This is a genomic window from Halotia branconii CENA392, from assembly GCF_029953635.1.
Taxonomy (GTDB): Bacteria; Cyanobacteriota; Cyanobacteriia; order Cyanobacteriales; family Nostocaceae; genus Halotia; species Halotia branconii.
The window spans coordinates 2941248-3056590 of record NZ_CP124543.1; the positions used below are offsets into that span (position 1 = coordinate 2941248).

At 41.0% G+C, this 115343-nt stretch carries 98 protein-coding genes, 1 tRNA gene and 3 pseudogenes (2 of these 102 cut by a window edge); 43 read left to right on the plus strand and 59 right to left on the minus strand.

Annotated features, from left to right (window positions below; genetic code table 11):
* On the minus strand, window positions 1-407 hold the beginning of the coding sequence (locus tag QI031_RS12870) for a glycosyltransferase family 4 protein (protein WP_281485528.1). It extends 1273 nt beyond the left edge of the window; the window shows 407 of its 1680 coding nt (coding positions 1-407); its start codon is at window positions 405-407; its stop codon lies beyond the left edge, outside the window.
* A 250-nt stretch (window positions 408-657) separates the two neighbouring features.
* On the opposite strand from QI031_RS12870, the gene QI031_RS12875 reads away from it, so the two are divergent.
* Complete coding sequence (locus tag QI031_RS12875) at window positions 658-2028, plus strand: peptidoglycan-binding domain-containing protein (protein WP_281485529.1); 1371 nt, start codon at window positions 658-660, stop codon at window positions 2026-2028.
* A 182-nt stretch (window positions 2029-2210) separates the two neighbouring features.
* On the opposite strand, the gene QI031_RS12880 is transcribed toward QI031_RS12875, so the two are convergent.
* Both QI031_RS12880 and sbcC read right to left on the minus strand, forming a co-directional pair.
* Window positions 2211-4226 carry a sensor domain-containing protein gene (locus QI031_RS12880; protein WP_281485530.1) on the minus strand — a complete coding sequence of 672 codons (2016 nt, stop codon included), beginning with the start codon at window positions 4224-4226 and terminating at the stop codon, window positions 2211-2213.
* Window positions 4227-4826: 600 nt separating this feature from the next.
* A complete protein-coding gene (sbcC, locus tag QI031_RS12885) occupies window positions 4827-7853 on the minus strand; it encodes an exonuclease subunit SbcC (protein ID WP_281485531.1) in 3027 nt (1008 codons plus the stop codon).
* Between the two features lie 481 nt (window positions 7854-8334).
* On the opposite strand from sbcC, the gene QI031_RS12890 reads away from it, so the two are divergent.
* On the plus strand, window positions 8335-8619 hold the full coding sequence (locus tag QI031_RS12890) for a DUF427 domain-containing protein (protein ID WP_281485532.1): 285 nt from the start codon (window positions 8335-8337) through the stop codon (window positions 8617-8619).
* Window positions 8620-8715: 96 nt separating this feature from the next.
* On the opposite strand, the gene QI031_RS12895 is transcribed toward QI031_RS12890, so the two are convergent.
* The 7 genes and pseudogenes from QI031_RS12895 to psbD all read right to left on the minus strand — a co-directional run bounded on the left by QI031_RS12895 (window position 8716) and on the right by psbD (window position 16249).
* Window positions 8716-9588, minus strand: a complete 873-nt coding sequence (locus QI031_RS12895; protein ID WP_281485533.1) for a 6-carboxytetrahydropterin synthase — start codon at window positions 9586-9588, stop codon at window positions 8716-8718.
* A gap of 198 nt (window positions 9589-9786) precedes the next feature.
* Complete coding sequence (locus QI031_RS12900) at window positions 9787-10488, minus strand: J domain-containing protein (RefSeq protein WP_281485534.1); 702 nt, start codon at window positions 10486-10488, stop codon at window positions 9787-9789.
* A 14-nt stretch (window positions 10489-10502) separates the two neighbouring features.
* Window positions 10503-11465 (minus strand): cysteine synthase A, encoded by a 963-nt coding sequence (gene cysK / locus QI031_RS12905; protein WP_281485535.1) that lies wholly within the window; start codon window positions 11463-11465, stop codon window positions 10503-10505.
* 59 nt (window positions 11466-11524) lie between these two features.
* On the minus strand, window positions 11525-11962 hold the full coding sequence (locus tag QI031_RS12910; protein WP_281485536.1) for an RrF2 family transcriptional regulator: 438 nt from the start codon (window positions 11960-11962) through the stop codon (window positions 11525-11527).
* Window positions 11963-12187: 225 nt separating this feature from the next.
* Window positions 12188-13936, minus strand: a complete 1749-nt coding sequence (locus tag QI031_RS12915; RefSeq protein WP_281485537.1) for an iron uptake porin — start codon at window positions 13934-13936, stop codon at window positions 12188-12190.
* Between the two features lie 359 nt (window positions 13937-14295).
* Window positions 14296-14578: pseudogene (locus QI031_RS12920) on the minus strand (4a-hydroxytetrahydrobiopterin dehydratase).
* Between the two features lie 612 nt (window positions 14579-15190).
* Entirely contained in the window at window positions 15191-16249 is a 1059-nt protein-coding gene (psbD, locus tag QI031_RS12925; protein ID WP_281483008.1) for a photosystem II D2 protein (photosystem q(a) protein), read from the minus strand.
* A 323-nt stretch (window positions 16250-16572) separates the two neighbouring features.
* Between psbD and QI031_RS12930 the strand changes: the two genes are divergently transcribed.
* On the plus strand, window positions 16573-16845 hold the full coding sequence (locus QI031_RS12930; RefSeq protein WP_281485538.1) for a UPF0367 protein family: 273 nt from the start codon (window positions 16573-16575) through the stop codon (window positions 16843-16845).
* Window positions 16846-16858: 13 nt separating this feature from the next.
* Window positions 16859-17536 (plus strand): ABC transporter ATP-binding protein, encoded by a 678-nt coding sequence (locus QI031_RS12935; protein WP_281485539.1) that lies wholly within the window; start codon window positions 16859-16861, stop codon window positions 17534-17536.
* A 318-nt stretch (window positions 17537-17854) separates the two neighbouring features.
* Here the strand turns inward: QI031_RS12935 and QI031_RS12940 are convergent.
* Window positions 17855-18644, minus strand: a pseudogene (locus QI031_RS12940) (IS5 family transposase).
* Window positions 18645-18956: 312 nt separating this feature from the next.
* Between QI031_RS12940 and QI031_RS12945 the strand changes: the two are divergent.
* The 3 genes from QI031_RS12945 to QI031_RS12955 all read left to right on the plus strand — a co-directional run bounded on the left by QI031_RS12945 (window position 18957) and on the right by QI031_RS12955 (window position 20467).
* Window positions 18957-19508 carry an NYN domain-containing protein gene (locus QI031_RS12945; protein WP_281485540.1) on the plus strand — a complete coding sequence of 184 codons (552 nt, stop codon included), beginning with the start codon at window positions 18957-18959 and terminating at the stop codon, window positions 19506-19508.
* 142 nt (window positions 19509-19650) lie between these two features.
* Window positions 19651-19722 (plus strand) — tRNA-Asn (locus tag QI031_RS12950).
* 436 nt (window positions 19723-20158) lie between these two features.
* Window positions 20159-20467 carry a hypothetical protein gene (locus QI031_RS12955; RefSeq protein ID WP_281485541.1) on the plus strand — a complete coding sequence of 103 codons (309 nt, stop codon included), beginning with the start codon at window positions 20159-20161 and terminating at the stop codon, window positions 20465-20467.
* Window positions 20468-20577: 110 nt separating this feature from the next.
* On the opposite strand, the gene QI031_RS12960 is transcribed toward QI031_RS12955, so the two are convergent.
* From QI031_RS12960 to QI031_RS12975, 4 genes are all read right to left on the minus strand, one after another.
* A complete protein-coding gene (locus QI031_RS12960) occupies window positions 20578-21177 on the minus strand; it encodes an MBL fold metallo-hydrolase (protein WP_281485542.1) in 600 nt (199 codons plus the stop codon).
* A gap of 337 nt (window positions 21178-21514) precedes the next feature.
* A complete protein-coding gene (clpP, locus tag QI031_RS12965) occupies window positions 21515-22126 on the minus strand; it encodes an ATP-dependent Clp endopeptidase proteolytic subunit ClpP (RefSeq protein ID WP_281485543.1) in 612 nt (203 codons plus the stop codon).
* A gap of 873 nt (window positions 22127-22999) precedes the next feature.
* Window positions 23000-25408: a two-partner secretion domain-containing protein gene (locus QI031_RS12970; RefSeq protein WP_281485544.1), complete on the minus strand. Its 2409-nt coding sequence runs from the start codon at window positions 25406-25408 to the stop codon at window positions 23000-23002.
* A gap of 70 nt (window positions 25409-25478) precedes the next feature.
* Complete coding sequence (locus tag QI031_RS12975; protein ID WP_281485545.1) at window positions 25479-25844, minus strand: hypothetical protein; 366 nt, start codon at window positions 25842-25844, stop codon at window positions 25479-25481.
* Between the two features lie 842 nt (window positions 25845-26686).
* Between QI031_RS12975 and QI031_RS12980 the strand changes: the two genes are divergently transcribed.
* On the plus strand, window positions 26687-29272 hold the full coding sequence (locus QI031_RS12980; RefSeq protein WP_281485546.1) for an adenylate/guanylate cyclase domain-containing protein: 2586 nt from the start codon (window positions 26687-26689) through the stop codon (window positions 29270-29272).
* Window positions 29273-29454: 182 nt separating this feature from the next.
* Window positions 29455-29643, plus strand: coding sequence for a hypothetical protein (locus tag QI031_RS12985; RefSeq protein ID WP_281485547.1), 189 nt, complete (start codon window positions 29455-29457; stop codon window positions 29641-29643).
* Between the two features lie 26 nt (window positions 29644-29669).
* On the opposite strand, the gene ilvD is transcribed toward QI031_RS12985, so the two are convergent.
* Entirely contained in the window at window positions 29670-31352 is a 1683-nt protein-coding gene (gene ilvD / locus QI031_RS12990; protein ID WP_281486012.1) for a dihydroxy-acid dehydratase, read from the minus strand.
* Between the two features lie 105 nt (window positions 31353-31457).
* Between ilvD and QI031_RS12995 the strand changes: the two genes are divergently transcribed.
* Window positions 31458-32348, plus strand: coding sequence for a LysR substrate-binding domain-containing protein (locus QI031_RS12995; protein WP_281485548.1), 891 nt, complete (start codon window positions 31458-31460; stop codon window positions 32346-32348).
* A gap of 2 nt (window positions 32349-32350) precedes the next feature.
* Here QI031_RS12995 and QI031_RS13000 read toward each other — a convergent pair whose 3' ends face one another.
* A complete protein-coding gene (locus QI031_RS13000; protein WP_281485549.1) occupies window positions 32351-32935 on the minus strand; it encodes a DUF2808 domain-containing protein in 585 nt (194 codons plus the stop codon).
* Between the two features lie 288 nt (window positions 32936-33223).
* Between QI031_RS13000 and QI031_RS13005 the strand changes: the two genes are divergently transcribed.
* On the plus strand, window positions 33224-33718 hold the full coding sequence (locus QI031_RS13005) for a hypothetical protein (RefSeq protein WP_281485550.1): 495 nt from the start codon (window positions 33224-33226) through the stop codon (window positions 33716-33718).
* 83 nt (window positions 33719-33801) lie between these two features.
* Here QI031_RS13005 and QI031_RS13010 read toward each other — a convergent pair whose 3' ends face one another.
* From QI031_RS13010 to QI031_RS13020, 3 genes are all read right to left on the minus strand, one after another.
* Window positions 33802-34116 carry a TMEM165/GDT1 family protein gene (locus QI031_RS13010; protein WP_281485551.1) on the minus strand — a complete coding sequence of 105 codons (315 nt, stop codon included), beginning with the start codon at window positions 34114-34116 and terminating at the stop codon, window positions 33802-33804.
* A gap of 110 nt (window positions 34117-34226) precedes the next feature.
* Window positions 34227-34643 (minus strand): TMEM165/GDT1 family protein, encoded by a 417-nt coding sequence (locus tag QI031_RS13015; protein WP_281485552.1) that lies wholly within the window; start codon window positions 34641-34643, stop codon window positions 34227-34229.
* 95 nt (window positions 34644-34738) lie between these two features.
* Window positions 34739-35089 carry a YkgJ family cysteine cluster protein gene (locus QI031_RS13020; protein ID WP_281485553.1) on the minus strand — a complete coding sequence of 117 codons (351 nt, stop codon included), beginning with the start codon at window positions 35087-35089 and terminating at the stop codon, window positions 34739-34741.
* A gap of 128 nt (window positions 35090-35217) precedes the next feature.
* Between QI031_RS13020 and psb30 the strand changes: the two genes are divergently transcribed.
* A complete protein-coding gene (gene psb30, locus QI031_RS13025; RefSeq protein WP_281485554.1) occupies window positions 35218-35340 on the plus strand; it encodes a photosystem II reaction center protein Ycf12/Psb30 in 123 nt (40 codons plus the stop codon).
* A 35-nt stretch (window positions 35341-35375) separates the two neighbouring features.
* Here psb30 and QI031_RS13030 read toward each other — a convergent pair whose 3' ends face one another.
* Window positions 35376-37553, minus strand: coding sequence for a single-stranded-DNA-specific exonuclease RecJ (locus QI031_RS13030; protein ID WP_281485555.1), 2178 nt, complete (start codon window positions 37551-37553; stop codon window positions 35376-35378).
* A gap of 873 nt (window positions 37554-38426) precedes the next feature.
* Window positions 38427-38885: a 50S ribosomal protein L9 gene (gene rplI, locus QI031_RS13035; RefSeq protein WP_281485556.1), complete on the minus strand. Its 459-nt coding sequence runs from the start codon at window positions 38883-38885 to the stop codon at window positions 38427-38429.
* A gap of 1373 nt (window positions 38886-40258) precedes the next feature.
* On the opposite strand from rplI, the gene QI031_RS13040 reads away from it, so the two are divergent.
* Complete coding sequence (locus QI031_RS13040) at window positions 40259-42235, plus strand: AMP-dependent synthetase/ligase (protein WP_281486013.1); 1977 nt, start codon at window positions 40259-40261, stop codon at window positions 42233-42235.
* Window positions 42236-42275: 40 nt separating this feature from the next.
* Complete coding sequence (locus QI031_RS13045; protein ID WP_281485557.1) at window positions 42276-42725, plus strand: YlqD family protein; 450 nt, start codon at window positions 42276-42278, stop codon at window positions 42723-42725.
* Window positions 42726-42906: 181 nt separating this feature from the next.
* Here the strand turns inward: QI031_RS13045 and QI031_RS13050 are convergent, their stop codons facing one another.
* Complete coding sequence (locus tag QI031_RS13050) at window positions 42907-43434, minus strand: hypothetical protein (RefSeq protein WP_343217858.1); 528 nt, start codon at window positions 43432-43434, stop codon at window positions 42907-42909.
* Between the two features lie 471 nt (window positions 43435-43905).
* Between QI031_RS13050 and QI031_RS13055 the strand changes: the two genes are divergently transcribed.
* The 5 genes from QI031_RS13055 (at window position 43906) to QI031_RS13075 (ending at window position 49055) form a co-directional block, all read left to right on the plus strand.
* Window positions 43906-45186, plus strand: coding sequence for a dihydrolipoamide acetyltransferase family protein (locus QI031_RS13055; RefSeq protein WP_281485558.1), 1281 nt, complete (start codon window positions 43906-43908; stop codon window positions 45184-45186).
* 190 nt (window positions 45187-45376) lie between these two features.
* Window positions 45377-46006 (plus strand): Uma2 family endonuclease, encoded by a 630-nt coding sequence (locus QI031_RS13060; protein WP_281485559.1) that lies wholly within the window; start codon window positions 45377-45379, stop codon window positions 46004-46006.
* Window positions 46007-46158: 152 nt separating this feature from the next.
* The gene (locus QI031_RS13065) at window positions 46159-47205 is read left to right on the plus strand and encodes a TIGR00341 family protein (protein WP_281485560.1); all 1047 of its coding nucleotides are present in this window, start codon (window positions 46159-46161) and stop codon (window positions 47203-47205) included.
* A 6-nt stretch (window positions 47206-47211) separates the two neighbouring features.
* Window positions 47212-47919: a 16S rRNA (uracil(1498)-N(3))-methyltransferase gene (locus tag QI031_RS13070; RefSeq protein ID WP_281485561.1), complete on the plus strand. Its 708-nt coding sequence runs from the start codon at window positions 47212-47214 to the stop codon at window positions 47917-47919.
* 38 nt (window positions 47920-47957) lie between these two features.
* Window positions 47958-49055: a tetratricopeptide repeat protein gene (locus QI031_RS13075; RefSeq protein WP_281485562.1), complete on the plus strand. Its 1098-nt coding sequence runs from the start codon at window positions 47958-47960 to the stop codon at window positions 49053-49055.
* A gap of 124 nt (window positions 49056-49179) precedes the next feature.
* On the opposite strand, the gene QI031_RS13080 is transcribed toward QI031_RS13075, so the two are convergent.
* Window positions 49180-49731: a hypothetical protein gene (locus QI031_RS13080; protein WP_343217859.1), complete on the minus strand. Its 552-nt coding sequence runs from the start codon at window positions 49729-49731 to the stop codon at window positions 49180-49182.
* Window positions 49732-50297: 566 nt separating this feature from the next.
* Between QI031_RS13080 and QI031_RS13085 the strand changes: the two genes are divergently transcribed.
* Entirely contained in the window at window positions 50298-50966 is a 669-nt protein-coding gene (locus QI031_RS13085; protein WP_281485564.1) for an esterase/lipase family protein, read from the plus strand.
* Here QI031_RS13085 and QI031_RS13090 read toward each other — a convergent pair.
* Window positions 50896-51327, minus strand: a complete 432-nt coding sequence (locus QI031_RS13090) for a VOC family protein (RefSeq protein ID WP_281485565.1) — start codon at window positions 51325-51327, stop codon at window positions 50896-50898. The genes QI031_RS13085 and QI031_RS13090 overlap by 71 nt on opposite strands.
* 417 nt (window positions 51328-51744) lie before the next feature.
* Here QI031_RS13090 and QI031_RS13095 point away from each other — a divergent pair, with 417 nt between their 5' ends.
* From QI031_RS13095 to QI031_RS13115, 5 genes are all read left to right on the plus strand, one after another.
* Window positions 51745-52542: a TIGR00297 family protein gene (locus QI031_RS13095; protein ID WP_281485566.1), complete on the plus strand. Its 798-nt coding sequence runs from the start codon at window positions 51745-51747 to the stop codon at window positions 52540-52542.
* Window positions 52543-52915: 373 nt separating this feature from the next.
* Entirely contained in the window at window positions 52916-53674 is a 759-nt protein-coding gene (locus QI031_RS13100) for a peptidylprolyl isomerase (RefSeq protein ID WP_281485567.1), read from the plus strand.
* Window positions 53623-56310, plus strand: coding sequence for a peptidase domain-containing ABC transporter (locus tag QI031_RS13105; RefSeq protein ID WP_281485568.1), 2688 nt, complete (start codon window positions 53623-53625; stop codon window positions 56308-56310). Before QI031_RS13100 ends, QI031_RS13105 begins: the two co-directional genes overlap by 52 nt.
* A 151-nt stretch (window positions 56311-56461) precedes the next feature.
* A complete protein-coding gene (locus tag QI031_RS13110) occupies window positions 56462-57178 on the plus strand; it encodes a rhomboid family intramembrane serine protease (protein ID WP_281485569.1) in 717 nt (238 codons plus the stop codon).
* A 96-nt stretch (window positions 57179-57274) separates the two neighbouring features.
* Complete coding sequence (locus tag QI031_RS13115) at window positions 57275-57952, plus strand: rhomboid family intramembrane serine protease (protein ID WP_281485570.1); 678 nt, start codon at window positions 57275-57277, stop codon at window positions 57950-57952.
* 3 nt (window positions 57953-57955) lie between these two features.
* Here QI031_RS13115 and QI031_RS13120 read toward each other — a convergent pair whose 3' ends face one another.
* The 5 genes from QI031_RS13120 to QI031_RS13140 all read right to left on the minus strand — a co-directional run bounded on the left by QI031_RS13120 (window position 57956) and on the right by QI031_RS13140 (window position 65194).
* Window positions 57956-60127: a GumC family protein gene (locus QI031_RS13120; RefSeq protein ID WP_281485571.1), complete on the minus strand. Its 2172-nt coding sequence runs from the start codon at window positions 60125-60127 to the stop codon at window positions 57956-57958.
* A gap of 247 nt (window positions 60128-60374) precedes the next feature.
* Window positions 60375-61769: a polysaccharide biosynthesis/export family protein gene (locus tag QI031_RS13125; RefSeq protein ID WP_281485572.1), complete on the minus strand. Its 1395-nt coding sequence runs from the start codon at window positions 61767-61769 to the stop codon at window positions 60375-60377.
* A gap of 140 nt (window positions 61770-61909) precedes the next feature.
* Window positions 61910-62632, minus strand: a complete 723-nt coding sequence (locus QI031_RS13130) for a cyanoexosortase B system-associated protein (RefSeq protein ID WP_281485573.1) — start codon at window positions 62630-62632, stop codon at window positions 61910-61912.
* A 353-nt stretch (window positions 62633-62985) separates the two neighbouring features.
* A complete protein-coding gene (gene crtB / locus QI031_RS13135; RefSeq protein ID WP_281485574.1) occupies window positions 62986-63879 on the minus strand; it encodes a cyanoexosortase B in 894 nt (297 codons plus the stop codon).
* A gap of 121 nt (window positions 63880-64000) precedes the next feature.
* Window positions 64001-65194, minus strand: coding sequence for a DegT/DnrJ/EryC1/StrS family aminotransferase (locus QI031_RS13140; RefSeq protein WP_281485575.1), 1194 nt, complete (start codon window positions 65192-65194; stop codon window positions 64001-64003).
* An 800-nt stretch (window positions 65195-65994) separates the two neighbouring features.
* Between QI031_RS13140 and QI031_RS13145 the strand changes: the two genes are divergently transcribed.
* Together QI031_RS13145 and QI031_RS13150 are read left to right on the plus strand one after the other, a co-directional pair.
* Window positions 65995-67545, plus strand: a complete 1551-nt coding sequence (locus tag QI031_RS13145; RefSeq protein WP_281485576.1) for a GAF domain-containing sensor histidine kinase — start codon at window positions 65995-65997, stop codon at window positions 67543-67545.
* 350 nt (window positions 67546-67895) lie between these two features.
* Window positions 67896-69323 (plus strand): IctB family putative bicarbonate transporter, encoded by a 1428-nt coding sequence (locus tag QI031_RS13150; RefSeq protein ID WP_281485577.1) that lies wholly within the window; start codon window positions 67896-67898, stop codon window positions 69321-69323.
* A gap of 83 nt (window positions 69324-69406) precedes the next feature.
* On the opposite strand, the gene QI031_RS13155 is transcribed toward QI031_RS13150, so the two are convergent.
* Together QI031_RS13155 and smpB are read right to left on the minus strand one after the other, a co-directional pair.
* The gene (locus QI031_RS13155) at window positions 69407-69682 is read right to left on the minus strand and encodes a WGxxGxxG family protein (RefSeq protein ID WP_281485578.1); all 276 of its coding nucleotides are present in this window, start codon (window positions 69680-69682) and stop codon (window positions 69407-69409) included.
* Between the two features lie 173 nt (window positions 69683-69855).
* Window positions 69856-70323 (minus strand): SsrA-binding protein SmpB, encoded by a 468-nt coding sequence (gene smpB, locus QI031_RS13160; protein WP_281485579.1) that lies wholly within the window; start codon window positions 70321-70323, stop codon window positions 69856-69858.
* 838 nt (window positions 70324-71161) lie between these two features.
* Between smpB and QI031_RS13165 the strand changes: the two genes are divergently transcribed.
* On the plus strand, window positions 71162-71845 hold the full coding sequence (locus tag QI031_RS13165) for a response regulator transcription factor (RefSeq protein WP_281485580.1): 684 nt from the start codon (window positions 71162-71164) through the stop codon (window positions 71843-71845).
* A gap of 205 nt (window positions 71846-72050) precedes the next feature.
* Here QI031_RS13165 and QI031_RS13170 read toward each other — a convergent pair whose 3' ends face one another.
* From QI031_RS13170 to murC, 4 genes are all read right to left on the minus strand, one after another.
* A complete protein-coding gene (locus tag QI031_RS13170) occupies window positions 72051-72536 on the minus strand; it encodes a low molecular weight protein-tyrosine-phosphatase (protein WP_281485581.1) in 486 nt (161 codons plus the stop codon).
* Between the two features lie 85 nt (window positions 72537-72621).
* Window positions 72622-72969, minus strand: a complete 348-nt coding sequence (locus tag QI031_RS13175) for a YbaB/EbfC family nucleoid-associated protein (RefSeq protein ID WP_281485582.1) — start codon at window positions 72967-72969, stop codon at window positions 72622-72624.
* Between the two features lie 153 nt (window positions 72970-73122).
* Entirely contained in the window at window positions 73123-74115 is a 993-nt protein-coding gene (gene murB / locus QI031_RS13180; protein ID WP_281485583.1) for a UDP-N-acetylmuramate dehydrogenase, read from the minus strand.
* A gap of 107 nt (window positions 74116-74222) precedes the next feature.
* The gene (gene murC, locus QI031_RS13185; protein WP_281485584.1) at window positions 74223-75710 is read right to left on the minus strand and encodes a UDP-N-acetylmuramate--L-alanine ligase; all 1488 of its coding nucleotides are present in this window, start codon (window positions 75708-75710) and stop codon (window positions 74223-74225) included.
* Between the two features lie 429 nt (window positions 75711-76139).
* Between murC and nadD the strand changes: the two genes are divergently transcribed.
* Window positions 76140-76790 (plus strand): nicotinate (nicotinamide) nucleotide adenylyltransferase, encoded by a 651-nt coding sequence (gene nadD, locus QI031_RS13190; RefSeq protein WP_281485585.1) that lies wholly within the window; start codon window positions 76140-76142, stop codon window positions 76788-76790.
* Window positions 76791-76907: 117 nt separating this feature from the next.
* Entirely contained in the window at window positions 76908-77921 is a 1014-nt protein-coding gene (locus QI031_RS13195; RefSeq protein WP_281485586.1) for a type I glyceraldehyde-3-phosphate dehydrogenase, read from the plus strand.
* Between the two features lie 55 nt (window positions 77922-77976).
* On the opposite strand, the gene thiL is transcribed toward QI031_RS13195, so the two are convergent.
* On the minus strand, window positions 77977-78999 hold the full coding sequence (gene thiL, locus QI031_RS13200; protein ID WP_281485587.1) for a thiamine-phosphate kinase: 1023 nt from the start codon (window positions 78997-78999) through the stop codon (window positions 77977-77979).
* An 89-nt stretch (window positions 79000-79088) separates the two neighbouring features.
* Between thiL and QI031_RS13205 the strand changes: the two genes are divergently transcribed.
* Window positions 79089-79661 carry a Uma2 family endonuclease gene (locus QI031_RS13205; RefSeq protein WP_281485588.1) on the plus strand — a complete coding sequence of 191 codons (573 nt, stop codon included), beginning with the start codon at window positions 79089-79091 and terminating at the stop codon, window positions 79659-79661.
* Window positions 79662-79753: 92 nt separating this feature from the next.
* Here the strand turns inward: QI031_RS13205 and QI031_RS13210 are convergent, their stop codons facing one another.
* On the minus strand, window positions 79754-80860 hold the full coding sequence (locus tag QI031_RS13210) for a peptidylprolyl isomerase (RefSeq protein ID WP_281486015.1): 1107 nt from the start codon (window positions 80858-80860) through the stop codon (window positions 79754-79756).
* A gap of 167 nt (window positions 80861-81027) precedes the next feature.
* Between QI031_RS13210 and efp the strand changes: the two genes are divergently transcribed.
* From efp to QI031_RS13225, 3 genes are all read left to right on the plus strand, one after another.
* Window positions 81028-81585 carry an elongation factor P gene (efp, locus tag QI031_RS13215; protein WP_281485589.1) on the plus strand — a complete coding sequence of 186 codons (558 nt, stop codon included), beginning with the start codon at window positions 81028-81030 and terminating at the stop codon, window positions 81583-81585.
* Between the two features lie 109 nt (window positions 81586-81694).
* Window positions 81695-82252: an acetyl-CoA carboxylase biotin carboxyl carrier protein gene (gene accB, locus QI031_RS13220; RefSeq protein WP_281485590.1), complete on the plus strand. Its 558-nt coding sequence runs from the start codon at window positions 81695-81697 to the stop codon at window positions 82250-82252.
* 78 nt (window positions 82253-82330) lie between these two features.
* Complete coding sequence (locus QI031_RS13225; RefSeq protein WP_281485591.1) at window positions 82331-82678, plus strand: ArsR/SmtB family transcription factor; 348 nt, start codon at window positions 82331-82333, stop codon at window positions 82676-82678.
* A gap of 128 nt (window positions 82679-82806) precedes the next feature.
* Here QI031_RS13225 and QI031_RS13230 read toward each other — a convergent pair whose 3' ends face one another.
* The gene (locus QI031_RS13230; RefSeq protein ID WP_281485592.1) at window positions 82807-83424 is read right to left on the minus strand and encodes a GerMN domain-containing protein; all 618 of its coding nucleotides are present in this window, start codon (window positions 83422-83424) and stop codon (window positions 82807-82809) included.
* Window positions 83425-83772: 348 nt separating this feature from the next.
* A complete protein-coding gene (locus QI031_RS13235; RefSeq protein WP_281485593.1) occupies window positions 83773-85587 on the minus strand; it encodes a proline--tRNA ligase in 1815 nt (604 codons plus the stop codon).
* Window positions 85588-85675: 88 nt separating this feature from the next.
* Between QI031_RS13235 and QI031_RS13240 the strand changes: the two genes are divergently transcribed.
* The gene (locus QI031_RS13240; protein ID WP_281485594.1) at window positions 85676-87058 is read left to right on the plus strand and encodes a 1-acyl-sn-glycerol-3-phosphate acyltransferase; all 1383 of its coding nucleotides are present in this window, start codon (window positions 85676-85678) and stop codon (window positions 87056-87058) included.
* A 49-nt stretch (window positions 87059-87107) separates the two neighbouring features.
* Here QI031_RS13240 and QI031_RS13245 read toward each other — a convergent pair whose 3' ends face one another.
* The 4 genes from QI031_RS13245 to QI031_RS13260 form a co-directional block, all read right to left on the minus strand.
* Window positions 87108-88199: a hybrid sensor histidine kinase/response regulator gene (locus QI031_RS13245; protein ID WP_281485595.1), complete on the minus strand. Its 1092-nt coding sequence runs from the start codon at window positions 88197-88199 to the stop codon at window positions 87108-87110.
* 24 nt (window positions 88200-88223) lie between these two features.
* Complete coding sequence (locus QI031_RS13250) at window positions 88224-89666, minus strand: ATPase domain-containing protein (protein WP_281485596.1); 1443 nt, start codon at window positions 89664-89666, stop codon at window positions 88224-88226.
* A gap of 203 nt (window positions 89667-89869) precedes the next feature.
* Entirely contained in the window at window positions 89870-90568 is a 699-nt protein-coding gene (locus QI031_RS13255; RefSeq protein ID WP_281485597.1) for a hypothetical protein, read from the minus strand.
* A gap of 128 nt (window positions 90569-90696) precedes the next feature.
* A complete protein-coding gene (locus tag QI031_RS13260) occupies window positions 90697-92787 on the minus strand; it encodes an S-layer homology domain-containing protein (protein ID WP_281485598.1) in 2091 nt (696 codons plus the stop codon).
* 529 nt (window positions 92788-93316) lie between these two features.
* Between QI031_RS13260 and QI031_RS13265 the strand changes: the two genes are divergently transcribed.
* The gene (locus QI031_RS13265) at window positions 93317-94552 is read left to right on the plus strand and encodes an FG-GAP repeat domain-containing protein (protein WP_281485599.1); all 1236 of its coding nucleotides are present in this window, start codon (window positions 93317-93319) and stop codon (window positions 94550-94552) included.
* A gap of 156 nt (window positions 94553-94708) precedes the next feature.
* On the opposite strand, the gene QI031_RS13270 is transcribed toward QI031_RS13265, so the two are convergent.
* The 6 genes from QI031_RS13270 to prfB form a co-directional block, all read right to left on the minus strand.
* Complete coding sequence (locus QI031_RS13270; protein ID WP_281485600.1) at window positions 94709-95476, minus strand: MBL fold metallo-hydrolase; 768 nt, start codon at window positions 95474-95476, stop codon at window positions 94709-94711.
* A gap of 3 nt (window positions 95477-95479) precedes the next feature.
* Complete coding sequence (locus QI031_RS13275; protein WP_281485601.1) at window positions 95480-96079, minus strand: anthranilate synthase component II; 600 nt, start codon at window positions 96077-96079, stop codon at window positions 95480-95482.
* 171 nt (window positions 96080-96250) lie between these two features.
* Window positions 96251-96706 carry a diacylglycerol kinase family protein gene (locus QI031_RS13280; RefSeq protein ID WP_281485602.1) on the minus strand — a complete coding sequence of 152 codons (456 nt, stop codon included), beginning with the start codon at window positions 96704-96706 and terminating at the stop codon, window positions 96251-96253.
* A 121-nt stretch (window positions 96707-96827) separates the two neighbouring features.
* On the minus strand, window positions 96828-97355 hold the full coding sequence (ybeY, locus tag QI031_RS13285) for an rRNA maturation RNase YbeY (protein WP_281486016.1): 528 nt from the start codon (window positions 97353-97355) through the stop codon (window positions 96828-96830).
* A gap of 135 nt (window positions 97356-97490) precedes the next feature.
* The gene (locus QI031_RS13290; protein WP_281485603.1) at window positions 97491-97646 is read right to left on the minus strand and encodes a DUF3285 domain-containing protein; all 156 of its coding nucleotides are present in this window, start codon (window positions 97644-97646) and stop codon (window positions 97491-97493) included.
* A 263-nt stretch (window positions 97647-97909) separates the two neighbouring features.
* Window positions 97910-99032 (minus strand): peptide chain release factor 2 gene (gene prfB / locus QI031_RS13295; protein ID WP_281485604.1). Its coding sequence is split into 2 segments (ribosomal slippage): window positions 97910-98959 and window positions 98961-99032, totalling 1122 coding nucleotides; the frame shifts between segments, so codons are not numbered across the junction.
* A gap of 209 nt (window positions 99033-99241) precedes the next feature.
* On the opposite strand from prfB, the gene QI031_RS13300 reads away from it, so the two are divergent.
* Entirely contained in the window at window positions 99242-99793 is a 552-nt protein-coding gene (locus QI031_RS13300; RefSeq protein WP_281485605.1) for a Uma2 family endonuclease, read from the plus strand.
* Window positions 99794-99810: 17 nt separating this feature from the next.
* On the opposite strand, the gene QI031_RS13305 is transcribed toward QI031_RS13300, so the two are convergent.
* Window positions 99811-100959 (minus strand): N-6 DNA methylase, encoded by a 1149-nt coding sequence (locus QI031_RS13305; RefSeq protein ID WP_281485606.1) that lies wholly within the window; start codon window positions 100957-100959, stop codon window positions 99811-99813.
* 13 nt (window positions 100960-100972) lie between these two features.
* On the opposite strand from QI031_RS13305, the gene QI031_RS13310 reads away from it, so the two are divergent.
* Window positions 100973-101799, plus strand: a protein-coding gene (locus tag QI031_RS13310; protein ID WP_281481914.1) for an IS5 family transposase whose coding sequence is annotated in 2 segments (ribosomal slippage) — window positions 100973-101360 and window positions 101360-101799 — 828 coding nt in all. Because the reading frame shifts where the segments join, the coding sequence is not laid out codon by codon here.
* Between the two features lies 1 nt (window position 101800).
* On the opposite strand, the gene QI031_RS13315 is transcribed toward QI031_RS13310, so the two are convergent.
* Window positions 101801-102547 (minus strand): type I restriction-modification system subunit M N-terminal domain-containing protein, encoded by a 747-nt coding sequence (locus tag QI031_RS13315; RefSeq protein WP_281485607.1) that lies wholly within the window; start codon window positions 102545-102547, stop codon window positions 101801-101803.
* Window positions 102548-102656: 109 nt separating this feature from the next.
* Between QI031_RS13315 and QI031_RS13320 the strand changes: the two genes are divergently transcribed.
* Window positions 102657-103331 carry a Uma2 family endonuclease gene (locus QI031_RS13320; protein WP_281485608.1) on the plus strand — a complete coding sequence of 225 codons (675 nt, stop codon included), beginning with the start codon at window positions 102657-102659 and terminating at the stop codon, window positions 103329-103331.
* Window positions 103332-103618: 287 nt separating this feature from the next.
* Here QI031_RS13320 and QI031_RS13325 read toward each other — a convergent pair whose 3' ends face one another.
* From QI031_RS13325 to QI031_RS13340, 4 genes are read right to left on the minus strand one after another with little or no spacing between them, the layout of a single operon-like run.
* A complete protein-coding gene (locus tag QI031_RS13325; RefSeq protein WP_281485609.1) occupies window positions 103619-104260 on the minus strand; it encodes a restriction endonuclease subunit S in 642 nt (213 codons plus the stop codon).
* A 37-nt stretch (window positions 104261-104297) separates the two neighbouring features.
* Window positions 104298-104744 carry a type II toxin-antitoxin system VapC family toxin gene (locus QI031_RS13330; protein ID WP_281485610.1) on the minus strand — a complete coding sequence of 149 codons (447 nt, stop codon included), beginning with the start codon at window positions 104742-104744 and terminating at the stop codon, window positions 104298-104300.
* Window positions 104732-104962 (minus strand): hypothetical protein, encoded by a 231-nt coding sequence (locus tag QI031_RS13335; RefSeq protein WP_281485611.1) that lies wholly within the window; start codon window positions 104960-104962, stop codon window positions 104732-104734. Before QI031_RS13335 ends, QI031_RS13330 begins: the two co-directional genes overlap by 13 nt.
* Window positions 104963-104982: 20 nt before the next feature.
* On the minus strand, window positions 104983-107352 hold the full coding sequence (locus tag QI031_RS13340) for a DEAD/DEAH box helicase family protein (protein WP_281485612.1): 2370 nt from the start codon (window positions 107350-107352) through the stop codon (window positions 104983-104985).
* Window positions 107353-107566: 214 nt separating this feature from the next.
* Here QI031_RS13340 and QI031_RS13345 point away from each other — a divergent pair, with 214 nt between their 5' ends.
* Together QI031_RS13345 and QI031_RS13350 are read left to right on the plus strand one after the other, a co-directional pair.
* Window positions 107567-108433 (plus strand): carbohydrate ABC transporter permease, encoded by an 867-nt coding sequence (locus tag QI031_RS13345; RefSeq protein WP_425526022.1) that lies wholly within the window; start codon window positions 107567-107569, stop codon window positions 108431-108433.
* Complete coding sequence (locus QI031_RS13350) at window positions 108433-109266, plus strand: carbohydrate ABC transporter permease (RefSeq protein WP_281485614.1); 834 nt, start codon at window positions 108433-108435, stop codon at window positions 109264-109266. Before QI031_RS13345 ends, QI031_RS13350 begins: the two co-directional genes overlap by 1 nt.
* A gap of 42 nt (window positions 109267-109308) precedes the next feature.
* Here QI031_RS13350 and QI031_RS13355 read toward each other — a convergent pair whose 3' ends face one another.
* The 3 genes and pseudogenes from QI031_RS13355 to QI031_RS13360 form a co-directional block, all read right to left on the minus strand.
* Window positions 109309-111891: a polynucleotide kinase-phosphatase gene (locus QI031_RS13355; RefSeq protein WP_281485615.1), complete on the minus strand. Its 2583-nt coding sequence runs from the start codon at window positions 111889-111891 to the stop codon at window positions 109309-109311.
* A gap of 227 nt (window positions 111892-112118) precedes the next feature.
* A pseudogene (locus QI031_RS31725) lies at window positions 112119-112262 on the minus strand (IS701 family transposase); the annotation flags it as partial.
* A gap of 286 nt (window positions 112263-112548) precedes the next feature.
* Window positions 112549-113625: a RuBisCO accumulation factor 1 gene (locus tag QI031_RS13360; protein ID WP_281485616.1), complete on the minus strand. Its 1077-nt coding sequence runs from the start codon at window positions 113623-113625 to the stop codon at window positions 112549-112551.
* A gap of 419 nt (window positions 113626-114044) precedes the next feature.
* Between QI031_RS13360 and QI031_RS13365 the strand changes: the two genes are divergently transcribed.
* Entirely contained in the window at window positions 114045-115001 is a 957-nt protein-coding gene (locus QI031_RS13365; protein WP_281486017.1) for a response regulator, read from the plus strand.
* 42 nt (window positions 115002-115043) lie between these two features.
* A protein-coding gene (gene ubiE / locus QI031_RS13370) for a bifunctional demethylmenaquinone methyltransferase/2-methoxy-6-polyprenyl-1,4-benzoquinol methylase UbiE (RefSeq protein ID WP_281485617.1) crosses the window boundary here: on the plus strand, window positions 115044-115343 show its beginning. Its footprint extends 402 nt past the window's final position; the window shows 300 of its 702 coding nt (coding positions 1-300); its start codon is at window positions 115044-115046; its stop codon lies off the right edge, out of view.

Here is a 115343-nt window from a genome sequence, read left to right on the forward strand (position 1 = left end):
ACAGGAGCAATTAGCAAATCGCCAACACCACCCATAACTCCTGTACTGGCAATCGTATGAGTTACTCCACAAATACTATATCCTTGCTGATCAAAATATCTTCTATTCCAGGCAAGTTTGGAGAGTAACGGATCAGGCTGATAAATTGTCCCTGCTTGTGCAAGAGTGTGAGGATTGCTCGTAGGTAGCCATTTTACTTGACGAGGACGTTTCATCCAAGGTTGAATGCGATCGCAAAATTCCACAAATTCTGGTTGGCTATCTGCATAACAGTATAGATAATCATTTGTCCCATACTGAACTAAGGCTTTAAGAAAACCTTCACCCGCAGCCTGACGACCTAACAGTCTATTCCCAGAAGTATCGTAACCATCTCTTTTGTATAAAATTGCGGCGGTGTTGTTCATAAGCTGCATTTTAAGACGGCGTAAAGAATAGCTCAAAAACTTAACTTACTAGATTTAAAGTGGTATATTTTCTTGTAGTCATAACTTTGTAGCAAGTAATTCCAAGGGATTGGAGACTGGAGATTGGGAAAAGCAATAAATTTTTGGTGGTAGCTTAATTCCTTGCCAAGATTTGCAAGTTCTTTACCAGTTAAAAGTAACCGATACCCATAATTTTTATATCACCCTTTAAAAAAATTGCTAGAAAAAGATGGAAGCTATTGTTTATTCTCATTTGGCCTCAGTATACGAAGTATCCGAAAATATTGAAATTATTCCTATCCGAGTCAATTTAAAATTTTTGCAGTGGCAAAAGCTATCTAGTGTTGCTGCAATGCGTCTTTTATCAGTAGCACTGACTATAGGACTTTTGAGTGTAGCAGGACAAACTTTAGCACTCCAAAAACCAGGAAGTAGTGGTACTCAAGTAGGAAACACCCAGAGGTGTTTAAAAAAGTTAGGCTACTTCAACGGCCCAGTGACAGGTAAATTTGCTACCTTAACTAAGACATCGGTGATGAGATTTCAGCAAGCTAATAGACTAACTGCTGATGGGATTGTAGGCGCTAGTACTCAACAAGCTTTACAGCGAGCGTGTCAAAGTAGAATTTCTAGTGTAAATAACAGTAACGGATTACGAGTAGGTAGTAGAGGTGCAGCGGTATCTAAACTACAACAAGATTTGCGGCGATTACGCTACTTTAACGGCCCTAGCACAGGCTATTTTGGGCCACAAACTCAGCAAGCAGTAATCCGATTACAACGAGCTAATGGCATTGCTGCTGATGGGATTGTCGGTACTAGAACTATACAAGCAATTTTGAGTAACCAAAGACCAAATAATATTGGTGAAGGTGGTGAATATCCTATACTTTCAGAAGGTAGTAGTGGCGCAGCAGTTACAAGACTACAACAGCGTTTGCGAGAGTTAGGCTATTTTAATGCTCAACCCACTGGTAATTTTAGACGCATCACTAAAGATTCTGTAATTGCCTTTCAAAGACAAGCTGGTATATCTGCCACTGGGATTGCAAATCAACAAACTTGGGATGCACTCTTGGGTTACTCTCGATTTCCCACCGGAGGTAATATCGCAGCCTCGCAAGTGAGAGATTTACAACAATATTTACGGGATTTGGGATATTTTAATACTAATCCTACTGGTACTGTTGGCCCTTTAACCAGGGATGCGATCGCTCGATTTCAACGAGATAATAGACTTTATGCCGATGGCAATGCAGATGTAGAAGTCTTAGAGGCAGTACGTAGAGTTTGGGAAAATAAATATGCGACAGGGATAAATAGTTATCAAAATAACGGGTATATCACAGTAGCGCCACCTATCAATACTGGTTCATCTGTCGTCTATAGTTATCAAAATAACCGCTATGTAGTAGTAGTACCGTTTAACGATAACGATATTCTTAATAGAGTACGCCTGTATGTACCTTATGCTGTTTCAGAACAATCGAGTTTAGGGAATTATATCAATGCTGGAGCTTATGGCGATCGCGAATCAGCAGAACGCGTCTCTCAAATGTTACGCTCTAATGGTTTAGATGCACGGGTAGAATACTTTTGATTTTTATTAGGTGAAAAGTTGTCACCAAAAGGCGGCGGGAAGCCCACTTCTTCAAGGAGTGGGAGGAATAGTCGCCCCGCCACCGTAAAGTGTCAGTAGTCAGTGGTCAGTGGTCAGTAGCAAAAACAACTGACTACTGACCACTGACACGAAATCCCGCCCCTTCCAGGGGTGGGATGAGCTTAAATAGTTATCTTTATTGGTGTTTTTTTACTTAAACAAGAACTATTAACTTTTTGAGTAGAAGACTTTCGTAGTAATTTTGTGGCATCTTCTACCGATAACGGACAGCTAAATAAATATCCTTGCATGAGTTCACATTGCAAAATTCGTAGTAAATTGCATTGCTCTTCAGTTTCTACACCTTCAGCCACAACTGTAAGATTAAGACTATGCGCTAAAGTAATGATCGCAGTTATTATAGCTGCTTGATTAGTTTCATGAATCAGCCCACACACAAAAGACTTGTCAATTTTTAAACAGTGGATAGGAAAATTTTTCAGATAGCTGAGAGAACAATACCCTGTACCAAAATCATCTATAGAAATAGAGATACCCAGATTACGTAATTTTATCAAAATTTCCTTAGTTAAAGTAACATTTTGCATGGCACTACTTTCGGTGATTTCTAAATCCAAACTATAAGGATTCATTTGGGTTTCTGACAATATTTCAGTCACCATCTTGACTAAATTTAGTTGTTGAAATTGCTGTGCAGAGATATTAACAGCTACTTTTAATGTTGGTAAATTCAGAATATCCTGCCAAACTTTATTTTGAGCGCAAGCAGTGCGTAAAGCCCATTCACCAATTGCTACAATTAGTCCCGTTTCTTCAGCAATGGGGATAAATGTTTCTGGAGGAATTAAACCTAATTGAGGATGTTGCCAACGTAGCAGTGCTTCCATTTTGGCAATTTTACCTGTGGTGATATTCACCTGTGGTTGGTAAAAAACTTTCAATTCTTGTCGTTCTAAAGCATACTGTAAGCTATTTTTCAAGATTAACAATTTTGAAGTCTGGGAATTTATATCTGAGTGATAAAATTCATTGAAAGCGGCGGGAAACTCCATCCCTTCATGGGTGGTCAAGGTTGCTCCTACCGCCGCTTGGGGTATAGGGTATAGGGCATTGGTAAATTCTTCCTCCTGCGGATACTCTTCGAGAACGCCTGCGACGAACGCAGTTACCTGGGTTGGGGAACCCGCGCGAGGCACTTCTTTTCTCTGTGAGACGCTACACGAACACAGCGCTGCCTCACCATGCCCCATTCCCCATACTTCGGCTACGCTACTTCGACTACGCTCAGCACAAGTCAGTACAAGTTCCCTATGCCCGAAAACTTCACCCACAAGGGGATGAAGTTTTTGATATTGATTTCTGACATGATATAAAGCTTGATGCTGGGTTATACTTTTTGCTAACTTGTGATTAGTAATATCACGAAAGCTCCAAATTCTGCCGACGATTCTACCGTTAATGCGCTGCGGTTGAGAATGATAGTTGAATATGCTGCCATTTTTTAAGGCGATCGCATCATTAATTTCTGTATCTGGTTGAAGATATAATTTTCTAATTGTGGCTAGGTACTTTCGAGGATTGTTTAGCTGTTTCAAAGCTATTCTCTGTACTTTTTTGAGATTACCTGAATTTAATAATGCTTCAGGAATCTGCCACATCTGCACAAAGTTTTGATTAAAGCCTGCAACATGACCTTGATGATCAATTATTAAAATACCATCCGCAGTAGATTCTAATATTGCCTTTTGTAAAGCGAGAGACTTATCTAATTGTGCTTGTAATTGTTTGCGTTCAGCAATCCCTTGACGTAATTCGGTAGTTTGTTCTCGAACGCTATTTTCTAGTTGAGAGACAAAGTTTTGTTTTTCTAATAATAAACGTTCATGTAATAAGGCAAGTAGACTGGCTGCAACTTGTAAAAATGAAAATTCTGTTACTCTCCAAAATCTTAATTCTGTAGAGGTATCAAAGCCGATAAAGTCCACAAAATCAACTTTACTGATTACTGGTAGTACCAGAATTGATAAAACACCCTGTAATCCTATGGTTAGATAGTAGGGAATATGATGCTCAAGCACAGGTATATTTTTGAGTTTCGCTAAAAGAGTATTTGAAATACATAAGACAATTAAATTTACGCCTAAGCAGGTAAATAAACCAACCATCAGAAGTATCATGGTAGTCTCTGCTATCGTCGATAGAGTGTATTTTTTTGTTTAATAATCAAAAATTTGATTTAGTTGCTCAGGTAATTTCAACTTAGTTGAAATATTTCTCTTGAATTAAGCCAAGATTTTTGTTGACATTTTGATATCAACTGGAATCTGAAGTTTTCATAGATTTTATGGAGTATAAAACTTTACAAGAAGTAATTTTTAGTCAAAAACCAAATATTTTATTAAGTTTGTCCTAAGAGGTATTTATTATGACATTTTAAATTTTCTTAACATTTCATATTAAAACTCTTAGTTGGTTTGACTTTTTCAATCTTTATATTTAATTAACACTCAGTATGGTTACAAAATGTTAAGGGAGTATATTCCTTACAAAAGGTTTTTCCTTAATTTTATACTTAAGTATAAGTGTTATTTGAGATAATTTAGCTTTGCTCATCACAATAAAGCCCATAATGTATAAGACTATGAGCCTATTATTATAATTTATATGGCAATATTTTTTAGTGTTTAAAAACACATAAGTTATGAAGTGTTTTATGTAAAAACTACAATCATCAGTAGTAACAAATGTCATAAAACTATGACAAACCGAGATATCGGTTAAATTAGCAAATGTAATTGTGAACCTTGCTGAGTTTTATTTACTTCAATCCGGGCTTGAAAAGCTTCTTTGAGGTGGGGCATGTGGGTAACAGTGAGTATACAGGCGAAATCACAGGCGATCGCATTGATTGCGGCAATCAGGCGATCGCATCCTTCAGCATCCTGCGTACCAAACCCTTCATCTATAATCAATAATTGCAATGCTGCTCCCGCCCTTTGTGCTAATAATTTCGCTAAAGCTAAACGGATGGCAAAGTTAATTCTAAATGCTTCTCCACCAGAGTAAGTTTCATAAGCTCGCGTTCCTCTGGCATCGGCAATTAAAATATCTAAAGTGTCTATTAACTTGGCATTTTTCCTCTTAGAAGTACCACTCCGTCCCGCTTTTTGGGTAACGAATTGTACATGTAATTGGTTAGCACTGAGGCGTGAAAGTAATTGATTCGTCTCTGCTTCCAGTTGTGGTAACACATTCTCAATCATCAAAGCCTGAATACCATTTTTACCAAAAGCTTGAGTTAATTCCTGATAAATTCGGTATTGTCGTTTACAAGATTGTAATTGCTGTTGTTGTTGCTCATACTGAATTTGTAGGGTTTCCAGTTGATGAGCTAGTTGTTCTAAACGTCCTAAATTGGCTATTTGTTCATCAAGTTGCCGTCTGCGGGTTGCCAACTGCTGTTCTAAAGCTTGAATTTGCTCAGTTGGATTGGCTGTTTCGGCTAGCTGTTGGGTAATATGATCAATTTGAGTTGCAAGTTGTTGTCGCTCATTTAATCTTGCATTTCTGGAGGTTTCTAAATCTTGCAATCTCCCTTGGAGTTGGGGATATTGCTGCTGGGCTGACAACATTTGTTGATAACGCAGCTGCCAAGATTGAGCTTGGCGTACAGCTTGGCGCAGGTTATTATGCTGCTCTAAACTATAGTTGATTTCGCCAATATAACGCGTCAATTCAGTAATTTCTCTAGCACAATCAGAATCAATTTGTTCTTGCTGGATTCTGTTTTTTAATTGGGCAATAGTTGCTTGTAATTCTGGCTTACGGCTAGCTATTTGAGTTTGTCGCTTAGTAGCATCTTTAATTTGCCCTTGTTTAATTTCTGCCCATCGCCAGCGTTCGACTTCACTACGAGCTAGAGCATGGTCTTGTTCATTGTAATTGAGTTGTTGCAGATATTGATCTAGTTGCTGCAATTGAGCTTGTTTATCAGGTGCATAATCACCGACTTGTAGCGATCGCTCTAAATGTTGCTTTTCCGCCGCTAGTTGTTGCAGTTGTTGTTCAGCATCACTTGTAGATTGCAGTTGTGCTGCTAATTGTCCTCTTTGTTCTCTAAGAGAATCATAAACTGCCAATTTTTGGGAAATTTCTCGGTATTCTTGCCTCAATAACTGAATTTCTCGATCTGAAACTGCCATTTGTTCTCGGAATACCCACAACTGCCCTTCAGTATCTTGGTACTCAGTTTTAGTTTTTTCTGCTACCCGATTCCAGTGATGCTCATCCAAAGGACGCTCACACAAGGGACAAATCGCATCGGGGTTACGAAGCATTTGCAGTTTTTGATCTAGTTCTCCCAATAGTTTTTCATACTCTCGTTGTTGAGCTTGTAGACGTTCGATAAAGTGCCGTCTTTCCTGGCCTTTTTCTTGGACTCGTTGCAGATAAACTCGGTCTTTTTCCATTTGATCAATCTGCATTCCCACTTCCATCACTGCTTGTTGCAGTTGTGGTTGGCGGCGTGAAGAACTTTGCAGTTGGTTCTCTGTCGTTTGTAGCTGTTCTAGCCGTGCAATCAAACCAGCATGAACCCTATCGATTTGGCTTTGTAAATTTTGCCGCTGTTGTAATAGAGGACTAACTTGCATTTGCAGTTCATCTAAATGAGCCACACGGCGACGCGCGACAGCAACTTGGGCTAAAGCAGCTTCCACCTCAGTTGATTTACTGAGAGTATGCTGAATTTCTTGCTCTTGCTGCTGCAATGCTTCTAGTTGTCCTTGGACTTGTTGCAGTTGGCGTTCAATTTCGTGAATTTGTTTGGTTAGTTGTTGTTGCTTTTGTTGACGCAACGCTGTAGCGCGGGTGTGTTCCTCAAATTTAGTGGCAAAAGCTTCTTCTTGAGATTGTAGATTTTGGTATTGAGCGTAGCCGTTTTTAATTTCTGCTTCTTGGTTTAAGATGGCTTCTAGACCGGAAATTTGACTTTTAACTGCTGAGTGTTCTTGTTGCAGGCGATCGCAATCTTGACTTAAATTCTGATATTGTTGCTTAACAAAGCTGAGTTGTTCTACTTTTGTTTGGCGCTGGTGCTGAACAACTTGCAAACTTTGTAATTTGATATTATCAAAAGCTTGTACTTGTTGGAGTTGGTTAAGCTGGGCTTCTAACTCTGCTCTTTGGGTATGTGTTACTTCACGTTGTTGTAGTTGAATTTTGCTCGATTCCAAACAACGCCCTAATTCCTCAGCCCTCGCTTTGAACTGGCGTGATGATTCTTTAGCCCGTTCTTCCAAATCATCGTACTGATTGAGTTTTAACAACTCTGCTAAAATTTCTTTGCGTTCGCTGGGGCGCTTAAGCATAAATTCATCGGCACGGCCTTGACGCAAATAAGCAGAGTTAATAAAAGTATCATAATCCAGCTTGATGTGTTCTAAAATCGCATCTTGTGTTGCCCTTACCCCTTTGCCAGTCAGGGCGCGAAACCCAGAAGGTGTTTCTATTTGAAATTCTAGAACGCCAGTAGCACCCCGCATTCGAGTGCGAATGATTCGATATTTTTGCTGATTACTTCGGAAAGTAAAATCAACCCGAACTTCTTTTGCACCAGAATGGATAACATCGTCTTCAGCAGCGGCGCGGCTTTCGCCCCAAACTGCCCATGTCATTGCTTCAAGAAGAGAAGATTTACCTGCACCATTAGAACCACAAATACAAGCCGTATGCAAACCGCAAAAATCTAAACTTGCATCACGATAACTGAGAAAGTTTTTAAGAATAAGTTGTACTGGGATCATTGAGGCTATAGCGCCACGTCTACGTTTGATTAACTAAGCAGTACAGATGCACTCTTTGATAGTTTAGCTAGGTAAATATCAGTATTCTAGTCTTGAACACCGCAATTTTACGAAAATTAACAATATTTTGCTCTACTTTTTCACCTTAGGCAAATTATTTTGCCAATCTTCAGAGAAAAATTTAAATCTTATGGATAAGCAAACTTAAATTTCAAATATACTCATACCAATTATCTATAAACTTGCATTTTCTTCCTTGGCGTTCTTGGCGCTCTTGGCGGTTCGTAATTAAAAAATTTAGTCCATCTTCATGAAAAACTGGTATCACAGCTTGTAGTAAATCTTTTCAGCATTAAAGTCCCGACTACAAACTTGTATTTGTTATGGCATCATTAAGAGTTTCAGGTTTCGATAAACCCAAGTCAAGAAATAACAGAAGTGTCAAAATGTTATATATGAACTTTATTTGGAATCTCAACTTATGCCGAAAGCTATTTGGAATGGAACTGTTTTAGCCGAGAGCGACAACACCGTAGTTGTAGAAGGCAATCATTATTTTCCAGCTGATGCCATTAACAAGCAGTATTTCCAAGAAAGTAACACTCACAGTACTTGTCCTTGGAAAGGTGTCGCTAATTACTACAGTATCGAAGTTGACGGCCAAGTCAACAATGACGCTGCGTGGTACTATCCCACCGCCAAGGAAAAAGCTAAGAATATCGAAGGTTACATCGCCTTCTGGAAAGGTGTAAAAGTCGAGGTTTAAAACCTCTGTGTCCTCAGCGCCTCTGCGGTTTATTCTTTAACCACAGAGGCGCTGAGAACGCTGAGAAAAAACAAGAGATATTTAGCACAAAAAGCACTAAATCCGCGCTAAAACTGGTTTTTGTTGCCCTAAACTTGCGGTATCTGATTCTAAGTCTGTACAGTAAATTTCGCAGGAGTTATTCGGACTTTCAATCAATTTTACTTTGTAAAGTGTAGCTCCCAATTCTTGGATAGGCGATCGCAGTAAATTACTAATGTAAAGTGCAATATTTTCAGCAGTGGGTACAACTTCGGCAAAGTAAGGAATGTCTTTGTTTAAAAAGGTGTGATCGAACGGCTCCAATACATAATCTTCTATTGCTTGGTTCAAAGCACCCAAATCAACAATCATGCCAGTGCGCGGATCAATTTCACCTTTGACACTAACTTCTAAATGGTAGTTGTGACCATGACCGTTAGGACGAGCGCACTTACCGTAAATCTCGTAATTCTCTTCGTTATTCAGCTGAGAATGAGCCAGCCGATGGGCGGCGCTAAAGTGAGTACTGACAGTAAGATAAGCTTCCATTCCATTTCCCATATAATCTGCCCAAAGTTCAGGATGTTCAAACAACTGCACGCGGACTAAAGGCAAGTGCGGTGCTAACCTTTGCCAAATAACCCGTGCAATATTTTCAGTAGTAGGCAGAGTTTGTTGAAATTCTACCCAAACATCATTGAGATAAGAAAAGTCTAATTGGCTTGTAACTTCGCGCTTGATTACTTGTTTGACATCGGACAAGTTCAACACCATGCCATATTTATCTAATTCTCCGGCTATGGAGATAAATAAGACATAATTATGTCCGTGTCCAGGAAATTTGAAGCAAGCACCAAATTTTTCAATATTCTCAGCTTCACTCAGTTCTGGCAACCAATAACGATGACTTGCCGAAAACTGAGCGCGGCGATTTACAATGCATTGCATGAGTACTCTGGAAACAAAATTTAAATTTTCTTAATCTTTCACTGTTTCCAGCATAAACTAATTTGTTTGTCAGTGGTCAGCGATGCACTGAGTTTCGACATTTCGACAGGCTCAGTGCGGCGCTGCGCGGCAATCGAGCGAAGTCGAGATTCAACTGCCGCGTAGTCGAAGTGTGGTCAGTTGTCAGTTTACTTCTAACTACTTAACAGATACTTGTGCTTCGCAATGCAATCTTGTGGCTATGCGAAATAGTTCTTGCCCTGTGTGCAAATAACGCTCATCATAATTCAAAGGGAAGTAACCCAACTCATCCAAGCCATCACCTACTTGACTAAGGGTATAGTAAATGTGAGCTGCTGTTCTCGCCAGACTGGGGGGATTTGGTCGAGAACGAAAAGTTAGTTGGGCTTGTTTGAGTTCATCTCGACAAATCTGTAAATATTCCTGAAATTCATCTAATAATTCATCATCAAAGGGATCAGCTGCTAACTGCTCCATTTGTTCTTCTAGGGAATAAATAATGCCACAAAGCAAGCGATTGACTGGTTGATAAACTATACGCAGCCATTCTTCAACTTGTTCATCTGCATCTTTTCCTGTCTGTCGTCTGGCTTTATAACTTTGTTGAGCCGCAGCTGCGCGCTGCTGGCGATCGCTATTCAATTTTTGAGAATCATCTCGCAATTGCTGATCGTAACTAAGGCGGCTTTGATTATCCCCTAAAACCTCGTATGCAGCATTAATCTGGATAGTTTGCTCTTTATCTGATGTTTCTTGATTGCTGTCAGGATGAAACAACTTAACCAAGCGACGATAAGCTTGTTTAATCTCCGCTTGGCTGGCATGAGGACTAACTTTGAGAGTTTTGTAGTGGTTAGAATCTTGCTTATAATCTACCATTCATCTAATTATCGTTAGCTGATGCTAGCGGCTACCTTTGTTTCTAAGTCTTGAAATAACGGTGTACTCAAATACCTTTCTCCAAAACTAGGCTGAATCATCACAATTAAGCGTCCCTCATTTTCTGGACGTTGGGCAACGCGAATGGCAGCACATAAAGCTGCTCCGCTAGAAATGCCAGATAATAGCCCTTCTTCTCGTGCCAAACGCCGACCATAAGCGATCGCTTCTTCGTCAGTGACAACAATTACTTCATCAATTAATTTAACTTGTAACACTTGAGGAATAAACCCAGCACCAATTCCTTGAATTTTGTGTGGCCCTGGTCGTCCCCCAGATAACACTGGGCTATTGGCTGGTTCAACTGCGATCGCCCTAAAACTAGGCTTACGCGCTTTAATAACTTCCGCTACACCAGTGATCGTACCACCTGTACCGATCCCTGCCACAATCATGTCTACCTGTCCATCGGTATCTTCCCAAATTTCCTCTGCTGTAGTTTCCCGATGCACTTTTGTATTCGCCGGATTACGAAACTGCTGCAACATATAAGAGTGTGGTGTACTGTCAACTATTTCCTGGGCCCGGCGAATTGCCCCACTCATGCCTTCAATTCCCGGTGTTAGCTCTAATTCAGCTCCATAAGCCCGCAACATAGCCCGGCGCTCCCCACTCATCGTTTCCGGCATAGTTAAAATCAACCTATAACCCTTCGCTGCTGCTGCCATTGCTAGGGCTATGCCTGTATTTCCAGAAGTTGGTTCTACCAATACCGTTTTCTGAGGAGTGATTAGCTCTTCTGCTTCGGCGGCATTAATCATGCTTACCCCAATCCGATCTTTGACTGATGCGGACGGGTTCATACTTTCTAATTTCACAACAATTTGAGCCACACATCCTTCTTGTTGGGGTATGCGATTTAACTGTACTAAAGGTGTATAACCAATAAGTTCTGTAACGTTACGAGCAATCCGCATAATTATTCCTTTGTTATTAGAGTTATGAAGTCAATGATCAAAAACTTTTATACTATTGACTAAATGTAATACATAATATCCAACTGCTGCCGAGAATCTCGCTTTTCACGCAATTCTTGAAGTGTATATTTTTGCAACACAGAGTTTGCTGCTTGACGTGCTTCTTGCCAGATGTCTTCTATGACAGAACTATCTAAACTTTTAGGATTAATTTTATCCTTACTAGCTTGCATATCTGAGCCTTCTAAACATTCTAAAACTTGTAATAGAGTAATCTTCCAAGGTTCTCGCGCTAATAAATAGCCACCTTTTGACCCACGTTGACTTTTAACTATACCTCCGCGCCTCAAGGTTGCTAAAAGCTGTTCTAAATAGCGGTCGGGTATGTCTTGTTGTGCGGCAATTTGGCGAATTTGCATTGGTTCACCGCTTTCATGATGAGTTGCCATCTCTAGTAAGGCCAGAATTGCGTATTCAGATTTGCACGATAGTTCCACAAGCAGCAGTTAAGGATGAAGAATAGAGGATGAAGGCTAGAGAATTTAAGATGAATTGTCAAAGCTAGGAAATAAAAATTTTCTTTACTTCATCCTTTATTTAGTATACTCCGGTTCTCCACTGGTGTTTGCTGATTACCTATACCAAAAACAAAAAACCCCGTCAAATGACGGGGAAAAATAGAGTTTCAAACTGTAAATAAATTTTCGATGCTCAAGAAATCTCTAGAAGGTAAAGGTTGTTCTAAGAGTACCGATAATAGCATCATCGTTGTCGCTATTTTGATTAGGAGATGTCAAATAAATCACACCAGGAGTGATGGAAACGTTATCAGACACGCGATACTTGTAGAAGCCTTCAATTTGGTAAGGTACATCTCCACTGCCGGCAAAACCTGTTCTGTTTAGAGAATAAGGTACTGCACCAGCGAAAACACCTAACACGTTACCTCTTTTGCCAACATCAGCTAAGGCAACACCAGCACCGTAAGTCCAAGATTCAAAATCATCACCAGCACCGGAACCTATAACGTCAGTATAGGCTACAAAGCCACTTACAGAAAGTTTTTCACTTGGTCTAAACGCCGCTGACAAACCATAGGAATTGCTAGAAGCTGAGTTTGGTAGAACGTTCGCTTGTTGAGTACCTACCACACCAACTGGAGCGCCAGCACTGTTAGTTAGACCTAAGCCCGAATCGTATAAAGCACTACCTTCTCCATTGTATGCGTGAACATAAGTCGCAGCCAAACCTATGCGATCGCCAAGGCTAAAATTCAATTGACCTAAAGCAGCATAGTTACCATTGAATACACCTTCGCCAGCACCAGGACTATCGGCTTCATTAGCCAAGTAACCTATAGTAGCTGAACTTGGTCTGAGGATACCGCCGCCTTGACCAAAAGGTATATTTAGCGCTATACCGGCACCACCACCAATCCGATAGATGGGGCTTTCAGCAGAAAAGGCAGACAAAGCGCCGTTACCGCCATCAGTTTTGTCGAAAAAGTAAGGGTTATTAACCGCAGCATAATGGCTGTGACGACCACCAGCAGCAGCAAGGTAAACTTGAGCTGGGCCAATAGGAGCTTCGTAGGTCAGTCGGTCTATCTCAACGCTATTGTTGCCAGTACTACCGATTTGGAAAGTTTGAGTGCCTTCAGCACTGGGAAGAGTAACATCGTTGGTGTCTCTGATATCAAACGGTGTTGCATTACCAGCAGCCAAACGAGTGGTCAACAAGTCTCTACCAGTGAAGCTGGTTTGCAAGCCTAAACGTACTCTATCTTGGAAGACGGTGTTGTTAACGTCGCCAGTGTTGTCGCCAAAAACATCAGTGACAGCAAAAATTGCTTCACCAACTAGCTTGGTAGTGGTGGAGAACTGATTCGCTTCCAATTCAGCAGTACGAGCTTCTAAAGAATCTACCCGACCGCGTAGGGTTGCCAATTCTGCGGAAAATTCTTCTTGCAAACGCTGCAAGGTAGCCAAATCTTGCTTTGTCACCAAGTCAGCGGTAGCTGTGGCAATCAATTCATTAACCCGATCCAAACAAGCATTTAAACCAGCGGCAAATTCATAACGAGTTAAAGCGCGATTACCGCGATAAGTACCATTTGGATACCCAGCAATACAACCGTAGCGTTCAACCAGGGACTGCAATGCTTGGAATGCCCAATCGGTCGGTTGGACATCGGAAAATTGTGATACCGATGTAACTTGAGACAAAGAAGTATTTTCTTTGCCTTCTTCGCTATAGCGATTAACTTGATCTATTACTTTGGCATCGTTAGCTGCTGGAGTTGCTTGAGCCAGAACTTCTGAACTTAAGCCAAATTCCGTTACAGCTGGTGCTTCTGTTGTTGATACTTCTTTGGTGGTACTTGGAGCCGCAATTGCTGTTGCTGAAACTAACAATGTTGCTCCCAAAACTGCTGGGCTAACTACCAGGGCTTTCCACAATAGATTAGACATCTTTCCTTTTCTCCTCACACCTTGTATAGATAATTGTTTTCGCTGCACCTATTTTCTCAAAAATGCGACATCTGTAGGAAATCTATCGATGAGGTTCTAGTTGCCACTATTACAATTTTAGTTTTTGCGAAGCTAATAAATGATCAATTTAGTATTAAAAATCGATGTAATTAACTTATGCAAAAACATAGCTTTATAGCATATCATTATAAGCTATTTGAAGTAGATGGCAACATCTTAGCGATCGCCTAATTAACTGTCACATAGAATCACTGATCTGTTTTAGTTATGAGTATGGTTAAAGCTTTTTGAACTTCCCATCAATATAGATACTTAGAGCTGGTAAAACGAAATCGGGTTTAGTTGATTTGAGAAATTACCGCTGCCATATCAAAATCACTTTGTGTCAACCCACCTGCATCATGGCTTGTAAGTAAAATCTTCACTTTGTTATAAGAAATCTCTATAATTTGGGTGATGTCCCACCGACTCAGCAGGTTCGACTAGGAGATTAATAAATCCAGTTGCTGCAATAAAATCTTTAAATTTGCCAGTGGTCTGTAACTTAGATTCTTTACCTGTCCAACCTGACAGACCATTTACCTGTGCTTGGATTTCTGCATCCCTTAATAGTTGTGCCATATCAAAAAAACCTTATTTAGCTGCGTATGGCATTTTTATAGATATTGACCAAGGTTATTTCCTACTGGCTCACTTATGAGAACTTATGAGGATAATAACAATGGTTTATCTTTTTGAATATGCAAAGTACAATTTCTTGTGAAAAAGACTTAAAGAGTAATACTCAGTTAATTGTCAACAATTAGCAATTTATTAATCAAAACTTACCCTTAAAAACTATCCGCTTTGATTTTGCTCGGTTGAACACAATCAAAGCGGTCTAGCGGGTCTTCAGATTGCAACCAGACTGCCGGAAGGAACTTCTAGCTTAGCCTAGCTAATTGAGCTAACTTAGTATCTCAAGGACAACTAAGACTAACTTTTAAAGAACAGCCCCGGCGCGCAGCCGGCTAACTGCAACCTGATGACCCACGCATTTACTACTTTCAATCATGGGCATCACCTCCTTGTTGCCTAAGTGGTCTTAGTTTCAAAAGGCAGAGCATGTCGCTCTGGGTTATTCACCTTGAAACAATATAACACAATTTATTTGCTATTAGCTAAAAATAGAAAATCCTCCGCTAATTAGCGGAGGATTATTAAAGACTGATGAATCTTAATTCATCATCATGCTTACAGTGCGTTACCGCGAGGTAGAACTTCCTCAGGGAATACAAATTGTTCGTGAGGCTGATCTTGAGGAGCCATCCAAGCGCGGATACCCTCGTTCAGCAAAATGTTTTTGGTATAGAAGGTTTCAAACTCTGGGTCTTCTGCCGCCCGCAATTCTTGGGACACGAAGTCATACGCCCGCAAGTTGAGTGCTAAACCGACAATCCCGATTGATGCCATCCACAAACCTGTGACTGGTACAAACAACATAAAGAAGTGTAACCAGCGTTTGTTAGAGAAAGCAATCCCGAATATCTGTGACCAGAAACGGTTTGCTGTCACCATTGAATAGGTTTCTTCGGATTGGGTGGGATTGAAGGCGCGGAAGGTGTTTGAACCTTCACCATCTTCAAATAGGGTGTTTTCTACTGTTGCACCGTGAATCGCGCACAATAGCGCTCCACCCAATACTCCGGCTACACCCATCATGTGGAAGGGGTTGAGTGTCCAGTTGTGGAAACCTTGCAGGAATAACAGAAAGCGGAAGATGGCTGCGACACCAAAGCTGGGTGCAAAGAACCAGGAAGACTGTCCCAAGGGGTACATCAAAAAGACGCTGACGAATACCGCTATTGGGGCTGAAAATGCTAAGGCGTTGTAAGGACGAATCCCTACTAACCGAGCAATTTCAAATTGCCGCAACATGAAGCCAATTAAACCAAAGGCTCCGTGTAGAGCTACGAATGGCCACAATCCACCCAATTGACACCAGCGAGTAAAGTCGCCTTGGGCTTCTGGTCCCCACAGTAACAACAGGGAGTGTCCCATGCTGTCTGCGGGTGATGATACTGCTACTGTTAAAAAGTTACAGCCTTCTAAGTATGATGACGCTAGCCCGTGGGTGTACCAAGAGGTGACAAAGGTTGTACCGGTTAGCCAACCGCCTAGTGCCAGGAAGGCGCAGGGAAATAGTAATATTCCTGACCAACCTACGAATACGAAGCGATCGCGCTTTAACCAGTCGTCTAGTACGTCAAACCACCCTCTACTACTGGGGGCGCGTCCTACTGCGATGGTCATTACAACAAATCTCCAAATGTTTATAAGTACAGGTTTACCTAAAGAGTCGCATTTTATAGCTACCCATAGGCAGAAAAATAACTAGGTTGTCAATCTAGTTTACAATTTTTTACTGACTCTAATAATTTTAAGTGAAAATCGCTAATTTTTCCAGTAGATTCTGAGTTGAATTTAATATTTAAATACAGAAAAGGGTTCTGGGTACTGGCTATCGGCTATTGCAAAAGATTTTTAACTCTATCCAATAATCAATTCTCCTTCCCCCAGTAATCAGTCAGCTGACGCTAAAATGAGTCCTATCAGTTAAATTTGATTAATGCTAAATGTTTACCATTGACTTGAGCATCAGAAACACTGCTTTTCCTGTATCAGTACAACGTAAGTCAGCAGAGGATGCTGAGGCAGTCTATCAGTTAATTTTGGCAGCAATGCGCTCTGGTAATCCTGACCTTGTGGAACTTAAGTGCGAGGGCAAGACAGAGAAAAAAATTGCTGTACGCGCTAGTGAGATTTCTGGAGTACAAATTGTTCAGAAAGATGGTATGACTCCTGGTGGTGGAAGACCTCCAGGCTTTTTTGCCGTAGCTGCTGAGTAGCCAAGGTTTACAAATGGCGGAAGTAGGCATCGAGGTCAAGGATTTACACTTCAGTTGGCCTAATGGCGAGAAGGCAATCCAATCTTGCTCTCTAGAAGTACCCAAAGGAGAATTTTGGATGCTTTTAGGTACAAATGGTAGTGGCAAATCAACATTACTCCGATTACTGGCGGGGCTATTAGCTCTTAAGTCTGGTGAAATTCGGGTTTTACATCCTGTTGGCTTTGTCTTCCAAAATCCTGATCATCAACTAGTGATGCCAACTGTTGGTGCTGATGTGGCTTTTGGATTGGTGGAAGAAAAATTGCCACCTGCTGCTGTGAGAGCAAGAGTTAATGAGGCGCTGGGGGCAGTAAATTTGAGTGCCTTACAACTACGCCCTATTTATGCCCTAAGTGGCGGACAAAAACAGCGAGTGGCGATCGCAGGTGCGATCGCCCGTCGTTGCGAAGTCTTATTATTAGATGAACCTACAGCTTTACTCGATCCAGACAGCCAACTGGACTTAGTGGCTAGTGTTCGCCGTTTAGTCAAAAGTCGGGGTATTACAGCTCTGTGGGTAACGCATCGCTTAGATGAGCTAAATTACTGTGACGGCGCTTTTCTACTAGAAAAAGGTTCTTTAATAGATCAAGGTGAACCTCAGCGTCTCAAAGAACGTCTGATGGAGGTACATGGGACTTCCAACTAAAAAATATCCTATTATTTTGACCAAATAATTACTAATTCGTAATGACGCTCCTGCGTCGCTCTAAGCGAAGCCATGCCGTAGGCTTTACGCTGCGCTAACGTAATTCGTAATTAGTTGGTGTCATAGCCCCCCCACCAAATTAAAAATTGGTGGTCTTCCAGACGTTCGCAAGCTCGCTACCGCTACGCTATCAGTGGTAGGTTCAAGCCCCCACTTAGAATCGCTACAAATTATGTTGACTTTCCTTTTCTCGCTACTGAAAACTTACAACTGACAAATAATTTAGAGGATGTTTGAAAAGTTTTAGGGAGTCAAAAATTAAGCCAATCGCTTCAGCATAATACGGATCATTGCAAGGTAGATAAACGTTTCTGAGGTTTCGGGCAATAATTCGTAATCTCTGACCAATCGTCGACATCCCATGAACCAACCAAAAGTGCGTTCCACCACCCAACGTTTTTTGAGCAAAACAAAGCCCTTGGTTTGCTCTGGTCGCAGCACCACCTGTACAATCCAGCGACAAAAATTCATGACCCACTGCATGAACGGTTGCCCATCAAAGCCACCATCAACCCAAATGGTGGTTAAGCGATCTTTGGCTTGAGATTGTTTAACTCGTTTGAGAACTTGTTGACCACCAGCGCGTTCACCCACATTGGCAGCCGTAACCAATACTCTTAGTACTAATCCCAAGGTATCGACTGTGATAAATCGCTTACGCCCTTTAATTTTCTTACCTGAATCAAAACCTACATCTTGACTCACCATCGCCGCACTTTTGACACTTTGACTATCGATGATGGCTTCCGATGGGTTCTTGTGTCGTTCCTGCTCTATCCGCACCCACTCCCTAAGACTGTCATGGATTAACAGCCAAGTCCCGTCTTTGCGCCAATTCCGCAAATATGTGTACACTGTCTGCCAGGGCGGAAAGTCACGCCTGTTGCCCTCGCCATCTCACTCCTTCTACCAAAATATAGAAAATTGCATTTAGGACTGACCACATATCGACTTCACGCTTGCGTCCACCGGGTTTTGCCTCTGGAATCAGGTCACTCATCCATTCATATTGGTCACGGCTCAAATTGCTGGGGTAAGCTTTACTCATGTCACTCTCTCGGTGCTGTTTACTATTCATTCACAGCTTATACTGAGAGAGCTTTTTTACACCCTATCCGACTTTTCAAACACCCTCTTAGCGTTCAGCCCTTTTTCTCTAGTTAATTAATCAGTAATTGTTAACAACTGCGGCGCGCCTCTCAAGGGCGCGTTTGCAGTTGTTACAGTCTTTATTAACGTGAATTTTAGAATAATATCATATTTTTTACTCTTCTGTAACATAGTGTTACAAGCAATGCTTCAATTACTATAAAACTTATGAATGAATCTTGTTAACTCTAGAAAATTGTGATTAAAAACCATGCCCCGTTCCATACTCCAAGCCGTCTTATTAGTGGACGGCTACAACATAATTGGTGCTTGGCCTTGCTTGAAAAAAACCCGTGATCATGCTGGATTAGAAGCGGCGCGTGGAGAATTGGTTGAAGCAATGACAAATTACAGTGCATTTCAAGGTTATGAAACTCAAATAGTTTTTGATGCTCAATACCAAAATGCTGCTAGTAATAAACAAATTATTACCGAGCTTTTATCAGTTCATTTTACTGATTTTGGGCAAACAGCAGACACATACATCGAAAAAGCTTGTGCATCTTTGCGTCCACATATCACCCAATCGCGGGTTTCTCGCGTAATTGTGGCCACATCAGACCGGGCGCAACAGTTAATGGTACAAGGGTATGGAGCTGAATGGTTGTCGGCACAACAACTCTGTGGCGAAGTAGAAACCACCGTTTGTCGAATGCGGCATAAGTATCAATCACGCAAGCAATCTAAGAGTAGATTTTTAGCTAGTACTATAGATGCCAAGGCGCGGCAACGTCTGGCTGAGCTGCGAATGGGATTACAGTAGATGTAGATGAAAGCCTGTAATTAACCTCCAGTAAAGCTTATAGCTACAATATAACTATAATTAAGCATCTTAAGAAAAACATTTTAGCCCAGAGTACTTGCCATATCGTTCTATTGGGTTTAAGATTATAAATCGTGAGCGTTCCTCAGTAGCTCAGCGGTAGAGCGATCGACTGTTAATCGATTGGTCACTGGTTCGAATCCAGTCTGGGGAGTAAAAAAAATGTGAAGGGAGAAAAGTTCAATTTCACCCTTCGCGCTTTTTAATTTCAAAAACTATGCTTCGGGACTTGCGTGGAAAAAAAGTACCAGCAGACTGAGTTTCGACTACTTTGACTGCATTCAGCACAAGTGCGCTCAACTCTCGACAATCGGGGGTTTGGCATTGGTGTCAACTTAAGCTAGAAATCGCTTATCTGTTGGCTTCGTCACCCCCCAAGAAATTTATTTCTTGCGGGACATCGGTTTTGCGTTAAGTTGACACCAGTGGGGGTTTGGACACTTTAACCCGCAGATACCTTACTAGACGACACATCAGAACAGGACGAGATGAATGCTTGGCGGAGGCATTGAAGATTTAAGCTAATTCTAAGTATGCTTAGAATAATAGTAGTTAACCGTCACTAAACACTAATGATACAGATTTTATCAATGCGTCATTTTAGTTGTGCCACGCTACTAACATTATTATTAACGACTCCAGTTACTGCTCAACAGGTTCCACCGCAAGTAATTAATGGTGTATTGCATCAAGAGTCAAGGTTTTTTAGGCAGGGAAGGGAAGAGTTTGAAAAAGAAATTCAACTTTTGCTCAGAAAAAGCCTTAATCCTCCAGCAAGTCTGTTAAAAGTTCATCCCATAAAAACACAAGAACAGCGATCGCCTAACGAAAATCCTCAAATTGCACCAAATGATTTTAATAAATCTTTCTTGCAAAAATCAACTACTGAAGCTGGTTAGTTGAGCAGATATGTCATTTTAGCTGTAAAGATATGTAGAACAGCTACTAAAAGAAGAGTAAGCGATCGCCCCATCCTACAGTTCAATAGACTATTTTTTGGCTTTCATAATCATAAGGTTGCTACAAGTTCCTTCAGGCGATCGCGTCCGTCGCGGAAGACAGGCCAACCATCTCCCACTAACACCGCTTCTACCTGACTTAAATCTGCTAGCCGACGCACAGAAGCAACTGCTTCCTCCCGATTCAGCAACTTTTCATCAGGTAAAATAGTCAAGCTACCTGCTTTGCGCGCCCGTACCAAATCCCCTGTAATCAAGGTTGTTTCCTCTAGCAATAAAGCTAATTCACCTGGAGTTTTAGAGCCTTGGAGTTCAATAGTTTTGAGTCCTGGTACTAACTCATCGCCATCAGAGAGCCAGCGATCGCAAAGTAAGGGAAAAGAGTCTTTTTCTCCCAGGGGTCCAGCGACTTTAGCATAAGTTTGATCAGCAATTTCTTTAGCCGCCCTAATATGCTCAGAGTTCGTCAGTACAATCCAAAGCACACCACCCAGAGATTGCAAATGATTCCAATCATGGTTAGATAGGGCTACTGGGTCAATCAAGATATTACCACTGGGACGAATCCAGGCAATCCCATTAAAATCTATATTTCTCGCAGGATTGAAGATAGACCAGCCATATAAATCAGGACGGTGCAGAGATTTCATAGCAGCGCTGTATTAATAGTCATTCTCAATAATCTATCAATAATTCTGCCTATAAGTTCAAAAAATGGTCGGTAAATACAGGTTTTAATTTTATTGAGCGGACTGGTATGCTTTGTGCTGAAATGTGTCCATGTTGTATAGTAGCTTGCAAAACACGAGCAATAAAGTTGTACTAATTGCTGCTTATTGCAAGTGTCAATAATCTTACGTAGCTCTGAAAATTAAGTAGGACAGCGTAAATAATGAAAGATTTAAGGGCTAGAGCCGCTTACTACGAAATTATTTCAATTAAATTAAGAGTCTCCCACCAAGCTACGCTGTGGTAGGAGAGTGTCAACTAATTGACGGCAGCAACTGCTGGACGGCTACCAGCTGCATGACGATCAATTACTTGGTCAATCAAGCCATAATCTTTAGCTTCTTCTGGTGACATAAAAAAGTCGCGTTCAGTATCTTCAGCAATACGCTCAATTGGTTGACCTGTATGTTCAGCTAAATAGTCGTTTAGCTTGCGTTTGTGATACAGAATTTCCCGCGCTTGAATTTCAATATCAGTCGCTTGTCCTTGAGCGCCACCTAAAGGTTGATGAATCATAATCCGAGAATGGGGTAGACTCATCCGCTTACCTTTAGTACCAGCACTAAGAAGAAAAGCTCCCATACTTGCTGCGAGTCCGGTACAAATAGTACAGACATCAGGACGGATGTGCTTCATCGTGTCAAAAATGCCCATACCAGCAGTTACCGAACCACCAGGAGAATTAATATACATGTAAATATCTTTCTCCGAGTCATCAGCATCTAAAAACAGTAGTTGGGCAACAATCAAGTTAGCTAAATTGCTATCAACTTGTTGTCCTAAGAAGATGATGCGCTCACGCAACAGCCGTGAGTAGATATCGAAGGCGCGTTCGCCTCGACCCGATTGTTCAATAACGATAGGAATCATGCAGCGTTCTTGTAGCTATTTTACATCTATTTTATCTATGACAATGGCTGATTGTTGTCCTCTTCCTCAAGTAAGCTAATTTCTTCTCTACTTGGTAGATGCATAAATACCTCTAGGCACTTTTTATAGGGAAAAGCGTCTTAAAGAAATAAGCTTATGTGGTTAGGAAAAAACAATCAAAAAATTCCTCGCCCTTGTCAACCCTGAAAATGGGATTTGCTACACAATTTTTAGTAGCTTAGCGACCAGACGAATCACCACACAAGTGTTAATAAATTTTCGTCAGCTATTGGTAACTTTTTCAACATTTTTTTAGCTTTTTTGTAAGCAGTTATCCGGTTATTTATGTCAAAATCCGGTAAACCAATAGTACGGCGTGTATTTACAGTAGTTCATCTTATTTGCAATGCTATCAATCAAGGGAGACCTGCCATGCCAGAAAAACTTGTGCAAGCCGCCATTATCACCTTCTTGCTCCATCTGATAGCAGGACTTAGCCCAAACCATTCTAGAATTCAAACCAGAGTAATATCACCTACCCAAGATACGCCAGCAACTCTAGTCAGTTTTCTGTGGCGACCCTTTAAGTAAATAAAAAAACTTTTGATCCAAGAGTTAAGTTGTTTGTTACGTTTCTTGTGCATATACCTAAACAGAATTAATTGCACAACTACTTGAACAAGTTTAAGTTATGTATTGAGTTAGCTTTGTCTTCTACCGAGAGAGTATGCTAGGAGCGATCGCACAACTTTAACAAGTCAGACGCTCCTGCGTCACTTTCTTGTAGATTTCCGTTAAAAGAAGAGTAGGGAAAGATAAAGTTCTTACTTTGAACTTATTATTTCCTCATAACTCATGCAACAGACAATTAATTCAAGAAGGTGATTGAGGCACACTACAGTCAGTTGAATTCTGCCAGGAATTATGAGGTGTGACAGTCGGTGCTTTAGCAATTAGTACAACTTCACCTTTAGTATTAAATACCCATCCTGTAGCTTCTACAATACTTGTCTGTGTGAGGCTAGCAGTATTTTTGCTCAAACTCACACTAGAGGGTTTTGTTTCAACTGTGTCAAGAATAATCCAATCTGCTAGAACAGCATCAGCATTGAGGGTTTCGGTAGGACTAGAAGGTAAGCCGCCACGTCCAGTTATGGTAAAACTGTTTTGATTGCCACTTGCACCTGTTCGACAAGTTTGGGATATCTTAGGCGCAACTGGTTGGTTTGGTAAATTGATTAATTCTGGATTAAGGTCAACATCAGGGGTGTTGATTTCGACTGTGCCATTTAATCCAAATTCAGAACTGGCTGTAATATCACTCAATTCAGTCAATTTTTCTCGAAATTGAGTACCCAATACACTAAAGGCGTTAACTTGGACGTTGCCACCTTTACCAGTGAAAGCATTAGCACTAATATCGCTATTTTCACTAGGGACAGCAACTATAAAACCATTAGGTATATTGATAGTAATATTGCCACCATTTCCACCTTGACCAGTAATACCTGCTGTAGTAGAAATTTGACTATGATTGCGTAACAGTAGTAAATTCTGTAATTGCAGTTTAATATCACCACCATTACCCGATCTGGTTTCAGCAATCAACTTTCCTTCATTCAAACGGATGTCGTGGGCTTTTACCTCAAGATTGCCTGCATTGCCTTTTCCTAAAGCACTTACAGTTACTTGAGCATTGTCTACAATCAACTGCCCTGTAGTAAGGAATAAGGAACCTCCATCTCCGCTGCCTCGACTGCGAACATACAAACCGCTGGGAAAACCATTTGGTGCTTTTTTGCTCAGTTCCACATAATCAGAAGCTTTTATAGTCAAACTTCCGCCATTGCCACTACTTTTGTCAAGACTACCAGCTGATACTACTGATCCATCCTTAATAATCAATGCACGAGTATCGATACTTAAAGAACCTGCCTTCCCGCTACTTTCAGTCTGAACAAAGAAGCCATTAGGGCGATTAAAAGCTGAAGTTCCGCTCAATTTTACAAACTCTGAGGCTGTCACTTCCAACTTTCCTCCCATACCTTGGCTACCCTCTCGTGCGCTGGCTGCAATGTTTGCCCCATTTTCAACGATTAACCGTCCTGTTGTAATGGTCAACTTGCCCGCCGAACCTTCACCAGAAGTCTCAGTAAACAAAGCGCTGGGATTACCAGCCTTTAAATTACCCTTTGGTATTTCTCCACTCACTAGTATGGAATCGTTTGCCCTGACTATTACGCTTCCCCCAGAACCTGTCGCGCTCTTACGAACAAAAGCTTTTATTTGCGATCCATTTTTGAGAGTTAATTGCTCTGCCTGGATAGAAATTCCTCTACCGTTTTGACTCCCCAGAGTGTCTGCGAAAATTTGTGACGCATCATTAAAAGTGATACGTTTTCCTTGTACTTGAATATAACCGCCACCATCACCACTAACATCAATTCGAGCTTGATTTATGAACGATACATCTGCTAAAGCTACGTCATTAGAAAAGCTTAAAAGCTGGTTATTGCTATCTATATTCAGTCCTATTGTTCCTGTTCCAAGAATACCTCCTAATGCGATCTGACCATTTTGTGTTAGTAGATTATTACGCTCTATGTCTAGGCTGACATTGCTACCATCTAAAATGACATTACCGCCTACTAACGCTAAAGTTTTACCTATTGGAACTTCTAATGTTCCTTGTAGATTAATCTCTCCCCCCATCCTCACAAATTGCAAACCAAGCGGTACACTCACCGTTAGTAAAGGTGTTGTTTGGGGAGTAGTTGCACTAAAAACAGTGTCATCAGCAAACTTGATACCGCTAGCTGTACTAGCGACAAATGAACCACCTATCTGAAGTGTGGCTTTTTGCCCAAAGATAACGCCATTAGGATTAATTAAAAATAAATTGGCATTAGAACCAGCCGAAGTTTCAAGCTTGCCTAGAATCTCCGAGCGATTACTACCAGTAACTCTAACTAGAATGTTTTGTATATTACTGGTAGGACTCAAGAAAATAGCTGATCGCCCTTCTTTAATGTTAAACTCTTGAAAACTGTGGAATAAATTATTACCGCGAATTGCCCCACCAGTAAGGGCTTCAGTAGGATTACCAAGGTAATTTGTAATAACTTGAGAGTTTTCAGTTCCTAAGTTTTGATCGGGAGTGATGACACTCTGGGCAAAGGCAGAATTTGCAAAAGCAGAATTAATAAGGGCTAATACTCCAGCAGTTGCTAGAGAATTTGCTAAAACTAGTTGCCAAAAGCAACCTTTGCCACTTTTAGTCATTTCAAATTAATCTAAAATTATCAAGTTGTGTTTTGAAAAAACTGAGTTCATCACTAAAGACGGCAAAACTTTATACCCAAATCTCTTTTTCCCAACAGCTAAACTGAGATTTTACTGCCGTAAAGACTTGATAAATGACCTGGAATGATATGAAGGAGTTGCCCGAACGGACAGATCGTTCTTCAGTCTGATCGGGAATTGGTGGTAAAGAGGTAGATGGCTTTTCTTCAGAATCTTTAGGAATTGATGTTGGAGGGATAGATAGATCGTTATCGTCAGGAATTGGTGATAACGGGGTAGATGGCTTGTTAGGAAATGGCTTTTTTTTTCTATTGGGCAACAAAGGCCAGCCATTACCAATATCAGTAGCAAAGATCTCTGTCCCAATCTTTTCAAAAGCGCTTGATAGTCTGCTGAACACCCAAAATTGAGTCATAATATTGATTAACCTCTTCCACAAAACAAAATTTAGTTCAAGAATTGGAAGTGAATTACTATAAATTCACTCAAACAGCATGTTAAAACTGTGGAGACTTGCTTTAATTAGATTTTGTATCTCCTTTGGTATCTAGGGTTGCGATCTAAGTTTTATGCAGCAGTTCCAGATTTATTACATAAATTCATTGGTTTAACTCCAGTCACTTCAAGCCTTTGCTTTCACCAAACTCTAGTACAGTACGGTGTAAATAAACCAACCATTAAAAATACCGCAAAAATCCGCAATACAATTCTTTTGACTTTTGACTTCCAAGGCAGCGGTACTAGTGGCAATTTTGTGATTTTAAACAAGAAATTGTTAACTTAGCTCGACTTCTGGGAACTATGTATAGAGTACACCCAGGAGCATAGCCAATCAAGTAGGTAATACTTATGTAGGCTGCTAACATCTGCGAATCTTAATAAGCACAGTTGTTCTCTATGTAGTATATGTATACTAGTTTGTTGCTCAATGCTCATACAAATAGCTGAAATTTTGCCTAAAACACCCTGTTTATTAATGTTATTGATGTTTCATTTTTGCTCAATAGGGTCTCATATTTCTGCCAATAAATTTGAGATTTATTCGTTATAAGGCAAGTTATATTTATTGATTTTTGTCAACTTTTTATCGAAACAAAAAATTGAGAAAAATAATGAGGAGGTAGAATGACACTGGCTTAACTACCGATTAAACTGTGGGGAGTTTGTATTGATTGTTGCTATAAGCAACATTTAAATAATTTTAATGTCATTGTTAATTATTTCTATCATCTAATCCTGCTATAGCAACAATTACTTATGTCAGTGCATGAACGTAGTTTTGGTGAGACTGCCGACTTGATTATTGGTGTTCGCAACCAAGAAAATAACTATTTGCAACCAAATTCTGCACCTGTTGGTACTCTGTCCAGAAGAAAGGGGACTATCTCTACATTTCTGGCTCCCTTGACTCAGGATACTTTTAAACAGGTCGTGACAGAAGTCGAACAAAAATTACAGATTGTTCATCAAACTCTGTCAATGTTAGACTCTCACGGGTTTGAAACAATCCTCCAGGAAATGTTGCATTCAATCACCTTAAAAACAGGTGAATTATTAGGAGCAGATAGGACAACTATATTTTTGTTAGATGAAGAAAATAAACAGCTTTGGTCAATTGTGGCTGAAGGAGAAGGCGATCGCTCTTTAGAAATTCGCATTCCAGCGGATAAAGGCATTGCTGGTGAAGTTGCCACATTTAAAAAAGTAGTCAACATTCCTTTTGATTTTTATAAAGATCCGCGTTCAGTATTTGCCCAAGAACAAGAAAAAAGAACTGGCTATCGTACCTACACAATGCTAGCTTTGCCATTATTAAATGAACAAGGGCAATTAGTAGCGGTAGTACAATTACTTAATAAATTAAATTCCCTTAACAATCTTGAAGCCCCACTTTCAGACCGGATTGACACCAGAGGCTTTACTGGGGCTGATGAACAATTATTTCAGGAATTTGCTCCTTCAATTCGCTTGATTTTAGAATCTTCGCGCTCTTTTTACATGGCTACTCAAAAACAAAGAGCAGTAGCGGCGCTGATGAAGGCGATTAAATCTTTAAGTCAAAGTAGCCTTGACTTAGAAGATACCCTGAAGCGGGTGATGGATGAAGCAAAAGAACTGATGAATGCCGATCGCAGTACTCTTTGGCTGATAGATCGCGATCGCGATGAATTATGGACAAAAATTACTCAAGACAATGGTTTAACTAAAGAGTTACGAGTACCTATAGGTAAAGGTTTTGCTGGCATTGTCGCGGCATCTGGCAAGAAGCTAAATATTCCTTTTGACTTATATGATCATCCTGACTCGGAAACTGCCAAACAAATCGACCAACAAAATGGCTATCGTACTTGTAGCTTACTTTGTATGCCAGTGTTTAACGCCGATCAAGAATTGATTGGTGTGACTCAGCTAGTGAATAAAAGAAAAGCAGGAGATTTCCCAGCTTATGATCCGGCTAGTTGGCCTAATGCTCCTGAGTACTTCCAAGCTAGTTTTGACCGTAATGATGAAGAGTTTATGGAAGCTTTTAATATTCAAGCGGGGGTAGCACTGCAAAATGCCCAGCTATTTGCTACTGTCAAGCAACAAGAACAAATGCAGCGGGATATTTTGCGTAGTCTTTCTAATGGTGTGATTTCTACTGATAAAACCGGGTCAATTATCGCCGCCAATGAAAGTGCTAAACGCTTATTAGGATTGGAAGCAGAAGACCGTTTGGAAGGTAAATTAATTAGTGATGTGATCGCTATTAAAGAAGGTAACTTTAGCAACTGGTGTCAGAGTGCTTTACATGGAAATAGTCTGAAATGTCGCCAGCAGTATTATCCTGACCGCACGCTTGTAAGTACAAGCTCAGAACAACACAGTATTAATTTATCAATCAACACCATCGCTGATGCTAGCGATCAGCAACAAGTGCGCGGCGCATTGGTAGTAATGGAAGATATCAGTGATGAAAAGCGCCTCAAAAGTACGATGTACCGCTATATGACCCAAGAATTAGCGGAAGAATTGTTGAAATTAGATGATGCTAAACTCGGAGGCGATCGCAAAGAAGTTTCTATTTTATTTTCTGATATTCGGGGCTATACCACTTTGACAGAAAACCTAGAAGCTGAAGAAGTGGTGAGTATGCTAAATGAATATTTTGAATCAATGGTAGAGGCAGTATTTAAACATAAAGGCACTCTCGATAAGTACATCGGTGATGCCATTATGGCTGTGTTTGGTTCTCCTTTACCATTAGAAGAACATGCCTGGATGGCAGTGCAAACATCTCTAGAAATGCGCCATCGTTTGCACGACTTTAATCAACGTCGCTATGCAAATAATAAGCCCAGAATTAATATTGGTATTGGGATCAATTCTGATACTGTAATTAGTGGTAACATTGGTTCTAGTAAGCGGATGGAATTTACCGCTATTGGTGATGGTGTTAACCTTGGCTCTAGACTAGAAAGTGTTAGTAAGCAATATGGTTGTGACATTATTATTAGTGACAACACTTTTAAACCCTGCCAAGAAAATATTTGGGCTAGAGAACTAGATTATATTCGTGTCAAAGGCAGAAATGAGCCAGTAGCTATCTACGAATTGATTGGCTTACGTGCTGATCCTATTGATAGTGAAAAACTACAAGTAATTGAGCATTATCACAAAGGCCGAGCCTATTATCTCAGACGCGATTTTAACCGTGCTAGAGCTGAATTTGCCCAAGTTTTAGCCGCTGACAACCATGACAAGGCTGCGATGTTGCATCTTTTACGTTGTCAGCATTGGTTACAATCACCCCCAACAGATTTAGATTGGGACGAAGGAGTTTGGACTTTTAATGAGAAATGAAAAATTATGCAGAGGATGGCTTAAGCTCATCCTACCCCTTGAAGGGATGGGATTTTGCGTCAGTGGTCAGTAGTCATACCGTTTCACTTTAAAGTTGATACATTTGGGCAAGCGGGGGAAGCAGGGGAAGCAGAGGAGGCAGGGGGAGTAAGAAAAGTAATTTGTATCAATAATTTCGTGAAATGGTATCAGTGGTCAAGGGTCAGTTGTTAGTAGCCAGTGATGCACTGAGTTTCGACTACTTCGACTACGCCCTTCTCTGCGGACGCTACGCTCAGGCTAAACTCAGTACAAGTGCGCTCAACTGCCGCGAAGTCGAGGTTCAACTGCCGTTATTTAAAGTGTTGTTTTTGCTACTAATTACTGACTAATGACACCGAACGTTTCCCGCCGCTTTCTATAAATCCAAGTCTGTGACAGCACCAAAACTGCTAGAGGAAACTAACTTAGCATATTTTGCTAAAATCCCTTTTGGATAACGGGGTGGACGGGGTTGCCATTTGGCGCGGCGATTAGCTAATTCTGCATCATCAATGTTTATTTGTAATAAGCGAGAATTAGCATCAATAGTGATGCGATCGCCTTCTTCAACCAGAGCGATCGCACCACCAACGGCGGCTTCGGGAGCAATGTGTCCGACTACCATCCCATAAGTACCACCAGAAAAGCGTCCATCAGTAATTAACCCGACTGCATCACCTAAACCCGCACCAATAATTGCTGAGGTGGGTGCTAGCATTTCCCGCATACCGGGGCCGCCTTTAGGCCCTTCGTAACGAACGATAATGACATCGCCGGCTTGAATTTTACCTGCAAGAATGGCATCTAAGCATTCTTCCTCGGAATCAAATACCCGTGCAGGACCAGTAATGCGGGGATTTTTTATCCCTGTAATTTTTGCTACTGCTCCCTCGGTAGCGAGATTTCCTTTGAGAATGGCTAAGTGACCTTGCTTATACATCGGTTTATTCCAAGGACGAATCACATCTTGATTAGTGGGTGGTTCATCAGGGACATCTGCTAAAATTTCGGCGATGGTTTTACCTGTAATAGTGATACAGTCAGCGTGAAGTAATCCATGCATCAATAACATTTTCATTACTTGGGGAATACCGCCAGCTTGATGTAAGTCTGTGGCAACATATCTACCACTGGGTTTTAAGTCACATAAAACAGGAACACGGCCACGGATAGTTTCAAAATCATCAAGATTTAGTTCTACACCAGCCGCACGAGCGATCGCCAGAAAATGTAACACGGCGTTAGTTGAACCACCCACAGCCATAATTACAGAAATTGCATTTTCGATAGATTTACGGGTGATAATTTGCCGGGGTAACAGTTGATTGCGAATTGCTTCTATTAAGACCTTGGCTGATTCTTCTGTGCTATCGGCTTTTTCGTCATCTTCTGCTGCCATTGTAGAAGAATAGGGCAAACTCATCCCCATTGCTTCAAATGCTGAAGACATGGTATTAGCTGTGAACATTCCACCACAGGAACCAGCACCAGGACAAGCACGGCTTTCAATTTCTAATAATTCTTTAGAGTCAATCTTCCCAGCGCTATGTTGACCTACAGCTTCAAAAGAACTAACAACTGTTAAATCTTTACCATTGTAATGTCCGGGTTTAATTGTCCCACCGTAAACAAAGATAGCTGGAATATTCATTCTGGCCATTGCAATCATTGCCCCTGGCATATTTTTATCACAGCCACCGATCGCAATCACACCATCCATACTTTGACCATTACAGACGGTTTCAATAGAGTCAGCAATCACTTCTCGTGACACTAAGGAATATTTCATCCCCTCGGTTCCCATAGAAATCCCATCACTAATAGTAATTGTGCCGAACATTTGCGGCATTGCCCCGGCTAGTTTAATTCCCGCTTCAGCTCTTTGTGCTAGTTGATTAATTCCCATGTTGCAGGGAGTGATAGTGCTGTAAGCATTAGCCACACCCACAATTGCTTTGTTAAAGTCTTGATCTTGAAAACCTACAGCACGCAGCATAGCCCGATTTGGCGATCGCTGTACTCCTTGTGTGACAACTTGACTTCTCAAATTCTCTGACATTGTTTTTTCACCCATGCAAATCTTTATATGAGTATCATAAGTAGACTATTTTGAGATGTCCAATATATATTTGTTTAAAATTAAGACTTATAAAGTATCAAAAATATGGAACTACGACATTTGCGCTACTTTATTGCTGTAGCTGAAGAATTACATTTCAGTAAAGCCGCCGAAAGACTGCATATAGCTCAACCGCCTCTGAGTCAACAAATTCAGCAGCTAGAAGCAGAATTAGGAGTAAAACTTTTTCATCGCAAAACTAAGCGACAAATACAGCTAACAGAAGCTGGTCAGGTTTTTTTACAAGAGGCTTATCAACTATTGGTACAACTAGAAACAGCAGTGACACTGACTCAAAGGATTGGCAGAGGTCAAACAGGGCAACTAAGAATCGGATTTACTAGTTTGGTAATTTATGACCTATTACCTTTGATTTTGCGACAATTCCGCGAACAATTTCTAGAAGTAGAACTAGTTTTATTAGAGTTAACTACAAGTCAACAGGAGCAAGCACTGAAGGATTCCCGGATTCATGTAGGTTTTGCTCATCCACCTTTGGAAGATGACACACTATCTTATAAGTGTATTCACAGGCAAACCTTAGTTGTAGCTTTGTCGTCAACTCATCCATTGGCTCAACAAGAAGATATCTGTGTGCGATCGCTCTTCAGTGAACCTTTGATCATGTTTCCTCGCTATCTAGCACCAGGACTTTATGATCGCATCATGAGTATTTTTCAGCAGGAAAATTTCAAACCTAATATTACTCAGGAGGCGATTCAAATGCAAACAATTATTGGATTAGTCTCGGCTGGAATGGGTGTGGCAATTACACCATCTTCTCTACAGAATCTTCAAAGATCTGGTGTAGTTTATCGTCCTCTATTGGCAGAAGTACCTGTAATAGAAACTGCTGTAATCTGGCAGGAAAACAGTTTAATTCCTGTTGTAGAGAATTTTTTAGAATTTACTCAAAAGTTTATTCTAGTGAAATAACATTACCACTTATAGGGTAAGAGAAAAGAATTGTTGCCGTGGCTATAGAAATGCAATCGTCCGAAACCGAGAAATTGTCCATGAGATTTTTCACCTCTTGGAAAAGCTGTAACTCCAAAGAGATAAACACCTGAAGTTGTAGGATTTTGCCAAGGTTTCAGACCAATTGTAATGGTTTTACCTGGAGATACTGGCGGGTCGAATGTTAACGATACTGTTCGAGTTTTGCGATCGCTGACTACATTTTTCAATTTTATTTTCTGTTGTTTGTGGGAGCGTGTACCTTCAAAGGCAAAACTATTTTTCAAGTCAAAGTGAATGTGATCTACTCCCTCATGCTGGTTAATTGTCACCTTTTGCAAGGGTTCACCCGCATTTTCTGGCATACTGACAGTAAAATAGTAAGTTGCGCCCCATATATAAACTTCATTGTAAGTAGTTGCTGCATTAACAAGGCGCGGCGGTTCGGCAAAATATACTGTGCCATCTTGCAACTGAATTGCTTGACTTTGCTTGAAAGTATCTACTTGTACCATTGTTATGGCTGCGGTGGCGATCGCAGTGCCTAATAAAATTGGAAGGCGCATAGCTTTACTTAGTTAGTTAACTGAAAATGAAAGACTCAGATCCCAGACTTCTCAAACAAGTCCGGGATCTTGATTATTCACGAATAATGAATGTTACTAATTATTAAAATTTATTTTAGTACTTTAAATCTTCTTCAACTAATTTAAGATTAGTTACCAATACATCAAAAAAATAACAATCGTTACTTTTTTAAATTAAAACTGTGTTTGCAAAAGTATAATTGAGATGTGTTGTCAAATCTGCTCTTTGAGTTACAAACTAAAAATACAGCACAAGCAATTATCCCTATGAATACCATTTCTACAGTTGAATTAAAACGACCCAATTGGCAAACTGCTGTGATGTTTGCTTTGGGCTTTTGGCTAAGTGCTAGTCTACTTTTAGATTGGGTAATTATGCCTAGTCTTTATTTGTCTGGCATGATGAGTCAAGCAGGTTTTGCTACAGCAGGATATGTAATTTTTTGGAATTTTAACCGCATAGAATTATTATCTGCGGCTGTAGTACTGACTGGCATATTAGCTTTGAGAAAAACTCAATCTAGCTGGAGTTCTAACGGTGTTATTTTCTCTGTAATGTTGCTAGCAATAGTTCTGTTAGAGACTTATTTCTTAACTCCGCAAATGTGCGCTGTGGGAACTCATCTCAACTTATTTGAAGCAGCATCGACAATTCCAGCACAAATGAATGTCTTGCACGGTAGTTATTTTCTACTAGAAGTAGTCAAACTAATTACAGGCGGCGCATTGTTAAGCTGGTGCTGGCGACAACAGCAGGTTTAATTATTAAATCGCCTTAAATAAATATGCCTACCAGACTGATAGACTCGGCTGGTAGGCATTGTTTTAGAAAGATAAAATATAAATCAGCCTTCAGTACATTCATCCTTAAGACTTTCTGCGGATGCTTCATTATTAAACAACAGCAGACGGGCAGCGAGAATGGCAAAGCCTACAGCCGCGATCGCTTTTAGTAAGCGTGTAGGTAAAACTTCTGCTACAGCTCCTCCTGCTAATGCTCCCAATAGGCTGGTGAGTAATAGTGCGCCCGCTGTGCCAAAAAACACTGCCCGTGGAGATTTACAGCGGCCTGAAAGCGCGATCGCTGCTAACTGACTTTTGTCACCTAACTCTGATAAAAAAACTGTAATAAAGCTCAATCCTAAAAGATGCCAGTCCATATTAATTAAGAGAAGTAAAAGTGCAGAAGAGATAGGGGATAATACACAACTGACAACACTTCGACTACGCGGCAGTTGAGCGCAGTCGAAACTCAGTGCATCGCTGACAACTAACTACTGACTACATCCCAAAACAACATCACGGCAATCAATAGTAACATTACCCCTGCGGATTTTTCTACGATTTTTGGGCTTAGACGATTGGCTATCCAACTACCTAAAAGCACGCCTAAAAAACTAGTAGTTACGAGTGCAACCGCAGATCCTAAAAACACCACCCACGGCGAATGAGATTCCGCACTCATTAATAAGGTAGATAACTGAGTTTTATCACCAATTTCTGCCAGAAAAATGGTGATGAAGGTAGTACCAAAAATTGCCGTTGCTGATTTCTGCTTTTTTTGACTATCGACAACTATAGGCTGAAGTGGCTCAATGATTGCAGTAGTTAAGTCAGATTCAGTGCTGTGTTTTAGTTCAGTCTGAAATCTGCTAGAAAGGCTTATAGGTGCAGAGTCAAGTTTCACAGGCAATAATTTTATTACTAGGGTGCTTTCATATTTCTCTCATTTTCTCAGATTTTTGTCATAAATTGCAACCCCACTGCACAAAACGTAATTATCTACAAGCCAACAGCTTTGTCAAAGCGTAGTATTTCTAAGCTGCGATCGCCGTATACTCCTTCTATTTGCTGCCGACAGCAGTCAATCGCAAATTCGTTGAGTTCTTCTGGCTCAATTCCATACATATCCTGAAACGTTTCTAATTCCACACGGCAGAAACGCGGACGATTGGCGTAGATCCGGCATTCTCTGCTGGTATGGTCGAAATTAACACACCATCCATCTTCACCTACCATGCTGAGGTATTTTTCTAATTCTGCTGGTGAAAGATACTCTTTTAAATCTGGACGTTCTGCTGGATCAAGATGACAGCAAGCCCCACATTGCTTGACACATTGCCAGTTTGCCATTTTATGTCTTTTCCTATAATTTTGTTAAGTAAATTAAATGTAACAGCCAATCACCGGATATGATAATTGCGGGTTTTGCAACTGAAATTAATTAATTTTCTAAAGACGATAGGGAGAGAGAAAGAAAAATGTTTGAAGCTATAGCTAATATTAATTGGGAAGTTATTTTCCAGCTAACCTTTGTTGCACTAATCATTCTTGCTGGCCCGGCGGTAATTTTTGTGCTGGCTTTTCGTAACGGTAACATGTAAGAGTAATCAGTGCTGAGTCAGGAGCTAACTAAAACTCACAGCTCGGCACTTACAATTGATAACGCTTGCAGGGCAGCTTGGATAATGCTGTCATATTTTGGTTGAGACAAGTCAACCTCCGTAGCGTCTTGACGATTAGTACCAAGCAAACCGATTGTACGTCCTGGATGCATGACTAAGACTTTGCCTTCAGGATTTTTAATCCTTAATTCTGGTAAAACACCGTTTTGATAAATGCCACAGTTATATTGACGCTGATTGTACTGAAAGTTGGTTCTTAGCGGTTTAGGTGGTAAAGCATCAAATAAATGAGATTGCGGTAGTAGTTTGGGATGAATTGACTCCTGACTGTAATGATCGTTTGGCAGCCTAGCACCTAGTAACTCCAACTCAATGGTAGTGTCACCATTAAAGTCATTTTCTCGCAGCTTGTAAGCAATATCTACTCGCAGCGGTAGAGGTAAGTAGTCGCGCCAACGCCAGGCGATCGCTTTAATCTTATATTGTTGTTGATTAATAGTTTGAGCAAATGTCAATTTGATATGACCCTTACCAACAATTTTTTGCTCCACAACTTGGACATTAGGTGTCCAAAATATGGGATCGGGATTATCAATACCGCAAGGGTGGAGAGCATTTAACTGTTGATAAAGTTGCTGGTTGATCTGATGAAAATCAACTTGGGCATCAATTTTGAGTAGTGGCTTGAGGTGCTGCGGTTCTAAACACTGATTGGCAAACTCACACAAACGCGATCGCAATGCCTGTAAATTTTCTGCTGGTAGAGAAAAACCTCCAGCTGCTTTGTGTCCACCAAATTTGCCTAGCAAGTCTTGGCAATATTCCAAAGCTGCAAACACATGAAATTCAGGGATTCCTCGTGCTGAACCGCGAATGTGTTCTGCATTTTCATAAGTACCGATAAATACCGGAACACCATAGCGTTCTAATAAACGGGAAGCAACGATCCCAATTACACCATGATGCCAATTAGGTTGAACAATAACTAGTACTCGGTCTTGCTGTAAAGAAGCAATAAATTCTGATTCTACATGAGCGATCGCTGCTTGTTCAATTTCCTCGCACATTTGCTGACGACTGGTGTTAGTTTGTTCGCACTGCATAGCGCGTTCTAGCGCGATTCCCATATCATCCGTAGTCAGCAATTCAATCATTGTTTGCGGGTTGCCAATTCGTCCAATCGCATTAATACGCGGCCCTAAACGAAACCCAATATCCTCCGGCTTCAACGATTTTGCATTTCGGATTTGAGATTGAAGTTTCTTTCCATCTCCCCCTGCTTCCTCTGCCTCCCCTGCCTCCCCTGCTCCCCCTGCTCTCTCAGTCCCCCTCGCCTGTACCCCAGCCACCTGAATTAAAGCTTGCACCCCAGGTAATTGGGATTTAGGTAGATGCTTTAAACCACGTTTTACCCAGCGGCGGTTGACACCAGTTAAAGGAGCTAAATCTGCGATCGTTCCCAGTGTAAAAAGTGCTAGCATTGGCTGGACTAAGCCTTTCATCTTTCCTAATTGTTGGGCAACAGACACCGCTAAAATATAGGCAACACCAACACCAGCAACACCCCGATAAGGTGAAGATTCTGCAATGAGTTTGGGATTGAGGATAGCATTGGCTGGAGGTAATATTTGCGGAATATCGTGGTGATCGGTAACAATTACTTTTACTCCTAGTTCTCTAGCTCTAGCAATTGGTTCATAAGCTGAGATGCCATTATCTACAGTTAAAATTAGTCCTACGCCTTCGCTGTGAAATTCTTCCACAATGCGTTTATTAATACCGTAGCCTTCATGCATCCTACTAGGGATGGCGTAATCTACCTTAGCTCCCAAAGTACGCAGACTACGCAAAAGTAGAGCCGTGCTAGTCATGCCATCTGCATCATAATCGCCACAGATAGCAATTTTCTCTTGAGAAGCGATCGCCTTTTGCAATAACTCTACACTTATTGCTAAAGCGGGAAATTCTTCTAGTGGCGTAGGTAAAATTAAAGACTCTGGATCTAAAAATGCTTGTGCTTGTTTTGGTGTTTCGATGCCACGATTAATCAACAACTGGCTGACAATAGGTGAAATATTTGTCAAATCCGCCAAATGTTGGGCAAATTCTGCTTTTTGTGGATAAATTTGCCAGCGCTGATTAGGTAAGCGCCTACTAGATTGAGAAAATTTAGATATAGATCGATCTAGCACAATAGAAGTTAGGAATCTTGAAGTTATAAGTTATGAGAACAGGACTTACCCACAAGTAACGGAAAATTAAACCGCAGAGGACGCAGAGAACACAGAGAAATATGAGTTTCAGAGAGTTCTTACGTAAGTCCTAGAGAACTGAAAGTTTTTTCTTAACTCATAACTCATAACACTTATCAGGACTTACTTTGTCTGTTTCTATCTGTGATATTGACCAAATAACTACTAATTCGTAATGATGCTCCTGCGGCATAGCTGCGCTTAGAGCGTAGCCCATTATCAATTACGAATTAAGTAATACCGTTTCACTTTAAAGTTGATACATTTGGGCAAGCAGGGGAAGCAGAGGAGGCAGGGGGAGTAAGAAAAGTAATTTGTATCAAAAATTTCGTGAAATGGTATAAGTCGGTGCAATAAAACCAAACTATGTAACGAAAAGTAAATAAGGCTCAAACTCTTTCTTCCCTTGCTCTTAGTCACTGAGCGACTTGTACTGAGTTTAGCCTGAGCGCAGCCGAAGTGCTGCTCCCTGCCTTATTCCAACAATAATTATTTACGCCGACCTACTTATGTTGACGGCTCACAGCAATTTGCTACTCTTGGTAGTCTGACAGTCGCTCTTTGTCCGTTTCAGGTCGTGCCGATGCCCCATGCCGATACTTCGGGTTCGCTACTTCGACGGGACAGAAACTGACACCGTCGAGTAGACTCACCATTTCTATATTTCGGGACGCGTTGTCTTATCTCTTTCGTGTTCAGTGTTGCAATTTAAGCACAACACTGAGCAAACAGACAAATCAATCTTGCCCCATCAACAACCACAACAAAAATAAGTGTGACTAGTGGGTTCCCACCTGGTCAATCAACGAGTAATTAGCTAGCTACAACTTCAATATCGACTTGCGCCACTACATCAGAATGCAGTTTAATATCGGCCTTATAAGTACCTAAGTGGTTAATATCAGGAATAGTAATACCGCGCCGATCAATTTCTTGGCTAGTGGCTGCTTGAATTGCATCTACAACATCTTGAGTAGTGATAGTCCCAAAAATCGCTTCATTTTCACCAACTTGCTTCGCAATTTTTAAACTATTAACTTTTTCCAAAGCTGCTTTTTGCTCTAGAGCTTGTTGTTTAAGTTCTAACTGCCGCTGACGTTCTTGCTCACGGCGGCGTTCTACTTGCTTAAGAATACTGGGAGTGGCATGAGTCGCCAAATTTTGGGGAATCAGGTAATTACGAGCATAGCCGGGAGCTACATCCACTAAATCGCCAGATTTTCCTAGCTTGTTGATATCTTGATTTAAAACTAACTGTATGCGTTTCGCCATTGTTTTCTGTTTTTCCTGTAAAATCTCATGAAGTTGGGTTGGGACAGGATAGCTCACAACATTTGTAGCTATGTTCCCAGTAGCTTGGCTTATACCCTAGAGCTTACAGATCCTAGCGAAAGGTAGGGGGCGATCGCAACTCTTTCGTGCCAGAAAGTCTAACATTGCTATAAAAGCAAGCACGGAAGAGTTTAATCCTTATTCGATTAAATCTACAAAACTAGAGATTTAGTGCAGACTCAGATGATGTAGTGCTTTCGCTTTTAGCAGCCATAACCATAGATAGTAGTTTCGGCAATGCCAAACAAATAACAGCATTTAACAGTGTTAGTAATAAACTATCTGTCAAACTCATATATAAATGTCTCCTTTTTAAAATTTGTGGTTGCTATATTACTATTTTTGATCAAAATTAGCTTGATTGTTGACAGATAAAATTTGATTTTCTTGTCAGCTATATAAGTTAGATAAATATATAGACTTTATCTATAAAATCCATTGATTTGTATCTATCTTTCAAAAGATAGAAAACTATTTTTTAGGATTAATTGTGGAAAATCTGAAATTCATGTAGATAATAGGTAGTAAAAAATCATTATTACCGATCTCAAATAGGCAATAGATTGATCTAAGAACATCTGCTCCAGCGTTGATGATTATAGATATTATTTAAATCAGTTTAATGGTTTCTACGCAATGCAAGTAAATATTAAGTCTGAAGAATTATAGGACTTATATTTGATTTTTGAAAAAATTCAGTACACCTCAAAGAGCCTTGTTCCCTGCCTACATAAGTAATTTCACCAAATCAAACCGGATTCCTGTAGTTCAAAACTGGTATGACTTATGCAGAGATTTATAACTTCCGACAGCCCGTTAATTTGGGGAACACTTGGAACAGAAATGAGGACTAAATCTACAAAACTGACTACCTGTTAACGTGTAAACCGTACAATAAGGGAAACTGGTATTGACAATTTTAGCTGTTCGGAGTTTTGCAACTTCTAGAGATGTTTTGGCTGCTTTAGTTTTAAACGCCAGAATTGTAAAGATTAGCTTAGGCAACGCCAGACAGGCAACAACATTAATTAAGGTTAGCAGCACAGCATCTATTAAACCCATAGGTAATCACCCCCTTGCAAAAATAGGTGGTCTCTGTTTTTAGCTTTCAACATTATACCTAGCAACTAACTACTAGGCATCCATTACTTTTGCTTTATATAAGTTAACTTTAACATAAACTTTTATCAATACAACCGTTTAATTCAGAAAATTACTTACACAGTATGGGATGTAGATATTAAGGATAAACAATGTAGCGCGATCGCACAATAAGCTGGAAAATAGACAATTTATTACAGTGAGGTGATATGATGTCGAAAACTCAACCTACATCTGATTTTTTATCTAACATCACAAGGCGAGAAAGCCAGGAATTACAACGTTTAGTAGATTATACAAACGTAGATTTGTTACCAGATATTTGGCCATTGGCAGCAAAGCAATTTGGTAATATTGTTGCTCTCCGTAATCCTCATGCTAAACCAGAAGTAGTAATTACCTATGCTCAGTTAGCAGAGAAAATTCAACAATTTGCTGCTGGCTTGCAAGCATTGGGAGTCCAAGCAGGCGATCGCGTCTGTTTAATTGCTGATAATAGTCCCAGATGGTTTATTGCCGATCAAGGCATCATGACTACTGGGGCAATTGATGCAGTGCGTAGCGCCCAAGCCGAAAAAGAAGAATTGCTGTTTATCGTTACTAATAGTGGCAGCACAGTACTCATAGTTGAAGATTTAAAAATTCTAGAGAAACTGCGCGATCGCTTGCATGATTTACCGATTAAATTAGTAGTCTCACTTGCTGATGAAGCACCACCAGATGATGAAACCCTCCAGGTGCTCAATTTTTCGCAGCTCATAGAAATTGGTATCAACCATACTTTTGTACCAGTCAAGCCCAGCCCTGATACTCTAGCGACTTTAATTTATACATCTGGTACAACAGGTAAACCCAAGGGTGTGATGCTTTCTCATAACAATTTAATGCATCAGGTAAAAGCTCTGGGGGCAGTCATCCAACCACAACCAGGAGATATTGTTCTCAGCATCTTGCCTACATGGCACAGCTATGAACGCAGTGGTGAATATTTCTTGCTTTCTCAAGGTTGTACGCAAATTTATACTAATTTGCGTTCTGTCAAACGAGATTTACAACAATTTAAACCCAACTACATGATCGCTGTGCCGCGTCTATGGGAATCAATTTATGAGGGAGTCCAAAAGCAATTCCGTGAACAAGCAGCCAGCAAGCAACGCTTAGTGAAATTTTTACTAGAAACTAGCGAGAAATATATTAAAGCAAGGCGAATTGCTGAAGGCTTGAGTTTAGATCATCTTGATTCTTCAGCTTTTCAAAGGTTAACAGCTAAAATGACAGCATCCGCTTTGTACCCTATCCATGCTTTAGGAGAACGCTTGGTTTATGCCAAAGTCCGGCAAGCCACAGGAGGACAAATGAAGTATGTGATTAGCGGTGGCGGTGCGCTACCGAGGCACATTGATAACTTTTTTGAAATTACTGGTGTAGAACTTTTACAGGGTTACGGTTTAACAGAAACTTCTCCTGTAGCTAACGCGCGTCGTCCTTGGCGCAATTTCCGTGGTTCATCCGGGCAACCAATCCCCGGAACAGAAGTTAAGATTATAGATTCTGAAACTCGCCAACCTTTACCAGCTGGTCAACGAGGTTTGGTCTTGCTAAGAGGCTTTCATATCATGCAAGGTTATTATCAAAACCCCGAAGCAACGGCGAAAGTTATTGATGCTGACGGTTGGTTTGATAGCGGCGATTTGGGTTGGGTAACACCACAGAATGACTTAGTATTGACTGGCAGAGCCAAAGATACGATTGTCTTAACCAATGGAGAGAACATTGAACCGCAGCCAATTGAAGATGCTTGTTTGCGATCGCCTTTTGTTGACCAAATTATGCTTGTTGGTCAAGATCAACGTAGTCTAGGTGCTTTGATTGTGCCGAATATCGAAGCCTTAGAAAAATGGGCAGCTAGTCAGAACCTCAATTCCAATGTACAGGATGACAATGTTACCTCCTCATCCAGTCAAAAAATTGACCTGGAGAGTAAAATGATCCAGGATTTATTTCGGCAAGAATTGAATCGGGAAGTGAAAAACCGTCCAGGTTATCGACCAGATGACCGCATTGGGCCATTCAGATTAGTTCTAGAGCCATTTTCCATCGAAAATGGTTTGATGACACAAACCCTGAAAATCCGGCGACACATTGTTACCGAACACTATCACGATATTATTAACGGAATGTTTGCCTAATAATTCCGCCTGCAAACTATAGAGTGAACGTGAAAATTTTATGGATGTCTCCAACCCTCAATTGCTTCTCAAGCGTGTAGTTAATGTCAAAGTCATTGTGACTCCTCTTTGGAAAGAAGAAGTACAGCAGCAATTGCAAGCGCAAATCAATCAAAGTGATCAGCAACTCCAACAGCTTGATGTTGAAGGACAAAAAGCGATCGCCGCCATTCAAAAGCAAAGTCTGCAACCACCAGGCCCCCAGACCCTGCAACAAATTGACAACATCCAACTCCAAGTCAATCAAAAGAAAAGTGAACTGTTAGAGCAAAAAAATCAACTTTTACAAAATCTCCAACAAGTGCAGTTTCTTGAGTTGGATCAAGAAGTCAATCAATTCCAAATGGAAGGCTTTTTTAAGGTCGAACGAGGCGATAACTTAATTAGCAAAATGCAAGTTGAAATCGTTCTCCGGGATGGCGTTGTAGAAGAAATTCGCGGTGATATTTAAATAAAAATTCTACCTACAAGGGGATAGAGTTTTGTCATTGGTCAGTTGTCAGTGGTTAGTAGTTAGTAGCAAATATATTTTCAGGCTACCCACTCTTGGGTAGAGGTATTAAACCAAATCAAAAACAACTGACAACTGACTCCTGTAGCGTAGAAACTTAATTTCTTCAAACTTCATACTTTTACTGACAGCTTTGAGTGAAGTTTTTTTGGGGTTGGCTTCCAGTCTGACATTGTGTCTGGGAGCCAGCCCAAACAATTTGCCACATAGGAGGAGAACTAACTAAAAGCGATCGCCCTAAGGTTGTCATCTCAACTCGATATTTAATTACATTAGTTGCATCAGCATTTGGCTGGATTTGAGTAATAGTTACTAAGGCTTGGTTCTGTTGTGGATAAGCTACCTCTACTTTAGGCTTAACTTTTGCTGTTATTTCATTATCCAAGGCATTCAGGGCTAGAGTCTCAGGATCGCTACCTTGGAGAGCAGAAGTGATACTTTCTAACGGTATATCTTTATAATGGACACGCTCTGGGAATATTGTTACATTCTGAGCCTGTTGTACTGCTGTAACTTGCTGCTGTTGACTATTGGTAGTTTCTGCAACCGACACAGATTGTTGGTGCTGGTTGATATAAATGCCAGCACCAGCGGTGGCAAAGACACTTAATATCAAAATCAAAAACAATTTCCACTTGACCGACATCATAAAACTAAACAAAAATTTCAAACAGATCAACTATCAATTTGGAATTTTAAATTGAAGTTTCACCACTAACCACATATCATAATCTGTAGAAAATCTTCTACAGCAAACCTAAAGAAGTTATAAAAATTATTTTTTCTCGTGGATCTCGAAGGCTGATAATTTGCGATCGCTATAAATATATAGACCTTTGCCTTATCTTCAGGTTCCTGGGTAAATAGTCAGTTGTCAGCTGTTATTTTTCTTGCTTCCCCTGCTTCCCCTACCTCCCCTGCTTCCCCCGCCCCGGTCACTGAGCGTCTTGTACTGAGCGTTCGCGTAGCGTCTCGCAGAGAAGCCGAAGTGCTGCCCCCTACACTACCAATACCCTGAACTAAAATAGAAAATCTCGAATCCAAAACTCTCGTGCCGAGATACAATTCGATCTGATAAAAGCTGTTAAAGTCCATAAACTATTGATTCTGAAACCACTATATGAGCATTCACGAAGTATTTATGCCGGCGCTTAGCTCTACTATGACCGAAGGTAAAATCGTCTCCTGGGTAAAATCGCCTGGCGATAAAGTGGAAAAAGGCGAAACCGTGGTGGTTGTAGAATCAGACAAGGCAGATATGGATGTGGAATCCTTCTATGAAGGATATCTTGCCCACATCATAGTGCAAGCTGGCGATACGGCAACCGTAGGCTCTGCGATCGCCTATGTAGCAGAGACAGAAGCCGAAATCGAAACCGCGAAGTCTTTGGGCAACTCAGGTAGTGCTGCGGCTACTCCTAGTTCTGCCCCTGAACCAGTTGCAGCTACAGCTTCGGTAGGAATACCTGCCTTAGCATCTCAAAATGGTTCTAACCACCGCGAAGGTAGACTTGTGGCCTCACCCCGCGCCCGCAAATTGGCAAAAGAATTAAAAGTTGATTTGAGTAATTTGCAAGGTAGTGGTCCCTACGGTCGCATTGTCGCTGAGGATGTGGAAGGTGCTGTTAATCAAGGCAAGCAACCCGCCGCCATACCTGTTACTTTATCCAGACCGACACAAACTACCCCAGTTGCACCTGCACCAACACCAGCTGTCGCCGCTGTTCCTGGTCAAACAGTGCCTCTAACTACCTTCCAAAACGCTGTAGTCCGGAATATGGTAGCTAGTTTAGCTGTGCCAATATTCCATGTGGGTTACACCATTACCACCGATGGGTTAGACAAGCTTTATAAGCAAATTAAATCTAAAGGGGTAACAATGACTGCACTGCTGGCAAAAGCTGTAGCGGTGACATTACAAAAACACCCATTATTAAATGCCAGTTATTCAGATCAAGGAATTGTTTATCATTCTGGTATTAACGTTGCCGTAGCCGTGGCAATGGATGATGGGGGATTGATTACACCTGTGTTGCAAAATGCAGACATGATAGATATTTATTCGCTCTCCCGGAATTGGAAGTCTTTAGTAGAACGCGCTAGAACCAAACAACTGCAACCTGAAGAATATAATAGTGGCACTTTTACCTTGTCGAATTTAGGGATGTTCGGTGTAGATACATTTGATGCGATATTACCACCTGGACAAGGTTCAATTTTAGCGATCGGGGCATCTCGGCCACAGGTAATAGCTACAGGTGATGGCTTATTTGGTGTACGGCAACAAATGCAGGTGAATATTACTTCTGACCATCGTATTATTTATGGCGCTCATGCTGCGGCCTTTTTACAAGATTTAGCGAAGTTGATTGAAACAAATCCGCAATCTTTGACACTCTAACTAAGAGTAGTTTTGCAATCAAAATTAAATTCAAGACTTGGATGTAGAAAAACTCCAAGTCTTTATTTTTTGTTTAGATATAGCTATTGCCAAGTAGGTTATACCAATTTTCTAAAAAAAGGCTACAGATGAGATAAAGATAAATGATAAAAAGGATAAATGAACAGTAAAAATAAATCCACTAACTTTTATGAGTCAAACACAATCGCAACTAAAGCTACTGACCTTCGATGAATTTATCGAATGGTATCCAGAAAACTCAGAACTACGTTACGAATTACATGACGGAGTGATTGTGGAGATGCCAAAGCCGAAAGGTGAACATTCTGATTTGACTGGTTTTTTGATAGAAGAATTACTCATCACAATTAGAGAGATGGGTAAACGCGGTATTTGGAGTATACCGAAAGAATCCATTATTAAACCATACCGCGACAAATCAGGATACGAACCGGATATTATTGTTTTAAATCAAGAAACTATCGATACTGAGACGCGTTGGAAGCAAGAATCAGTTATCCATAATGCTAGTTCGGTCAAGCTGATAGTTGAAGTAGTGTCAAGCAACTGGCGAGATGATTACTACGACAAGCTTCGTGACTATGAAGCTATGGGTATACCTGAATATTGGATTGTGGATTATGCAGCATTGGGTGGGCGTGTATTTATTGGTAGTCCCAAAGTTCCGACGATTTTTGTCTGTGAACTTATTGATGGTGAATATCAAATGACACCTTTTAGAGAAAAAAACCTTATAGTGTCTCCGACTTTTTCCCAGCTGAATCTAACCGTACAACAAATTTTTGACTCGGTGATTTAAACTAGCATTCGTTTTATTTCTTGAAATTATCTTAGTTAACCTGAGTTTGGCATAAGGAAAGCGACAGGTAGTAAGCTGAAAATAGCGTTAAATCCAGCAACCTGAATATAATGCAGCTTTTCCTGATTCAAAGTTCAATTCTCAGTAATTAAATGTGGCTACTAAAAAAAGTTCGTAGTTGGGGAAAAGAACAAATTATCCAAATACGAGAAGGTAACAGCGGCGAGTGGCATTGGTTAGCAGAAAATCCCATGCCAGTGGCTGGACTTAACCGCAGCTTGTGGCGAGGAGCCGTTCCCTCTTGGACTTTCTACATACTGTTATTTTTATCTGGAATTATCTCTACTGTAGGACTTCTGGCTAGCAGTGCGGCGACAATTATTGGTGCAATGATAGTTGCTCCTTTGATGGGGCCAATTATTGCGATCGCCTATAGCATAGCAGTAGGAAATCAGCGTTTGTTAAAGCGCTCTGGCATTACACTTTTATCGGGGATTGCATTAACTATTGTCACGTCAATGGTAATTGCCAAAATTGTGGGTATCAGAACCTTTGGCCCAGAAATTTGGGGACGAGTCAGCCCCACTTTGCTAGATTTGGCTGTAGCGTTGGCAGCAGGTGCAGCTGGGGCATTTGCTAAATCGCGCCGTCACGTTGCTGATGCTTTGCCAGGAGTAGCGATCGCCGTAGCTTTAGTACCACCTTTGAGTGTTATAGGTATTGGCGTAGCAATGGGTTCAAAATCAGTTGCTATTGGCGCATCCTTATTGTTTTTAGCAAACTTGATCGGCATTATTTTTAGCGGCGCACTAGTATTTCTCTTACAGCGCTACGGTTCTTTACAAAGAGCGCGTCAAGGTCTAATTTTATCAATTGGAGCTATATTTATTCTTGGCTTGCCGTTAGGTTTATCTCTAGATAATTTACTCCTGAAAGAACGAACACGTCGCAGTATTGAGTATTCGCTATACCGGAGAACTTTGACATTTTCTGGTACAGATATTCGCAATATTCAAGTACAGCGCCAAGAGAATTTCTTGATCGTTGACCTAGAAGTAGCGGCTCCTGTCGGTTCAATTTCCGAAAATCAAGTCAAAATGGTACGGGATTTTTTACAACAAAGCTTAAAAAAACCGCTAACTTTAAATGTGCGGGTAATTCCAATTCGGGAATTTACAGCACCGGCTCCAGATAAGTAAGTTAGGATGGCTCAACTACAACGAATTGCGATCGCACCTTCTCAACTCCAACAAGAGCAAATTATACTCACCAACGAGCAACAACATTACTTGGTACGCGTTTTACGCTTGCGTGTAGGTGATCGCTTTATTGCTATGGATGGCAAGGGTAAATGGTGGTTAGCACAGCTAGAAACAGAGCAAGCGCAGGTTTTAGAACCAATTTTGGTAAAAACAGAATTACCTGTATCAATTACGCTCATGGTGGCATTACCAAAAGGTAATGGATTTGATGAAGTGGTGCGGTGTTGTACAGAATTAGGAGTAGCTTGTATTGCGCCTGTATTAAGCGATCGCACTTTACTTCGTCCCAGTCCCCAAAAACTGGAAAGGTGGCGACGCATCGCAGCAGAAGCCGCAGAACAATCAGAACGCGCTTTTGTGCCAACAATTTTAGAACCTGTTACTTTTAATTCTGCTTTGACTAATAATGTAGCAACTCATAGTTATATCTGTGAAGCGCGTGGTGATTATCTCCATTTAAATAACGTGATTAAATCTGACACCAGCGAAATTATTATTGCTACCGGCCCAGAGGGAGGATGGACAAAAACAGAAATTGAGACTGCGATCGCAGCAGGATTTCAACCTGTTTCTCTTGGTCGTCGTATCCTGCGAGCAGTCACAGCACCAGTAGTAGCATTATCCCTAATTTCCGCAGCAACTGAAGTATAAATGATGTATATCTAACTACTTTGCTTTGAAGGTAAGCGATGATTGAGCAAGTTGCCACCGCCTTTGAGCGTAAAGACTATTACACAGCTGCTAATTTACTCAAACAGCTGCTAAAAGAATCACCAGACAATCCTTGGGTGCAATTTTATTTGGCAAGGCTGCATGAAGTTTCCCAAAAGCATCAAGATGCTGAACAAATTTATCGCCAATTGCTGCGGAGTACGAACAATGTTAAGATAGTCACCCAAGCTCGTCAAGGTTTGCAACGGCTGCAAGAAATTGATCAGGAAGAAAGACAAAGAGCCATAGCCAAAGCCACAGCTGAACCTAGCAACACCGAATTTGGTTTACTAGTTTTAGAACCTCTCAGTAGCGAACTCAAAACCACAGCAGCACCAAAATTTGCCCAGATTATGCAATTAGATCCTTATACAGCTAGGTTAGTATTACCTAGTCGTGGCTGGAAACTATACCGCACTGGACAAGTAGGAGAACTGAAATTTTATGGTACACAGCTACAAAAAGTTGAAATTCCTTGTTTTTGGACTACCGTAACTGCTATTAGGCAAATTCAAGTTTTTCAAGTCCTATATTTTTCCGAATCTGGCCTTAAAACTACTGTTGTTTGTCGCAATGAAGCAAATCAACTTGGTTCTCTAACTTTTGAATGGTCAGAAGTGACAGCGCGAGTTACAGGACTGTTACCAATTTTTGAGGAAGTCGTAGATGTTGACGTTCGCCGGAAACTAGAACGTAAAACCCAAACACAAGACTATGCTCAGTTTTGTGATTTACACTTACCTAGTAGACGTTGTATTTTGCGACTTGGTGATCAAGGTTACGAGTTCGACCAAGGTGTAGAAATTAATCCTCAAGCCAGCCAAAATACAATTAGAATCAATTGGAATAGCTTGCTAAATTGGCTAGAAGAGCATCTCAAACAAGTTAAAGTTTGGTCAGACTTCCGGCCTTTTGGAGAGACTGTTTTGGATCAAACAGATTTGCTGGATAAAATCCCATCTCACATTCACTTATTTCGTAAAGAACCGACCAATTGGGACTCAGCTTTTCATTTGTATAGTGGATTAGTATTAGTTAAGAATGGTGGTGAAAAGGGGCTAGGGGCTAGTGGCTAGGGTCTAGAATAGTGTATTTAATTCATATAAAAAAGAAGGGTCAAGCAAAGCTCACCCTTCTAGCAAATTTAATTAACCACTGATACAAACGCGATTAATTATCTTCATATACCCAAGCTTGATATTAGCTAGGTGTTTTAACCTGACGTGCCATATCTAAATAAGCACTCATATTTGCCCCTGGACGACGACGACCATTAGAATTAGTAGCCGAAGGAGCAAGATATTTAGGCGCAAAAGTTGTTTCTTTTGGCTGCTCTTTTACTACTTTAGCCGCTGCGGCTTTCTCTTTTTTGCCAGGTTGAACTTTAAGACCTTCAGCAGTCTGAACCATTTCAACATCGGCTGACTTAGCCTCTTTTTTAGCTGTTTTTGCCTTAGTCTTTGTCTTAGACTTGGCTTTAGTTGCAGCTGTTTTTGTTCCGTTCAATGACGCTGGCGCAGATGACTCTGGTGCATCTGACGTAACAGTTTCAACTGCTTTTTTTGCAGTCGATGTAACTGTATCTGCTGCTTTTTGTGCATTCGCTGCAACTGTATCTGCAAATTTCTGTGCGTTTGATGCAACCTCTTTAGCAGTATCTTTAGCAACTTCTTTGGCTTCATCTAATTCCAGATAGTAACCGTTACTTTTGCCTTTTTTCTTCCCAGGTAACAGCCCTGTAACAAAACCCACAATCTTGGTGATTAAATTGGTGATTAACTTTTTGATAGAATCGAACATTAGAATTGCTCCTGTCTCTTAATATCTGTAAACTTGGCCGTAATGTTAAAAACTACAGCAGAATGTTACATTTTTTTACGCCACGCTATTCTGGTGGCCAGATTTATAGGTTTGTACTTAATCAACATTGTAGTAACACTACAGGGCAAATGTTATCAACTTTGTAAGCATCTGCAACCTATAGACACTGAAAATTAATTATGAAATTTTACTGTAACTAAGGGCAAGATTCTGAAAGTATGCTTAATAAAATTTAATATAGGAATGGGCATGGGGCATGGGGCATTGGGAAGAACAAGCAGGGTGTAGGGTGCAAGGGGGAGTTTGAAACTACTTCGCATTTATCCATTTATGGTTAACATTTTTTCCTCTTCTCCCCTGCTCCCTGCTCCCTGCCCCTTGTCCTCTTCTCCCTGCCTCTGTTAATAAACCAGTAACAGGAGTGTCACAGCCTCTATACAGATGGTTATGGTACTCAGTTAAATTTTCTACAGACTTAACGTAGGCGAATTTAGGAGATGAACACTGAAAATCAGCAACATAATCCTGTTGTATTAGTACATGGCATTGATGATACAGGCGCAGTTTTCGATCAGATGGCAATTTATTTGAGACAACTAGGGTGGTCTGTATATACCCTAGATCTATCGCCCAAAAATGGTGATGCAGGTCTTGATGTGTTGGCAAAGCAAATAGCAGATTATATTGCCACTACTTTTACTCCAGAACAATCCCTCGATTTGATCGGCTTTAGCATGGGAGGAATTGTCAGCCGCTATTATGTTCAGCGACTGGGAGGAATTAACCGTGTGCAGCGGTTTATTACTATCTCTTCACCTCATCATGGTACTGTAGTTGCTTATGCTTCCCAACGTCTTGGTTGCTTGCAAATGCGTCCTAACAGTGCTTTTCTTAAGGATTTGAACTCTGATGTTGTGATGTTAAAGCGTTTGAACTTTACATCTATTTGGACACCTTATGATTTGATGATTGTTCCTACAAATAGTTCACAGTTGCCCGTAGGAGAAGAAGTAATTTTACCAGTAGCTCTACACTCTTGGATGTTAACAGACTCTAGATGTTTGGCAGTAGTAGCAGAAACCTTACTACAGCCAATTAAGCCCTATCGCCAATTTGGGTATATTCATAACTCCCAAAAATCGACTCTGGGTGGCGGTAATATTTGAGTTCTATCAAGTTATAAAAAGGATCTTCTAAAAAGAAAGTGCGATGCTCTAGAGGAGAGCCAACAAAGCGATTTTTGGGTTGTTCACGAAAAAGTAATTGTTTTTGTTGCGCTTTGTTTAATAAATCTTCCCAGTCACTTTCTTGGGTAAAAATTAGCCCAAAGTGTCTAGGATAAATAGTGCGTTGGGGTATCAAGGGTTCTCTAGTGATGTGAGCTACCAATTGATGACCGTAAAGGTTGAGAATTAAAGCTTGGGGGTTTTCACGACCAGGAACGCAGCCCAATCCATCAATATAATATGCTTTTGTCTGAGCTATATCAGTGACAGGAAAAGCCAGATGAAATAAAACTTGGCTCATAGCTAATGTATAACAAACGTGTAGTTGATGCCATAACAGAAGACGAGGCTTAAATGCCTGACTTCTCAAAGAAGTCGGGCATATTGTTGTCCTATATATACAATTTATTCTTTAAACTTTGATTGTGGTCAACTTGAACACAGTTTTAGATAATCTTAGCTTATATCCTGGTGACGATGTTTGCATGAAATCTTAAGACTGACAGGAGAATAGGAAACACAGCAGGGAGAAAGAAGTAATTTTTCTTCATCCCCCTTGCACTCTGCCCCCTGCCCAGGTCACTGAGTTTCGACACTTCGACAGGCTCAGTGCAGCGCTGCGCGGTAGTTGAAGTGCTGCCTCTTCTGCCCTATGCCCAATTTCCAAAATTGGTTATTCTGTTGATATTCTGGCAAAACTATTCGTGATTCATTGCTGATGTTATCTTTAATTGACTCTGCGAATCCTTGGTTAGCGGGAGCAGGATTAAACGCAATTTTATTGGGTTTAGTTTGGATTGCTCCTAAAAAGTTGCTGACTCCAGCAGGATTATTCCATGCTTGGTTACTGGGTGTATTGATTTGGGGAACTTTGGGTTGGCAGGGGTATGTAGTAGTTGTGTTCTATTTTCTGGTTGGTTCTGGGGTGACACGCATTGGTATGGCACAAAAGGAAATAGAAGGAATAGCTGAAAAGCGTTCCGGAGCCAGAGGCCCAGAAAATGTTTGGGGTTCGGCTTTGACTGGGGCGTTGTGTGCTTTAGGAATAGGAGTGATCAATTTTGGATTTCTAGCTTCTAGTCCTCAATTTTTAGTATCTAGTCTTCAATCACTGTTACTACTAGGCTATGTAGCTAGTTTTAGTACCAAACTTTCTGACACTTGTGCCAGTGAAGTGGGTAAAGCTTATGGTAAAAGTACCTTTTTGATTACCACACTACAACCAGTACCTCGTGGTACGGAAGGGGCGGTTAGCTTAGAGGGAACTTTAGCGGGTGTGGTAGCCTCAGTTGCGATCGCCTTAATTGGTTGGGGTGTCGGTTTGATTAACTTATTAGGAATAGGCTGGTGTGTATTAGCAGCGTTTATTGCTACCAATTTAGAAAGTGTTATTGGGGCAACATTGCAGTCTAAATATACTTGGCTGACCAATGAAGTCGTGAATATTTTGAATACATTAATTGGGGCGATCGCAGCTATGCTATTTGCTTGGATATGGACAAGCATTTTTGCTTAATTATTCTGTTGATTTCTCTGGAAATTTAAAAGTACTTCTAGCTACATATTTATGGTGTAAGCTGTTCCAAATTTAACTTGCATATTTTTGATTTTGGGGAAAAACCCATTAATCCTTCTCCCCTGCCCCCTGCACCCGTTCACTGAGCGTAGCCGAAGTGCTGCCCCCCTGCTTGCCTCAATGTGCAAATTAAAGGTTTAACAGCTTAGTTGCCATACTACTATGCAAGAGATAAACTTAGCGATTGACCCTTACCTAAAAAATGTCAATGACAATACTAAATTCTTTTATGTTAACAATTCTTCGTAACTGAAAATTTAATCAGTATATTTTATAGTTTATAAAATTTTAGCTGTTTTTATTGGCTTAATTCATGGAATCTTTATCATTTTTGACCGTTGATGACCAACCACTTTCTATTGACAAAGCAGTAAAATATCTGCAAGCCTCTGGAAAGTTAGCTCAATTTATTGGTGATATTCTTCGTCAGCACGTTATTGAGCAAGAAATCCAAATACGAGACGATATGGAAATCAGTCCCGCTTTAACAGAACAGACAATTATTGATTTCCGCCTCAAAAATCAACTGACAGACCCCCAAACTTTTCAAGAATGGTTAAAGAATAATGGCACAGATTACGCGACTTTTCATTCATCAGTTACTTTTGGTTTTAAATTAGAAAAATTGAAAAATCTGCTGACAGAAACAAAACTTCCAGAATATTTCATTGAACGTAAGATTTTTCTAGATCGCGTAATACTCTCTCGAATTGTTGTTAATAATCAAGAACTCAGTGAAGAACTACAAACTCAAATTGAAGAAGGAGGTAGTTTTGAACAATTAGCCAAAGAGTATTCGCTGTCAGATGACCGGATGGTGAACGGCATGATGGGGCCAATTAGCCGGGGAACAATGCCAGATAAATTGAGGGCTGCTGTTGATATAGCAAATCCAGGACAATTGGTAGGGCCAATTGAACTGGAAGGAAGTTATGGTTTGTTTCGAGTAGAACAATTTCTGCCAGCATCTTTAGAAGATACTCAACTCAAGCAAGCATTACAAAATGAATTATTTGAAAAATGGCTAGCAGAGAAAATCCAAAAATTGACGGTCAAACTACAAGTGAGCTAAAACCTCTGGATAATGAATCTCTACAATTAGATGTGCTAGCTTCTATACCTTGGAACCAACCACCTCTATGCTGGCTGACTCCTGCACAACAAACTCGATTGCAAACTCAGTTGCAAACCCGTCAGTATCGGCTTGGTGAAAAAATTTGGTCAACCGCAGCAGGTGGTTATCAGTTCTTCATTGTGACTGGAAAAGTCCGCTTGCGAAGAGAAGTTCAAAAATTTGCAGAACAAGATGTTGGTAAACCTTTGGCAGCCTTACAAGCGGGTGATTGGTTTGGTGATTTACAAAAGCTGGCTGTAGAGTACAAAGCTGTCGCTGCTAGTAAAGAAGTTGTAGTAGTGTGGTGGGATACAGCCTTATGGGCAGAATTTTCTACACCCGAAATTGAGGAGTTCTGGCTGGGGTCAGAAAAAGATCAAGAAATCAAAAAACCAGCAGATAAGGAGATTAAGGAAGAGATTTTACCTTTGTCCCCCGCTAGTTTTGTTGCTGCTTCTCCTGTAACATCACATTATCCTTTTGTACCGGGCTGGAATACAGGTGCTGCTTGTTTAACAATGGTGGCGCAACAGCTCGAAAATGCTGTGAAATTGGAGTGGGTGCAACGTCAACTGAAAGGACAACGCCCGAAAAATCTTGTAGAAGCAGCCGAAAAGTTAGGGTTAGTATTGCAGCGATTGCAAGTGAATTGGAGTGATTTACGGCAATTATCATTTCCAGCCTTATTACAGTGGAAATCAGACTCACTCTCGACTCCTTCTTGGGTGGTAGCCTATGGAGTTCAAGGCGCTAATTTAATTATTGCTAATCCTCTAAATCCCGATCATACTTGCGAAAGTCTGCCTCAGTCGGTAGTTGAGACTGCTTGGGATGGACAACTTTGGCAAGTAGAACTAATATCTCAGCAAGAAAAGTTTAATCTTAGTTGGTTTACCCCAGCAGTTTGGAAATTCCGGGGATTGCTGAGTGAAGTGTTATTAGCATCTTTTACCTTGCAGCTTTTGGGGTTAACGACACCACTAATTACGCAAGTCGTCATTGACAAAGTAATGGTGCAGGAGAGTTTACCAACTCTCGATGTCATGGCGATCGCTTTATTATTGGTAGCCTTATTTGAGGCTACACTTGGCATTCTGCGATTATTTATTTTCACCCATACAGCGCGTCGCTTAGATTTAAGTTTATCAGCACAATTATTTCGCCACCTCATGCGTCTGCCTTTAGCTTATTTTGAGTCGCGGCGTGTTGGTGACACAGTAGCTAGAGTTCAAGAACTAGAACAAATTCGTCAGTTTCTTACAGGTACTGCATTAACTGTAATTTTAGATAGCATCTTTGCCGTGGTGTATCTGGCATTGATGTTTTACTATAATATCCCGTTGACATTTGTCGCTTTGGCAGTGCTGCCGTTGTTTGCCACTTTGACGATAGTTGCTACACCCATCCTGCGTAACTGGCTGAACGAAACTTTTAACCGCAATGCTGATAGTCAATCGTTTTTAGTAGAGACAGTCACAGGAATCCACTCAGTTAAAGCTCATGCAGCAGAACCAGTAGCACGCGATCGCTGGGAAGGCTTATTTGCTCGTTTTATCCGCACTGGTTTCAAAGCCTCAACTACTTCTAACATTAGCAGCAACATTGGTGACTTTCTCACCAATTTTTCTTCTTTGCTGATTCTGTGGTTTGGGGCTAAGTTGGTGATCGATCAAAAGCTAACTATTGGTCAGTTGGTAGCGTTTCAAATGTTGTCTGGAAGAGTTACAGGCCCTCTTTTACGGTTAGTACAGTTGTGGCAAAATCTCCAACAAGTCCTACTTTCTGTAGACCGCATTGGAGACATTCTTAACGTTGCTCCCGAAGCTGAACCCGGAACAGGTCTAGTTTTACCTCCTCTCAAAGGTCAAGTTAGCTTTGAGCAAGTCTTTTTTCGCTATCAACCAAACGTTGAACCTGTCCTCAAAGGTATTTCTTTCAATGCAGAACCAGGGCAGTTTGTGGGTATTGTCGGACGTAGTGGTTCTGGTAAAAGTACCCTTTCTAAGCTTTTGCAACGTCTCTATCAAATTGAATCAGGACGCATTCTCATTGATGGATTTGATATTAAAAGTGCCGATTTAGCTTCACTGCGACAACAAATCAGTGTAGTTCTCCAAGAAGACTTTTTATTCAACGGTTCCATCTTAGAAAATATCACTCTTGGTAATCCCGACATTAGTGCAGAGCAAGTAGTAGAAGCTGCCAGACTAGCTGTAGCCCATGACTTCATCAGTCAATTACCTTACGGTTATGAAACTAACGTTGGTGAACGAGGAACAGCTTTATCTGGTGGACAAAGACAACGCATTGCTCTAGCACGATTATTTCTTTCCCAAGCGCCAATTTTAGTTTTGGATGAAGCTACCAGTGCTTTAGATAGTGAAACAGAACAACAAGTACTACAAAACCTACACAAAATTTCCGCCGGACGTACTGTGTTCCTAATTGCTCACCGCTTTGCTCCCCTCAAACGTGCTGATTTGATTTTGGTTTTAGAGCAAGGCATCATCGCCGAACGCGGTACTCATTCACAGTTGTTGCAACAAAAGGGTTTGTACTGGTCACTATATCAACGGCAGCAAGCAAATATTTGATGTAGTAGTCTATCAAGCCAACTTTGCTGAGTGAAATGGTGGGATATAACCGCTTACTCCTTCTTGGTAATATCCATCCACGAGGTAGAAGAAACTACTTGCAAAATTCAGTATTGTAAAGGCTAGTGCCTTCAAATTAGGAAAAACGCCTGTGGTTCCCATTAGAGATAATAATCCCACCAAAATCACGCCTTATGTAACTTATGGACTGATTGCTGCTAATGTCCTCGCCTTTCTTTATGAAGCGAGTCTTCCCCCTCAAGCATTAAACGGGTTTTTACATCTTGCCGCTGTAGTTCCCAAAGAACTTACTTTAAGCTTTGGGGGAGTTTCTGTGAATCAACCAGTACCAGAGTGGGCAACTTTAATTACTGCCCAATTCTTGCACGGCGGCTTCTTACACTTAGCTGGCAATATGTTGTTCTTATGGATTTTCGGCAATAATGTTGAAGAAAAGTTAGGTCGTGCTAAATATTTATTGTTCTATTTATCTTGCGGTATTTTGGCATCCTTGACTCAGTGGTTCTTTGCCCAAGATTCTAACATCCCTTCTTTGGGAGCAAGTGGTGCGATCGCAGGTGTTATGGGAGCATACATTCTTCGCTTTCCTAAAGCCGAGATTCTCGGTGTAGTACCTTTGGGGTTTTTCTTTCCCACTTTTCGTGTTCCAGCCTATTTCTTTTTAGGATTTTGGTTTATTCAACAAGCTTTCTACGGACTTGTCAGTTTAGAAGCACCTACAAACATTGGCATGGAAAATGGTGGTATTGCCTACTGGGCTCATTCAGGTGGTTTTTTATTTGGAGCAATTCTTGGCCCGTTGTTAGGTTTGTTTAGCGATAAACCTGAAGAAGAATCTTGGTTATAAATAACCTCCTTAATCCTTTCTTTTTTCCTATCCAAACTGATTGCTACTAGCCGCACAAGGTATATTGCAGTTAGTGAATCATTAGGAAAAACACTTGTGTTTCCCCTTTACGACCAAAATCCGACGCGAATCACCCCGTACTTTACTTATGGGGTGATTGGTATGAATATTTTAGTTTTTCTCCATGAAGTTAGTCTGTCAAATAAACAGTTAGAGTCATTTTTACAGCTTTATGCAGTCATACCACAACAGTTAACTGCTAATTTTGCCGATGAATGGACGACTTTATTCACGTCGCAATTTTTACATGGCGGTTGGTGGCACTTGATCTCGAATATGGTTTTTCTCTGGGTATTTGGCAATAATATTGAAGACCGCTTGGGTCATCTTAAATATTTGATCTTTTATTTGTCGTGTGGTGCTTTAGCCGCTCTGTGTCAATGGTTTATTGCGATGAACTCTACAATTCCTTCTTTAGGAGCAAGTGGGGCAATTGCTGGGGTTTTGGGCGCGTATATTATTCGCTTTCCTCATGCTAGAATTACGACTTTAATTTTCTTAGGCTTTTTCGTGACTACCTTCAGGGTTCCTGCACTGGTAATGATCGGAATTTTCTTTATCCAAAATTTGATATCTGGTTTTGCTAGCCTACAAGCAGCCGCTAATATGAGTGTGGAAACAGGTGGAGTCGCTTACTGGGCGCACATTGGCGGCTTTGTTTTCGGGATGATTCTTGGTCCATTGTTTGGGTTGTTTAGAAGTGATTATGACTAACTGTTAGTTTTTGCCAGCACCAGCCGAAACTTCTTCTGAATCTTCTAAATGAGATGAAGAAACTAATGAGGTTTCGTCTGAAGAAGGCACAAAAACGGCAATATCAGCACCATTAGTAATTCCACCCAACAGCCCCAGTTCAGCTTCAACCAATTGATCAATAGCTTCACCTAACATATTTTCTTGTGTGTAGTTGGGTCGTGCTACAAGAACTATGCCATCACTATAGGGCTGGATTAATAAAGGATCATTGGATACGCTCAGAGGGGTAGTATCCAAAATCACAAAGTCATAACGTTCGCGGGCATCCTCTATCAGTCGCCGCATTTCACTTGATTCAAGGATGGCAGCAGATTGACGCACCGGCCCAGGACTGGGAATTATGTATAAATTTTCTACATCAGGAACTAAGCGGATACATTCACTTAACCTGGCATAGTAGCGTAGAGGTTCAACACTAGCATCAGGGTCAGGAGTAACCTTCAAAGATGTAGCACGAGAGGGCGATCGCAAATCTGTTTCAATAATTAAGGTTCTTTTGCCAGCACGGGCGGTAGCTATACCCAAGTTATAAGCACTTACAGTCTTACCTTCTTGGCTAATGGTACTGGTAATCAGCAGTACTTTCAAATCTTTACCACCAATTCGGCGTAAATTGCTGCGTAACTTTTCGTAAAACTCTAAATAGGGAGAATCGTGAGACAGTAATATTGGCATTGCTGCTGGATCTACATCCTCAACTGGCATTAAAGGCACTTCTCCCAACAAAGCCACTTCCCGTTGCTTGAAACTGTTGCGGATATCTTCGTGGGTTTTGAAGGTATTTTCTAAAGCCCCCAATAAGAAGATGACACCACCGCCAACTAACAAGCCCAAGAAACTACCAACGCCCAAAGTGACAATGGGATTATTCTGTTTTTTCACATCGGCAATGACAACAGGAAGCCTAGCAATACTGAGACTACTAACGGTTTCTGCTTCTGCGGTCTGAGCATCAGTTAGCTTCGTCTGCATTTGGTCATAAACGGCTTTTTTCAGTCCCACCTCCTGCTCTAAACGCGATCGCTCTAATTGCTTATTAGGTATCTGAGAATATTCTTGCCGTAATTTTGCCTCTTCTCGAATTTGTTCAGCGAATTGTTGTTGTAGCGTTTCTCGTTGAGTTTGTAACGCTACCATCTGGTTGGCTAACTGCTGCCTAGCTGGGTCGAGACTGCTTTGGGCGCGGATACCTGTGACATTATTAGCTAAAGGAGCCGCTGTACCCCCGCCTCCTACAACTTCCGCAGCGCGTTGTTGCAGTAATTCTTCAATTGCTTGTTTTTGACGCTGCAACTGAATCATGTTTGGGTGTTCAGGCCGCAAGTCTTTACGCAGCAAAGCGATTTGCGATTCAGTTTGGTAGATTTGCGATCGCAAGCCAGCCAAAATTGGATCAGCACTCAAAGCAGAGGAAACATAAGCTTGGCCGACATTTAAGCCTAGCTTGTCTTGTAAACTGCGAATTTGGGCATCAATCCCAGAAATAGTTAATTGAATTTGCCGTTGTTGATTTTGGCTACTAGTAACTGCTGCTAATAAAGTACCATTTTCAGCTGCTAATATTGCTGGTCGTTGGATGCGATCGTACTGTTCTAACTTCTTCTCCGCTGCTTGTAGTTCTGACTTAGCCTGTGGTACACGTTCATTGATTTTTTGAATAATTGCTGTTAATCGCCTTGTATTAATCTCACCACTCAGATTAACCATTGCTTGCATTAATTCTTGCAAAACTTCTTGGGCGCGCTTGGGATCAGTATCTTTATATTTAAGATTAATGATTGTAGATGTTAATTCTCCAGCCCTATTTTTTTCTGGCAAATTGAGAGCGACACTTGTGCCAATCGTTTTTGGTTGAACATTAACTTTTGCCGCCACCGATTCAATAATTTGGTCTGATAGCAAAACTTCTTGGCTGAGTTCTTGACCTTGTTGCTGAATTTCACTCCCAGTAGCAGAAAACGATACTGGTGGACGATTGTAAGTGAGTGCGCCGTCTGCTACATAAGTAGTTGGTGGTGCGGGCTGTATGGCAACGACCGTTGACCCTGCTACAACTAAAGCAAAACTGGCTAATCCAATCCATTTGTACTTTTCAAAAGCAATAAAATAGCGTTTAACAATTGGTGGGGTCATGGCAGAAGCATGTATAGCAGGGGACAGGAGATAGGGGACAAGATTTTATAATTAGCTTATATCCTCAATTATCTGACAACATTTATAGAAACAGGCTACAAGTGATACCAACTCTCTATAAACTTGCACTTAATGATTATCCTTTTCTTCCTTGGCGTTCTTGGCGTTCTTGGCGGTTCGTAATTAAAAAATTTAGTGCATCTTCATGAAGAATTGGTATAAGTCAATCTCTTCTTCAACAAATCAACTAATTGGAGCCGCCGCCTAAGAAGTCAAAAAAGCGAATAAAGCTGCGGATATCAAAGAAAGGTCGAGTAATAGTTCCAAGGACATTAGTAATTTTGGCGATTAAGTTGCGACCAACAACAATCACATCATTGTCTTGCAGCGCTACGTTTTGAGCCGCATCACCAGCAAGTGCCTTTTTAGCATCAAGTTTTTGGGTAACAGCTCGACCTCGTTCTGGATCAAAACGAACCAAGGCAATGTCTCGGAGATTGGCAGTATCTAAATTGATTCCTCCCAAAGCATCAACAAAAGTACTACCATTAGGCAGCGCTTGAGTTACAATTCCTCCTGCCGCGTAGTTTAAAACTCGGACTCTAATCTGTGGTACAGCCAAAGATGACCGTGCTACTAAATTGCGATCATAACTGTCATCAGTGCCAACCTCACGCCGTGGTACAACTATGGCATCGCCATCTTGCAAACGTAAACTCGGTAGTGAACCATCATTTTGTAATACTGCATACAAATCAATATTTTGTGAAATTACAGAACCATCAATCAACTTCCGCCGCACTTTTATTTGCCGTAGGTCTGCGGACATCGTAGAACCGCCAGCAGTAAGCAAAGCATCGGCGACACGAGGAGTTGCTGAGGCTACACCATAAATTCCTGGTCGAAATACTTCCCCAGTAATGGTAATTTGTACTGGTCTGGGCGATACCAGTGATACCACCAGCATCGGATCGACCTCAACCTTACTTAAACTCAAGCGAATTTTCTCTTGTGCTTCTTCTAAACTCAAGCCTTGTAAGGATAGTAATCCTACCTGTGGCACAACAATGTTGCCTTCTGGACTAATTTGGGCTTGAAAACTCAAATCCGGACGCTGCCCGATTAAAGATAAAACTATTACTGGATCAATAACATAACGATTAAGCAACGCCCGAATTTTTTCTTGTGCTTCCGACAAAGTTAAACCTTGTAGTGAGACTGTGCCGAGAAGTGGCACAATAATGTTGCCTTCGGGATTGATTGGGGCTTGAAAACTCAAATCTGGAAAGCGCTGAACCACAACACTGACTGCATCTCCTGGTCCTAAACGATAAGGGCCGGAAGGACGTTGAAACACGACACCTATGACATCTCCTGGGCCTAAGAGATAGCGACTAAGTTGAGAAGAAGCTTCGTCATTAGTACCTACAGGTGCAGTATCAGTAGTTGGTGGAGGTGAGGGTAATTGCCTTTGAACAGCACCAGGCGGGAACAAGATAGGCTGCTCTGGCTGTGTTTTTAGAGATGGTAAAGTTTGAGCATTAGCAGGTTTGACAGTAGTTGTTAAGAAAACACCTGCCTGAAAACTCACAAAACACAGGGCGATGAATGCACGCATCTGATAATTGGAAACTATAAACATTGGTGCAATAAAGCTGACTTCAGAATATGTACCGCCGAGTGGTTATTTTACTCTGGAAGTATCTTCTATGTCTCCTTTTGTTGTGCCGCTTTTAACTTCGCACTACATTTTTGAGCTAACTTCCAGTCTATATAACAATTTTATAAAGGACCTGTCATTAATGTAGCTTGTATTGTTTCACCAAGAGACTGAGCTAAAGGCCAAGTAGTTTCCACTTGTCCTAAAGGTTCCATAGGAATGAGAATATTTACAGCTACCCAAGGAGCGCGTTGCTTATGCCATTGTGCAAGTTGGTCTAGCAAGAACCAGTGTATTGGTAAGGGGTTGCCACCATTCGGTAGAGCGTACCATTGCAACGCCGCAAAAGTTTCTTGTCTTGTAGAAACACGAAAAAACCTCGCTTCTACTTTGACTTCAGCTTTTAATTTTGCAGTTTTGGTCTGTTTGACAGTGAATTGAGCTGAGCGATATTGAGCTATGTCCCATTTCCCCCAGCGAGATCTTCCCCAGCCATTAATTTCAGTCCACTCGACCTCTGGTTGATCCATCGGCCCGTTTTGCGGCAGTAAAAGTAATATTGCTTGGGCTTGAGAATTTTCTTGCTTAAGAACCTGTAACGACCATCTGTGTTCGCCAACTAATTGTTCGGCTTGGTCAGTAGTTTGCCAACCAGGAAGAGTTAAACCTTTATTACGTATCTGTTTCAATTCCTTGAGGCTAGTGACAGGCGGTGGTTGTTTCCATTGCCAGTGTCCTGTCAAATATCCAGGAACCCCTCCTATGACTAACAACAGTAACAATAATAAAAGCACCGCTACATGAGACAACTGCTTTTTCTGGAGAAACTTAGATAAAGAAAGCATCAGTAAAAATTGCAATGTTTACGCAAGATTTTACTTGAAAAAATAACACTCTGAGTTCCGTAAAATTAACACTTGCTAACTGTCTTTACTAAAATCTGACTTGTAGATTATCAAAGGATGAATTTTCAATCAGAGTACTCCAAGTAAAAAATACCCAATTGTCATTGCGAGCGTACCCTTACAGGGAAGCAAGCTACGCAAAGCGTCTATTACAGAAGTGAAGCAATCGCCAAGACTGGGATTGCTACTTTTCGAGAAATCCTCTAGGTGACGGATTTGAATCATTTATTTTTTAGAACACTCTAATCTTTTTTGTCTTCCTTATAGCCATTAAATCGTTTTAAACCTGAGTTTTAATTGCTATTTTCTTCCTGAATTTCTGAAACTGCTGAAAAATAACTGTTAATCCAATTCAGCAGAGGTACTAATGACAGCAGCATCAAAGCAGAATAAACATCGCCACCCCAACCCTCATGCAGCCATTGAAAAGCCCCTTCTCGACCTGTGCCGTGAAAAAATGTGAGTAAAGTATTACGAATGATATTAGCAATGATACTAATAACGATCGCCACAGATAAAAACCAAGTAGTGGTACGACGCGAAGATAATGCACCAGTCCAATAAAGTAGCATCAAGCTAACGTAGAGAGTAGTAAACAACATTTTTAGTCCTGCACAATAAGGTGCAACCTCTACAATCCGTCCGCCTACGTATATGTTCATTTCATCGACAGTAACTTCCATGCCAAACTGATTGAGAATAAAACCAGCTGTACCTGCAATGAAGTTTTGCAAAGGCAAAGTATAGGGAGCAATCAGGTAAGGTAATGCTGTGGGAGTTGCTAGAAATATTAGTAGTAGAGGAAATCCTTGTAATCGTAAGCCTTGTATGCCCTTGAACCACAAGCACAATCCCGTCAAGATAGTAGGGAAAGATAGATTAACCCACTCTGTAACACCACTCAAATAAAACACTCCCCCTATTAAAAGTAAAATAGCACCCAGAGGATTAGTATTATCTGGTAGACGTTGCCACTTTTTACGGTTCATCCAAATCAGGTAAACAGCAAATGGTAGACCGATAATGCCGTGGCTAAAATATTCGTGTTCTATACTGATACTTTTATACAACCAACCGTTTAACCAATGTAGCAATATAGGAAAATAGAGCAGTACCAAAACACCTAAAATTGCTATATTGACTAATTGTGGCGTGGTTCTATTTTTAATCTGTTGCTGAAGTGCCATAATTTTAAGCAATTTAAAATTAACAATTTAAAAATGGTCAGTTTTTTAATTCCTGACCACTAATTAAAGGCCGTTGTTTGCTGTGAAGCGATCGCTAGCCTTAAGTATTATAAATAACAAATTATCCTACTATGCTGCTAACGGGTGTAGAAGATGAGTTTTCTGTATTTGAGCTTGTCAAAGTTATACTAGCGATCGCTGCTACAACTTCCTTGATTTGACTACTACTTAAACCAGGATACATCGGTAACGATAATATTTGCTTGGCTAACTTTTCTGCTTGGGGAAAGTCTCCTGGTTGATAGCCTAAGTAAGTAAATGCTGGCTGGAGATGACAGGGAATAGGATAGTGAATACCAGTTTGAATGCCATCTGCGTTGAGTTTATCTTGAATTTGCTGGCGTTCTAGTAAACAAGCATCATCAACTTTGATCACATAAAGATGATAAACATGCCCTGTACCACTGTGGTTTTGCATCGGGATAATACCCGCAGATGCTAAGGGTGCTAATTCACTATCGTACTGCTGAGCAATACTCAGGCGATCGCTATTCCATTGGGGCAAATATGGTAATTTCTCTAGTAGCACTGCCGCTTGTAATGTATCTAAACGACTATTCGTACCTGATTCGGTATGAAAATATTTTTGGGATGCACCATAATTTCGCAAACGTACCATCTTTTGGGCTACATCTAGATCTCGTGTCAATAGCATCCCCCCATCGCCAAATGCACCTAAATTCTTGCTGGGATAAAAGCTAAAAGCTGCGGCTATTCCCACCGAACCAGCCCGATATCCCTCTCTTTCGGCTAAATGCGCTTGGGCTGCATCTTCAAAAATTAATAATTTATAGGTTTTAGCAAAGTCTAATAATTGTTGAGGCGATACCATCTGACCATAGAGATGTACAGGAATAATTGCTTTGGTTTGGGATGTAATTGCCCTTGCGGCTGCTTCTAAATCAATTAAAGCTGTTTTAGGATCGCAATCTACTAAAACTGGTTTTGCCCCGGTACGTAATACCCCAATTAATGTGGCGATAAAGGTATTGGCTGGTAAAATTACCTCATCACCTGCACCAATATTACATGCTTGCAAACCGAGAGCGATCGCATCTGTTCCTGATGCCACACCTACTCCATAAGCTGTGCCAGACGCAGCAGCAAATGCAGATTCAAAATCTGCAAGTGCTTGTCCTAGAATAAAGTCTCCTTGTTCCAATACTGTATGAATTGCCTGATATAGCTGAGTTTTAATAGGTTGATGTTGTGAGTTAAAATCTACAAAAGGAACTTTCATAGTTATTTTATTCATTACCAGTTAGCCTCAAAATTAAATATCAAAGCTTGATTTACCAGATCACTAATTATATTTATGACTTAATTATAAATTTTGTGCAAATTATAATAGTGATAAGAATAAATTTGTGTTCTACAAATTATGTTGACCACTAAAAAACAATAGGATTTAAATACATTCCTACTATTGAAAAATTTATATATTCATTGTAGCGATCGCCGCCAATTTAATTGATTACAATTTCATGATATAACGAACTTATTTGATTGAAAATGACTAAATTTTTGATTTATTATAAATTTATTCTAGTTATTTATATAGCTAAACTTTAGACTTAGAGAAATTTAAAATTTGTATTTATCTGATCACTAAACTAACTAAGACTTTTGAGAAATTAGATCCGTTTTTGTACGTAAAAATTAATACGCTATTTTTTAGTATACAGTAAATTTAGGTAAATAAAATTCAAGTATAATAAGCAAAAAGATTTGGTTTGAATATGTCATGAGAATGACATAACATTCGTTTTCTATCCTTAGCGTTATACTACCCTGATCGTATTTAAAACTAACGCTACCTAGTATTAAAATCTAAAGCAATACTGTTTGTACCAGCTTAAAATAGGACAATAGGCATCGGTGAATTGCAACTACTAGATGATTGCACCCCCCATTCACAGAAGAAGTACAAAATTTTTGCTTCAAATTTGTTTATCGATAGCCAAATTGGGGAATGCTTAAAAATAGAAAACCATAACCCGGAAACAGTGGTTATATCAATTACAACATCGAGTAATTATCAAGGTAGCGGCGGCAATGGTAGAGCCTGAAAACAAATTATTTTCCCTAAAAGATGGTTGGGTTTCCCAAGAGACAAGAGAACAGCAACGGCTCAAAGTGTTGTCAGAATTAGGTTTGCGGCAATCAGAAACAATACCCGTCTTTGAAGAAGCAACTCAAACTGCTGCCCATTTTTTGGAAGCGCCAATTTCCATTTTGGGATTTGTAGATCAAGAACGCCACTGGTTTAAGTCAGCGGTAGGCTTATCTAGGTTAGGGTTGATGAATCATCTTGCCCAAAATCGTCACTTATTACGTCAGGAATCATTTTGTACCCAAGTAGTAGAGACTTTGCAAGTAGTTGTAATTAATGACACGCAAAAAATTACAGATTCGATACTTACTGCTAGCAAGTTAGTCCAGGAATATGGCATCCGCGCTTATTTGGGAGCGCCACTGATTGATGCTTGCGGGTATTGCTTGGGTGCATTGGCAGTTATGGATTTAGTACCGCGCAATTTCACAACACGAGATATTGAGTTTTTACAAATCATAGCTCGTTGGAGTATGAGCGAATTTGAACGCAACCGATTGTTGCAAGAAAGAGTAGAAACAACCACTGTCAAAAGTACTCCTATCCTGTCATTTAATGATGGTCATATCAATGACATTAGAGTTACCCCACCAATTTTAGAACAAGAATCTGTTTCTACTAAGCAACTAAAACTGGAACTTTTAGAACAGCTGACTCAGGAATTACGTACACCTTTAACATCAGTGCTAGGCATGGCTGGTGTTTTAGGACGTGAAATTTATGGGCCTTTGACCAACAAGCAGAGAGAATATCTAGATATTATCCAACACAGTGGTCGGTATTTGCTTTCTTTGGTAAATGAAATTACCGAACTGGGAGCGATGGATGAACAGGCAAATGTGCTGAATTTAACTCCTGTCGATATTGAAATGCTATGTCAACAAGCTATAAATACTTTAGAAGAAGTAGCTAGTCGCCGTGAGCAAGACATTCGTCTATCTATAGAACCAGGACATAGCCGCATTTGGCCTTTAGATAAAGACAAGGTACGGCAAATGCTGTATCACTTGGTTTTTAGCGTTATCCAACTTTCTGCCACAGGTAGTATTGTTCGTATTCATGTCTCTTATAAGGAAAATACGCTCAATATTACTGTTTGGGTTTCACATCCTTGGCTGGGAGATGGCATAACTGAAGTTGACCCTTATTTTCATCTAAGTTCTTTATCCCTACTGGAACTTACAGATGAGACAGCAACATACAATACTCATCCAGAAAACCAAGAGAAACCAGTTAGCTGGCCAATAGCCTTAGAGAAGTCACAAAACCTAAGTGTTCCGGACTCGGATGGTTTTAGTATAAGTACCAGCATAGATTTAGCTAAACGGCATGGTAATTTGTCACGCGAAAGTTTGGGTCTATTGCTCAGTTGTCAGTTGGCAGAATTACATGGTGGACAAATTTCAATTCAAAGTTCACCAGAATCTGGACACCGCTATTTACTTTCTTTGCCATTACAACTAGCTATTTCCTCGCCAGAAAGTGAAATTTAGCAATAATATACTCCTATTCAATGCTTTTGAGTACTAAATGGCTGTTTAAATTAACATTGACTGGAAACCTTTGAAATTATAGGTAACTGCTATTAACGATTCACAAGGGCATAAATATAAAGATTCCTCAGTAGTTATTATGCTAAATTGACGTAGCAAAATCTCGAAAAGGTAGATATACAAGGAAAATCATGCTTATTAACGAAGACAATAGCTTTATATTGCCTCTTTCCCCTGTTCCCGATTCCCTCTTAAAATTTGCAATCTGCGTTATTACTTTTTTATAATCACCTGCATTATGATTAAGTCCAAGTTCTGCGCGGGCGTGCTAGTTGATCACAGCGGGTTTTATGAATTTAGTCTGGCAACGATTTACTTTATCTTATTTACCACTCAAAGAATATCTTGCTACTAGCTACTTACATCGTTTTTCCGTTGGGCTGTTACGCCCTTGGCGGCAAAGCAGCATTTTAATACAGTGGGGAGATGCTATAGCAGCTGCTTTACTCAGTCTGGTATATACTCTTGCTCCTTTTGTATCCAGTTCCCTAGTAGGGGTATTGCTGGTAGCTTGTGTGGGATTTTGGCTGTTATTAACATTATCTGATGAAGCAAGATCAGCAAATAATTCTTTAGTTACCCCCATTCACCTATTAGTTTTGCTCTACTGGGGTGTTGCTGTAGTAGCTACAGCATTGTCACCAGTGAAGAAGGCGGCGTTGAATGATTTGGCAACATTGACACTTTATTTGTTGCTGTTTGCCCTTTGTGCTAGGGTACTAAGGCTTCCCCGCCTCCGGTCTTGGATTATCACTATCTACTTACATGTATCGCTAATTGTCAGCATCTATGGGTTGCGGCAATGGTTTTTTGGAGCTACAGCCCTGGCAACTTGGGTAGATCCAGAATCTCCTTTATCTAAAACAACAAGGGTCTACAGTTATTTAGGCAACCCCAACTTATTAGCTGGATACTTGATACCAGCAGTAGTTTTAAGCTTAGTTGCAATTTTTGCTTGGCAAAGTTGGATCAAAAAAGCTTTAGCATTGACAATGCTAACTGTGAATGCAGCTTGCTTGATTTTGACTTTTAGTCGTGGTGGCTGGATTGGTTTATTAGTAGCAATTTTGAGTGTGATGGCATTGTTAGTTTATTGGTGGAGTGTGCAAATGCCTCCTTTTTGGCGTACTTGGTCACTGCCAATTATGTTAGGAGGTTTGATTGGGGTATTGGTGTTAGCAGTGATATTTGTAGAACCTTTACGCATCCGTGTTTTCAGCATTTTTGCAGATCGCCAAGATAGTAGTAATAATTTTCGCCGGAATGTTTGGGATGCCGTTTTTGAGATGATTCGCGATCGCCCCATTATCGGCATTGGACCTGGTCATAACGCTTTTAACAAAATTTATCCACTCTACCAACATCCTCGCTACAGTGCTTTGAGCGCTTATTCGATCTTTCTAGAAGTAGCTGTAGAAACTGGCTTTATCGGTTTAGCTTGTTTTCTCTGGCTAATCATTGTTACCATTAATACAGCATTTATGCAATTACGAAGATTACGAGAATCCAGAAATATAGAGGGATTCTGGTTAATTGGAGCGGTTGCGGCTTTACTGGGTATGTTGGCTCACGGTACAGTAGACACTGTCTGGTTTCGTCCTGAAATTAATAGTCTTTGGTGGCTAATGGTTGCCTTAATTGCCAGCTACTGGATGCCTTTAAATCAAAACCAATCTTCAGAACTATACTCACAAAACCAAGAACCTACAATCAACTAAACATTAATTAAGTCGTCAGTTGTTTTTCTTAATAACTGACGACTATAAAGTTTGTAAATCATGAATTGTCAATTTTGAATAGTTTAGTCTCTGTAGGTAGTGGCTCCAGGAGCGCTAGGATCGCGATAACGAGTTGGTTCGTCACTACGCTTTTTACCAGCTAACCCAGCTAGACCTAAAAGACCAATTAATCCTAACCAACCCCAATCAAAATCCTTGCGTTCATAAACCGTCGTCCTGGGAACAGTTTCAACTCTTGGTTCAGTCACTTGGGCTTTTGCGGGTAGAGTTAATGGCAAAATTGCTATACTCAAAGCCAGAAAACCAGCACCCACTGCTTTGGTGATATTGTGTGTCATAGTAAGTTCCTTGTTCCTTCCAAGTTACCCACAACTTTATCGATTGCCCAAAAAACCTAAATCAATCTGTGGCTATAAACCAAGCATTGTTTTAACTCACGCTGAAGATATACAAAGGTTTTCTACTTTAGTCTGTTTCTCACTCTGATGTGGTAGTTAGATTCGACAAGTGGTTAATAATTTTTCATTGCTCGTTGAATATCACGTTGATCTTGACGACGTTTCAAGTCTTCTCGTTTATCATGAAGCTTTTTACCTTTGCCAAGAGCTATGCTCACTTTTACCCAACCACGTTTGAGATACATCTTTAAAGGTACTAATGTCAAGCCCTGTTGTTCTACTTTGCCAATCAGCTTACGGAGTTCTTGACGATGCAGTAAAAGTTTACGCGTACGACGCGGTTCATGGTTAAAATATTGACCACTAGCATTGTAAGGCGAGATATGCACATTGATTAACCATGCTTCACCTTCACGAATTAAAGCATAACCATCTTGGAGATTAACTCTACCCGCACGAATTGACTTGACTTCAGTTCCCGTCAACTGAATACCTGCTTCATAGGTTTCCAGAATTTCATACAAATAACGGGCTTGACGGTTGTCACTAATAACTTTATAACTTTCGCTCTTGTCGCTCATTGAGAATTTTACGTGCTTGAAATTTTGCTTAAAAAACCGTTGGGACTATCTTGTGAAATTTATAGAGGACACTAAACCACTATAAATGCTTAACTAGATATCAGTGTTATTCTATTAATCTAGCTTTTCTAAGTTCTGAATTAAAAGTTTTCCAGAAAATTTTGCCACTGGAAAATAATTTATTACTTAAATATTAATTTACATTAGGGTAAGTAATAGCTCAACATAAGTAGGTCGGTGTAAATAATTATTGTTGTAATAAGGCAGGGGGCAGGGAGCAGGAGAGAAGTGCGGTCTTGGGGTTTCCCCCTCCGGGTTCGGCAGTCCCTCTTTGTTGGAACAACAAGACCGGGCTGCCTCACCAAGTGGAGCAACTTCAAAGAGCAGGGGGAGAAAGCGTTTGAGCCTTATTTACTTTTCTTTACATAGTTTGGTTTTATTGCATCGACTTACTTATAGCAATCCGATTTGATTAATGAACATATTTGCGTAGGGAGGGAACGGGGAACTCTTAACGGGGAATAGGAAAAAAGGGATTTAGGGGTGTACTAAGTTTTTCACCAAATCAAATATGAGTCCTATATATGTAATTATGGTTAAATTATTAAGAATTACAAAACTCTCTATACCTGCTCGAAGCTAGAGTCTCAAGGTACGATCCATTTCGTAAACCTTTCCTAAAGATTTAAGATTTTCTTTATAAATAAACCTTTAGGCAGTACGAGTTAGTAATCCTGTCATAGTATGAAACATAAGAATACTATTTTTTGCCTGTGTTCACTCGTGAAGCTTGTGAAAGTAAATTTCTGAGTAAAAGAATGTTAGGGATGTATTATCCATGCCCTTGACGATCCTTGTAGTGGATGATGATTTGGGAACTCGTCTGTCTATTAGTGATTATCTTGAACTGTCTGGCTATTCGGTAATCACGGCTAATGACGGTCAAGAGGCTTTGGCAATGGTAGATGAGTGTCATCCTGATTTAATCGTCACGGATATTGTGATGCCACGAATGAATGGCTACGAACTGGTGCGTCAGGTGCGTCAACAACCGCCTTTCCGTTTATTACCTGTAATTTTATTAACAGGGCGTACTAAGACCCAAGAAAGAATTTTAGGCTATCAATCAGGGTGCGATTTGTATTTGCCTAAGCCGTTTGAATTAGAAGAATTAGCAGCAGCAATCCGCAATCTTTTAGAGCGATCGCAAATCATTCAATCTGAATACCGCTTTTCTCATAAAGAGAACATGGGCAGTACTACACCAACAAAAGCGGTAGATGCCCATCATTATTTATTCACTCATATTCATCAGTCCCAATTGATAGCATCTCTAACTTCCAGAGAACAGGAAGTATTAGAACTTTTGACTCACGGTCTATCTAATGCTGAAATGGGTCAGCAGCTCCACCTTAGTCCGAGAACAGTCGAAAAGTACGTTAGTAGTTTATTAAGAAAGACCGAAACCAGTAACCGAGCAGAACTAGTGCGTTTTGCAATTAAGCATGGTCTAGTTGAATAAAAGTGAAAGGTTCAGGATTTACGCAAGTGTCACAAAAAATAAAATTTTTTTGCTTGTAGTAAGGGCTACCCTACGGAAACGCTCCGCGAACAGCGCTTATTTTGAGGACTAAAGTCCTCACTACAAACTTAAAATAATATGCCAGTTGCGTAAGTTCTAAGGTTAAAAGGAAAGAGCAAGAAGAGATAACTAATAACTTTCTACTTCAAGCTTCTGGTTGCTGGCTAGTAATGTATTTGAGCAGACCTTCACAAGCGTCAACAAGCAAATCAATCACTTGATTAAAACCCTCTGTCCCTCCGTAGTATGGATCTGGAACTTCCTTGAGGGTGTGCTGAGAACAAAATTCACATATTAAATATACTTTTTTATGATATTGCCCTGTTGGATCAAGAGTCAGAATATCTTCATAATTTTCTCGATCCATTGCCAAAATCATATCAAATTGCTGAAAATCAGACTTTTGAAACTGGCGAGCATGACCGCGTAGTTTAATTCCCAACTTTGTAGTAGCTGCTGTATTCATACGTCGGTCAGGTGAGCTACCAATGTGATAGCTAGATGTACCAGCAGAATCACAAAAGATATCTTCACTCAAGTCAGCCTGGTCGATTAAATAAGTCATAATATTTTCTGCCGATGGTGAACGGCAGATGTTACCCAAGCAGACAAACAGCAGCTTATAAGGCATAAATATCTTGCTTAGTATCTGTCAAAAGTCAATAGTCCACAGTCCATAGTCTCATGGTTTCTGACTATTGACTATTGACTATCGACTAAAATCCAGGTAGTTCCAGTCCACTAGTCAAATCTTCCATACGTTCCCGCATTGTCGCTGTGGACTTATTATAGGCATCTTTCATTGCCACTGTCACAAGGTCAGAAAGCAGTTCTGCTCCTTGTGCTAAAGCATCTGGAGCAATTTCTACTCGCTTAGGTTCTTGGTTGCCACTGACAATCACCTTGACTAGACCACCACCAGCTTCTCCTTGAATTTCCATTTGCTCCAATTCTTCTTGGAGTTGCTTTGCACCTTCTTGAACTTGCTGAGCTTTTTTAAAAGCTTCGGCTAGTTCTTTCATTTTTCCTAAGCCAAAACCAAATCCTTGTCCTTTTCCGGTCATAATTAATTATCCGCGTGTGCGTTGATTAACAAGTCAAATTCAATTATAGATGCGGTAGGCAATTTGCCTCTTTTGTTACCAATAATTAATGCTAGGTATAGGATATGTTAGAGCATTGGGTAGATTATTCCTGATTCCCTAATCCCTAGTCCGTCAACACACTGCTTGAAATTCTCCAATCATTTTGACTTCTGGTTCTAATAAAATCGACCAATTTTCTTGTACTTTTTCCTGGATATGATTGATCAGGCAAAAAATATCGCTGGCCTTTGCTCCACCACGGTTGACGATAAAATTAGCATGAAGTATTGCCACTTGAGCTCCACCAATCTGGTAGCCTTTTAGACCTGTTTGCTCAATCAACCACCCAGCAGCATAAGGTTTGGGATTGCGAAATACACTGCCACAACTGGGAAAATTGTAGGGTTGGGTAGTTAACCGATGCTGTTTGTGTTCTTTGGTGATTGCTAAAACTTTTGCGGGATCAGCACCTGGTTGGAGTTGAAAAGTTGCTTGGGTAACAATGCGATCGCTGCCTTGCAGTGATGAAGTACGATAGCTATAGCCGATCTCGTCCGGGGTCAGATTTTCTAGCGTACCATCCGGTAAAAGTACTTGAGCGCTAACTAACATATCTGCGATACAGCTATTGTGCGCCCCTGCATTCATTACGACCGCACCTCCGACTGTTCCAGGGATACCCACAGCCCACTCTAATCCTTGCCACCCTAATTGTGCTGCTTCCCAAGCTAGGCTAGGAATTGATTCTCCCGCAGCGACAGTTAATTGGCCTGTCTGAAGGTCAAAATGGCTATAGCGCAGATGACGAGTAGAAATGACTAAGCCTGGTAGACCGCGATCGCTAACCAATAAATTAGAACCTGCTCCCAGTGTTGTTACTGGTAAATCGTGTTCTTTTGCATACTCTAAACTTGCTTGTAATGCTTCTAAATCACGGGGAGCAGTGTACCATTCAGCTGCTCCCCCAACTCTATATGAAGTAAACGCGGATAAAGAAGCTTGGGATTTAATCACACAATCAGTACCCTGTAAGTGAATTATTTTACTTTGTCCTGAATTATCTGTTTCTTGCTTTTGTGTAGTCGAAACTGTGCAGACGTTTCCGGCTGCCTGGGAGATTTTCATCTTACGTCAATTTGTGAAATTTTACATTTATCTGCTGTAGTAAATACAGCAATACTGCGAATCGATAGAACTTTTGCTAAGAGAATAAACCTCTAAGTACCCTCAATCTAGGATGTGGCTTTAGCAGGCTCACAAAGTGTTGTAATTATTTCTGGAATTACTTGATTGAGATTTCCAGCACCCAGAAACAGCGCTAAGTCTCCAGGGCGCAACGTTTGTAGCAAGAACTCGGACATCAAAGGTAAAGTGTGCTGATAAACCACTTGCGGGTGCTGTTTGGCAATTTCTACTGCCAGTTGTTCACCACTAATTTGCCCTAAATCGGCTTCGCCAGCACTGTATATATCGCTCAATACAACTAAATCAGCATGAGCAAAAGACTGGGCAAATTCTTCTAAAAAGGTCAGTGTGCGGCTATAACGATGGGGTTGGAAAATAGCAACAACTCTTTGCCCTGGCCTAGCTTGGAGGCGTGCAGCCGCGAGAGTGGCGCTAATTTCGCTGGGGTGATGGGCATAGTCATCAATGAAAGTAATACCATTAACTTCACCCCGAAACTCAAAGCGTCGTCTTGCTCCTTCAAAAGTAGCAATACCCTTAGCAATTTCTCCAAATTCTAAGCCCAGAACACGACCAACAGCTACTGCTGCTAAGGCATTACTGAGGTTATGCCGACTGAGCAGTCGCAATTTCAAAACTCCTAAAGCTTTGCCTTTTTCCCAAACAAGAGCTGTAGTCCCATCCGAGCGATAGTCAACATTGGTGACAGTATAATCAGCTTCAGTGTCTGAGTGGAGACTGTAGCTGATTGTTGGTTTGAGGCGATCGCCAAAGGCATTGCGTAGCAATTCGCGTACCGTTGCACAGTCAATACTACCGACTAAAATCTTACAACCAGCAGCAAATTTTTGAAAGGTATCAACTACCTCTTCTAATGTATCGTAATGGTCAGGATGATCTAGCTCAATATTAGTAATAATACCAATCTCAGGAGCATGTTTTACCAAAGAACCATCTGATTCGTCTGCCTCAGCTACTAGATATCGGCTTTGCCCTAATCGAGCATTACCTTCCCAAGCGTTGACTTCACCACCTACAAGAATCGTTGGATCTAAACCGGCTTCTAACAGCATGTATCCTATCATGCTACTAGTGGTAGTTTTTCCGTGAGTTCCTGCCACCCCAATGCTATAGTAATCGGCAATCAAAGCAGCTAGTACATCTGAACGATGTAAAATTGGACAACCTAATTCCAATGCTGCTTTGTATTCCAAATTGTTTGGATTAATTGCTGTTGAACAAATAACTTGGGGTAGTGTGGACTTATTAACAGTAGATAATGGTTCTTGTGAATTTAATAATACTCCATTAGGCGATACCTGAGGACGAAAGAATTCGAGATTACTTGCCTCTTGTCTGCCAAAAATATAAGCTCCGATAGATTCCAACTTGCGCGTAATATGATTTGAACGCAGATCGGAACCTGACACTGGTAATTGACGCTTTGCAAGAACGTATGCCAGAGCAGACATACCTATACCGCCAATACCAATAAAATGAAATGGTCTACCGCTAAAATCTACAGAATTACTCATTGATTACTCCTCTTACACCACACCATAATCACAAATGACACGCGTATCATAACAGGAATTTGTTTTTTACTGTAACTGACCCTGTATCATGTTTATACTGAATGTTCGCTTGATTTTATACTGTTGTTTTACTGATTGAGAATGATTTTACCTTGGTTAGAGGTTTTTGCCATTTCTAAACTGTTTTTAAGATTATTCTGAAAATTTCCGCCACATCGGGAAAGAAATTCTTGTAATGTCAAATACATGTTTTTGGATTCCTTACTGGTATTAGTTACAATAGGAAACTCTTAGCAAAACAGCTTTTAAATTGCATCAAGCTTAGCGAAACTGTTGTTGAATTGCATCAAGCTAAGGCACGAATTGAGTAGAATGGTACTTTGGTAGTGAAACTATTTCTCAATTGCATAGAGCCAGGGCATAAACTGGATGCAACAATTAGCAATTTTTGGTGGCACATTTGATCCTATTCATTGGGGACACTTACTCATAGCTCAAACAGCTTTATATCAAGTGTCTCTAGAAAAGATAATTTGGATACCGTCGTTCAATCCTCCTCATAAAAAAGCGATTTTGTTTGAGCATCGAGTCCAAATGCTGAAGCTGGCCGTAAGAGAAAACCCAGCGTTTACTATCTCATTAATTGAGATAAATCGATCTGGTAATTCTTATGCCATCAACACTTTGATTGACTTATCTGTTTTTTACCCAAATACTCACTGGCATTGGATAGTGGGCTTGGATACTTTCCAAACCTTACCCCGTTGGCATCGTAGACATGAACTAGTACAAATGTGTGATTGGTTAATCGCACCCCGACTGCTAAGTGGTGAGAATATAACTCAAAGCGAGTTAATCTGCAAGCAAGTGGAGCAACTACTTAAGGAGCAGTCACTTAATATTCGCTGGCAATTACTGAATATACCCTTAGTGGGAGTTTCGTCAAGTCTAATTCGTCAACTTTGCCACAATGACTCTGTTAAAATCCCAGGCGATCGCTCCTCAATCCGTTATCTAGTCCCAGAATCGGTGAGATCGTATATCACAGCCCACAATCTTTACTCAGATAAATCTGAATAAAACATGTGTTTTTTTTATGGATATAACACTTTACGGTTATGAATACCCCCCCCCTTTGCGATATGATTGGGGTCAAAGATATCAATTTATAGGCATAAATACAGAGGGCAAGACACTGTGATTAGAGTCGCAATCAACGGTTTTGGGCGTATTGGACGTAACTTTGCACGCTGCTGGATAGGAAGAGAAAATAGCCAACTTGACCTAGTAGCTATTAATGACACATCAGATCCCAGAACGAATGCTCACCTCCTAAAGTATGACTCGATGCTAGGAAAGTTAAGGGATGTTGACATTACTGCTGACGATAACTCTATCATCGTTAACGGTAAGACCATTAAATGCGTATCTGATCGCAATCCGGAAAACTTGCCTTGGAAAGAGTGGGATATTGACTTGATTATTGAGTCAACAGGTGTGTTCACCAGCAAGGATGGAGCAATGAAGCACATAAATGGCGGGGCCAAGAAGGTTCTGATCACTGCTCCTGGTAAAAATGAAGATGGTACTTTTGTGATGGGCGTGAATCATCACGACTACGATCACAACAAACACCACATCATTAGTAACGCTAGCTGTACTACAAACTGCTTGGCTCCTATCGCCAAAGTGTTGAACGATAAATTCGGAATCATCAAAGGCACGATGACCACTACCCACAGCTACACTGGTGATCAGCGCATATTAGACGCTTCCCACCGGGATTTGCGACGGGCAAGGGCAGCAGCCATCAACATCGTACCGACCTCTACTGGTGCAGCAAAAGCTGTGGCGCTGGTAATCCCAGACCTGAAAGGCAAGCTGAATGGTGTTGCCTTACGTGTACCTACCCCGAACGTTTCAATGGTAGATTTCGTAGTTCAGGTTGAGAAGCGTACTATTACGGAAGAAGTTAACCAAGCTCTCAAAGATGCTTCTGAAGGGCCACTCAAAGGCATTTTAGACTACAGTGAACTACAACTGGTATCGTCCGATTATCAAGGTACTGATGCTTCTTCGATTGTCGATGCCAGTTTGACTTTAGTTATGGGCAACGACATGGTGAAAGTCATGGCATGGTATGACAATGAATGGGGCTACAGCCAGCGAGTTCTTGATTTAGCTGAACTAGTAGCGCAAAAATGGGTTTAATTTAGTTAGTTGTGAATTGTGAGTGGTCAATTGTTTTAATACTAACGGCTATTGACTATTGACTAAAATGTTGAAAACCCTGGCTGAGGCTGAGAACTTGGTCAGGGGATTTTTGTTGTTGATCGTGTAATAGTACTTTTGATCCTGCTGTAATATTCCCTATAATAGCCGCACCTTGACCGAGCTGTTGCACAAATGTATCTGCTGGTTCTTTTGGTAAACACAGGACTAATTCAAAGTCTTCGCCACCATATAAAGCATATTTTAGTGCTTGCTCTTGTGTTAGCCAGTGGTTAAAAGCTTTAGGTAAAGGTATTTGCCTGTGTTCTAAGACTGCACCAACGCCACTAGCGCGGCAGATTTGTAAAACAGCATCTGCTAAACCATCGCTACTATCCATACCTGCGACAAGAATGGAGGATTGGGAAGATAAAATTTTCCACAATAATGGTAATACATCTAATCGTGGTTGTGGACGCTGGTGGGCTTTGATTAAAGCCGTTTTTTCCGCATCGTTGAGGTTTTGCCTTAATTCGGGATGCAAAAGCAATTGTAAGCCAGCGTGGGCAGCTCCATGTACACCTGTGACTACGATCGCATCTCCTACAACAGCGGCAGAACGGCGAATAATTTTATTGGGAACAACTTGACCAAAAGCAGTGATTGCCAAAGTTGTTACAGGCGATCGCACAACATCACCACCAACAATTGAGGTATGGTATCTTTGCAGGCATTCTGTCATTCCCTGGTACAAGCGCTCAACCCAACTGACGCTAACTTCTCCAGGCAAACCCAACCCAACAGTAATACCTACAGGAGTAGCACCCATTGCCGCTAAATCTGATAAATTAGCCGCAGCAGCTCGCCAGCCGGCATCTTCAGGGGAAGTGGTGATATGACTAAAATGCACCCCATCAACCAGTATATCTGTTGTCACCACTAAAGATTGTCCTGGTTCCGTCACCAAAACAGCTGCGTCATCCCCAATAATTTCAACAGGGCAGAAGCGCTGCAACCTTTGCAAAAGATTTTGTTCACCAAGATCTTGTACTTTTAGGGAAGATAACTCACTGTTCATAATTAATATCTCCCAACTTTAAAATTGCTTTTCTCAGTAGGAACTTACTTTAAAGTTACGATCAAAGTATCGCTTAGGAGTCAGTTGGGATGCTAACAACACCAGTAACCAGCATCACGTTTGAAGAATATTTAACCTATGATGATGGCACAGGTTTTCATTATGAATTGGTGGATGGCAAATTAGAGCTAATGAATCCACCTACAATTGAACATTTTTTGATTACCAAATTTCTTGAGCAAGCGCTAGACGCAGAAATTCAGCGATGTAGCTTTCCTTGGCTGTGTTTTCGAGAAAGTGGGGTGAGAACGGGTAGAAGTAAATCTCGTTTGACTGATTTATGTGTGGTGACGCTGGAACAAGCAAGAGAATTGATCAATGTTTCAGCAGTATTTCAGTCACCTCCTTTATTAATTATAGAGGTAGTCAGTCCAGAATCGGTAAAACGAGACTATCGCCATAAAAGATCCGAATATGCGGCGTTGGAGGTTCCTGAATATTGGATTGTAGATCCGATGGCTGCAAAGATTTCAATTTTATTACTGGAAGAAGGACTATACGAAGAAACCGTGTTTACTGCCAGTCAGCAAATAATATCACAGGTTTTTCCAGAATTGGCGATCGCAGCTGATCAGGTGTTCAGTGCTGGAAATCTTGGTTAAAAGATAAAGGATAAAGAATAAGCAATAAAACTAAGGCTAAAGCCTTGACTACAAAAGAAATAACGCTTCATTCTTTATCCTTCACACTTTATTTATGCTGCTTGGGGTTCAACTAAATTTTCTATTCCTTGAACGACAGTTGCCGATTCAATTTTGTCACCCTCTTTGAGTTTATCCAAAATTTCTTTACCTTCGGTGAGATAGCCAAAAACGGCGTAGCGACCATCTAAAAGATTGCGCCCGGCTGGGGTAAGTTCTGGTTCAAATAGAAAGAAGAAAAATTGTGAAGAACCGCCATTAACTTCAGTTTCAGGACGAGCCATTGCCAATGCACCAAAGGAAGAAAAAGGCAATACAGGCATATCAAGATAACGGCCAGCTTGTTCGAGAGTAATGCCATAAGTGGGTTCTGTGTCACCTTCAACTAGAACCTCTAAGGGAACGGCACGGTATTTATTAGTTTTGGGATCAATAAAGCCTACCTCTTTTCCTGGTGGGTCTCCGGTTTGCAGCACGTAAGATTCTTCGGAACGGGTAAATTGTAAGCCGTTATAAAAACCTCGTTGTACTAAATCCACAAAGTTTCCAGCTGTGACAGGAGCGCTGTAACCATCGACTACTAAAGTTAGATTACCTTTAGTAGTTTTCATTTCGACAGTGGCACGACCTTTGAGCTGCGGTAAGTTACTGTACTCGGTAGGTACTTCAAAGGGAAATCCCTTCACCATTGATTCTTCTAATTGGGTGATGAGATTGAGCAGTTTGTTTCTGCCTTCGATAATTTGTTCCTTGTCTTTGACGTTTACCGATTCTTGTAGTGCATCTACCCCAGATTTCAATTCAGAAATCCAAGCTTTTGCTTGGGACTGGCGTTCTTCGGGAACGCTTGCTAGGATTTTGTCAGGTTGATCGAGAACACGGGATGCTTTTTTGAGGTCTTTAGATATAGCACCCCACCGCCGATTAGCTCGCAGTTGGGTAGAAATGTCTTCTAGACTGGCTTGTAGTTGCCGTACTGGTTCATTTTCTATCGGGAGTGCATACCGCAACAAAGCCTTGCCGTCGGTAATTGCATTTCCTGCTGGCAGGGCAGCGTTACTGGAGAAAGTCCAGCCAGCAGTATTTATGCCTAAAAATATTGTTACCAACAATATTATCGTTAGGCTGTTCTTCAGCCAGGATTTAAATAGGTTGAACATGGGATTGCTTAAATTCGGCATCAAATTGTTGACTAGGCGTAACCCATCAATCATCTTCCCACAGTACTAGTGCTGAGTCTAACGACAAATGACAGATGACAAATGACCAATGACCACCCCAGAAGGGTACAATAAATGCCGATTGTCTTCCAAAATTTGAAAGCTTCATGATCTCTAGTAACGACTTTCGACCCGGTGTTTCAATTGTCTTAGATGGGTCTGTATGGCGAGTGGTGGAATTTCTCCACGTTAAGCCAGGTAAAGGCTCTGCCTTTGTGCGGACTAAACTGAAAAGTGTCCAAACTGGGAGTGTGGTAGAAAAAACATTCCGGGCTGGGGAAACAGTGCCACAAGCCACCCTAGAAAAAAGAACGATGCAGCATACCTATAAAGAAGGCGATGAGTTTGTCTTTATGGATATGGAAACCTACGAAGAAAATAGATTGAGCGCAGCCCAAATTGGCGATCGCGTTAAATATCTTAAAGAAGGTATGGAAGCTAACGTCGTTCGTTGGGGCGAACAAGTGCTAGAAGTGGAACTGCCTAACTCTGTAGCCCTGGAAGTGGTTGAAACAGATCCAGGTGTCAAAGGTGATACTGCCACAGGTGGTACTAAACCAGCGGTGTTGGAAACGGGCGCAACTGTAATGGTTCCCTTATTTATTTCTCAAGGAGAACGCATTAAAATTGATACCCGTGATGATAAATACTTAGGCAGGGAATAAGTTTTATTTCATCCCTAAAAAAATTCTCATTGCAATCCCTAAATAGGGATTAAATTCTGGCGACACTTAATGATAATTAATTTACAGATAGGTCGAGGTAATAAAAACTGTGCCATTGGACTTTAATGAAATCCGCCAACTGCTGACAACTATTGCCCAAACAGATATTGCCGAAGTCACACTCAAAAGTGAAGACTTTGAACTAACGGTGCGTAAAGCTGGTAACGTTAGCAGTCACATTGCGTCAGTAGCTCAAGCAGCATCAAATAGTTTGGTTAGTTCGGGAACAACATCGATTTCACCGATAGGCACACAAATAGCACCACCTCCAATGTTAGAGGTGAAGACAAATCGCGTTTTAGATAATGCCGTAAGTAGTTCTAATGTGCAGTTATCAGCCAATCCTCCCGCAACAATTGATCACAAATGGGTGGAAGTACCTTCGCCGATGGTGGGAACCTTTTACCGCGCTCCTGCGCCCGGTGAGGCATCATTTGTAGAGGTAGGCGATCGCGTCCGCAAAGGTCAAACAGTCTGTATTATTGAAGCTATGAAGCTGATGAATGAAATTGAAGTTGAAGTATCTGGGCAAGTAGTGGAGATTCTTGTTGAAAATGGCGACCCAGTAGAATATGGTCATCCTTTGATGCGAATTAAGCCTGATTAAGTATTAATGTATATATCAAATGATTCATTAATATCAATGAGTCATTGCTAAAACTGTCAGATCTGCGGGTCAATCCTGATGAAACAAGCGTTGCCTGTACCGCCGGAAGTGGTGCAACAAGTGGCCGAATACTTCAGCCTGTTAAGTGAGCCGATGCGCCTACGGTTGTTACACTTATTACGGGATGAAGAGAAATGCGTGCAAGAATTGGTAGAGGCAACACAGACTTCACAAGCAAATGTGTCCAAACACCTTAAAGTAATGTGGCAAGCAGGAATCCTGAGCCGCCGCAGTGAAGGGACTTGTGCTTACTACCGGGTGGAAGATGAAATGATTTTTGAATTGTGCAATCGGGTTTGCGATCGCCTCGCCACTAGGCTAGAACAGCAAGCTCGTAGCTTCAGGGTGCTAAATAGCAAGCTTTAAGTTAGTTGTTAGTTGTCAGTTGTCAGTTGCTACTAAGTATAAATACTTTAAATAATACTAGTTATGGTATTATCAGTTGTCATTTTCTACTGACCACTGACCACTGACCACTGACCACTGACTATTAACTAAAGCGGATAGTTTTGTTTAAATTTTTCACGAGTTAACGGTTGCTGTAATTCCACACCTTCGCCACCTAAAACGTCTAACTGTTTGCCGTTCACATCAATGTAAACCTTGGCGTTAGGATTTAATGTTGTAGCAGTGTAGACTATTTGTCCTACACGACCAACCATTGAAGTGCTACCACCACCCTTGGTAAAATCTTCAGATAAATTGACGTGAACTTCATCATTGTTCACTTTTAGTCCCAGCAATTTAGTTCCTTTGGGGATGGTTGTAGCATCTGTTCCTTCTGTTGGCCCTTCTAACAAGCTTTGAAAAGCTTTTTCTAGAATTTGGTTAGGTTGTGTAGCCGCTATTTGAACTGGTTGGGGAACTAAATCTACACTTTTTTCTTTTGGTTTTAACCAATAAATATTTGCAGTTTTTTCGTTACCTTGCTGTGTGGTTGATGGCTGTGATTGCCCTGGCTGAGTTATTGTTTGAGAGGATTTTGACGGTGTAGTGGGGTTGGTGGAGTTCCAGGTTAACCAAGCTACGCCGCCACTTACGGCTAAAACCGCAGCTGAAACGGCTGCAATTACACCTGAAGAAATACGGTTAGATCCTTGTTGGTCTGTCATATTTAAAACCTTCCTGACTAAGAACTGAGATAATTTTTTTTGTGAAGAGCAGCCTGGTTAAGGACGATACTGACAAGTGGAGAGTTTCCTAAAACTTAAATGATGACTTAATACTTCAAAAATGTTGCGGTTATGCAAAACCGCTCTATTCTAGGGAGCTTGTCTTTTATTTTAGAATTTTCCTTTGTAATCCGTCACCTGCCAAATTATGTAAATCGATAAATCTCAATCTTTTCTTGAGATTCTTGACAATCACAAAGCAAAATAACGCAGAGTATTTGCTCTGTGCGAATCTGTAGAAATTTCAGCACTAAGACATTTTTCTATGTATAAATTTGTCTATGGCATTTAATTTTTAGCTGCTATTGCTGCTGCAATCCACTGTTGGAGTGTAGTTGTAACTTCCGCAATGACAATTTCTTGAGATTTACGAGTTGCTCTTTCTACAACTTCGACTTTGCCATTAGCGATCGCTCGTCCAGTGACTATTCTGTAAGGGATGCCAATTAAATCAGCGTCTTTGAATTTTACTCCTGCTCGTTCATCGCGGTCATCTAATAAAGTTTCAACGCCAGCTTGATTAAGTTCGGTGTAGAGTTGTTGAGCAATCTGAACTTGTTGAGCATCATTAATATTAGGAATTGTGACGATCGCGTGGTAAGGTGCGATCGCAACTGGCCAAATAATGCCATCTTGATCGTAAGATTGCTCTACTGCCGATTGCGCCAAACGTGAGACACCGACTCCATAACAACCCATAAGTAGGGGCTTTTCTTCACCTTGTTCATTGGTATAAGTTGCTCCCATTGCTTGGGAATATTTAGTACCTAATTGGAAGATATGACCGACTTCAATTCCACGAGCGCTGAAGAGAGTTTGTTCTGGATTATGGACGGCGCGATCGCCTAGTCTTGCTTTACGTATATCTACTATTTGAATTGGTAGTTTAAATTGCTCACCCCAATTGGCTCCAACTACGTGATAGCCAGTCTCATTTGCACCTGTTACGAAGTTTTTTAAATCAACAGTTGTTTGATCTACCAAGCGGACAAACTGAGAATGGATCTGTTTATCGCCTTTAATATATTCATCAGCAATATCAGGAGCAATGTATCCTAAAGGCAGAGATTTAGCTGTCCATGTTTGCTGGGTTTCTACATTGGGTACATCTAAAGCAATAATAGTTTTAGCACCATAATCAGCAGCTATTTTGGTCAATTCATTCTGCAATTTGACCTCATTTACTTCCTGATCGCCGCGAATGCTCACCAAAACCAAAACTGTCATTCCATTGTCGTAAACTGTTTGATAAAGAACATTTTTCACAACTTGGGTAGGAGAACATTTGAGGAGTTGACAGAGCTTTTCAATCGAATCTGTTCCAGGTGTATCGTGTTTCTGATATGTTGTAAACTGTGAAGCTTCTGCATCAATTGGTAAAGAAACTGCTTTTTCGACGTTAGCGGCATATTTGCCATCCTCGGTGTAAAGAACTTCGTCTTCACCAGCTTCTGCCAACACCATAAATTCTGTCGAACCAGAGCCACCAATCGCCCCAGAATCAGCTTCCACAGCCCGGAAAGCTAAACCAGAACGCCGCAGCATGTTTGTATATGCTTGATACATATCCTGGTAAGTTTCCTTGAGGCTGGTTTCATCGACGTGGAATGAATAGCCGTCTTTCATAATAAATTCCCGCCCACGCATTAAACCAAAGCGGGGACGAATTTCATCGCGGAATTTGGTTTGAATTTGGTAAAGATGCAGCGGTAATTGCCGATAAGAGCGAATCATCTCACGGGCAATTGTTGTGATCACTTCCTCATGAGTGGGGCCTAATCCTAATTGTTGCTCCCGGCGGTCAATTAAGGAGAACATGATACCCTCGGCTTTGGTGTAGGTATCCCAGCGTCCTGATTCCTTCCATAAATCCGCTGGCTGTAATTGAGGAAGCAGACATTCTTGTGCGCCTGTAGCGTTCATCTCTTCTCGGACAATTTGGGAAACTTTTTGTAGTACTCGCCACATCAATGGCAAATAAGCATAAATACCGCTACCGATGCGACGAATATAACCTGCACGGAGTAATAATTTATGACTAGGAATCTCAGCATCAGCTGGATCATCCCGGAGTGTAACGAATAACATTTGTGACAGTCGCATCGTTTATTGCCTTTCCAAAATTGCTAGTCTCTCAAATTCGGTTAATCTAAAATCTCTAATTGAATTGCAACTTGAGGAGAAAACTACCTTGTCAAATGTAATTTATCAAGCGCAGCCACCTTTAGAATTTATCCCTCCGAAGTTCAATCCGCTATTTTTAGGAGCTGTGCATCTGTTGCTACCAAGTTGGATTAGTTGGCAAACAGCTATTACCCAAATTGAAGCAGATAACATAGAGGTTTTAGTGGATCTTTATCGCCAGTTTCAAGCAGGTAAAATCCGCTTCATGCTAGCATTTCGCCATCCTAAAATAGACGATCCATTTTGTTTAACCTATTTGTTTTCTCAACTCGTGCCAAGGGTAGCACGAGAGCAGGGTACAGTACTACAATCTCCAATTCACGCTCATTTTATCTACGATCGCGGCATTCCTCTATGGGCTGGTTCTTATGTTGGTTGGGTAGCTTCGCGTATAGGTGCAACTCCCATTCAGCGGGGTAAGGCTGACTGGACAGGGTTACGTTCGGCGCGTGACTTGTTTGCCAACGGCAAATTTCCGATGGCTGCTGCACCAGAAGGAGGTACTAATGGTCTTTCAGAGAAGGTTAGCCCTTTAGAACCTGGGATTGCCCAATTAGGCTTTTGGTGTGCTGAAGATTTGCACAAAGACAATCGTGCCGAGCAGGTTTTTATTGTACCAGTTGGAATTAAATATAGTTACGTTGACACACCTTGGAGGGCGATCGCTGGGCTTTTAAGTGAATTAGAAGCAGCCAGTGGTTTGCAGATCAATTCAGCTAATCAAGGCAATATTCCTTGTCTGGAGTCACTTTATCCGCGATTGTTGACTTTGGCAGAACATTTACTTGCTTTGATGGAGAAATTTTACACGCGGTTTTATCATCAAAACTTGCCGGATGTGAAAACAGAAATTAGTGATCGAAATGAAGCTCTAGCAGTACGTTTACAAGCTTTATTGAATACAGCCCTGCAAATACCAGAACAGTATTTTGACTTACAAGCGAATGGAAAATTAAGCGATCGCTGTCGGCGAGTAGAACAGGCTGCCTGGAATTATATGTTTAGAGAAGATTTTAAGGATGTTAAAGCTTTATCGCCTGTAGAAAAAGCTTTAGGCGATCGGGTTGCTGAAGAAGCAAACGCCCGGATGTGGCACATGCGTTTAGTAGAAAGTTTTGTGGTAGTTTCTGGTAATTATATCCGTGAAAAACCGACACTAGAAAGATTTGCAGAGACAACTTTGATTTTATGGCAGATGATTGCTCGCATCAAAGGCGATCAAACGTCCCAGCGCCCGCAGTTAGGTAAACAACAGGTAAAAATGACGATTGGTGAGCCAATCTCTGTATCAGAGCGTTACCCAACATATAAAAAAAATCGTTTGGGTGCGAGACAAGCTGTTGCTGATTTAACGAATGATTTACAGCAGGTAATGGAGGAGTTGATTTGATTTTTGAGAGGCTGCGAGATCTCCGACTTCTTTAAGTCGGGGATCTGACCTAAGCAAGAGGTAGGGTGACAGTAAAAGTTGTGCCAACGTTGATTTCACTTGTGAGTGAGATGGTTCCACCATATTGATCAACTGCCTGTTTGACAATAACTAATCCCAATCCAGTACCCGGAACATTACCCACATTGGTTGCTCGGTAAAATGCGTCAAACAATTTTTGTTGGTCTTGAGGAGAAATCCCAATTCCTTGATCTTGAACTTGAAAGACTACGGCTTCTGGTCGGATTTTGACTTTAAAGTAAACAATGCTATCAGACGATGAGTACTTAAGGGCATTAGATAAAAGATTAGTTAAAATTTGTTGCAATAAAGTTTGATCAAAATAGACCTCATTATCTTCACCTTCATGAACAAAATCAATAGTGCGAGGTTCATCTAGGCTGAGTTTAATTTCTTCGATTAAATTGTGACAAAATAGCTTAAGAGCGATCGCCACAGGATTTAAGGTCAAACTATTCGCTTCAGATTTAATTGTGATTAATACATCATCAAGCAGTACATTCATTCGCCGCGCTGCCTTTTGAATACGCTGCAAAAAGTCAGCTTGCTGAGTTGGAGAAAGGTTACGTTTTGTTTCTAAAAGTCGCGTAAAACCCAAAATAGTGTTTAGAGGATTACGAAACTCATGAGAGGCGATCGCAATAAAACGTGATTTTAAGTCGTTGAGTTTTCGTTCGCGGATTAATGAAGCGTCAAGTTGCAGTGAGAATCGCCGCGATCGCAACAACATTTCTACACGCACCCGTAACTCTGTTTTTTCGATTGGTTTTGTAATCAATTCATCAATACTTTCCCAGAGATTCCGGGTAATAAGTTTCACATCTGGGTGAGAGGTGATTAGCAGAACGGGTAGAAAGACAGGTTGCTCTTGCTGCTTTCTAGCCTGAATTTTTTCCCACAAATAAGTCAGCGCCACACCATCGAGAATGCATAAGTCAAATGGTTCATTCAAAAGCAACGAAGCTGGCTTTGATTGGGCGGTCAAATTTCCTACGCTGATCTCATAATATTGCTTGAGGTATTCCACCAGCAGACGGCGGTTTTCGGATTGCTTTAGTAATATTAAAATCTGCGCCATCATTTATCTGTGCTAAATGAAATAGTCCTAATCAGCGTCTTTGATAAATTCTGGCATACCACTTAAGATTCCGCGCAGTTTGTTCAGCGGTTGCCCTACTTTCACACCATAGCGGCTAATTTCAAACTCACGCACGCTTTTTTCAAAGTTGCTCATGCGCTTTTTCAAAACCCCAATGGCACGCCGCAGTTCACCTTTGATTTCCAAATATCGCAGAAAGATAATATTATCTGCTAAATAACTAATGCCAATTTCTGTAGCGTGAAAGTCACCAGTAATGTTTTCCACTTCGTTCACTAATAGCACGGCAACGCCCATATTTTGCAGATATTTACATAGTGCATGGATGTTGCTGAGCAAGTCTTCACCTCGCACCGAAAGACGATAGCCAGAGAGACTGTCAATCATCACAATTTGTACATTGTGTTGCTCTACTTCTTGACGCACCATATAAGCAAATTCGTCGGGCGAGTACCGCAATGGCTCGATTTGAACTACCGAAAGCGTTCCCTGCCGTAACATCACATCTACAGCAATATTGATGCCCCTAGAACGTTGTAACAGCGTTTCTCTGCTTTCTTCAAAAGAATAAATAACAGACCGTTCGCCCCGTCCGGCAGCCTCTTTCATAAATTGGCAACCAAGGGTACTCTTGCCCACTCCACTTGGCCCTGTAAGCACAGTAATACTGCCGCGTTCAATGCCACCGTTTAGTAGTTCATCAATTTCAGGAATCCCAGAGGAAATCGTTTCGATTGTAAAGGCATGGCTGTAAACATTTGGCACTAGTTTAGGAAAAAGCACCATCCCTTTTTGGGTTAATTGAATTGAATGGTGTCCGCCTCGAAAATCACTCCCGCGAAATTTTGAGACACAAAGGAAACGCTCATGATTCTCAAGACTTAAATTGATCACACCATCACTCATGAACTGTAAATCATCATCCGGTGCTTCTTGACTGTCCTCCGAGGTGAATAATATGGTTGCTTTACTTTCTCTCAAAAACCGCAAAAATGACAGCACTTGCTTGCGAAACTGAAAGGCATTAGTTGAAAAATATCGGAACTGCGTGATTGAGTCAATAAAAATGCGCTGCGGCTTTAAAGATTCAACTTGGTCTACAATGGCGCGGGTCATGGGTTCCCGTTCTACCTCAGCTGGAGAAAAAATATCGTAGGTTTGAACTTGAGCAAAAAATTCAGTTGTCGGACTAAGATCGAGAAATTTAGTTGTTTGCAAATTTAAGCCTAACCCTTGAGCAGCACTTTGAAGTTGAACCACGGGTTCCTCTAGGGTAATGAATAAACTTGATTCGCCATTTTCGGCTCCTGCTGCCAAAAAATGTAAGCCAACCGTCGTTTTGCCCGTTCCAGGCTCTCCGCGCACTAGGTAAGCTCGATTAGAAAGATAGCCGCCATTGAGAACTTCATTGAGTCCCAAAACGCCTGACTGTAAACGTTTTTCGACCATCTTAATCTAGCCTTTGCTAACACCGATTTAAAGATACTGTGATTTAGAGATGAGTAAAGTCAAATCTTTTTTGAGTTTAATTACTCAACCTTTACCTAAATGTCAAAAGCTGAGATTTAAGTAAGTGAATCAAAACAATATAGTACATCAGACAGCGTCAGAGCGATCGCTTGCACGTGACTATGAGCAATTTCATTTATATGCTATGAGTTATCGCCAGATATAGCTTTGAGCTTTGATGTAAATGAGTCAGAGCGATCGCCTGTTTCTGGAGTAAATTGTCCGATGGGCGGATGATTAACAGCAGATGGCAGTAACTTTATTTGGTGAGGAGAATTTTGTAATAAAGACTTGATTTCTTGGGAACTCAGCTTTTGCTTTTCACTAGTAGTAACTGTACTCAGAGTTGAAGATGCCAAAATGTTCTCAACTCGCTTTTCCTGTTCTGTTCTATTTTTTAATTGTACGGTTGCAGCTTGACTCTGCACATACCCATTGTCAACTTGCTCAGGTAAAGGATCATCATCTGTAACTGGCAATGATTGAGAATTATTCGCTTTCTCAAACGTAATTTGTGTATTGACAGGTGGTAGTGCTGGTGCAGCCATTGCAGTTAAGCTTTCAGGAAATTTGCTACAAATCAGGCGCTCAAATTCCATATTGAAGTGATAGGTAGCCTGACCTCGCCGCAGCCAAAAGGCTAAAATTTGCTGCACTGAGACTCCTTTATAGCGACCTTGATAAAGGGCTTCAATTACTGCTAAATGCAACCAATCAATGGGATATTGATTTTGCCAACGGTTAACTAGCTCACTGGCACTGTGGCCACTGAGGTCAAAACTATAGTGAACTAATAAGGCTGCTGCCAATTCGGCAGAGGTTTCCAAAGCTGGTGTTAACATGGGACTATTGGCTTGTGGCAATAGGTATAAGTTTTCGACCCATCGCCTATAGCCTAACGTGTTTTTAGCTATAGGATTTGTTACCAAGAGTTTCCAGGCACAAAGCAAGTGTTCTTCATTCTACTTGGTCAATTGTTGGGTGTCGAAACAATATAGGGTGAATTAATATTTTGTGTTCGCCCAATAGCAACTAATGCCTGATAAACCATTGCTGCAACTTCGGCGCGTGTTGCTTCTCTTGCAGGTGCAAGCTGCTTGGGGTCTGGATAATTAACCACAATTTTTTGCTGTGTAGCGCTGACCACAGCTTTTTGAGCGTAATCAGGAATAGACTTATTATCAGTGTATGTGAGTAGGGCATTGCTAGCGGATGCTGGTAAAGCTAATCCGTTTACGAGAGAAACAATTACTTGTAGCCTTTGCACATTTTGATCGGGGCGGAAGGTGCGATCGCTAAATCCACTGACAAAGCCACCGCTAGCCGCAATTTGTAAGGCATTATAAGCCCAAAAGTCCTGAGGAACATCAGTAAAATCGGGGGCTGGGCGTTTGGCGGTGGGGTTAAAAGTAACTGCCACTAAAGCCGCATACTGAGCGCGAGTCATGGGTTTATCTGGTTGGTAACTACCATCAGCAAAACCATGAGTTAAATTCATGCTGGCTAAGGCGCGAATAAATGCTTCTGCCCAATGTCCTTTAACATCGGTAAAAGAAGGAATATCAGCATCGGGATTGACAATATAAGGTGAAGCGATCGCTTTTTGTTGGCTGTTGCTTACTAATGCCTGATAAATTAATGCTGCCACCTCAGCACGAGTTATATCCCGCAGAGGTTCTAGTTTTTCTGTTTGGGGATAGTTGATAATTAATAGTTTTTGAGTAGCAATTGCTACAGCATTAGTCGCGTAACTGGGAATTTGGGTGCGATCGCGGTATACAGTTAAAACATTAGGATTGCCTCCACTGAGCTTTAAGCCGTTGACAATAGATACGATTGCTTGCACTTTAGTCAAATTTTGCCCTGATCTAAATGTTCCATCAGGAAAGCCACTAATAAAGCCCATTTCAGCAGCTTTGGCAATGGCTGATGCTGCCCAAAAATCAGGTTTTATATCTGTAAATTTACTGGCGTTATTTCTAGCGGGTAGCTGAAAAGTTTTTGCAACCACAGCAGCATATTGAGCGCGAGTTATGGGGGCATCTGGGCGAAAACTACCATCGGGGAAGCCGCTAATCGCACCTTTATTTACTAATGCTTCCACAAAAGCCGCAGCCCAATGTCCAATCAAGTCAGCAAAACCGATACTACCTGATATGGTTATAGGATTGTTTTCGATAGCAGCAATAAAATCTACCTGTCCCTTAACATGAGCAGGATTGAGCTGATTACCAGCTGAAATCAACTGTCCTGATGTGGCATTTTGTAAATCAAATTCGCCATTACCCTGAAAAATATTTCCAGCTGCGTCTTGATTGTTGCCTAAATCAGGAACTGAATTACCATTGACCAATAACCCACCTTGGGTATTGTTGGTAATTAGATTATGACGCAGCACCGGACGCGCATCACGAGAAAGAGCGATCGCTGAACGGTTATCTGATAATTTATTGTTGGCGATTAAAGGAGCAGCAAAGTCACTAATTGCTATGCCTAAAGGATTTTTAGTAAATGCGTTCCGCAGCACTTCACCTTTGCTATTCCGGGCCATCATCAAGCCACTGGCAGCGTTTTGTACAAAAACATTATCTAAAATTACGGCTTTAGCATTGCCAGTTGTAAATACTCCTTCCCGACCACATTTACTTAAAGTATTGTTAGCTACTGTAGAGGCTGCTGACTCAATCCAAATACCAGTGCCTTTAGCTACAGGATTAGTGAGTGTTACACCCTTGAGACTAGCATCACCTTGTAGTAATAGTGTAATATTTTGCACACCGAAACTCGGACTTTGATACTGACCACTTCCAGAAATCACAATTTCTGCACCTTTATTGGCTTCGTTACCTACTACCGCCACCCCCGCAGGAATGATGAGTGGAAACGCTTCACCATTAGCGGCGCTGTAAGTTCCAGGTGTTAGCTGAATTATTGCAGGTATTTTGGCTGCTTTTAAGGCACGGGTAAGACTTTTGAACGGACTCAACTGTAAACCAGCATTGGTATCATTCCCTGTAACAGGGTTGACATAGAGTGTGGCAACAAGGGTAGAGTTCACCATTGGTTGTTGGGATGCAATTGTTTAAATTATGACAGTCATAAATAACAATACTTGTAGCAGACTTTCGTAAAGTAGCACATAGGTAGCGGTGAATAGAAAAACTTGTGAAAATTTAGAGGCTCATACCGTTTCACTTTAAAGTTGATACATTTGGGGAAGCAGGGGAAGCAGAGGAGGCAGGGGGAGTAAGAAAAGTAATTTGTATCAGTAATTTCGTGAAATGGTATCAGATCCCCGACTTCTCAAAGAAGTCGGGGATCTTATTTGAGGATTGCTATATTTTTTATAAGTTTCAGATACAGATATTCAAATTAAATATGTTCAATCTTTGATTTTTAATTTCAATGTTTACTAGCTTCCAGATACTAGGTAAAAACAATTAATTGATAATTGTAATAAGATGTTGATTTTTATAAACAAAAAATGCTTATAAAGAAATAATAAACATCTAACAAATGTTATTCGTTAACAGAAAGATATTCGCTAAAAAAGCTAAAACCTTTATGACAACCAGTCGTAAAAACACGCCATGTTTGCCAATCAAAATTCCTCGCTAGCTAGTACCTTTGATATATCCTTAAAAAAATCACAAAGTTTGGTCAATTATGGTAATGATTTGCAGAAATTTGATGTGTCTCCACTAATAAGTAGTAGTAGTTCTTCTTCAGCATTGTCAACTGTGCCAATTCCACAGTCTTTGGTAGGAGGAGCAAACCCTAACCCAAATCCTTATTTAACTAGTGCAGCAGTTAGTCCTGATTTCAACGCTGATGGTAAAGCGGACAAGCTTTGGGTTAATACTCAGACTGGTGAGATTATAGTTCGGCTGATGGATGGCACTAAAGTAATGGAACAAGGTTCTTTAGGTCAATTTGATCTAGCTTCTTGGGATTACAACATTGCTGATTTTAACAATGATGGCAAAACCGACTTCTTATTACGGAATAAGACGACTGGTGAAAACAACATTGCAATCATGGATGGTACTAAAGTAGCTAGTTTTTCTCCCTTAGATAAGGTTGATCCAGGTTGGACTTCTAGTATTGGAGATTTCGATGGCGATCGCAAGACCGATATCTTCTGGCATAATGCTCAAACAGGTGAGAACGCTATTTGGCAAATGGATGGCACAACAGTTGTTAATGCAACAGTTCTAGATAATACAAGTGCAACATTGACCCCTACCATTGTTGATTTTGATGGCAATGGCAAGAGCGATATTTTCTGGCGCGATGAAACCACGGGTGAAAACAAAGTATGGTTTATGGATGGCACTCAAAAGAGTGAATTTTCTCTACAATCCCAAGACCCAGGCTGGAGTTATACCCTTGGTGACTTCAACGGCGACCTTCAAACTGACATCCTCTGGAGAAATGCTCAAACAGGTGAGAACAAGATTTGGACAATGAATGGCATCATTGTCACCGAAGGTGCTGTTAGCGCCCTTGATTCGTCTTGGACATCAAATATTGGCGACTTCAACGGAGATGGCAAGACTGATATTTTCTGGCACAATCAAACCACTGGTGAGAACACTGCTTGGTTGATGGATGGTACAACAGTTACTTCTGAAGCTTTCTTACCAAGTAATGACCCAGCCTTGACACCATCTTTTGGTGATTACAATGCTGATGGTAAGACTGATGTCTACTGGCGCGACCAGACAACAGGGGCAGATAAGATTTGGATTATGGATGGAACCAAAGCGACTGAAACTCCTATAGCAGCAGAAGAACAACTAGGCCCAGAGTGGTATACCACCTAAAAATTAGGTTTGTAACTTGTTTGATGAGTTATAGCAATCCTATTTGATTTGTGAAAATCGAGAGGTTCAGATCCCCGACTTTTTTGAGAAGTCGGGGATTTTGTTATTTACAAATGATTTAGGACTGCTAAAATGTTACGTATTTAAAAAATTGGATTAAAATTTATAACTCAAAACCTGAATTACAGTACTTTCTGGTAATTTTCCAGAGCTAATACTAATAGTGTCACTGTTACTGCGGCGCACTGTGATACCTTGCATCAAAGTCAAAAAGTCATCCAGCGGTGAGATATCGCAGGTAGCCGCATCAGCAGCCTGTGTACGGTAATGAGTCGGAATCACTAATTTAGGATTTAATACTTCCAATACCTGCTTCGCTTCTTGGGCATTGTAAGCTTTGGCACTACCTCCTACCGGAATAAACACTACGTCGGGACGACCCATAAGAATTTTTTGCTCAATGGAAATCGGTGCAGCAGCTCCTCCCAGGTGTAGAATATTAATTCCTGCTTGCTTCCAACTCCAGGCGGTATTTGTGCCAAATTGCTTACCACCTCTGCGATCGTGGTCTATGGCAATTCCTTGGAACTTAATATCTTTAAACTCGTAAACTCCGGGTGCATATACTAACTTAGGATTTCCTGGTAGTCCATCTACTACACCTTCATCTAGTAATTGACTGCTAATCAGTACTAAATCTGCTGTAACTTTTGGTGGACGATAACCAGCAGTACAACCAATCGCCCGGAATGGATTGACGAGAATTTTTGCCCCACCGCCAGTAAACAAAAAGCAAGTATGACCTAACCACTGAACTGATAAACCACTAGATTGTGCATCAGCTTCAAAGTGAGAACCTAATGTAGTAACTAAAGCTGTGACTAATCCCGCCCCAGCATAGCCCATTAACTGTCGTCGTTTCATTAATTACTCTCTTGACTGTAATTGTTCCAGAAAGTTTCGTAGTAACAGCTTTCCTGAAGATGTCAGAACACTCTCTGGGTGAAACTGGACACCTTGAATGTGAGGATAGTTCCGATGTCGTACTCCCATAATCGTGCCATCTTCAACCCAAGCGGTAATTTCTAACACTTCGGGACAAGTCTCGCGGTCAATGACCAAACTATGGTATCTGGTAGCAACCAAAGGATTTTCTAATCCCTGGAAAACCCCCACCCCAGTATGAGACACTTGGGAAGTTTTACCATGCATTAACTCTGGAGCAGAGACGATTTTACCACCAAACACTTGACCAATGCTTTGATGTCCCAAACACACGCCCAAAATGGGTAAATTCGACCCTAGCTGTTGAATTAAATCTAAGGATATTCCTGCATCTTCAGGACGACCAGGCCCAGGAGAAATGACTACTACTTCTGGATTTAATGCCTTAATTTCGTCTATGGATATTTTGTCGTTGCGAAAAACTCGAATATCTGATGCTACAGGGAACTCTGCGGCCAGTTCTCCTAAATACTGCACTAAATTATAAGTAAAACTGTCGTAATTATCGATGACTATAATCACAGCCAATCCTCCTGATTTTGATTACAGATTAGAATTACTGCAAAAATCATCATTAATTACCTAAAATCATTAAGATATAAAAACTATACACGCTGTCTGACAATTAAAGAAGACATATATAAGAGTGTATAGTCCACAAAAATATTATCAGAAAGAGCGGTACAACCAACCCTATAAATTTGATGTAATTAAAATTACTAATGGTGGCAGCAAGAGTATACCCGCAACCAATACCGCTACCAAAGCAGAGATCAGCACAGCGCCAGCAGCACAGTCTTTAGCAATTTTTGCTAAATCATGGTAGGTCTGTTTCACTGTTAAGTCTACAAGTGATTCAATGGCTGTATTCAGCAACTCTAATGCCAAAACTAAACCACTGGTGATGCCAATGATAGCGATTTCTATAGCTTGCAAGTGTAAAAAAACGCTAAGAGCGATCGCTAAAGCACCAACACTGATATGTATACGAAAGTTACGTTGAGTTTTAAAACTATAACTGATTCCAGCCCAGGCATATTTAAAGCTCACAAATAAATTAGAAGCAACTTGCCAGGAGAGTTCCCGTTCCTTTTTTACCACTGTTGGTAGATGGTTTGGTGTAGATGGAGGGGAAACTTGATGGGACATAAGCTTAAAAATAAAATAATAGAGTAGGTAAACTGGGAATCTTGGCTGATTTTAATTGTGCAATAAACTTGGAGATAATTTTCTACAGAAGTATTATAAACACTTATAGACATAAAGATCTTTAATATTCTATGTCAATATCAATACCTATTGTCTCCAGTAATATTACCTGCTGTTTGAGCATTTGGATTAAACTGTCTTCATCTGGGTGATCCCAGCCCAAAAGATGAAGTAGTCCGTGAGCAGCTAACCAAGCTAACTCGGTTAACAAGCTATGTCCTTGCTGTTGAGCTTGGCGTTGTGCGGTATTCACCGAAACAACAATATCACCTAGATACAATTCTTCAGCAATCATTTCCGGACTTTGAGGAAAGTCTACCTCTAAGGCGGCAAAGGCTAAAACGTCTGTCGGTTTATTTTGATGACGGTATTCGCTATTTAGTGTTTGAATTTCTGTATCGTCTGTAAACCGCAATCCTATTTCATAACTTGGTGCTAGTGGAAGATGAGGCTGAAGAACTTCCAACCAGCTATTAAACCAAGTTTCCCAAATTTTAGGAATAATGCGGTCATCAGTATCCCCAAAATTCAAAGATTCTTTTGGGAACGACTCATGAAAAAAATCTTGTACATCAAGTTCGACTCGCACCAATTGCGAACTCTCCTAGGTGCTGGGAATTTTGGTTTTAGGTTATGGGGGTCAGTTGTCAGTTGTCAGTGGTCAGCGAGGCACTGAGTTTCGACTGCGCTCAACTACCGCGTAGTCGAAGTGTTGCTTTTTGTCTCAGCGAGTTAGGTAAGCAAGACCTACAAGAACAGCTAAAAGCCCTATTGCGGTCAGACCAAAATGTTTCATGGAAGTACCACCCTTCCGCACCATGTTTCGCATGGCAAGTTTTACGTAGCTAGGTTTCGGTTCTGTTGCTGGAGAGTTGCTCATAATTATTTTGATTACAAACTCTTACATTATAAATTTAACAGTTTGTTTAAGGTTTTATTTTGGGGCATGGGGCATGAAAAGGAGGAATTGGGGCAGAAGAGAAGTGCAGTCTTGGGGTCTCCCCAAGTGGAGCAACTTCGGGGTGCAGGGTGCAAGGGGGAGTTTGAAACTACTTCGCACTTTATTGACTTGTGCTTAACACTCTTTCCTCTTCTCCCCTGCTCCCTGCCCCCTGCACCTTGTCCTCTGCTCCCCTGCCCTTCCTAAGCAGGAGCGCTCTCTACAAGCTGGTTTTCTTGCCGTAGATAGGCTTGGATGAAAGGATCTAGGTCGCCGTCCATGACATCGGCGATCGCAGTTGTTTCGACATTTGTCCGTAAGTCTTTTACCATCTGGTAAGGATGAAATACATAATTACGGATTTGGTTGCCCCAAGAAGCTTCTACCATATCACCGCGAATTTGAGCGATTTCTTGGGCTTTTTGTTCTCTGGCGATAACTAGTAGTTTGGCTTTGAGACGAGCCAGGGCTTTATCTTTATTTTGCAGCTGCGATCGCTCTTCTGTACAACGCACTGCTAAACCAGTAGGTATGTGAACAATCCGCACTGCTGTTTCTACTTTGTTAACGTTCTGCCCACCTTTACCACCAGCCCTAGATGTCGTAATTTCCAAATCTGTTTCTGGAATATCTAACTGCACGGAGTTATCTATTTGCGGCATCACTTCCACCCCAGCAAAGCTAGTTTGTCGCTTGCCATTGGCGTTAAAAGGCGAAATTCGCACTAAGCGATGTGTGCCTGTTTCTGAGCGCAAGTAACCATAAGCATAACGACCAGTAATTTCTAGGGTTGCTGATTTAATCCCCGCTTCATCACCCTCCGACTCTTCAGCTAAACTGACTTTGTAGCCTTGCGCTTCTGCCCAACGGGTGTACATCCGCAATAGCATAAACGCCCAATCTTGAGCATCTGTACCACCAGCACCAGCATTAATTGTCAGTACTGCCCCTTCATTGTCGTAGGGGCCAGAAAGCAACTGCTGTAATTCCCATTGATCAAGGTCACGATTCAGCTTAATGATGGTAGATTCTGCTTCTTGCAATAGTGCTTCGTCGGTTTCTAACTCTAATAACTCAACAACTGCCTTAGTATCTTCTAAATTGGCGCGCCATTGATGATACTGTTCTAAGTGAGCTTTGAGATCGTTGAGTTCTTGTAGAGTTTGTTGAGCTTGGGTTTGGTCTTCCCAAAATTCTGGCTGTGCTGCTATTTGTTCTAAGTCTTGAATTTTAGCAGTTAGTGCAGGTATGTCAAAGATAGTCCTGGGCTGTACCCAGACGACCGGACAATGTTTCGATTTCGCGTTTGAGTTCTAAAACGTCCATAATGCTTGCTAAAAAAGTAGCGCTTGGGATTGATTTTAATAGATTGTTCTTGATTCTATTTATTTTCTTGATTTTAGCTGTAGTTGAGCAAATTTTCTTGTCCTACTAGTCCATGAGGACTTTAGTCCTAATTTTTTCAGTACTCTTGCTGAATGGAAGCGCGTTTAAGATGAAAAAATATCAAGAATCATTGGGAGGAATCAATCGTCATGACTGTTAGTATTGCAAAATGGACGATTGACGAATATCACCGGATGATTGACGCTGGCATTTTAAGCGATCGCCAAGTTGAATTACTCCAAGGGGAAATCGTAGAAATGCCGCCGGAAGGGGAACCTCATGCTTATTGCAGTGACGAAGCTGGCGAATATTTAGCAAAGTTATTGGCTGAACGCGCTAAAATTCGTCACGCTAAACCAATTACCCTACCCAACGACTCGGAACCCGAACCAGATCTTGCCATTGTCCGCCGTTTAGGACGCGAGTATCGAGAGCATCATCCCTATCCAGAAAATATTTTCTGGTTGATTGAGTACGCTAACTCTAGTTTAGAGAAAGATTTAGAGATAAAAAGTCGAATATATGCACAAGCAGGTATTTTAGAATACTGGATTGTCAATCTTAAAAAGCTACATTTAATGGTGTTTCGAGATATTTTAGACGGAGAGTATACAACAAAACAGACATTGACTGCGGGAACAATTCAACCCCTGGCATTCTCAGATGTTTCTGTTTCGGTAGAACGAATTATTAACAGCTAAGTACAACATCTACAAGGCTAGAGCCTTAACCTAGCCAAAATCTCCGCTATTTCACGCCCTTTGTTTTCAATAAAATTCAACAATTCCTCTGGTGTGCGGGTATCTTCTTCATTTTTAGCATTGGGGTTTACTGCTTTCAGGTCATACACTGCATCTTCTATAGCTTGGGCTTGTGCTTTTAGTTCTCTGGCCTCTTTTTCCTGTTTTTTAGCAGCTTGTTCTATTTCTTTATATTCCTCTGTTCCCTGCTGTTTGGCTTTTTTCAATGAAGTAAGTTGATCTCGCAATCTTCTGGCTTCTTCGTCGATATCTGCGGCTTTTAGTTTTAAGGGTGCGGCTTTTTCTGCGGCTTGGTGTTTACGTTCTGTAATATCCACCGTCCAACTTCTTTCACTGTCACCTTTGGTGGGAAGTAAGCGGAAAAACTCTTCAAACTGCGTTTCAGTTAGGGGGGTGCGTTTTCCAACTTTAATATCTGATAGGTCGTAATACCAAATTTTTTCGGTGGGTTCGCCTTTGTGGAAAAATAAAATATTGGCTTTGACTCCTCCACCTGCGGCGACAAAGGTTCCTGCGGGTAAACTGACGATACACCAGACGTTACACTCGTTCAGCAAGTTGCGTTTTGTGGCAACAAAAGCTGATTCGTTGGTGCGGAATAAAATGCCTTCGTCTAAAACTATGCCGCAGCGTCCACCAGATTTCAAATTTTTGATGGCGTGTTGTAAGAAAAGTACTTGGGTAGCGCTGGTTTGGTAAGCAAAACCTGTTTGCGCTTCTTTACCTTCTTTGCCACCAAAAGGTGGATTCATTAAGATGACGTTATATAAATCTGGTGCGGCTGTAAATAAACCGCCATAGGTTTCACCTCCGGTGAGGGTGTTACCATGCCAAATATGGGGTTCATCAATGCCGTGCAATACTAAATTAGCGATCGCAATGGGGTAGATGAGATTATCTTTCTCCCGTCCGTAAAATGTACGTCGCTTGAGTATTTCTAAGTCTTCTGGTTTGGTGATTTTGCAGTTATTTTCGCCCCTCATGTGTTCGTAGGACTGCGCTAAAAAACCACCTGTACCGAGTCCGGGGTCATAAACAGTTTCGCCTATTTTGGGGTCAATAGACCTCTTGCACGAATGATATAAGCATGAAAAAATAGAGGTCAAAAAACAAAGAGCAATGAGCTACGAACAGATAAAAGACCTGCCACCACCAGAGTTCAAACGGCTATGTGGAGTGCATATTGCTACGTTTAAGAAGATGGTAGAAGTGCTGAAGCCAGAATTAGTCAGAAGCGGGAAAAAAGGTGGACAGCCAAAGTTAAGTGTAGAAGACCACTTACTAGTAGCACTGGAATATTGGCGTGAATATCGTACTTACTTTCATATTTCTAAAAGTTGGGGTATACATGAATCAACAGTATGCCGGATAGTACGGAAAGTAGAAAATATTTTAATTAAATCAGGAGCATTCCGACTGCCAGGGAAAAGAGAATTACAAGCAGCCTATGAATGGAAGGTATTGGTAGTAGATGTGACTGAAATACCAATAGAACGCCCAAAAAAAAACAGCGCCGATACTATAGTGGTAAGAAAAAACGACATACTTTAAAAGCACAATTGGTAGTTGACCAAGCTACTGGCAAAATTCTTTGTACAGCTTATGGAGTTGGTCGCATCCATGACTTTCGTTTATGGAGAAATACTAGGGTCAGATTTCATACTTCACAGTTGTGTTTAGCTGATAAAGGTTATCAAGGTATTGCCAAACTTCATCCCAACAGCTGCATACCCAGTAGGAAACCTCGTGGGAAAGATTTATCTACTCCAGAACGCCAACACAATCGTCACTTAGCTAGCCTACGTATTGTTGGCGAACATCTCAACCGTCGATTGAAGATTTTTCGCATCCTTAAAGAACAATATCGTAATCGTAGAAAACGTTTTGGCTTGCGATGCAATTTGATTGCTGGATTGATTAACTATGAACTTGCTCTTTTTTCTTGATTCATGCAAGAGGTCTAATAACTTTCACCATCGCCCGAATAATGATGCGAGGAGTGAAGAATTGTCCACCATCATTACCCTTTTCACCCATTCTCAACAGCAATCCTTCAAAGACTTGGGAGAGGGGGAAAATATGGGTGTCGTCTACAGTTTTACTGCTGATTTCATGTATTTTGTCAAGAATATCCAGCAGATTTTTTTGGCTATCGATGCGAACGCGATCTATACCAGACATGACTTCGCTGATAACTTTCTGTTTTGGGGTTGCGTCTTTGCTATTTTTAAGTTGTTTGAGATAGGGAATAAAAATCAAATCTACCCAGACTTTGAAAGGTTCAGATAGGTCAATACCCGTATCTCTAAATTTCTTGAGTTCCTCAACTTCTTTGCTTTGTTCTGTAATTTGATGGCGTTTCCAACCTTGAGGGCGTTGTTCGCCATCAAGGTTAAATAAAGAGTCATCATAGGGTGCAGCCCAGTCACGCCAACGGTAGGGCGCTTCTAACGATGGGGTAAAGTTAAAACCGACAGCATCGGCATTTTCTGCTTCTTCTTGTTCGCGTTCGTCAAGTATGCGTAAAAATAAAATCCAGGTTAATTCGGGTATATATTGCAACGCACCTGCACAGTTGGAACGGCGCATGATGTCGCAAGCGCTATAAATGTAGCTGTCGAGGCTTTGTTGGCTGGTGTATTTGCGATTGTTACCGTTATCACTACCGTTCTTCTTTTTGCGGGTTGCTGCCATTGGATGAACTCAAATTCACAACTAATTCGATAAAATATTGGAAGTAAAAGAGGCTTGGATATACTCTAATTAAGTTAGGATAAAAACAGATTTTAGAAGTAATTTAATTATGGTAAGATTTAACTCCAAAATTGACTTACCATCTAGCGATGAATTACCAGATTGTGACGGTTTACCTGTGGATAATGAATTACAAACTCTGGTTCCTAATTTTTTGGGTTTGATTATAGCTTTCATTTGGTCTAATCGGTACAACTGGTTTTGGGGTGTGAACATGGGAGTTTATCATACCACTGGTTTAAATCCCAGAGTTCCCATTGTTCCTGATGCTTTTCTCAGTTTGGGAGTGGAACGGACTAAGAGAAATCAATTACGCAAAAGTTATGTGGTCTGGGAGGAAAATGAGGTTGTTCCTAGTTTTGTTTTAGAAGTTGTTTCCCAAACTCCCGATGGGGAATATCATGAAAAAATAAATGCTTATGCACAAATGGGAGTGTTATATTATGTTATTTACAATCCAGATTTTTGGCGCACAGATCAACACCAACCTTTTGAGGTTTATCGGTTGGTAAATGGAGTTTATCAAAGTCAAATAGGTGAACCATTTTGGATGCCAGAAATTGGTTTAGGAATTGGGCGGAGTGTTGGTGAGCATCTTGGTTTGCAGAGAGAGTGGTTATATTGGTATGACCAAAAAGGGAATCGTTTTTCTACTCCAGAGGAACTTTTAAATCGTTACCGCGAACGTTTTGGTGAGTTAGCAGAAAATGAAGAAGTCTCGTGATAGATGTCAGCTATCTGTTACTTTCATGCTTCACGCCTCAATTGGCTTTCTCGGTGTTCATCGTCTTCGCGTCTACTTCGAGAAATCCATGTTTGCGCGTCTTCACCTAAAGCGGGTTGTTGAGCTAAATCCCTTAAATTTTATCGATTTTTGTCGAGGTCTGTGTGTGTCTTGCTTTATCAGTAAGATAGGCAATTAATTCTATTTGTTCATCTAATGTCATAGTATCGATTTGCTTGATTACTTCTTTGAGGTTGTTGCTAGTTACGGGGTTTATCTCCTTGTGTTTACAGTTCGCCATTGAAGGCTTGACGCAGAAAGGCTGCGGGTAGTTGGTTGATGGCTTCTAATTGCGCGATCACCTCTTTGCGTGCTTTCTCCACCCCTTCCATTTTCTCGTTCAAAATCGCCGCAATGCGCTTCTGTTCATTTAGTGGCACTATAGGCAACGAAATATCACTTAGTAAAGTTGCATTAACATTAGGTTGGGCACCACCTCTAGCACTTAATTTAATCTGTTTCCAGTAACTATCACTTTGAAAAAAAGAGTATACAAATTCTGGTGCTACATCATTTTTTAGTCTTAACCTTATGAGGTACGATGCAAATACGGCACGAGGTGGATTTTTTATCAGAAAACTTTTGCCAGTTGTGCCACCTGTTCTTGCAAAAACAATGTCTCCATCAGCTAGTCTATTAGCAGATTCTTCCTCACTACTGATTTGGCAACCCGGAACTGATTCCCAATTTACACCAAAGTCTTTAATATCTGTAATTCTAAGAAAACGAGGTTCTTTTATGGAAAAATCAGCGCTTGCAGTGAAACCATAATCAATTCTCTGACAAAGATTGCCCAACTTTACCCAACGCCAACCATCGGGCAACTTCCTTTTACCACCCTCAAAATTAATGTTTTCCTTATTCGTCACCCTACAAAAACCCTCTTTTTCATCTCGTAAAACCTTCTTAATTACTCACCATCTCAGACAGCACAACTACTTCAATTCCAGGCAAAGCAGTCAAGCGCCTGTCATTAGTTAAAAAAGTTTCACAGCCACTTAAAATTGCAGTAGCACCGTGAATAGCATCTGGTAATCTCAGGTTCGCCACAGCCCGCAACCTTGCAGCTTCAATCAATACATCCCGACTTACCGCAACAACTTCCAGCACTTCTGAACTTTGCAAAGCTTGTTGATATACCGCTTGTATTTCTAAATTTCCATCCATCAAAGGTCTAACCAACACCTCTGCTAAAGTCAGTTCACTGGTAAAAGCTCTGAAATTGCCAGCATCAATACTATCAAAAAGCTGATTTAATTCATCAACAAAATCAAGATATCCTTCGATTGCATAAATAAAAATATTAGTATCTAAATAAACTCTTTCCCCCTGAATAGCATTTACAATGACCAAGCATCCCGCTCCCTACTAATAAAATTATCAGCTTCTTGCGGTGTAGCAAAACAGCCTTTGCCAGTGCCAATAATGCTACGTAAAGACTGTTTCTTTTTCCTTGCCCTCTCCACAATTACAATCACATCAACTTCAGTACCAACAGGTAATTCTGATGACTGAATATTGATGACTCCACCTGGTTTAACAACCGCCTTTTGTCTAATAGCTTCGTTCATCTTTTTATCCCTAATAATCTCTATGATGCTGCAAAAATTCTCTCCTTAATTTCCCGCAACACATCACTAGGCTTACCCAAAACCTTCAGCGTATCCCTATTCACCTTTGGAGTTTCAAAAATTAAGGGATTTTCTAAAGCTTCAGTTCCCCCACTGACGAACTGATTTACTAAAGCCTCAACAGTTTTCGCTGTAGCTTCCGGCATTTTGTTCAGCCAGTCAGCGTGCTTGTAGCTAAAAGCCTCAGCGCGAACAATTTTGGTTTTAGGAGCCAAGCCATAACCGATCTCCGCTAAAACATCATACAAGTCATAGTCTCCTAATTGTTCCACAGTGGCAAATTCCCTCGGTGATACCCCCGCATTTACCAACTGCATCAATAACTCCTGACGCTTTGTGGGGTTTACCCAGCAAACGCGAAACTCTTCGACAGTGGGAATAATTTTGACCAAATTCGCTGCAATTTGCTCTTTATATTCCTCTACAGAAATTCTCGTATCTTCTCCATCAACCTGGGAACGCATAAAGCGTCTACCGTCGGTTTCTTCAACCCAATCATCACTATCCTCAAGTTCCACAACTAGCGCAGAATCCCCCGTGACTCTGCTGCTACTTTGATTTGGAGTCGTTAATTTAGTGAGAAATTCTTTCCCAAATAACTTGGTAGCGTCAGTGTAATCGTAAACGCGGAACATCAATTTATTTTCACTTAATCGCGTTCCCCGTCCCACCATTTGATAAAAACTGATTGGGGAATTAATTTGATTGAAGAAAACAATATTACGTACTACTGGTACATCGACACCAGTAGTTAATAAATCAACTGTCGTCGCAATAAAGTGAGTCCGCGAACTACCGCGAAAATCAGGTATTAATTCTTGTCCTCCACCTTTATCAGTACATTTAAAAGCATAGCTTTCAACCCGTTTATGATTATTTTTTTCGCACCATTTAACGTAAATTCTTTCCATCGTTATGGCGATTAAATCAGCGTGGCGATCGCTATTACAAAAAATTATTGTTTTTTGCTCCGCTCCACCTGTTTCCAGTAAATACTTAAATAAGTCTATACAACGACGCTTCTCAAAATTAGGCAACATTAATCGGGTGTGAATACGCCCTTTTTTAAAAATCTTGCGAATTTGTTCTTCTGTTACTGGCAATCCTGTGTCATAATCTACAGGATTTCTAGCCATAATATCTTCGACTGCCAATTTTTTCAAATCAATCTTGACTCTACCTTCTCGAATTTCGCAAGCCGCCAAGTAGCCATCTTCCACACCTTGGAGCATATCGTATTCATAGACAGGCTCGCCAAAATACTCAATATTATTCGCCGTTATCTGCTTATCTGCTAAAACTTCTTCTGTTTCTTGAGTAACTTCAATTTGTCTAGGTGTCGCAGTTAAACCAATTTGCACAGCATTAGGGTTACGAGTCAGAACATTTGACCACTTACCCCAAGCGGAACGGTGACACTCATCAATCACAATATGACTGAAGTAATTTTCTGGATAGTTATTGATTAAGAAACTCGCGTTATCATCATCTTTTGCTACCCCTAAAGTTTGGTAAGTAGCAATGAGAATTTGAGCATTTTTTTGGGGATTTCTGGAATCTACAACCGCAGCATTAGCACCAAAAATATTCTTAAAAGCTGTTGATGCTTGGGCACGAAGTTCGTCTCGATCACATACAAAAAGCGCCTTTACCCTTTGTCCTGTATCTGCAATTCGTTTTAACAAATGTACCGCAATCCGAGTTTTACCCGCTCCCGTAGCCAGAGAAAGCAAAGCACGTTTGGGCTGATTGTGTTTCTCACATCGCGCAATTTTTTCTAAAACAGCCCGAATTGCAGCATCTTGATAATAGCGAACAGCCGATTCACCCCCAGTGTAGGGAGTCAGCAACGCTTCAGCAACAGGTTCATCTAACTTGAAACCCAACCATTGCTCAAAGCGATCGCGCAAATTTTGTACATCTGGAAACTCAGAAAGCTGTTTTGTTTCCGAAATAATCCCAGTAATTCGGTCATATTCTACAAATCTATGTCCATTCGTAGAATAAACAAAAGGAACATGAAGCCTTAGAGCATATTTTTTCGCTTGTTCGAGTCCAAGCATTGGTGAAAATTTCTCAGCTTTTGCTTCAATTACAGACGCACTTACAAGCTGCTTTTTAGGACTTGGCTGAAGACGTAAAACAATATCAGCCCTACCTTTTCTTTTTTGCTGAGGAACACCGTTAATAATCCTGATAGCACCAGCCGGAACCTCACGTTTAATAACATCCTCCGTCCAGCCTTTTTTGTGGAGTGCTGGATTAATAAGTGTAGCGATAGTTTCAGGTTCGTTTAATTTACCATCTTTGATGTATTCCTCGCTCAACAAAATACTGACTCCCTGGTAAAAAACATATCCCTACATCCTGACTGCGATCGCTTGCAGCAGTCAATAATTTAACTGGCCAGTACTATATTTTTTTAACAGGCGCTACGATTAATAATCATCCACCACCCATCGCTACAGTCGGGTTGTGCAGAATTAGGCGGAGGTTTTAGTAGTGTGGGAAATTAGACGGCGGCACAGAAACCCTAGATGGAATATGACAGAAAACCTAGCTGGGTATCTGTTTATGATCCCCACCATTCTGGTTTTAGGAACTTTTGTAGTTTTGCCCATTCTCTATGCTGTATTTCTTTCTCTGCACAAAGTCCAACTTCTGGGTGGAATTGAATACGATTTTATTGGCTTTCGCAATTTCAACCGATTAATTGCAGATGAACGAGTTTGGATTGCGTTGAAAAATACGGCAGAGTATGTGGCGATTGTTGTGCCAACTCAAACTGTACTGGCTTTAATTCTGGCAGTCACCCTCAATGCTGGCATTCGCGGTAAGAACTGGTGGCGCATTCTTTACTTTTTGCCCACAGTGACTTCTTCAGCAGTGTTAACGCTAATTTTCATGTGGATTTATAACACTGATGGGCTACTAAATGATTTTTTAGCTTTTGTGGGACTACCTACTTATAACTGGTTGGGAGATCCAGCCGTTGCGCTTAAAGGCATCATGATCATGAATATTTGGTCAACAGCACCGTTTTACATGGTGATTTACTTGGCAGCTTTACAGGATATACCCCAAAAGCTTTATGAAGCAGCAGAACTTGACGGGGCAAATGGATGGCAAAAGTTTATTTATATTACTATTCCTTTGCTTAAGCCTGTAACCTTTTTTGTGGTAGCTGTAGGGATAATTGGGACGTTTCAATTATTTGATCAGTCTTATATTTTCTCTGGCGGTACTGGCGGGCCAAATAACGCGACTTTAACTTTGGTGCTATTAATTTATCAAGCTGTATTTCGCAATTTACAAATGGGATATGCAGCTGCGATCGCATTTTTACTAGCAGCGGTAATCATTATCATCACCTTGATGCAGCAGCGATTTTTTGGAGGTGAAAGAATTTAATGAATATTTCTCGTGTTTCCTGGCCAAAAGTACTGTTGTATGTCTTACTAACTATTTATGCTTTCATTACCCTAATTCCTTTCTTGTGGGCGCTTTCGGCATCATTTAAACCCCTATCAGAAATTGTCAGCGGGGAACCTAATTTCTTACCCAAAAATTTTACTCTTAATAATTATCGGCAAATCTTTGTGCAAGAACCGTTGTTTTGGCGCTGGCTATTTAACAGTGTGATTATTGCCGTTAGCGTTACATTATTAAATTTGCTATTCAACTCAATGGCAGGTTATGCCTTAGCGAGATTGCACTTTGTGGGTAAGCGTTTTTGGTTCTTTGTAATTTTGGCAGTATTAGCAGTCCCAGCCCAGATTACGTTAATTCCGACATTTTTAATTTTAAAAGCGATCGGCTGGTTAAATTCTTATCAAGGTATGATTGTACCCAGTATGATTAATGCCACTTTCATTTTTATGATGCGGCAGTTTTTTGTCAATTTTCCTAAAGAACTAGAAGAAGCTGCTCAACTTGATGGTTTAAATACCTTTGGCATTTTCCGGCATATTGTTTTACCTTTAGCAAAACCAGCATTAGCAGCACAAGCAATTTTTGTGTTTATGGGTAGTTGGAATAATTTCTTGCTGCCTGTAGTAATTTTGTTTGACCCAGAAATGTTTACTCTACCATTAGGGTTGAATACTTTCAAAGGTCAATATATTAGTTATTGGAATTATATTATGGCAGCTTCGATGATATTTACCCTACCTGCTTTAGGAATTTACGCCTTTTTTAACCGCTATTTTATTCAAAGTGCGACATTTACAGGTGGCAAAGGTTAAACCAATTCGTAATTCGTAATGACGCTTGGAGACTCGCTTTAGTTAAAGTCGCGGATCGACGGGTTCGCTTTCTAATGCTAAAATGCCGAAAACGCATTCATGCACACGGCGCAAAGGACTATGGGCGACAAATCGCTCTAATGCTTCAACACCAAGAGCAAATTCACGCATAGCCAAAGAACGCTTGTGTGATAACCCACGTTGACGCAGACGCTGCAAATTCGCTGGGGTGGAATATTCAGGGCCATAAATAATCCGCAGATATTCTTGTCCGCGACACTTCACCGCAGGTTGGACAATACCCCGACTACCTTGAACGATGAAATCCATAGGTTTGACAACCATACCTTCACCCCCCACTTCAGTAAGTTTTTCCCACCAATGAACCCCCTCTGCTTGACTGCTGGGGTCAGTCAAATTGATCACTTTATAGGCGGTAGCTAAAAGCAAGGCAGGGTCGGAATGACAGATTTTGGCTATTTGCTCTAAATGCCAGCGATGGTCTTTGTCGATGTGGACGGCGTTTTCAGTTGCCAAGATATGGAAAGGAGCTAGTTTTAGTTCAGAGATATCGGTGACAGGCCAGCAGTAACGACGGTAGGCATTGACATACTGATGCGCCATCTCTGCACGTTGTTGATAATGAGCGAGTTGGGTACTAATTTCTACGCCGCGATCGCTTGCTTGTTGTAGTAAACTAACAGCATCATTAAGGGCAACCCGTGATGCCACTCCCACCGGTGCGTACTGTTCTCGCAGTAGCCCTTGAGCTTTGGCTGACCAGGGCATCAATTCACAGTCTAAACACACCCAATCGGTTTGAAATTCTGACCAAAAGTCGCTTTGGAAAAGGGCTGCATTTACCCGCGCTAAAAATTCTGCCTCCAATGCAGAATCATCAAAAAACCTCCGTCCCGTGCGAGTGTAACAGATACCGATTCCCTCATCTACTACACCAAACCGTTTCTCGGCAGCTGCTACATCTCGACAAATGATCACTACTGCTCGTGAACCCATGTGTTTTTCTTCACAAACGACTTCCGTGATTCCCGGATTTTGATAGTAGAGAAAAGCTTGGGTGGGATGCTCTAAAAAACCTGTTAATTGTGATGTTTCTACCGGAGACATCGTAGGCGGCAGGTAAATCAACCATTTGGGATTAGTAGCAAAACGGCTCATTACCTCCAAAGCTGCGATCGCATTCTCTTCTCGAATGGTAATGTTAGATTTCAGTCGGGTGTTAATGATGCGCTTACCTAACACATCATCAATGTACAAAACATCATCTAGTTCCTGTTGGGATGTGCGGGTGGTTGCGTTCTCTACTAAAGGTTTTATCGGTTCACAATATACACGAGCAGCAGCTACACTCACTAATTCCTTTTCTGGATAGCGCAGGGCTGTTAATTTGCCGCCAAAGACGCAGCCTGTATCAATATCAATAGTGTTGTTCAACCATTCTGCTTCGGGTACAGGGGTATGTCCGTAAACCACCATTGCTTCACCCCGATATTCTCCCGCCCAGTTATAACGGATGGGTAAGCCAAATTCATCAATTTCGCCAGTGCTTTCGCCATAAAGGGCAAACTCGCGCACAGCACCAGACCCCCGTCCCTGCATTTCCTGTTTCATCCCAGCGTGTGCAACTACTAACCGTCCGTCATCTAAAAGGTAATGACTAATTAGAGAATCCAGAAATTTTTGCAGTTCTTTGGTGAAGGGTTCCCGTACTTGGTCGGGTAAAGCTTCAATTTCATTCAGGGTTTGCTCTAACCCATGATTAACTCTGACATTTTTACCGCGTAGTTTCCGCAAAAGTTTGTTTTCATGATTACCAGGAACACAGAGGGCTGTACCTGCGTTAACCATGTTTCGCACCAGCTTAACTGTATCTAAAATGCGCGTTCCCCGGTCTACCAAATCGCCTAGAAAAACCACTTTACGTCCTTGGGGATGTTGGTAAGTAGGGGCATTCCAAAGTGTAGAAGATAATTCTTCCCCTATGCCCTTTTCGTAGCCTAACTGTTGAAGTAAGACTTCGAGTTCATCGCAACAGCCGTGAATATCTCCGATGATGTCAAAGGGGCCGTGTTCGTGCTTGAGGTTATTCCAAAGAGGCTGACGCTCAATTTCAACAGATTCGATTTTCTCTAAAGAGTTGAGAGTGTAGACATAGCGAAAGCCTTCTTTTTCTAAATTCCGTAGAGAACGCCGCAACATTTGGGTATGACGACGCACGACATGAGAACCAAAGGAGCGATCGCTTCTTTGTTGGTTACGTTCGTGGCATAATTCTTCTGGTAGGTCGAGAACAATGGCGATCGCAAAACAATGATACTGCCGTGCCATTTGCAGTAAGGGTTTGCGGTCTTCCATTTGTACGTTAGTTGCATCAATAACTGTTAGTTTTGCTGCTGCTAGTCGCTTTTCGGCAATGAAGCGTAGGACTTCAAAGGCATCTTTGGTTGCAGATTGGCTATTTTCGTTATTGGAAACTAATCCTCGACAAAAGTCTGAAGATAAAATTTCAAAAGGTTGAAAGTGCTTATGGGCAAAAGTCGATTTACCGGAACCAGAAGCACCGATGAGGATAATTAGGGATAGTTCGGGAATAGTAATTTTCATGTTTTAAGCTTATTACACCCAGGACTTACGCAACTGTCATAAGCAATAGCGGGGTTACACCGCGCCGCACGCCAAGCAACTACACGATAAACATGGGAACAGCCGGACCTTTTAGTTGCTGAACTAAATTAGGACTTACGCAAAACTAACGCAATTCCGTCATTACGAGCGATAGCGACGTAATCGCAAAAATCCTGCGATTGCTTCCCTACACTTCGTTTCAGTCGCAATGACGATTTAGGCTTGCGTAAGTCCTGTAAATAATTTGATAACAATCCATGCTTAATTTGATAGATTATTTGACCAATTTTATAAGCTAAATCTTTGAGCCTAAGCCAAACTAAAATAGCGCAGGCAATATGATTTCTTTGAAAAAGTAATACCATTTTAGGAAATATTTGAAACAGATGGTTGGTCTTTAATTCTTTCCCCCTGCTTCCCTTCTCCTGTCAAAGACGCTACGCGCTAAGCGTAGCCATGCCGTAAGCTTTACGGGTTCGCCAGTCCAACGCCAGTCACTCATGGGGAGCTACTGCGTTGCGGGGGTTCCCCTCGTTGAAGCAAGTGGCGTGGAAACTCCCATGACCACGCTGGCTCCTCTTTGTTGGAACAACTTTCTGCCGACTGGCGAACCTGCTAAGAACTCCCCTGTGATGACTATTCGTCAATTTGCCAAGCATCCTTGGTGATTTCTTCATCAAAGATTTTCTTAGGACGCACAATGACGATTATTTTCCCTAACAGAGGAAGTTCTGCTTCAGTTTCAAACCACTGAAAATCTAATTCTCCACCATTGTCAACGACAAAGTAACTAGAGTCATCCCATTGTCGTTGGGCGCGATCTATTACTACTAATAATGGTTTGGGCGGACTTGGTGGCTGGTTGGGGATGCGATCGCTATTACATAAAATTACCACTGGATCTTCGGCATTTAGCAGCACTTGCCAACCCGGTAACGGAACCCAAGCTTGCTCACCTGCAAACTTGACTAAGCGAAATGGTTGAATCTCTTCTACTATCGGCACATTTTGCAAGTCTTGAGGTGTTAATGGTAACTCACCCACAACTGGCAGAATGCGAGGCAATTCCTCGTCAGATTCAAATCGATAAAAAGGTAAAATCGGGGCTGGACGTTTAGAAACAACGGTAAAATCAACTAATAACTGTTCAATTTGTTTCCTAGCTTCGGGGGTATGAGCAAATCGTAAACCTTTGGCAATCAGACGCGATCGCTCTTGTAAATCTGTATATTGACGTGCCAGTTTCCACGATTGATAAGCAACAGCATCACCTGGATGGTTTGAAAATCCCTCCGGTAAATTGCGGAAACGAGAGAAATCTTTAATTGCTTTTGCTACATCCCGCGCTTCATCAGCATCAATTTTGTGAATAAAAGTCAGTTCAGCTGCAGCGGCTCGTTCTTCTTGAGTAAGTAAGCGTAACTCATATAAAATATCACTGCCTCTAGTAGCGTAATGCGATCGCGTTGCCTCCGATGCCCCACCCTTTTCTAAAGAATTATAAACTTGAGAACCAACAATCACCTGATTTTGTTGAATCGGCTCAAATCCAGTTTCTTCAAAGATTTGTTGAGGATTGTAACCAGATTTTTGCAACGAAGCGATCGCCATTCCCCACTCTACCCAATTGCCTTGCTTTTGCCGCAGTTTTCGCAGCAACTCTTGTGTATTATCATTAGCAGGATTTTGAGGATTGGGTGATAAATCAGTCATGGCGTGGGAGCTTCAACTTAAAAGATAATTGATACTTCATCAGCAAATCTTATTGTAATCTTTAACAGCGGACTATCTCTACACCCTACCGCTAGACAAAATTATGAGTTATGAATAATACACATAAGGTTAAGTGGGAGCAATTTGTCAGTGGTTAGTAGTCAATGGTCAGTAGCAAAGATTAAAGATGTTTTTAAGATTATGAGGTGTTAAAGCATATCAAAAACAATACTTCGACAAGCGGTAGTTGAATCTCTACTTCGCCGCAGTTGAACGCAGTGGAAACTCAGTACATCCCTAACAACTGACAACTGACAATTGACCCGCATAACGTAAATTTACGCAAGGCTGAATTGCTATTCTCAATTACTTTGGGTATGGAATGTAACAATATGGTGAATATTGATAATAATTATTTTATGAATAACCTCAATTCCGAAATTCATACAAGTCGCCGTCCATTAGCAACTATAGAGCGACCAAAAAAGCTAAAAATATTAGTAGTTGATGATGAACCAGATAATCTCGATCTGCTTTATCGTACCTTTCGGCGAGACTTTAATGTTTTAAAAGCCGATAGCGGGATGAACGCCTTAGAAGTTCTGGCAGCAGAAGGAGAAGTAGCAGTAATCATCTCTGATCAACGGATGCCAGAAATGAAAGGTACTGAGTTTCTCAGTAAGACTGTACCTCAGTTTCCGGATACGGTAAGAATAATCCTCACTGGGTTTACAGATATTGAGGATTTAGTAGAGGCAATTAACGCTGGACAGGTTTATAAATATATCACCAAGCCTTGGGACCCAGGTGAACTCAAGGCAGTGGTGCAAAGAGCCGCAGAAACTTATGACTTACTCAAGCAACGAACAGAAGAATTGCGCCGCGCTAATGCCCAAATGGCACTGCTGACTGTTTTGGTAGGGGTTACACAAGCTGCTCATAGCTTAGATGAAACTCTCACACCAATTGCTACAGCTTTTAGTGATAGTTTTGACGCTGATGGTTGTATTTTGCAGCTAATAGAGGAAAATACCTTAGTTGCGACTCAAGGCTCTTACAGTCCTGAAGGCAAGCTAAATAACTGGTTAGATCAAGATTCCCTAACTCGTGAAGCGATCGCTACTGGAAAAATGCAAGTTTCTTTGAATGTAGCCAAAGATGCAAAATTAGCTGGTGTAACTCACTACCAAGACAATAATGTGCAAGCACATTTAGTTATTCCAATTACTTACCGAAATGATATGTTAGGGGTACTATCGTTACAATGGCAACAGCCTTGTTCTTTGCGAGAAGATGAATTAACCTTAATTCATTTATCAGCAGAACTAGTAGCGATCGCCCTGACTAGTAGCCGCTGCCATCAAACAAAAATGTAGCTTAGTGGCAAGTAGTCAAAAGAAAAAACAACTGACTAATTAATGTCTACTGAAATTCGCGCCATTTTCGACCGTATTGCCCCAGTTTATGATCAGTTAAACAATTGGTTAAGTCTGGGGCAACATCGTATATGGAAGGAAATGACAGTCAAATGGAGTGCCGCCAAACCGGGAGATACAAGTCTCGACTTGTGTTGCGGCAGTGGTGATTTAGCTTTACGTTTGGCAAGGCGTGTGGGAACGACCGGACAGGTGTATGGTGTGGATTTTTCGCCCAATCTCCTAGCAACTGCAAAACAACGCTGTCAAAGCTATTACCCTCAACCTATAATTTCTTGGGTT

What these genes read in the sequence shown, in the direction of transcription:
- QI031_RS12875 (WP_281485529.1), top strand. Translation starts at nt 658, where the DNA reads ATGGAAGCTATTGTTTATTCTCATTTGGCCTCAGTATACGAAGTATCC.
- QI031_RS12880 (WP_281485530.1), bottom strand. Translation starts at nt 4,226, where the DNA reads ATGATACTTCTGATGGTTGGTTTATTTACCTGCTTAGGCGTAAATTTA.
- sbcC (WP_281485531.1), bottom strand. Translation starts at nt 7,853, where the DNA reads ATGATCCCAGTACAACTTATTCTTAAAAACTTTCTCAGTTATCGTGAT.
- QI031_RS12890 (WP_281485532.1), top strand. Translation starts at nt 8,335, where the DNA reads ATGCCGAAAGCTATTTGGAATGGAACTGTTTTAGCCGAGAGCGACAAC.
- QI031_RS12895 (WP_281485533.1), bottom strand. Translation starts at nt 9,588, where the DNA reads ATGCAATGCATTGTAAATCGCCGCGCTCAGTTTTCGGCAAGTCATCGT.
- QI031_RS12900 (WP_281485534.1), bottom strand. Translation starts at nt 10,488, where the DNA reads ATGGTAGATTATAAGCAAGATTCTAACCACTACAAAACTCTCAAAGTT.
- cysK (WP_281485535.1), bottom strand. Translation starts at nt 11,465, where the DNA reads ATGCGGATTGCTCGTAACGTTACAGAACTTATTGGTTATACACCTTTA.
- QI031_RS12915 (WP_281485537.1), bottom strand. Translation starts at nt 13,936, where the DNA reads ATGTCTAATCTATTGTGGAAAGCCCTGGTAGTTAGCCCAGCAGTTTTG.
- psbD (WP_281483008.1), bottom strand. Translation starts at nt 16,249, where the DNA reads ATGACCATCGCAGTAGGACGCGCCCCCAGTAGTAGAGGGTGGTTTGAC.
- QI031_RS12930 (WP_281485538.1), top strand. Translation starts at nt 16,573, where the DNA reads ATGTTTACCATTGACTTGAGCATCAGAAACACTGCTTTTCCTGTATCA.
- QI031_RS12935 (WP_281485539.1), top strand. Translation starts at nt 16,859, where the DNA reads ATGGCGGAAGTAGGCATCGAGGTCAAGGATTTACACTTCAGTTGGCCT.
- QI031_RS12945 (WP_281485540.1), top strand. Translation starts at nt 18,957, where the DNA reads ATGCCCCGTTCCATACTCCAAGCCGTCTTATTAGTGGACGGCTACAAC.
- QI031_RS12955 (WP_281485541.1), top strand. Translation starts at nt 20,159, where the DNA reads ATGCGTCATTTTAGTTGTGCCACGCTACTAACATTATTATTAACGACT.
- QI031_RS12960 (WP_281485542.1), bottom strand. Translation starts at nt 21,177, where the DNA reads ATGAAATCTCTGCACCGTCCTGATTTATATGGCTGGTCTATCTTCAAT.
- clpP (WP_281485543.1), bottom strand. Translation starts at nt 22,126, where the DNA reads ATGATTCCTATCGTTATTGAACAATCGGGTCGAGGCGAACGCGCCTTC.
- QI031_RS12970 (WP_281485544.1), bottom strand. Translation starts at nt 25,408, where the DNA reads ATGACTAAAAGTGGCAAAGGTTGCTTTTGGCAACTAGTTTTAGCAAAT.
- QI031_RS12975 (WP_281485545.1), bottom strand. Translation starts at nt 25,844, where the DNA reads ATGACTCAATTTTGGGTGTTCAGCAGACTATCAAGCGCTTTTGAAAAG.
- QI031_RS12980 (WP_281485546.1), top strand. Translation starts at nt 26,687, where the DNA reads ATGTCAGTGCATGAACGTAGTTTTGGTGAGACTGCCGACTTGATTATT.
- QI031_RS12985 (WP_281485547.1), top strand. Translation starts at nt 29,455, where the DNA reads ATGGTATCAGTGGTCAAGGGTCAGTTGTTAGTAGCCAGTGATGCACTG.
- ilvD (WP_281486012.1), bottom strand. Translation starts at nt 31,352, where the DNA reads ATGTCAGAGAATTTGAGAAGTCAAGTTGTCACACAAGGAGTACAGCGA.
- QI031_RS12995 (WP_281485548.1), top strand. Translation starts at nt 31,458, where the DNA reads ATGGAACTACGACATTTGCGCTACTTTATTGCTGTAGCTGAAGAATTA.
- QI031_RS13000 (WP_281485549.1), bottom strand. Translation starts at nt 32,935, where the DNA reads ATGCGCCTTCCAATTTTATTAGGCACTGCGATCGCCACCGCAGCCATA.
- QI031_RS13005 (WP_281485550.1), top strand. Translation starts at nt 33,224, where the DNA reads ATGAATACCATTTCTACAGTTGAATTAAAACGACCCAATTGGCAAACT.
- QI031_RS13010 (WP_281485551.1), bottom strand. Translation starts at nt 34,116, where the DNA reads ATGGACTGGCATCTTTTAGGATTGAGCTTTATTACAGTTTTTTTATCA.
- QI031_RS13020 (WP_281485553.1), bottom strand. Translation starts at nt 35,089, where the DNA reads ATGGCAAACTGGCAATGTGTCAAGCAATGTGGGGCTTGCTGTCATCTT.
- psb30 (WP_281485554.1), top strand. Translation starts at nt 35,218, where the DNA reads ATGTTTGAAGCTATAGCTAATATTAATTGGGAAGTTATTTTCCAGCTA.
- rplI (WP_281485556.1), bottom strand. Translation starts at nt 38,885, where the DNA reads ATGGCGAAACGCATACAGTTAGTTTTAAATCAAGATATCAACAAGCTA.
- QI031_RS13040 (WP_281486013.1), top strand. Translation starts at nt 40,259, where the DNA reads ATGTCGAAAACTCAACCTACATCTGATTTTTTATCTAACATCACAAGG.
- QI031_RS13045 (WP_281485557.1), top strand. Translation starts at nt 42,276, where the DNA reads ATGGATGTCTCCAACCCTCAATTGCTTCTCAAGCGTGTAGTTAATGTC.
- QI031_RS13050 (WP_343217858.1), bottom strand. Translation starts at nt 43,434, where the DNA reads ATGATGTCGGTCAAGTGGAAATTGTTTTTGATTTTGATATTAAGTGTC.
- QI031_RS13055 (WP_281485558.1), top strand. Translation starts at nt 43,906, where the DNA reads ATGAGCATTCACGAAGTATTTATGCCGGCGCTTAGCTCTACTATGACC.
- QI031_RS13060 (WP_281485559.1), top strand. Translation starts at nt 45,377, where the DNA reads ATGAGTCAAACACAATCGCAACTAAAGCTACTGACCTTCGATGAATTT.
- QI031_RS13065 (WP_281485560.1), top strand. Translation starts at nt 46,159, where the DNA reads ATGTGGCTACTAAAAAAAGTTCGTAGTTGGGGAAAAGAACAAATTATC.
- QI031_RS13070 (WP_281485561.1), top strand. Translation starts at nt 47,212, where the DNA reads ATGGCTCAACTACAACGAATTGCGATCGCACCTTCTCAACTCCAACAA.
- QI031_RS13075 (WP_281485562.1), top strand. Translation starts at nt 47,958, where the DNA reads ATGATTGAGCAAGTTGCCACCGCCTTTGAGCGTAAAGACTATTACACA.
- QI031_RS13085 (WP_281485564.1), top strand. Translation starts at nt 50,298, where the DNA reads ATGAACACTGAAAATCAGCAACATAATCCTGTTGTATTAGTACATGGC.
- QI031_RS13090 (WP_281485565.1), bottom strand. Translation starts at nt 51,327, where the DNA reads ATGAGCCAAGTTTTATTTCATCTGGCTTTTCCTGTCACTGATATAGCT.
- QI031_RS13095 (WP_281485566.1), top strand. Translation starts at nt 51,745, where the DNA reads ATGTTATCTTTAATTGACTCTGCGAATCCTTGGTTAGCGGGAGCAGGA.
- QI031_RS13100 (WP_281485567.1), top strand. Translation starts at nt 52,916, where the DNA reads ATGGAATCTTTATCATTTTTGACCGTTGATGACCAACCACTTTCTATT.
- QI031_RS13105 (WP_281485568.1), top strand. Translation starts at nt 53,623, where the DNA reads ATGGCTAGCAGAGAAAATCCAAAAATTGACGGTCAAACTACAAGTGAG.
- QI031_RS13120 (WP_281485571.1), bottom strand. Translation starts at nt 60,127, where the DNA reads ATGACCCCACCAATTGTTAAACGCTATTTTATTGCTTTTGAAAAGTAC.
- QI031_RS13125 (WP_281485572.1), bottom strand. Translation starts at nt 61,769, where the DNA reads ATGTTTATAGTTTCCAATTATCAGATGCGTGCATTCATCGCCCTGTGT.
- QI031_RS13130 (WP_281485573.1), bottom strand. Translation starts at nt 62,632, where the DNA reads ATGCTTTCTTTATCTAAGTTTCTCCAGAAAAAGCAGTTGTCTCATGTA.
- crtB (WP_281485574.1), bottom strand. Translation starts at nt 63,879, where the DNA reads ATGGCACTTCAGCAACAGATTAAAAATAGAACCACGCCACAATTAGTC.
- QI031_RS13140 (WP_281485575.1), bottom strand. Translation starts at nt 65,194, where the DNA reads ATGAATAAAATAACTATGAAAGTTCCTTTTGTAGATTTTAACTCACAA.
- QI031_RS13145 (WP_281485576.1), top strand. Translation starts at nt 65,995, where the DNA reads ATGGTAGAGCCTGAAAACAAATTATTTTCCCTAAAAGATGGTTGGGTT.
- QI031_RS13150 (WP_281485577.1), top strand. Translation starts at nt 67,896, where the DNA reads ATGAATTTAGTCTGGCAACGATTTACTTTATCTTATTTACCACTCAAA.
- QI031_RS13155 (WP_281485578.1), bottom strand. Translation starts at nt 69,682, where the DNA reads ATGACACACAATATCACCAAAGCAGTGGGTGCTGGTTTTCTGGCTTTG.
- smpB (WP_281485579.1), bottom strand. Translation starts at nt 70,323, where the DNA reads ATGAGCGACAAGAGCGAAAGTTATAAAGTTATTAGTGACAACCGTCAA.
- QI031_RS13165 (WP_281485580.1), top strand. Translation starts at nt 71,162, where the DNA reads ATGCCCTTGACGATCCTTGTAGTGGATGATGATTTGGGAACTCGTCTG.
- QI031_RS13170 (WP_281485581.1), bottom strand. Translation starts at nt 72,536, where the DNA reads ATGCCTTATAAGCTGCTGTTTGTCTGCTTGGGTAACATCTGCCGTTCA.
- QI031_RS13175 (WP_281485582.1), bottom strand. Translation starts at nt 72,969, where the DNA reads ATGACCGGAAAAGGACAAGGATTTGGTTTTGGCTTAGGAAAAATGAAA.
- murB (WP_281485583.1), bottom strand. Translation starts at nt 74,115, where the DNA reads ATGAAAATCTCCCAGGCAGCCGGAAACGTCTGCACAGTTTCGACTACA.
- murC (WP_281485584.1), bottom strand. Translation starts at nt 75,710, where the DNA reads ATGAGTAATTCTGTAGATTTTAGCGGTAGACCATTTCATTTTATTGGT.
- nadD (WP_281485585.1), top strand. Translation starts at nt 76,140, where the DNA reads ATGCAACAATTAGCAATTTTTGGTGGCACATTTGATCCTATTCATTGG.
- thiL (WP_281485587.1), bottom strand. Translation starts at nt 78,999, where the DNA reads ATGAACAGTGAGTTATCTTCCCTAAAAGTACAAGATCTTGGTGAACAA.
- QI031_RS13205 (WP_281485588.1), top strand. Translation starts at nt 79,089, where the DNA reads ATGCTAACAACACCAGTAACCAGCATCACGTTTGAAGAATATTTAACC.
- QI031_RS13210 (WP_281486015.1), bottom strand. Translation starts at nt 80,860, where the DNA reads ATGTTCAACCTATTTAAATCCTGGCTGAAGAACAGCCTAACGATAATA.
- efp (WP_281485589.1), top strand. Translation starts at nt 81,028, where the DNA reads ATGATCTCTAGTAACGACTTTCGACCCGGTGTTTCAATTGTCTTAGAT.
- QI031_RS13225 (WP_281485591.1), top strand. Translation starts at nt 82,331, where the DNA reads ATGAAACAAGCGTTGCCTGTACCGCCGGAAGTGGTGCAACAAGTGGCC.
- QI031_RS13230 (WP_281485592.1), bottom strand. Translation starts at nt 83,424, where the DNA reads ATGACAGACCAACAAGGATCTAACCGTATTTCTTCAGGTGTAATTGCA.
- QI031_RS13235 (WP_281485593.1), bottom strand. Translation starts at nt 85,587, where the DNA reads ATGCGACTGTCACAAATGTTATTCGTTACACTCCGGGATGATCCAGCT.
- QI031_RS13245 (WP_281485595.1), bottom strand. Translation starts at nt 88,199, where the DNA reads ATGATGGCGCAGATTTTAATATTACTAAAGCAATCCGAAAACCGCCGT.
- QI031_RS13250 (WP_281485596.1), bottom strand. Translation starts at nt 89,666, where the DNA reads ATGGTCGAAAAACGTTTACAGTCAGGCGTTTTGGGACTCAATGAAGTT.
- QI031_RS13255 (WP_281485597.1), bottom strand. Translation starts at nt 90,568, where the DNA reads ATGTTAACACCAGCTTTGGAAACCTCTGCCGAATTGGCAGCAGCCTTA.
- QI031_RS13260 (WP_281485598.1), bottom strand. Translation starts at nt 92,787, where the DNA reads ATGGTGAACTCTACCCTTGTTGCCACACTCTATGTCAACCCTGTTACA.
- QI031_RS13265 (WP_281485599.1), top strand. Translation starts at nt 93,317, where the DNA reads ATGTTTGCCAATCAAAATTCCTCGCTAGCTAGTACCTTTGATATATCC.
- QI031_RS13270 (WP_281485600.1), bottom strand. Translation starts at nt 95,476, where the DNA reads ATGAAACGACGACAGTTAATGGGCTATGCTGGGGCGGGATTAGTCACA.
- QI031_RS13280 (WP_281485602.1), bottom strand. Translation starts at nt 96,706, where the DNA reads ATGTCCCATCAAGTTTCCCCTCCATCTACACCAAACCATCTACCAACA.
- QI031_RS13290 (WP_281485603.1), bottom strand. Translation starts at nt 97,646, where the DNA reads ATGAGCAACTCTCCAGCAACAGAACCGAAACCTAGCTACGTAAAACTT.
- QI031_RS13300 (WP_281485605.1), top strand. Translation starts at nt 99,242, where the DNA reads ATGACTGTTAGTATTGCAAAATGGACGATTGACGAATATCACCGGATG.
- QI031_RS13315 (WP_281485607.1), bottom strand. Translation starts at nt 102,547, where the DNA reads ATGGCAGCAACCCGCAAAAAGAAGAACGGTAGTGATAACGGTAACAAT.
- QI031_RS13320 (WP_281485608.1), top strand. Translation starts at nt 102,657, where the DNA reads ATGGTAAGATTTAACTCCAAAATTGACTTACCATCTAGCGATGAATTA.
- QI031_RS13335 (WP_281485611.1), bottom strand. Translation starts at nt 104,962, where the DNA reads ATGAACGAAGCTATTAGACAAAAGGCGGTTGTTAAACCAGGTGGAGTC.
- QI031_RS13345 (WP_425526022.1), top strand. Translation starts at nt 107,567, where the DNA reads ATGACAGAAAACCTAGCTGGGTATCTGTTTATGATCCCCACCATTCTG.
- QI031_RS13350 (WP_281485614.1), top strand. Translation starts at nt 108,433, where the DNA reads ATGAATATTTCTCGTGTTTCCTGGCCAAAAGTACTGTTGTATGTCTTA.
- QI031_RS13355 (WP_281485615.1), bottom strand. Translation starts at nt 111,891, where the DNA reads ATGAAAATTACTATTCCCGAACTATCCCTAATTATCCTCATCGGTGCT.
- QI031_RS13360 (WP_281485616.1), bottom strand. Translation starts at nt 113,625, where the DNA reads ATGACTGATTTATCACCCAATCCTCAAAATCCTGCTAATGATAATACA.
- QI031_RS13365 (WP_281486017.1), top strand. Translation starts at nt 114,045, where the DNA reads ATGAATAACCTCAATTCCGAAATTCATACAAGTCGCCGTCCATTAGCA.